The sequence below is a fragment of the Neorhizobium alkalisoli genome (genome assembly GCF_002968635.1).
Classification (GTDB): domain Bacteria; phylum Pseudomonadota; class Alphaproteobacteria; order Rhizobiales; family Rhizobiaceae; genus Neorhizobium; species Neorhizobium alkalisoli.
On record NZ_PVBN01000009.1, the window covers coordinates 114001 to 228608 of the forward strand.

A 114608-nucleotide genomic window follows, 5' to 3' on the forward strand; every position below is an offset into this window, starting at 1 on the left:
ATGGCCTGCCAGTGCCAGGGTCTCCAGGTTGCGGGCAATGATGACGTCCGGCGGAGTTACGTTGGCCAACTTGGATTTCAGGGTCATGCGTGCAGCGATCACCGCGCCTATACGCTGAGCAAACCGGCCGTCGGCGGTCCTCCCGAGCACGATCGTCGGCACATCCCGCTCGTCGGCCAACACGCTGGCTCCGCGCTTGAAACCCGCGACCGTGACGCCTGCGCCACCCGCCTTCAGCGTGAGCACGCGGCGCCTGATCGCCGCGTCGGCGAGATCGTGAGCGAGATAGAGAACATTCAGACTCAAGTGGTCCAACTCCTTTTCAAACCCGTCCGATTACTCCAACATCGTTGGAAACCGGGCGAGCCAACGCTCAGTCGAGCGTGCAAAGTACGGATTCGGGGAAACGGCAATCCTCGCCGATCGCCGTGAAGGCAATGCGGTCGACGGACATCGATGCCGACTGGGTATAGGAGAATGCTCCCATCCAGTTCTTCAGCGTGTCCGTGCCCCAAAGGCTGACGAAGATCTTCTGAGGATTCGACGGTATCTTCGCCTTGTCAGTCACTTCCTGAACCAGTTTGCCGTTCAGGAAATAACGAAGGCGGTTTTCTTCCCAGATGAAGGCATAGTCGTTGAACCCCTGGTCGGCGCCGCCGGCGACCGGCACCAGCTTTTCATTGCCGCCCTTGGCGCCGATATATTGATTGACCTGCACCTCACCCGCATTCTTGCCGAGAACCTCGAAGTCGATCTCGTCATGCGGTTTCTTGTCGGTGGGGCCGATATAGGTGAAGAACGCCGAATTGAGGCCGGAGCCGGTCGCCGCCTTCATGCGCACCTCATAGGTGCCATAACCGTAGCGCGCCTTCGTCTGGATCTCGCCGCAGGCGTAGTTCCGGTCCTTGGCTTTGCCTTCCGAAAATCCCAGCTGCAGGATACCGTTCTCGACCTGTACCTGCTTCTTCGACCAAGTGCAGTTCTGATGGCTGCCGTTGTTCCAGCCGTCGGAAACGTACCAGAAGGAACGGTCGAGGCTGTCGAAGTTTTCGACGAAGGATTTGCTGTTGGCTCCCTGCTGCGCCAGTGCGGCAGTCGAAAGCATGCCCAACCCTGCGGTTGCGATGATGATCGTGCAGGTCTGCTGAATCTGTCTGGCTTTCGCCATCATGTTTCACCTTTGCTGTTGCGTCATGGCCGGTTCGCCAGGGCGAGATAGTCCGGCAGAGGAATGGGATTTTGCGGCTGCGGCGAGCTTGGCCTTCCGCCCGCGGCTGCCGGTCAGCACTTCGTAGATGGCCGGCATCGTCCGAGAGACGAGGCGGTTGGAGAGGGCGAGGATGATGAAACTCGCCAGCGCCGCGCCGAAGTAGAAGAGCAGGTAGAATTCATCTCCCGCCAGGCGGTTCCACACCATCCACATCACCACGAGCAGGGGATAATGGGCGCAGAATATCCAGAAGCTCAGGCTGCCGGTGGCAGCGAGGCGCCGGCCGATCCACGGGCGGATCAGGAAGGCCGACATCAGCCAGAAGCCGCCGACACCGAGGATCGATAGCGTGTTGCGGGCAAGATCGACGGCCCATGGGAAGTCCGGCCCCGTTTGATACTGAACGACGGAAAGCAGGGCCGCAGCCGCGAGCGCAGCCGCGCTGCCGACGCCGGCGAACCGGTCGAATGCCTTGAGGTCCTGCCGGTTGAGCGCCAGGAATATGCCGAGCGTGAAGCTGAAAAGGATGGTTTTCTTCAGCACGATCCCGAGCGTCACCTCGGGCAGGATCGCCACAAAAAACAGGACGCCGAGCGTCGGCGCTGGATAACGGCGGACCAGGAACGCGAGGATCGGCGAAAGGATGATGCAGACGACGAGGTCGCGAAGGAAATAAAGCGGCAGATTGATCGGCAGATCTTCCGTCGCCAGCCCGTAGCTCAACAATTCCCGCGGCGAGTCATTCCATAGATCAGGAAAATAACCCGCGCCGACGCCCATGCGCTGAGCCGCGAACACCGCGACAAACAGGCCCCCGTTCCAAAGCAGGAAGGGAATCAGCACGGTTCTCGCCTTCGAACGCAGCGTCTTTGAATAATCGAACCCGCTCCAGCCGCGCTGGAACAACAGATAGCCCGAGATGACACTCAGGCACGGCACGCCGATACGAAACAGACTGTCGCCTAGAAAGACGCGCAGCCAATCAAAGAAACCGTTTGCCCCGATGAAAGGGCTGGTCTGCGGATCATGCGGCACATGCACGAACACGATGCCGGATATCAGCAGTATACGCATCAAATTGATACGGGAGGATATGTTCTGATCAACAGTCAAACGAGTCACCCCTTTTGGGCAGTGCCTCCCTTCACCGCCGTTTCAATCAGAGCAGACTTGAGCCCGCAATCCGAAAAAGGATCGCCCCGACTTTGGCGCAAAATGTGGCGACGCAGCAAAAAAACGTTTGATGACAGGTCTCGGGGGCCCTGGCTCAATTGTTTTTTACCCCTCAGAATTTGTAGCACCTATCATAATTTCCAAGGGTTTCGCGCCAAGTTTTCATAGATGATTGTTGCAGCGCAGCACGCGGAAAAATTCTGTTTCTCGGCGACAAAAATGTTCTATGTGACCGTACCGGGTTACCGCGCGGGCTCCAAACCCACTTGAAGTGTGGCAGGATCAAGGCAACTTTGCGGCACATTGAGGCGAAGGGCACTCAGCTGCGGCCCCCAGCTGCCGGTGACGGATAAATCGCGGAATTTTTCGAAGCGTGAGCCACACACCGTCTCGAAAGATGGTGAGATGCGCCGCGCCGATCATGGCCGGAAACTGCAGCAGAAATAGGCGTCTCAGGTACCAATTTAAAATCTTCCGGCATCTGTGGTCTTGCCGGAATCGACGCCGTGACAAATTTCAGCCCGAATGTGGCGGTCTTTGATAGCACGCTTCAGCCGACATTCGGCGTGACCGCTTCACGCCTTTGGTTGGAGCATATGTCAAAATCCCGTTGCTGAAGTTCAGTCTTATACGGCAGCGAGCTGCCGCCTAACCCGGAGCCCGACGATAGTCAGCGGCTTGCAATTCTTTGAGGAAGCAGGGGCGAAAACATGGCGACGTTCACGGTTGTTATTCCGTTTTATCAAAAGGAGGCCGGCATACTGCGCCGGGCCCTGAAATCGATCTTCGATCAAAACTATCAGGACTTCGACATAGTCATCGTCGACGACGAGTCCCCCCTGCCCGCCGAGATTGAGCTTCAAGATGTTGATGAAGCTTGGAAATCTCGCATTCGAGTCATTCGCCAGCCGAACGGTGGGCCGGGAGGAGCGCGCAATACCGGTCTCGACAATGTGCCGGCGGACACGCGGTTCGTTGCGCTGCTGGATTCCGACGACGTCTGGCTGCCGGACCATCTCCAGAATGCCTATGACAGCATGACCCGGTTCGGGGCGGAGTGCTACTGGGCCTCGATGCAGCCCAGCGAAGAGTTCTATTACCACTTCGGCATGGCCGAGCTCGAGCGGACTGAGGGTGGCGTCAGGCACTCCGAGGAGCCGCTCGTCATCGAGATGCCGGATCTGGCGAGCATCATGCTCAAGAACTGGAGTTTCCTGCATCTTTCCTGCATGGTCATCGCCCGGCCGGTATTCGAAACGGTCCGCTTCGAGCCATCGCTCCGACTGGCTGCGGAGGATGTGCTCTTCTTCTGCGACTGCATCCTGAAATCGAAGCGGACGCTGCTCTGCGACGCGCCCGGCGCGGCGCGCGGCATGGGCCTCAACATCTTCCACAGCATCGACAACCGCTCGCCGCAATTCCTTCGCCAGCAGTTCAACACCTGGGTGGCGCTCGACACGCTGGAGGAGCGCTTTCGCTCCCGCCCGGGCGACGTGGCATCGATTGCGTCCTACAAGAACACAGCTCGCCGCCAGGCCCTCTGGAGCCAGGCGAGCCGCGTCAAACGGCGGCAATCGCCCGATTTTGGCCTGCTTGCGCGTTGGGTCATGCGCGATCCGGGGCTCATCCGGGCGGCCTTCGAACTCGGTGCCGGAAAGCTCGGGCGCAACGCGCGCTGACATCCGCACATCCCTTTCAACCATCATCCCGCGGAGGCCCGCATGAAAGCGTACTACTGGGAATCGCATCACGGTAATTTTGGCGACGACCTCAATCTCTGGCTCTGGGATTTCCTGCTTCCGGGCTTCCGGGACGTCCATCCGGACGTTCTCCTGGTGGGCGTCGGGACGGTGCTCAATCCGGTTCTTCTGCCGAGCGGTCAGAAAAAACTCGTCGTCGGAAGCGGCTACGGTTATGGCACTCCTCCGGAAACCGGCAATGCCGCCGAATGGGATGTCCGCGCGGTGCGCGGGCCTCTGACGGCCCAGAAACTCGGGCTTTCGCCCGATATGGGCGTTACCGATCCGGCCGCCATGATCACCGACATGCCGGAATTCCAGAACCTGCCGAAGATCCACAAGAAGACCTTCATTCCCCATTGGGAATCGGCCGAATTCGGCATGTGGGGGTCTGTCTGCGAGCCCGTCGGGCTTACCTATCTCGATCCGCGTGGCGAGGCGAAATCCGTGATCCGGCATATCGCCCAGTCGGAGCTGATCGTCGCCGAATCCATGCACGGAGCAATCCTGGCGGACGCATTCCGGGTGCCGTGGGTGGCGGTCAGCACATCCAGATCCATCAACAATTTCAAGTGGAACGACTGGGCGAGCTCTGTCGGCACAACCTATGAACCGCGCTACGTGCCCGTCTCGACCCGCGCTGAGGCCGTCGCCAAACATTCGCGCTTCTGGGGCATGCGGTTCGACAAAGAGCAGCCGACTCCCCACGCGGCTCCGGATGATATACCCGCCGGCGACGTCATCACCCGCCCCGCCCCGCCCCAGAGCGGCCTTCGCTGCATGGCCAAGCAATTTCTCGCGGCGCCCTCCGTGCTGGCTCTATGGCAGGCGAGCCGCGCCGAGCCACGGCTCAGCCCGGATAGCGCCCTGGAGGAGAAAAAGCAGAAATTCCGGGCCGTATTGGACGGAATTCGCAGGGATTATTTCTGAGCGGCGGGGATGCCGGGCAGAAGATAACGCATCCCTGGCGGTTCGGCCGGCGCGCTCGATTTCGCACGGAGCAGATCGAGCTTATCGAAGAAGATGCCGGTAACGACGGCGGGAAGCGCTTGCGGACGTCCCAGTATGTGGCGGATGGCAGCGAGCTTTCCCGCCTGTGATTTGACGTCCAGGAACGCACGCAGCTCGTATTTGCCGCGGATATGATCCCTGTGCTGCTTGATCACGTTGCGCGCCGCCGAAGACAGCGTCGGATCGGAGAGGATGGCCTCGTCCGCCTCGTAGAACTGCCGCAGATCATCCGTGCGGTGCCTGCCGCTCAAGGAATTCGGCCGCACCACGGCGCCATAGCCGCAATGCTCGATCACCTTGTAGCGCGCGCCGCTGGAGAGTGCCCGCACATAGAAATCGTAGTCCTCGCCGAGCCGCATTTCCTCCTTGTAGCGCAGGCCGTGAGCCTCGATGAAAGCCCTGCGAATCACGGGTTTTAGAAATCCCGTTTCGCCTCGCTTGAGGCCTCGACGGGAGATGTTGCCCTCCACGAATTCGACAAGCGACATGGTGCGTGTACGGGCTTCGAAGCTTTCCGGACGGACGGCCTCCGCTTGGCCATGGACGAAGGCGATATTGTCGGCAATGAGATCCCAGTCATCCTCCGCCAGCATCGGTCCAAAACGGCCGGCAAAAAAGAAATCGTCAGCATCCAGAATGGCAATCAGCGGGGCGGTCGCCATGGCGATTGCGTGGTTGCGGGCAGCCGAAGGGCCGTGATTCCTGTCGAATGAAACCACCTTGAGCCGCCCGGTGCCGTCGTCCACGTCGCGTGCTGCCCCGGCAGTGCCGTCGGTCGAGCCGTCATCTACCACCAGGACTTCGCTGACCTGGGCCTCTTCCAAGGCCGATCGGATGGCTATTCCGATAGTGTCTGCGGCATCCTTGGCCGCGATGATGACGCAGATCGTCTGGTGAGCAGTTCCGGCCATAGCGGTCTCCATGCTTCATCGGTCCCGGGGACTATGGACTTAGGAAAGTGGCCGCGATGTGGAAAGGGGTAGAAAAACCTTAGCCGTCAGGTATCGCTGGCAGGCACGTTGGGAGCGGCATCCGCGCGCATTGTGTCCCGCCGGCTGCTCTCCCTGGAGGTTTTCGAAGAGACCGCATCCGGAGAAGCGGCCTCCTCACGGAACTTTTTTTCGCGATGCACCAGGTAAAGAACGCCCAGGAAATAACCGGCCTGAAGAATGACGGCACAGATAAGCGTCTGTATAAACGCCGTATAAAACGAGTCGGTCATAAAATAGGCCGACACCGCAAAAGCGATTAGTACCCCTGTCATGCTGACAAAGACGCGCGGTGCGTACATGATCCTTCCTCCCGACCGCAAACTTGCTTGGTTTGGCGGTCTTTCGGCTCCTCTCCCACTGCAACAACCATAAGAGCCTGCAAGAGAGGATTCAAGTTTTCCTTCGCCACTTATGCCGGACTGTTAGTGAAACTTTCGTAAGGTTCCTCAGGTTCCTTTTAAATATCTCGTTTCTTTCTCTCTTCTATCCGGTGCCCGCGAGACCATCGCCACCCTTTTGCCACATTTCCGCCGCGGTTCGGAGGCGCTGGAACGTTTTTTCCGTTTCCACAGCCCAAGCGAACCGAGACTTGATCAACTTTTGTTACAAAGCTTAAGAAGGCGGCCCGCCGATTATTGCAGTGCAACATTGTATTGCGGCGCAACAGGGGTGGGCCTTTGGTCCTAACCGCAAGCTACTTTGGTCCCGGTCGCAAAGACCGGGCGGGAGTATAGCTGAAATGCAAGCGGGGGTACGCGTGATCTATATATGAGGGGGCGTTAAGAATATTGGTTACCAGGCCATCTCTACGAGAGGCTTACAGTAGTTTTTCAGCTTTCACCGGGGGGATTCACAATAGAAAGCCCCTGACCACAGGCAGGCCGCACGAGGACGACCAGCCATCCCACATGGTTGAACCGAAAATTTGGCTGGCATCAAATTCCGAACACAGACTTATTATCACATTGCACGGAAATAAGCGCCGTAATGGCACCGACTATCGCAAAACCTAAATGGAGTTCACTCTATGAAGTCAGCGACACGTTCGGCAGGTTCGCCGTTTTCAACTTCTGACCAAGCCGGCAGGGTTCTGCCCACCGGCGGCTTGGCGAAGCGAAGCTTCGACATAACAGCCGCCGCCCTCGCACTCCTCCTTTTCAGCCCCATTTTCATTATGATCGCGGCGCTGGTAAAGTTTTCCGACCATGGACCGGTCTTGTACGGACATCGTCGGATCGGTCATAATGGCCGCACGTTCAAATGCCTGAAGTTCCGCACAATGGCCGTCAATGGCGATGAAGTTCTGCGGAATTACCTCCGAGACAATCCGCAAGCTGCGGAAGAGTGGCGGGCGACCCGCAAACTCAAGAACGACCCGCGGGTGACAGTCGTGGGAACGGTCCTGCGTAAGCTCAGCCTCGACGAACTGCCCCAGCTCCTCAACATCCTGCGTGGAGAGATGAGCGTGGTCGGCCCCCGGCCGGTGGTGGACGAAGAGCTGAACCTCTATGACAGCTTTGCCGCCTTTTACCTTCGGACCCGCCCGGGCCTTACCGGCCTGTGGCAGATCAGCGGCCGTAATGACGTCTCCTACGAAAGCCGCATCGCTTTCGATACGCAGTATGTTCAGAACTGGTCGCTTCTCGGCGATGTCTCGATCATTGTGAGAACTATCCCTGCCGTTTGCATGGCACGCGGCAGCTACTGATCGTTCTTTCTCTTTCCACATGACCCGAACACCGGTCGCCTGACCGATCGGGAAATGATGGACCCGGAGCGTGGAAGCAATTCCACGCCACTTGAGGAAAAAATCCATGCAGATACGAACCGCCTCCGCGAGGAGCCTGCGTGTTTTATGCTTTCTGGCCGGCGCGCTTCTCGCGCTGACCAGCAGCGCCCTGGCGAATGACAACAGCTATCGCCTCGGCGTGATGGACAAGCTGCGTATCCGCGTTGCGGAATGGCAGCCGGCCGACGGTACCGTACGCAACTGGGATGCAGTCAGCGGCGATTACACGATCGGCCCCACAGGCTCGCTCTCCCTACCCTTCGTCGGCGACCTCCCCGCCGCAGGGAAGACGACCGGAGAAGTGGCGAAAACCATCGGCGAGGAATTGCGCAGCAAGTTCGCGCTGCGCAATCTTCCCTCCGCTTCGGTGGAGATCGCCCAGTTCCGTCCGGTCTTTGTCACCGGCGATGTGAATACGCCCGGTGAATACCCCTATGCGCCCAATCTTACCGTCTTGAAGGCTGTCAGCCTTTCCGGCGGACTTCGGCGTTCCGATGCCGGCCAGCGTTTCGCGCGGGACTTCATCGATGCCCGCGGTGACGCTGCGGTCTACGATTCCTCGCGTGGCAGGCTGCTCGCCCGCCGTGCCCGATTGCAGGCGGAAATCGCTCGCGTACCGGAAATCAAGATGCCTGCGGAACTCGAAAAGACTCCCAACGCGCCCCAGTTGATCGCCAGCGAAGCTGCGCTCATGAAATCGCGGCGGGATCGCTATGAGCTTCAGCTGAAGGCGCTGGCAGACCTCCGCGGCCTTCTCGAAACCGAGGTACAGTCGCTCAGCCGGAAAGCCGAAACCCAGAAACGTCAGCTGCAGCTTGTCAGCGAAGATCGGGACAAGATGGCCCGTCTGACGGAACAGGGACTGGCGACATCGAGCCGGCGCCTCACTTCCGAAGAACGGGCGGCAGACCTCGAATCGAACATGCTCGATACGGATACAGCCGCACTGCGCGCCAAGCAGGACATCAACAAGGCCAACCAGGACGAAGTCAATCTGCGCAACGACTGGGAAGCGCAGCGCGGCAAGGAACTGCAGGACACCGAGGCCGAGCTCGAAAAGCTCGGATTGCAGCTCACCACCAGCCGCGAGATGATGGCCGAAGCACTGGCACAATCTGCGGAAGCTCTGAAATTCGACCCCTCCGGCCAGGCCGCCACGATCAAATACCTCGTGGTGAGAGACGACGGCCAGGGACCGAAGGAGATGACCGTTGGCGAAAACGACAAGCTTCTGCCCGGCGACGTCATCAAAGTCAGCTCAGAACTCCTGATGCAGTGAGGACGGCATGAGGATCGCCAAATCTGCACTGATCGATTCGGATCGCAACGAGATCTATGGCATCGCGGCTGTCGCGCTGTCATTTTTCGTCTTTGCCTATTCGAGCCGGTTCGGGCAGATTTCGATCCTTGCCTATTATGGCGCGTGGTTCCTGCTGGTTCTCGTCGACTATCGGCGAGTACTCGGCAACTATCTGAAATACATCTGGATCTTCAGCTTTGCGCTGTTCTGTTTCCTCTCCGCCTTCTGGTCGCCCGCCTTCGGCATATCGTTGCGTACGTCCATACAGTATCTCACGCACATCATCTGCGCGCTGATCGCCGTACGGACGATCAGCGCGCAGACCCTCACTCGCGGCGCGATCGTCGGCACTGCGGTCGTGCTGATGTATTCGCTGCTATTCGGTACCTATCTCTACGATGCCATCGACGGCGGCTACAGTTTCGTCGGCGCCTTCTCCTCCAAGAACCAGCTGGGTTTTTATGCCTCGCTTGGCGCCTTCTTTTCATACGCCGCAATCCTGGTATTCCGGGCGCGATCTGTCTGGCTCGTTGGCGCCGCTCTAAGCGGTCTGATTTCGGCCTATTCGCTCGCGGCATCGAAATCGGCAACCTCTGTCATCACCACGATGGGCGTCATCGCCCTTTGTCTGGGAATGCAGGCGATCATGTCCTTGTCACCCCGGACCCGGCGAATCTTCTTTGCCGCCTCCCTGGTTCTGGTCGCGATCGCGGCTGTCGGCGCACTGCAATTCGGCGCCCTGGATGCGATCCTCTCCGTCTTCGGCAAGGATTCGACCCTGACGGGCAGGACCTATCTATGGCAGCAGGGAATCGAGGCGGCCCGGCAGCACCCGCTCTTCGGTATCGGCTATCAGGGATATTGGGTCATCGGTTTTTCGGAGGCGGAAAGGCTCTGGCAGGATTTCTTCATCGCTTCCCGCAGCGGCTTCCATTTCCACAACACCTACATCGAAACCATGGTGGAAACGGGATTGGTCGGGACACTGCTCCTCACCTTCATTCTGCTGACCACCCTCATCGGCCATCTGCGGCGCCTGCTCACGGTGGCCCGGAACCCGGAATCCCTGCTCCTCTTCAGCATTGCCGGCCTGCTGCTCATCCGGTCCTTCGTCGAAATCGACATCATGCATCCCTATCATGTCGGTTCGTTTCTGCTCTATTTCGCCACCGGCAAACTGGCGGTCAGGCAGGTCCAGGCAAACCGGCATTATTTCGACCGTTTCGCTGCCGGCACAGGCAGCCCGCAGGGCGTCGAAGCGCCCGCATCCTTCGGACACGCAAACGGCTTCGAGCTGCGGCATCGGCGCTCCTGATGGGCCAAAAGCCCATCCCGCGAGCTTCTCCCCGCTTCTCTTTGCCCTTTGACGTGCCATTATAGAGGCCCCGACCCAGATGCAGACGCTATACTCCATCCAGTATCTGAGAGCATTCGCTGCCCTGGCCGTCGTGGTATTCCACGCCGGCGAACGGACGGGCCTGCCCTTCACGATCGGCGCCGCGGGTGTCGACGTGTTCTTCGTGGTAAGCGGCTTCATCATGATGGCCATCAGCGACAGCCGACCGGTCGGTCCCGGCGATTTCCTCCGCAACCGTCTTCTGCGCATCGCGCCGGCCTACTGGGCAGCCACCCTGGTCATGGTGATCGGCGCGGTCGCCGGCGTCTTTCCGAACCTGCAGCTGGACCTCGCTCACACGTTCGGATCGTTTTTCTTCATTCCCGTCGCCTCGCCGAGCAGCGGAAACCTCTGGCCGGTTCTCGTTCAGGGCTGGACGCTGAATTACGAGATTTTCTTCTATGCCCTCTTCGCTCTGGTCCTGTTCCTCAGGCCCGCGTCGCGGCTCCTGGCTCTGACGCTCATCTTCGGCGTCTTCGTTATGGCAGGCGCATTGCTGCAACCGAAGAACCCGATCCTGGCCTTCTACACCGCGCCTCTCATCCTGGAATTTGTCGCAGGAGCGGCGCTGGCGAAATTATGGACCGCACGACGCCTGCCGTCGCCAATAGTCGGCCTTTCGCTCATCGCTGCATCGATCGCGGGCTTCGCGACGATCCATCTGCTGAAGCTGGAGTTCGACGCCTTGACCTGCGGCCCGCTGGCGGTCCTTCTCGTGCTCGGAGCGCTGGCTGTGGAGGCGAACGCCCATCTGCGGAAACTTCCCTTCCTCGCCTATCTGGGCGACAGCTCCTATTCCATCTACCTCTGGCATACCTTCACCATCTCCGTCGTCGTAAAGATCGGCTTCATGCTTGCGCTTCCCGCAGCGGCGATCCTTTTGGTCGCCGTCGTATTGGGCACCGCATCCGGGATCGCCGCCTATGAATGCCTGGAAAAGCCGATCCAATCCCTGTTGAAAGGAAAGAGGCCTTCCCTCCGGCGTTTGCCGATACGGGGTCCGGCTCAATAAGGCGCCGGGATAATCAGTCCTTCGGGGTCGTTGGGCTCTCATCCTTGAGATGCTCCGCAAGGCGGAGGGCGAGCGCCACGGCCGGCAGCGTGGGATTTGCATGCCCGCCGGTCGGGAAGAGGCAACTGCCTGCAAGGTAAAGATTGGCTATGCCGTGGACGCGGCAATCCGCATCGGCCACGCCTTCAGCCGGCGCTGCCGCCATCCGGCTGAGGCCGATCTGGTGGTACCCGTCGAAGGCCTGGTTCAACACCGCTTGCCGCCGCTCTTCGGGAGCGTGCAGATATTCCAGCCGGCCAAGTCCATTGCGCCGCAGCCAATCGTCAAGAATTTCGTGCGACCTCAGCACAGATGAGAGGTCCTGATCGATCACGTTGTAATCGACGGCCAGCGGATCGCTCGGCGCCTGTCCGTCGTTCGCCTTGAGGAACACGCGGCTTTCCGGATTGGGCACCTGCTCGGCGTGGTAGCGGAGGAGATAGCGGCCTTTGGGATTCACCAGCGTACGCCACCGGCTGCGGCGCCGCTGGCGCATGCTTTGAAGCACGCCGAGCAGATCGATCAAGCAGCGCCGATCGGTGAAGATATTCCTCCAGTGCTGCCTGCGGTCGATGTTCTGCGCTCCTCTCGACGTTGGAGCAAGCCCATTCGAAAGACGGCGATAGAGCCCCAGGGTCTTCAGGAAGAGATAGACGAGCGACAGTGCGCCGGATCCGTGGATCGGATCTGCGATCGAGACGGCATCCAGCCAAAAGACGCAGTTGAGAAGCCGCTCCTCCAACTGTACGGTCGCGGAGACTTGAAACCGCCTGCGAAAGATATGGCCCTGGTCGTCGAGCTGGAAGGCGAACTGTCTTGCCATCTCCGGCTTCTCGAACTGCAGCAGCGCGATATAGCCCGTCAGGTGCCCTTGATAGAAGCGTCCGGCGGGTCCCTCATTTCCACCGCAAAACTCCGGCCAGTCCCGTTGCAGCGAGAGAAGCAGACGGGCATTTTCGAGCCCGCCGCCCGCCAGAACGAAATTCCTGGCTGCAACCGGAATTTCCTTGCCGTCTCGTTGAACCGTGATGCTCTCGACCTGCCCGCCCGAGGCATCAATTCGAATGCCGGTGGCTCGACCATTCAGCAGCCGTATTCGCCGGGAGCCGTTCAACCGCTGAGCACTTTCGGCTCCCAGATCAGGCTGCCGGCTCCAGCGCTCGATCGCATCGGTGGAGATCGATGCGTCGGGAATGCAAAGCTTCTTAAGAGCCGGTTGCGTCGAACTGCAATTCAGAAAGGAGAAGGCTTCCGGATAATAGGGGCGCAAGGATTCGTGCGGCATGGGCCAGCCGGAATAGGGCACATGGCTGCGCTCCTCGAAATCCAGGTCGTCGAAGGCGACGCAACGGCCGCCCCAGAGCGCCGATGCGCCGCCGATCCCGGGTCGCGACATCGCAAGCGAAGGCGCATGATGAGCATTCTGGAATTCGATACTGCCTGTATTGGCACCAAAAGCGGCGCCGTCGGCCCCCATTTCCAGAAGAGTGACGTCAAGTCCCAGCTTTTCCAGCTTGAAAGCAAGCGCAAGTCCCACAGGGCCGGCGCCGACGATGCATATGTCCGCCGCCTCTGATTCCGTGTCCCGGTCCGCCGCTGCCATGGCCGCCTTTCAGCAAAAGCCCACTCTCAACAGATAACGCGAATCGGTTGGATTGAAACAGCTCCATTGAGCGAAGCCGGGGGGCTTTTTGCTCTGTTGCATGACATCTGCCGCCCGCGTTTTCGCGGGCCTCATCGCGTCAGCGGGTAGAGGAGCTGTCCGTCTTCCTCTCCACGTGGAAACGCCCCCTCACGGCTTCTCCTCTCCGATTGCTGGTAGCCTAAGGGACTGATGCCGATGTAGCGCTTGAACATTCGGGAGAAATAGTAGGCGTCCGAGTAACCGGAAAGCTCTGCGGCCCGCTTCACGCTGCAGCCGCCGGCCATCAGCCCCATGGCGCGCTCCATGCGCTTGAACTCCTGATATTTGTCAGGCGTCCAGCCGACCCGCTTGCGGAATTCGCGCTTGAAATAATCGCTGTTGTAGGGCACCGCGCCTACCGCCCGTTCCACGATCTCGTCATTCAGGGGATCGGCCGCGATCTGACTGGCGGCAACCATCACGGAAAACGAAAGGGCGTCGGGATTGTTGACGTTGCCGACCGACTGCTCCCGCCAGCCGATATGCGCCTGCTCGATGAACTCGATCAGCAGGAACATGAAGAGATGGTGCTGCAGAAGGGTCGTGGAATAGGGCGGTGCATTGTCGTGGTAGTAGCGGGCCAACGGCTGCATCATATCCCAGCGGGCAAGCGTCACCGCTTTTCTGAGGTTCATCTGCGAAATCATGTCGAGGCGCCCGAAGAGGTCCAGGGTGAAATGCTGGGCGATCCCGGTGTAGAGCTCCTTTGACGTAGAGTAGCCGATGAAGCGCGTACCGGCCGGCAGAAGCATGGCTCTCCCCGGTTCCACATCGACCGTCTCGCCCTCGACCTCGTATTGCGCCGAACCCGTCAGGCAGATGATGAGGTCGTGCACGCTGTTCGACTTGTCGACTTTCCAGCTGTGGGTGTGCTGCATCCTTATGGTTGAACGCGTCAGCGTCAGGGCGAGCGCGCCCATGGGAATTCCGGCCAGAACACTACCTTCAATTTCGTCCATCCTTTTCCCCGAATTTGTCGATTTGATCCCGCCGCCAAGATGAGATTATCAGCGCAGGAGCTGAGACCTCAACATATCAGAAGGCCAGATTGGGAGGAAATGGCGGAAATCTGCAAGGTGCCCGACACGTATTGGGCGCCGCGGAGTTCCTATGCCAGAAATTGCGATGCACATTACGGGAAGTATCTCTTCGTTTAAGACTGCCTATATCACCGACGGCTCGCTCAACTGGGTTGCGCTGCCTCCCGATCGCGCCGCAGGCCTCTTCCGCGAGATGATTGTCGCGGCGATGCAGCGCCTGCCGGAAGCACTCGCACAAGCGGGGAAAGCAGCATGAGCGGAGACAGCCGGTTCCTCGGGCTCTTCTACCTATCGCCCTACATCATCGGGCTGCTGATCTTCACGACGGTGCCCTTCGTCGCGTCGCTCTATCTGAGCTTCACGAACTACAACCTGATGGACGAGCCGGTCTTCACCGGCCTGGCGAACTACGTCAAGCTCTTCACCAACGACCGCACCTTCCGCAAATCGCTCTGGGTGACGCTTGTCTACGTGTTCACGACCGTGCCGCTGAAGCTTGCCTTCGCGCTCTTCATGGCCGTGATCCTGAACTACAAGCTGAAGTTCATCAACGTCTTCCGCACGGCCTACTACGTGCCGTCGATCCTCGGTGGCTCGATCGCGATCGCTGTGCTGTGGCGCTACATTTTTGCCGATGTCGGCCTCGTCAACATGGGCCTGAACCTGCTCGGCTTCGAATCCGTCAACTGGTTCGGCGATCCGACCAACGCGCTCTTTACCATCACCCTGCTCCGCCTCTGGCAGTTCGGCTCGGCCATGGTGATCTTCCTGGCGGCGCTGCAGAGCATCGACAAGACGCTCTATGAGGCAGCCTCTATTGACGGGGCCGGCAAGTGGACGAGCTTCGTCTACATCACGCTACCGCTGATCACGCCGGTCATCTTCTTCAACCTGATCATGCAGATGGTCCAGGCCTTCCAGGAGTTCAACGGCCCCTACATCATCACCCAAGGGGGGCCTCTGAAGTCCACCTATCTACTGCCGATCTACATCTATGACGAAGCCTTCAAGCGGTTCGACATGGGCTATGCCTCGGCGATCGCCTGGGTCCTCTTCGTCATCATCATGGCACTCACCCTCATCGCCTTCTGGTCCTCGCGCCACTGGGTCTATTACGCCGGCGACAAGAGGAGCTGACCATGACCGAACACGTTCTCTCCCATGATGCGTCGACGGTTGGCGAGATCGCCGGCGTCCGCGCCCGCGAGCAACGCCGCCACAAGGCAAGCATCGCGTTGCGCTATTTTCTGCTCGCCGCTGTCGGTCTGCTGATGCTCTACCCGCTGATCTGGCTGATCGGCGCATCGTTCAAGACGAATTCGGAGATCTTCGCCAATCCCGGCTTCTGGCCGGAAAACCCGACGCTCGACGGTTACATCAAGGGCTGGCAGACCTCGACGCCCTATTCCTTCGGGACCTTCTTCCTGAACACGCTGTGGATCGTCATACCGAAGGTGATCGGCACCGCGATTTCCTGCACTGCCGTCGCCTACGGTTTTGCCCGCTTCGACTTCCCGTTCAAGAAGGTGCTCTTCGCGTCGCTGATCGCCACGCTTCTTCTGCCGAACGTCGTCACTCGCATCCCGCAGTATCTGCTGTTCCGTGATCTCGGATGGCTCGACAGCTTCCTGCCGCTCTGGGTGCCATCGGCCTTCGCAGGAGACGCTTTCTTCGTCTTCATGCTGGTGCAGTTCCTGCGCGCCATCCCGCGCGATATGGAGGAAGCCGCCCGCGTCGACGGCGCCACCACCTGGCAAACGCTGATCTTCATCGTTGTGCCGCTGCTGATGCCCGCTCTGATCTCCGTCTGCCTCTTCCAGTTCATGTGGACCATGAACGACTTCCTGGGGCCGCTGATCTACATTTCGTCGGTCGACAAGTATCCGGTCTCGCTGGCGCTGAAACTCTCGATCGACACCACCGAGGCCTTCGAGTGGAACCGCGTGCTCGCCATGTCCGTGCTGGCGCTGACGCCGGCGCTCGCGGTCTTCTTCCTCGCGCAGAAATACTTCATCGACGGCATCTCGTCCGGTGGCATCAAGGGATAGTGACATGGCACGTCTGCAACTGAGAAATCTCGAAAAGGACTATGGTTCGTTTCGCGCCGTGCATGGCATCAACCTCGATGTGGAGGACGGCGAGTTCATGGTGCTGGTTGGACCTTCCGGCTGCGCCAAATCCACGACTCTGCGCATGATCGCCGGCCTCGAGCGGATCACCGGCGGCGAGATCCGGATCGGCGGAGAGCTGGTGAACGAAAAGCCGCCGGGCGACCGCGGCATCTCCATGGTCTTTCAGAACTATGCGCTCTACCCGCATATGAAGGTGCGCAAGAACCTGTCGTTCAGCATGCGGCTGAAACGCCGCCCTGCCGAAGAAATCGAAAAGGCGACGGAGCACGTTTCGGGACTGCTGGAAATAAACCCGCTCCTGGATCGGCTGCCAAAGCAGCTTTCCGGGGGCCAGGCGCAGCGTGTCGCGGTCGGACGCGCACTAATCAAGAAGCCGCAGGTTTTCCTGTTCGACGAACCTCTCTCGAACCTGGACGCAAAGCTGCGCGCCTCGATGCGCGTGCGCATCACCGATCTGCACAAGCGGCTGAAGGCCGAAGGTCAGCAGGCAACGGTCGTCTATGTCACCCACGACCAGACGGAGGCGATGACCATGGGTGACCGGATCTGCGTCATGAAGGACGGCCACATCATGCAGGTCGCCGATCCCGTGACGCTCTACAACCGTCCGTCCAATACCTTCGTCGCCGGCTTCATCGGCAGCCCTGAGATGAATTTCCTGGATGGCGAGCTTAAGGGACAAACCCACGTCAAGGCTGCGGATCAGACAGTCGCCCTCGGTGATGAATTCGCGCGCCGGCTGTCGGCCGAAACATCCGGCGAAGTGACGCTCGGCATCCGGCCTCAGCATCTGCGCATCGCCGAAGCCGAGACGCCCGGCACGCTTAAAGGCAAGGTCAACCACATCGAATTCATGGGCCACGAGGTCTACCTCTACGTCGATGTCGGGCCGAGGCGTCTGATCGCCGTGGTGCCTTCGGCTGCCTATGACCGTGCCGCGCTTCGCGATGATTGGGTCTGGCTGAGCCCGGATTCGAAGGGAGTCCACCTGTTCGATCGCCAAACAGGTGAAAACATCAGCCTGGCGATCTGAAACTTCAGCGTTCCAACTTGGGAGGAGCCAAAATGAGAACCATGATCATGACCGCGGCACTGTTTGCCGCAACCAGCCTTTCGACCGCATTCGCCGCGGATCTGCGCATGTCCTGGTGGGGGAGCGACGATCGCCACCTCGCAACGCAGGAAGCGCTCAAGATCTGCGGCGGCAAGTTCGGCCACACGGTGGCGCCGGAATTCACCGGCTTCCAGGGACATCAGGAAAAGATCGCCACGCAGCTCGCCGGCGGTACCGAAGCCGACATCATGCAGGTCAACTGGCCGTGGCTGCCGCTTTTCACCAAGAACGGAACCGGCTTTGCCGATCTCAACCAATACAAGGACATCATCGACCTCGGCCAATGGTCCAAGGCCGATCTCGACAGCGGTACGGTAAAAGGCAAGCTGAACGGTATCCCGGTCTCGACCACCGGCCGCGTCTTCATGTTCAACAAGACGACCTACGACAAGGCTGGCGTGCCTATCCCGACGACCTGGGAAGAACTGATCGCGGCCGCGCCGAAGATGAAGGAGAAACTCGGCAAGGACTATTATCCTTTCGAGGGCGCTGCACTCGACGCTCGCCTCATGGTCATCCTGCGTACGACGCAGAAGACCGGCAAAGACCTGATCGATCCTGCAACGAACAAGGTTTCCTGGACGGAAGAGGAACTCGTCGAAGGACTGAAATTCTACCAGACCCTCGTGGACAAGGGCGTGATCGAGTCCTGGAAGCAGGTTGCTGCCGGCGGCAATACCCCTCTGCACGAGAACCAGAAATGGGCTAAAGGCCAGGTCGCCGGCACCTACCAGTGGGACAGCACCTACGGCAAGATTTCCACGCCCATGGAAAAGGGGCAGGAACTCGTCCCGGTCAAGTTGCTGACCGTTGCCGGCGCGAAGACCGACGGTGTCTATCGCAAGCCATCGATGCTGTTTGCCATCTCCAAAAACAGCAAGGATCCAAAGGCAGCGGCCCAGATCGTCAACTGCCTTCTCAACGATCCGGCGGCGGTAAAGGTGCTGGGCGCGACACGAGGCATCCCCTCCAGCAAGGCCGCGCTCGACGTCCTGAACAAGGAAGGCAAGGTCAAGCCTGTCCAGCTGGAAGCCTACAAGCGCGTCATGGAACCGTCGAGCCCCGGCGTCTCGCCGCTGAACGAGCATCCGCGTGTCACCGAAGCCTTCGACACGAATTTCGAAGCCTTCGCCTACGGCCAGCAATCCGCCGAGGACGCGGCAGCCGAGATCATCGCCGGCATCAACGAAGCGCTGACGGGGATCTGAACATCGTGACGATTGCCGCCATCGAACTTCTGACGACCGGATCACGCAGTGCGACCTTCAGCGTCGATGCCGAAAGGTATCTTTTTGAACGTGACGCTTCGTTCGCCTGGGACGTTCGGAGTGCCGATGGCGGTATCGTGGCCGAGGGGACGACGCGTCGCGTCGTCTTTACAGTCACTGAACTCGAGCCGGGCAGCCATCTTTCCCTCCAGATCGGTGCAGCCCGGCTCGACTTCACGACGGCGAAGGAAACGGCTCTCGCCGACATCAGCGGTTTCGGTGCTTCGGTCGATTCACCGGATAACGCCGAAGCGATCCAGGCGGCAATCGACGCGCTCCCCTCCGAAGGGACGCTTCGGATACCGCCCGGACGCTGGCTGAGCGGTCCTGTTTTCCTCAAGAGTGACATGACGCTGCTGCTGGACGAAGGAGCCGAACTGGCTGCGATCGCGGACCGCGAAGCCTTTCCCGTTCTGCCCGCCCGCCATCCCGACGGCCGCGTGCTCGGCACCTGGGAAGGTGTGGCGGAGGCCTGTTATGCCAGCCTGATCAACGCGATCGACTGCCGCAACATCCGTATCAGCGGCAAAGGCATCATCGACGGCGGCGGTGATCGCGGCGACTGGTGGTCCTGGCCGAAGGAGACGCGACAGGGAGCCAGACGCGCGCGCACCATTTTCCTCTCGGCATGTGAAGACATCACTCTCTCTGGCCTCAACATCCGCAATTCACCGTCATGGACGGTGCATCCGGTGCTTTGCAGCCGATTGCTCGCGGCGAATCTCACGATCCAGAACGATCCGGATTCGCCCAATACGGATGGGTTCAATCCGGAAAGCTGTTCCGATATCCGCCTTGCCGGCCTTCATATTTCTGTCGGGGACGACTGCGTCGCCATAAAGGCGGGCAAGCGCAGCCCGAACGGCGGGCCTGATCGGCCGACGGAGCGCGTAAAGATCTCCAATTGCCTGATGGAGCGTGGCCATGGCGCCGTGGTCATCGGCAGCGAAATGAGCGCCGGCGTCCGCGACATCCAGATTGCGAACTGCCACTTCAGAGGGACCGATCGGGGACTGAGGATCAAGACCCGCAGAGGGCGCGGCGGCACGGTGTCCGATATCCGGCTTGCCGATAGCCTAATGGAGGACGTCGCCACGCCGGTGGCGGTCAACTCGTTTTATTTCTGCGATGCCGACGGGCGGTCCGACTATGTCCAGTCCCGCGTTCCGTTGCCGGTTTCCGACGAGACGCCGAACATCCGGTCGATCTCGGTGAAGAACGTCACGGTCTCGGGCGCTCGGACCGCTGCTGCCGTGTTCTACGGGCTGCCGGAAGCCTCCATCCACGACATTACCTTCGAAAACTACACGGTTTCCTTCACGCCCGATGCGGAGCCGGAAGTGCCGGAAATGGCCTGCCTTCTCACACCCCTCCGTCACGCCGGCATCATAGCGGAAAACACGCTTTTCAGCCGCCTTGCGATGCTTTCGCCGGCTTCGATTCATCCAGCACAAGACTGAAACCCATGCTTCAGACCTATTTCGACGATTACGCCCGAAGATACGAATATTACAAAGGCGGCGCCTGGTGTTATGAAGACGGATGCCTCTATCGCGGTCTCATCACGCTTTATCAGGCCACCGGCGACAGGCACTGGCTCGACCATGTCACGCGGCTCGTCCGCGGTCAGATCGATGCGCAGGGCCGGTTGGTCGGCTACGAGCTCGACGAGTTCAACATCGACAACATTCTTCCCGGCCGCACCCTCGTCTTCCTTTACGAGCTCACCGGCGATGACGCCTGGCTCGATGCCGCCGCTCCTCTGGCAAGGCAGCTCGATACCCATCCGCGCACCGGCAGCGCCGTCTATTGGCACAAACTCCGCTACCCGCATCAGATCTGGCTGGACGGTCTCTACATGGCTCTGCCTTTCAAGATCGAATATGCGCGCGCCGCCTCCCGGCCGAATATGCTTGAGGAGGCTCTGCAGCAATTTTCGACCGCGCTGGACCTGACCTATGACCGCGACGCGGCACTCTACCGGCATGGTTATGACGAGTCGCGCGAACAGTCTTGGGCGGACCCGCAAAGCGGGTTGTCCCCTGCTCACTGGGCCCGGTCGATCGGCTGGCTGGCCATGGCCTTCGTCGACATCATCGAAAGCCTTCCGCCCGGCGCGGCACGGCAGGATCTGATGCTCCGGGCCTCGGCCCTCGCCTCCCGCGTGCTTTCGTTGCAAACCCCGGATCATCGCTGGCTGCAGGTCATCGACCGGCCGGACGCCAAGGGAAACTATGCGGAAAGCTCCGCCACGGCGATGTTCGCTTATTTTCTGCAGAAGCTTGCGCGGCTTGGCGGCTCGGTGGCTTTTGCTGATGCCGGAGCGCGGAGCCTCCTATCCCTTGTCAAACACGAATTGCGCACCGATGAGACCGGAACGTCGAGGCTGCAGAATATCTGCTGCGTCGCGGGTCTGGGGGGCTTCAACGGCCGTTACCGCGATGGAACGGTGGAATACTATCTTTCGGAGGAACTACGCGCCGATGACATCAAGGGCGTCGGCCCGCTGATGATGGCTTTTGCGGAGAGCTTGCAGGTCCGCTCCGCCGATCATCGATCCTCTGGCGCCCCAAGCGAGGAACGGGTCGAACTCAGCGCCGCCAAGCGCTGAGACACCAGCTGTGTTCGCAGGCTTAACGCGAGCCGCGGAAGTTACCCTCGTTCGTTTCCGCCGGATCGAAATTCGGATCGAAATCGTTTGCAGCCCGTTTTGTGCCCGGCGGATTGCGGTGCGCAGTCGCGTCCTCCGAACCGGTGATGACGGTGGGCTTGGCGCTGTGCACGCCGCTGCTCTTGCGATCACCCTGGGACTTGGCGAACTGCCCCTTTGCGTCGGCTTCCGGACCGGTGCCGGGATGATTCTTCGTCATCTCAGTCTCCCTTTGTCTTGCCGGCATCGGATACCTTTTCTCGGGAAGGATCCTGATTGTTCTCCCCAAGCGCATCGCGATCGTGATCGGGATCGTCTTTCGCCGGCATGTAGCCGCGGGGCCTGCTTTCCTGCGGGCCTTCCCAGCGCGGCGATTGGTCTGTAGTGCCAGGAGCGCCTGGTTTTGGTGTAGTCATACCCATGTTGATGTCTCCTTGAGACAAGGATAACAAACGGGCACCCTCAGAGTTCCGTCATCAAAGGAAACGCGGAATTGCTTGGAAACGGGAGCTCAGGCTGCGCGGGCCAGAAGCTTCTTCTGGATCTCGACCGCTTCCATGGGTTTTCCCACGAGATGCCCCTGCAGTTGATCGCAGCCGGAAAGGTACAGAGCTTTGGCCTGAGCGGGTGTTTCCACCCCCTCGGCCGTCACCGGAATGTCGAGAGCGTTGGCAAGCAGAATGGTCGCGGTGAGAATCTGCGCTCCCCGCTCGCTGTCGATCGCCTTCACGAGAGACCGGTCGATCTTCATCCGATCGAAGCCGAATTCGCGCAAGGCCCCGATACTGGCGTAACCGCAACCGAAATCGTCGAGAGCGAACTTGACGCCAACCGCCTTCAGGCTGGCAATCGAACGCTTGGCCTGTTCGGGATTGGCCATCAGAACGCCTTCGGTAATTTCAAGCGTAAGCCGTTTCGGATCGAACGACTTCGCCTCGAGCAAGGCGATGACGTTTGCCGCAAAATTCGGATTTCTGAGCTGGATCGGCGAGGCATTGACGGAGATGGCGATATCCTGCCACGCGCCGACCTCGTCGATCGCCGATGCGAGGATAAGCAGCCCCAGTTCGTCGATCAGGCCGGCACGCTCGGCGATCGGAATGAAAATCTCGGGGCTGATGGGGCCGGTTTCCGCCGTCCATCGGGCAAGGACTTCGACCCCTCTCCATTCCTGGGTGGCTGCATCCACGAGTGGCTGATAGACCGGACGGATGCTGTTGGAGGCAATTGCCGTGCGCAGCTTCGCTTCGAACTGGCTGCGATTTTCCCGTTCCAGATCGAGCTCCGCATGATAAGCGACCGCCTGTGCTCGGCCATTTTCCTTGGCCCGGTACAAGGCAACGTCTGCGCGTCGGATGAATTCGAGCGGATCGGTGGCGCTTGCGTCCGTGGCGACGATGCCGATGCTCACACCAATCTCGATCGTTCTGCCGCCTATCCCGAATGGTCGGCTCAAGGCTTCAAGTATGGAAGCACATAGCTCCCCGGTATCATCCCCGGTCGCGGCAATTGCGAACTCGTCGCCTCCGAGGCGAGAAAAGGATGCGCCCGCAGGAAGCAGAGCGGCCACTCGCGCTGCGACGAGCCTGATGAGTTCATCGCCGACTGCATGTCCCCATGCATCGTTGACTTCCTTGAAACCATCGAGATCGAGCAGGTGAAGCTCGACCTCCTCCTTGTCGGCAAGCCGCCGCTCGACCTCCTCCAGGAACCCTGCGCGATTGAGAAGCCCGCTCAGCGGGTCATGGATCGCCCGGTGATGCACCTCCCGGGCGCGCCGTTTGAAGCCGCGGGCGGAGATCAACCCCGTCGTCACAATGGCGACGAAGAAGGCCGACAGAAGCAGGCCGGCGGCCACCAGATAGGCTTTGACCTCATAATAGATCCTGGAGCCCGGATCCCGGCTCGGCCATTCCAGGTAAGATACGGCCTTTCCGTCGATGTCGGGCAGAGGCGTGTTGAGGGCTGGGAGATGTGGAAGGTCCACGACAAACAATCCGCCGAGATCAAAAGTCTTGGAGATTTCCGCGACTGCCTCCGCGTTCAATATCTTTGCAAAAATCAGGGTATTGAATGCCTGCGGCACGTCCGGCGTCTGTTCGTAAGGCTGGATCGCGCCAGCGCCGAATAAAACAAGGCCGTCGACCGTCTTCACGAATCCGCTGATCGGCTCCTGACCTGACTGCGCTGCCTTCCTTGCTAGATCGGGAAGTGCCGAACCGAAATATTCAAGCGGATCGAATTCCTCACCCTTCTTGTGAGCATCCAGTACGCTTCCATCGGCATGAAGAACAACGGCAATATCGTAGAGAGGGTAATCCTCGGTCGTGCTCCCCCAGTTCTCATAGGACCATTCCTGCGCGTTGTCCGACGCCATGGCTCTGAAGGCGTCGTCCCAGACCGCGTTGTCCCTGACGGTCGCCCGCAACCGGCTTTGGAAAGCTTCCACCGCCGCCGAGGCAGCGTGCGACGCCCGCGCGTCGTCGATCGTCGTGGCTGCTTCTGTCATGTCTCGCACCGCGACGGCGACGAGAAACGCGAGCACTGACCCGACGAGAACAAAAAAACTCGTCACGGCTGCGACGAGGAGAAGTGCGGACCGAGACGATCGGGTGCGGAGGCTCTGCATTCTTGACCGGCGTGACTCTGTACAAACAGCAGGTTGGCCTGCCTCGCCAATATTAGGTCGCCTTAATCAACGAGAGATTAACTTACGCCCGTTTCGTGCGCCTGATCGGCCGCCCTGAGGGCTGGAAACCGCGCCGCACCGAATGCCCTTTTTCGGCGCCAAGAGCCCTCCTTCTCGTTCCTTTCCTGCTGCCATGCCATTGAAATATCGCTGCAAAACAACCTGCGTCTGAGCGGAACGACCGTCCGACCAGAAGGCGCAGGCCGTGAGAACTTTTTGGAAACCAAAAACGACATTTCCTGAAACCACTTTCTCCTGCGGTAGTTTGGCTTACAGCGGGGATGAGGTTTGCGGGACGAATGCCATGCAGGACTTCGAATACGCTCGTGAGCGCATGATAGAGGCGCAAATTGCGCGTCGGGGGCTCAACGATCCGAAGCTGCTCAAGGCTTTTCGCGAGGTCCCGCGCGAAACCTTCGTCGAGAGCGGCTTGGAGGAGTTCGCCTACGAGGATACACCGCTTGCAATCGGCGAAGGGCAGACCATCTCGCAGCCCTACATCGTCGCGCTGATGATTGAGCGGGCACGGATTGGGTCGGGCGATGTCGTGCTCGAAGTCGGCACGGGCTCGGGTTATGCCGCAGCCGTTCTCAGCCGCATCGCCGATCACGTTTACACCATTGAACGATATTGCAGCCTTGGAGAACAGGCCAGACGCCGGTTCCGCCGTCTGGGGCTCGGCAACATCGCAACCAGGGTGGATGACGGGACAAAAGGCTGGCCGGAAGCCGCGCCGTTCGATGCAATTCTGGTAGCAGCCGGCGGGCCGTCAGTGCCGCCGGCGCTCAAAGAGCAGTTGGAACTAGGAGGTCGCCTGATCATGCCGGTCGGTTCCGAAGGCCATCAGCAGCTGGTCCGCGTGACCCGGATAAGCGCCGAAACCTTCGAGGAAGAGGACTTGGGCGGCGTTCGCTTCGTTCCGCTCATCGGCGAATACGGTTGGCGCGAAGGGTATCGGAAACCGAGGCAGATCCAAAAACCTCTTCCCGAATTGATCGCAGACGCTGCCGAACCTCTTCCTGACTTCGACGACCCCGCGTTCGGGGCACTGTTCGACCGTTTCGGCGATCGGCGCGTGATACTTCTCGGCGAGGCCAGCCACGGTACATCGGAGTTTTACCGCGCCCGCGCCGCAATCACCCGCCGCCTCGTCGAACGGCACGGTTTTACGATCGTCGCCGGCGAAGCTGATTGGCCCGATGCCGCCGCGATCGACCGTTATGTCCGACATAGGCCCGGAAGGTCGGGCGAAGTTCCGTTCCAGCGCTTCCCGACATGGATGTGGCGCAACCTGGAAGTCGCGGACTTCATCGGCTGGCTTCATGGATACAACGTCACGGTGTCGGATCAGCGCAACCGGGTCGGCTTCTACGGTCTCGACATCTACAACATGAGCGGCTCCATCGCGGCAGTGCTTGCCTATCTCGACCGGACGGATCCAGAAGCCGCAAAGGTGGCGAGAGAACGCTACGGCTGCCTGACGCCCTGGCAGAACGAACCTTCCACCTATGGCCGCGCGGTGCTGATCGAAGGTTATGACAGATGCGAGAAAGCAGTGGTCGCCCAGTGCCGGGAACTGCTCGGGCGCCAGTTCGACCACACCGGGGAAGATGGTGATGATCTCGTCGACGCAGCCCAGAATGCACGGCTGATTGCTTCCGCCGAACGTTACTACCGCATCATGTATTATGGCGGAGCGGATTCCTGGAACCTGCGTGATACCCATATGTTCGAGACGCTCGAACAGTTGCTTCACGCACGCGGCCCGCAGTCGAAGGCCGTCGTCTGGGCCCATAACTCCCACATCGGCGACGCCCGCCATACGGACATGGGAACATCCAGGCAAGAAGTGAATATCGGCCAGCTCTGCCGCCGGCGCTTCGGCGATACGGCCGCTCTCATCGGCTTCGGCACCCATGAAGGAGAGGTGGCGGCCGCCACCGACTGGGACGGGGATATGGAAGTGAAGACCGTTCGCCCCTCGCTGGAGGACAGCTATGAGAGGTTATTCCATATGTCCCGGCAAAAGCGCTTTCTGCTCGATATGCCGAAACATCCCGAACTGCGGCAGCAACTGCTGGAACCCCGGCTCGAACGCTTCATCGGCGTGATCTATCGGCCGGAAACCGAACGCCTGAGCCACTACATGTACGCGTCGTTACCACAGCAGTTCGACGCTTTCGTATGGTTCGACAGGACAACACCGGTTACGCCGCTGGGTCTGGTGGAAAAGCACGAGGGCGTCCCGGAAACCTATCCTTTCGGCCTGTAGCGACCGGCGGCCCCTTACCGCCCGGTCGAGCAAGCCGTAAAATCGTGCCTTAGATGATCCCGCCGCCGCCCGCAGCGGAGGCCGGCCGTTCCAGCGCGACCTTCTTGCGGTAACCGCTCGCACGATAGGTGGCCACCGGATCGACCGCCCCGCCCGCGCGACGGCGCGCTTCGGCGAGGATCGGCTCGACATCGGTCCGATAGGCGCGTTTCAACGTTTCCGACGCCATCAGCGCATCGTTCTCCTGCTGATAGCCCTCCAGTGCCGCGCGGTCGACCAGCAACGCCTGCGCATAGGCCCGGCGGATTTCGTTGGCACTTGAGATCAGGCTCTCGATCGGGTCGGTGACGTTGTGCGACTGGTCGATCATATGTGCCGGGTGGAAACCTTTGACGCCGCGGTGTTCGGCGTCCACCAGCTCGTTGAAGACGAGGAAGAGCCGGTAGGGTTCGATGGCACCCGCATCGAGGTCGTCGTCACCGTATTTCGAGTCGTTGAAATGGAAACCGCCGAGCTTGCCGAACTGGATGAGGCGAGCGACGATCATCTCGATATTGGTGTTCGGCGCATGATGCCCGAGGTCGACGAGGCAGAAGGCTTTCGGGCCGAGCGTGTTGGCGATCAGGTAGTTCGTGCCCCAGTCCTGCACGACGGTCGAATAGAAGGCGGGTTCGTACATCTTGTGTTCGGAGAACAGCCGCCAGTCGTCCGGCAGCGCCTTGTAGATCTCCGCCATGGCGGCGAGATAGCGCTCGAAGCTCTTGGTGAAGTTGCTCTGGCCCGGAAAATTCGAGCCGTCGCCGATCCAGACGGTCAGCGCCTTGGAGCCGATCGCCTTGCCGATCTCGATGCACTCGAGATTATGCTCGATCGCCTGTTGGCGCGTCGCGGCATTGGTGTGGCTGAGCGAGCCGTATTTATAGGATTGGGCTTGCCCTGGTGCGTCGGAAAAGGTGTTGGAATTCATCGCATCGAAGCCTAGGCTCAGGGCGTCGCCCTTGGCTTTCAGCTCCTTCGCATCCGCTTTGTCCCAGGGGATATGAAGCGAAACGGTCGGCGTTGCCTGGGTCAGCTGATGGATGACGGCGCAATCGTCCAGCTTGTCGAAGATCCCACGGGGTTCGCCCTGGCCCGGAAAGCGGGCAAATCGTGTCCCGCCGGTGCCGACACCCCAGGACGGGACCGCAACGAAAAATTCGGCAACCTTACCGGTGATCGTGTCGATATCGATGCCGCGACGTGACAGGTTCTCGCCGAGCGCCTGGTAATCGGATTTGAGCGCGCCCGCGCGCCTGTCGTTCTCCGCGGCAACCACGTCGGCCGCAATCTTCAGATCTGTCATGACGATCTCCTCCCCTGATGCACCCGAAGCGTCCACCCGCCGCCGGCCTTGGGAGAGCCGGAAGCGGGCGGACAAGCTGTTAACGCGTGAAGCTCTGCGCGTTGCCGGCATCCACATTGATGATATTGCCGGTCGACTTGGCGGATGCATCGGAAGCGAGGAAGTAGATTGCCTCGGCGATGTCTTCCGGGAAGACGTTGAGCTTCAGCATGGAGCGCTTGCGGTAATGCTCCTCCAGATCGGAAACCTCGATCTTCGAGGAGGCCGCGCGCTGCTCGCGCCACTCGCCGTTCCAGATCTTCGAGCCGCGCAGCACCGCGTCCGGATTGACCGTGTTGACGCGAATGCCGGCTTCCGCCCCTTCGAGCGCCAGGCAGCGCGCGAGATGGATTTCGGCTGCCTTGGCGGTGCAATAGGCCGATGCGTTCGGCGAAGAGGCAAGTCCGTTCTTGGATGCGACGAACACGACATTGCCGCCGAGCTTCTGGCGGCGGAAGAGCCGGAAAGCTTCGCGCGACACGAGGAAATAACCGGTCGCCAGGATGTCGATATTCTTGCTCCACATCGCAAGCGTGGTGTCCTCGACCGGCGCCGAAGAGGCGATCCCTGCGTTCGAGACGAGGATGTCGACGCCGCCGAACTCGACGCACGCCTCGGTAAATGCGGTAATGACGGCATCTTCCTTGGTGACATCAAGCACCACGCCGCGCACCGCATCCTTGCCGAAGGATTTTTCGAAATCGGCTTTCGTCGCGTCGAGTGTTCCGCCGTCGATATCGGCGAGCACGACGCAGGCGCCCTCACCCATCAACCGCGCCGCCGTTGCCCGCCCGATGCCTCCGGCGCCCCCGGTGACGAAAGCCACCTGCCCGGCAAGACTCTTCGGCTTCGGCATGCGCTGCAGTTTGGCTTCTTCGAGCAGCCAGTACTCGATATCGAACGCCTCCTGTTCCGGCAGGCCCTGGTATTCGGAGACGGTAGACGCTCCACGCATCACGTTGATCGCGTTGACGTAAAATTCGCCGGCGATGCGGGCGGTCGCCTTGTCGCGGGCAAAGGACAGCATGCCAACGCCGGGGACGAGGAAGATGACCGGATTCGGGTCACGCATCTTGGGAGAATTGTCGTGCTTGCAGGTCTCGTAGTAGCGGGAGTAGTCGGCACGATAGTCTTCCAGCGCCTTGTCCAGCGCCGCGATGACGCCGTCCACGTCCGGCTTGGCCGGATCGAAATCGAGGATCAGCGGGCGGATCTTGGTGCGCAAAAAGTGGTCCGGGCAGGACGTTCCAAGAGCACCGAGCGGCTTCAGGTTCTTCGAGTTGACGAATTCCAGCACCGCATCCTGATCATCGAAATGACCGAGCTTGCGCTCCGCCTTGCCGATACGGCCGCGGATTTCCGGCATGAGCTTTGCGGCGATCGCCCGACGCTCTGGAGCGGGCAGGCTTTTCAGGACCTCGCCGCCGAAGATCGTCTTGCCCTCGGTATGCTGCGAGAACCACTCGATTGCCTTGTTGATGATTTCGAGGGTCAGTTCGTAGCAGGCCTTGGCATCGTTCGCCCAGGTGAACAGGCCATGGCTTTCCAGCACCACGCCCTTGGCGTTCGGATTGGCCTTGACGAGAGCTTCGAGGTCGAGACCCAGCTGGAAACCCGGGCGGCGCCAGGGCAGCCAGCCGATCGCGTCGCCGAAGATCTGCTTCGTCAGTTCCTTCGAATTTTTGGACGCGGCGATCGCGATGATCGCATCCGGATGCATGTGGTCCACATGCATATAGGGCACGAAACCATGCAGCGGCGTATCGATCGAAGCGGCGCGCGGATTGAGGTTGAAGGTGCAATGCGGCAGGAAGCCGACCATCCGATCTTCGTCCTGCACTCCCTTGTAGAGGCCCTTCAGAGCTTCCAGCTTGTCGAGATAAAGCGTGGAGAAACCATCGAGCTTGATCGTCCCAACATCGCCGCCGGAACCCTTTACCCACATGACGCGGACCTTTTCGCCGCTCAGCGGGTCCGTTTCCATCACCTTGGCAGAGGTGTTGCCGCCGCCGTAATTGGTGATGCGCTTGTCGGCGCCGAGGAGATTTGAGCGATAGAGCAGCTTGCCCGGCTCATCGAGTTTGGCTGCATAGGAATCGTCCCAGCGGTTTTCGAGAAGGCGGGTTTGGCCCGACATCGCTTTCCTCCCAACGTGTTTCGGCTCATGGCGGCAGACCGGCCACCATCTCCCATAACGTGGATATCGCGCATTGCTCCGCCTGCTGTCAATCAAAAACGATCATAAACTTTCATTGTGCAGCGCAGTAAAATCGAATTTGATCGTTTCTGATTGACAACATAAATTTTCCAGTAATATTGAAACCCAGGAGGAGCCCATGCACGAACGTGAACGCCATCGCATCATTTTGAGCGCGATCCAGGAAAAGCCCGTCATCACGGTGCAGGATGTCGCCGAATTGACCGAGGCATCCGAGGCGACGATCCGGCGCGACATTGCCGCGCTTCACGTTCAGGGCAAGCTCCGGCGCGTGCGCGGCGGCGCCGAGGCGGTGCATCCGCCGCAGATCGGCCAACTGGCCGCCCGTTCCTTCCGTGTTTCGGAATCGGTCAATATCGACAAGAAGCGCGCAATTGCCCGCCGCGCGGTCGAACTCTGCGAGGAAGGCGATTCCGTCATTATCAATGGCGGTACGACGACCTTCCAGATGGTGCACTTCATGTCGGCGCGCCGCCTCCAGGTCATGACCAATTCATTCGCCATCGCCGAACACCTCGTCAAACATTCAAAGAGCACGGTGACAGTGCCGGGCGGCGCGATCTACCGCGAGCAGAGCCTGATCCTGTCTCCCTTCGAAAACGACGCCATCCGCAATTTCTATGCCCGGCGCATCTTTATCGGCGCCCAGGGCGTCGGCCCGCTGGGCGTAATGGAAGCCGACGCACTGGTGATCCAGAGCGAACAGAAGCTGATGCAGCAGGCAGAAGAACTGATCGTGATGGTGGATTCGAGCAAATTCCAGCGCCGATCGAGCCTCATCCTTTGTCCGCTGGAACGGGTGACCACCGTCATCACCGATGACGACATATCCGAAGATGCCGCGCGAATGATCGAAGGCGCCGGCGTCAAACTGATCATAGCCGGCACCGCTGCGGCGGCACCGGCCGAGGAGGATTCCACGTCGGCCGCATGAAAGCATCCGGCGGGAGGAAATGAACTTGTTCAACTGGGAGGACTGACAATGAAACTAACCAAGAAACTAGCCCTCGGCGTGGCACTTGCCTTCGCCGCCATGACGACGGCGGCGAGTGCGGCGGACATGAAGATCGCGCTTGTCGTGAAATCGCTCGGCAACGGCTTCTTCGAAGCGGCCAACAAGGGCGCGCAGGAAGCCGCCAAGGAACTCGGCGGCGTCGAAGTCATCTATACCGGCCCGACATCCACCACCGCCGAAGGCCAGATCGAGGTGATCAACTCGCTGATCGCGCAGGGCGTGGATGCAATCGCCATCTCCGCCAACGATCCGGATGCCGTCGTTCCGGCGCTGAAAAAGGCCGCCCAGCGCGGCATCAAGGTAATTTCCTGGGATTCCGGCGTGGCCAAGGAAGGCCGCATCATGCACTTGAATCCGTCATCCAACGAACTGATCGGCAAGATGTGCCTGCAGCTCGCCGCAAACCATCTGGAAGGCGGCAAGGGTGACTTCGCAATCCTCTCCGCCACCACCACGTCGACGAACCAGAACACCTGGATTGCCGAAATGAAGAAGCAGCTCAAGGATTTCCCGGGACTGAAACTGGCGACCACGGTCTATGGCGACGACCTTGCCGACAAGTCCTATCGCGAAGCCCAGGGCCTCCTGACCTCGCAGCCGAACGTGAAGGTCATAGTCGCTCCGACGACCGTCGGCGTGCTCGCCGCCTCGCAGGCCGTCAAGGATGCCGGCAAGATCGGCCAGGTCTATGTAACGGGTCTCGGCCTGCCATCTGAAATGGCTGGCGCCATCAAGTCCGGCGCAACGAAGGAATTTGCCATCTGGAATCCGATCGACCTCGGGTATTCCGCGACCCAGATCGCCTACCACATCGTCAAGGGCGATACGGACGGCAAGCCGGGCTCCGAAATCAAGGCCGGCCGCATGGGTTCGATCAAGGTCGGCGACAATGGTGAAGCCGCGATGGCCGACCCCTTCGTCTACAATGCCAAGAACATCGACGAGTTCTCCAAGATCTTCTGATCCTTTTGAACACCTCCCTCCGGCGGTCGCGAATGGCCGCCGGGACTTTATTCAGATTTCACTGGCTGATCGATGATGAACGCTGTCGCACCAACGAACGACTTGGCCCCGCTTGCCGCGGAAACGCCGATCCTGGAAATGCGCGGCATCAGCCAGATCTTTCCCGGCGTGAAAGCGCTGGATGGCGTCAGCATCAGGCTCTATCCCGGCCAGGTCACGGCGCTGATCGGTGAAAACGGCGCCGGCAAATCGACCCTCGTCAAAATCCTGACCGGCATCTACCGCCCGAACGAGGGCGAGATCCTGATCGATGATCAACCGATTTCCTTTCCCAGCGCGCAGGCCGCAATCGACGCCGGCGTCACCGCTATCCACCAGGAAACGGTGCTCTTCGACGAATTGACTGTCGGCGAGAACATTTTTTTGGGGCACGCGCCGCGCACCCGCTTCGGCACGATCGACTGGCGGCAGATCAACAGCCGCTCGAAAGCGCTCATGCACCAGCTCGAAAGCGAGATCGATCCGACGATCCGGCTGCGTGATCTGTCGATCGCCCAACGGCATCTGGTGGCGATCGCACGCGCGCTGTCCGTCGAGGCGCGTATCGTCATCATGGACGAGCCGACCGCGGCCCTTTCCCGCAAGGAGATCGACGATCTCTTTCGCATCGTCGAAGGCCTGAAGCGCCAGGGCAAAGCGATCCTCTTCATCAGCCACAAGTTCGACGAGGTCTACGAGATCGCCGAAAACTTCGTGGTTTTTCGCGACGGCCGGGCCGTCGGCCAGGGCAAGCTGAAGACCACCCCGCAGGACGAAATCGTGCGTCTGATGGTCGGCCGTGACGTCAAGGACGTCTTTCCGAAGGTGACGGTGGAGATCGGCGCCCCGGTACTCGCCGTCCACGGCTACAGTCATCCGACCGAATTCCGCGACATTTCCTTTGAACTGCGCCGCGGCGAAATCCTCGGTGTCTACGGGCTGATCGGTGCCGGCCGCTCCGAGCTCTGCCAATCGCTGTTCGGCATTACCCGCCCCTCTACTGGCCGGCTGACGCTCGAGGGACAGCCGATCGAGATCCGCTCGTCGAGCGACGCAATCCGGGCGGGCATCGTCTATGTGCCCGAGGAGCGCGGCCGCCACGGCCTGGCGCTGCCCATGCCGATCTTCCAGAACATGTCGCTCCCGTCCCTGAAGAAGACTTCGCGCTCGGGCTTCCTGAAGGCAGCGAACGAACTGGCGCTTGCCCGCAAATATGCCGAACGGCTGGATCTTCGCGCAGCGGCCCTTTCGGTGCCGGTCGGCACGCTCTCGGGCGGCAATCAGCAGAAGGTCGTCATCGGCAAATGGCTTGCCACCCGACCGAAGGTCATCATCCTCGACGAGCCGACCAAGGGGATCGATATCGGTTCCAAGGCTGCCGTTCACGGCTTCATCAGCGAACTGGCGGCGGAAGGTCTGTCGATCATCATGGTATCCTCCGAGCTGCCGGAGATCCTCGGCATGTCGGACCGGGTGATGGTGATGCGCGAAGGTCTGGCCGCCGGCGTCTTCGAACGCGAGCGGCTCAGCGCCGAAGTTCTCGTACGCGCCGCAACCGGCAACCAGTAGGAGAAGCCGATGAACCGCTTCCTGAAAAACCGCGAAATCCTGCTGGTCGTCATCATTGCGATCATGGTCGCCGGCTTTTCCACCCGCGCGCCGGGCTTTGCCTCGCCGGGCAATCTTGCCAACATCTTCAACGACACCTCGATCCTGATCATCCTGGCGCTCGGCCAGATGACGGTGATCCTGACGAAATCGATCGATCTTTCGGTCGCCGCCAATCTCGCCTTTACGGGCATGGCCGTGGCCATGACCAACGCCGCCTATCCGGACCTGCCTTTGGCACTGCTGATCGTGATGGCGATCGGCATCGGCGCTTTCCTCGGCGCAATCAACGGCTTTCTCGTCTGGGCGCTGCAGATCCCGCCGATTGTCGTGACGCTCGGCACCCTCACCATCTATCGCGGCATGGCCTTCGTGCTGTCGGGTGGCGGCTGGGTCAACGCCCATCAGATGACCCCCTCCTTCCTCAATATCCCGCGGACGCCGGTGCTCGGCCTGCCGATCCTCTCCTGGATCGCAATCGTCATCGTGCTCGGCGCCTGGTTCGTGCTGACGCGCCTGCCCTTCGGCCGCGCCGCCTATGCATCCGGCGGCAACCCCACCGCAGCCGTCTATGCCGGCATCGACATCGGCTGGACGCGCTTCCTCGCCTTCGTCCTGTCGGGAGCGCTGGCTGGCCTCTCCAGCTATCTCTGGGTCTCGCGTTATGCGGTTGCCTACGTGGATATCGCGGCCGGCTTCGAACTCGATACGGTCGCAGCCTGCGTCATCGGCGGCATTTCGATCGCCGGCGGTATCGGCTCGGTCGCCGGAGCCGTGCTCGGTTCGCTCTTCCTTGGCGTCATCAAGAATGCGCTTCCGGTCATCGGCATCTCGCCATTCGCCCAGATGGCGATTTCGGGGATCGTCATTGTGCTCGCCGTCGTCTTCAACGCCCGCGCTGAGAAGAAGGCCGGCCGCATCATCCTGCGCGACCGCGCAGCACCCGAGGTATCCGCATGAGCGAGGTTGCAACGACGAAACGTGTGATCCCCGACCGGCTCGGAACGAAAACCTCCCGGATGCTGGCGAGTTGGGAAGTGCTGCTGTTCGGCGTCGCGGCCCTGATCTTCATCTTCAATTCCTTCGCCTCGCCCTACTTCCTCAACGCCTGGAATCTCTCCGACGCGACCTTCAATTTCACCGAAAAGGCAATGATCGCCTTTGCCATGGCGCTGCTCGTCATCGCCGGGGAGATCGATCTTTCCGTGGCCGCAATCATCGCGCTCGCCTCGACCGCCATGGGCGCTGCGGCACAGATGGGCATCGGCACCCCGGGGCTGGTGATGATCGGCATCGGCACCGGACTTCTCTGCGGCGCCTTCAACGGGTTGCTCGTTGCAGGCCTGCGCCTGCCCTCGATCGTGGTGACGATCGGCACGATGAGCCTTTTCCGCGGCATCTCCTATATCGTGCTCGGCGATCAGGCCTACGGCAAATATCCGGAAAGTTTCGCCTATTTCGGTCAGGGCTATGTGGCTTGGGTCTTCTCCTTTGAATTCGTGCTCTTCATCGGGCTGGCAATAGCCTTCGCCATCCTTCTGCATGCCACGAATTTCGGCCGTCAGGTCTATGTGATCGGCAACAACGAATTTGCCGCACGCTTTTCAGGCATCCCGGTGGAGCGGGTCAAATTCATTCTATTCCTGCTGACGGGTCTCATGGCGGGAGTTGCCGCCGTCTGCCTCACGTCGCGCCTCGGCTCGACCCGCCCTTCGATCGCCCAGGGCTGGGAACTCGAAGTGGTCACCATGGTCGTGCTCGGCGGCGTCTCCATCCTCGGCGGCGCCGGGACGATCGCAGGCGTCGTCATCGCTGCCTTCGTCATGGGGCTCGTCACCTTCGGGCTGGGGCTGCTGAACGTTCCGGGCATTGTCATGTCGATCTTCGTCGGCCTGCTGCTGATCATTACGATTGCCGTGCCGATCATTGCCCGCCGCATCAAGGAAATGAACCGATGAGCTTGGAAAAATACGCGTTCAAGATGAAGCTCAACCCCGGGATGGAAGCGGAATATCTGAAGCGCCATGACGAGATCTGGCCCGAACTGGCCGAACTGCTGCACGAGGCAGGTGTCAGCGACTATTCGATCCATCTCGACCCCGAGACCAACATCCTTTTCGGCGTCTTGACCCGTCCTCAGAACCACAGGATGGCGAGCCTGCCGGATCATCCCGTTATGAAGAAGTGGTGGGCGCATATGGCCGACATCATGGAGACCAATCAGGATAACTCGCCGGTCGCCAAAGATCTGGTAACGGTTTTCCATCTGCCATGAGCAAGCCTGAAAGGATCGCCGTTCTCGATATCGGCAAGACCAATGCCAAGGTCGTCGTGCTCGATTGCGCGACGGGCAAGGAGATCGCCGAAAAGCGGACGCCGAACCGGATTCTGGCCCGCCCGCCCTACCCGCATTACGATACCGACGCGCTTTGGAATTTTGCGATGGACGCGTTGAGGGCGTTTGCGGAAACGCCCGGCTTCGACGCGATCTCCATCACCACGCATGGAGCGTCCGCTGTGCTGCTCGATGCGGAAGGAACCCTTGCGCTTCCGGCGCTCGACTACGAGCACCTGTATCCGGAAGACGTGCAAACCGCCTATGCGACAATCCGGCCGCCTTTTTCCGAAACCTTCTCGCCCGCTCTTTCCGGCGGGCTCAACGTCGGCGCACAACTCCATTACCAGAAGACGACGTTCCCGGACAGTTTCGCCCGCGTCAGGACGATCTTTACCTATCCCCAATACTGGGCCTTCCGGTTGACCGGCATCGCGGCAAACGAGGTGACTTCGCTCGGTTGCCATACGGACCTGTGGAACCCGCGCGAAGGGACCTTTTCCTCGCTGGTCGACCAACTTGGTATCCGCGAACTGATGGCGCCGGTGCGCTCGGCCTTCGATACGCTTGGACCGGTTCTGCCCGAGATCGCGCAGAAGATCGGTCTTGCGGAGGAGGTACCGGTCTACTGCGGCATTCACGATTCCAACGCATCCCTGCTGCCGCACCTGATCGGCCGCGAGCCGCCTTTTGCTGTCGTCTCGACCGGCACATGGGTCATCAACTTCGCCGTCGGCGGCGATCTCGACCACCTCGATCCAGCCCGCGACACGCTCGCCAACGTGGATGCGTACGGACGCCCCGTCCCTTCGTCCCGTTTCATGGGTGGTCGCGAATTCGAGATGCTGACATCGGAGTTCGGCAGGCTCTCACCAGAGGCGGCGCTGGCCGCCATGCCTCAAGTCATCGAGAACGGCCTGATGCTGCTGCCGAATATCGCCGCCGGGTCCGGGCCGTTTCCTGGCTGCGAGCGGCAATGGCTCAATGACGCCGGGGTATCGGCCGATGAGCGCTGGGCCGCGGCCTTCCTCTATCTCGCACTCATGACCGAGACCTGCCTCGGCCTCATAGGCGCGCAAGGCCCCATTCTGGTCGAAGGACCGTTTGCTTCGAACCACGCCTATCTCCAAGCTCTGGCCTCGGCCACATCGCGAGAGGTCATCGCCTTGTCAGGCTCGACTGGGACGAGTCAGGGTGCCGCCCTCCTGGCCGGAGCGCCCTCGACGGCTGGCGCCCCGTCCGAACCGCACCGGGGAAATCTGCCGGGAATAGCCGACTACCGACAAAGCTGGCTCCACCGGCTGGTTTTTGCTGGTCGTTGACTGCCGAACACTTCGGGATCCGGCTGCCTGCGAGCCTCTTCAATCCAATAACTGGCGGAGCCGCGTCGCAAGTTCCCTCGCCGTATATGGCTTCTTGAGCCAGCTTCCTGACTGGGCAAGCTCACGGCCGGCGATGGCAGGCTCGGCATAGCCGGATGTGAACAGGACCTTGATATCCGGTCTCTCCGCCCGCACCTTGTGGGCAAGCTCGTCGCCCGTGATGCCGCCGGGCATGACCACATCGGTAAAGAGTAACGCAATGTCGTCGTGGCGCTCGAGCTGCTCAAGCGCTTCCGCACCGTTTGCAGCCTCGATGACCTCATAGCCGAAATCGGTCAGTCGAGAAACGGCGACGCGACGCACCCGCGGATCGTCCTCCACCACAAGGATTTTCTCGGTACCCCCGGGAATTGGCGCAGCACGCGAGGTGGCCTCGTTGTTCGAAGCCGCCACCTCCTCCTTCTGGGCGGCGTGCAGGAAAATCCTGACGCTGGTGCCCTGGCCCGGCTCGCTGTAGAGCTGGATATTGCCGCCCGACTGCTTGGCGAAGCCGTAGACCATGCTGAGGCCAAGGCCGGTACCCGATCCCACTCCCTTCGTCGTAAAGAAAGGCTCGAACGCCTTTTCCTTTACTTCCGGGCTCATGCCCATGCCGGTATCGGTCACCGAAATCAGGACATAGTCACCGGTCCGCACATGGGGATACATCTGGGCATAGTCGACATCGAGCTTCGCTCGGGAAATCTCGATCGTCAGCTTGCCGCCCCGCGGCATCGCGTCTCTCGCGTTCAGCGTGAGGTTGAGAAGCGCGTTCTGCAATTGGGACGCATCGACAAGTGCCTCGTTGGAAGCGCCCGTTACGACGGTCCGGAACTCGATCATTTCCCCAAGCGTGCGACGCAGGAGGTCCGAGAAACTGGTCACCAGCTGTCCGATGTCGACGAGCTTCGGGTTGAGCGGTTGACGGCGTCCGAACGCCAGCAGTTGTCCGGTCAGCTTGGCTCCATCCTCGGCAGCGTCCTGAGCTTCGCGTAGCAACACGAGCAGTTTTTCATCCGCCAGCTTGTTTTCGATCATCTCGAGATTGCCGCTGATGACGGTGAGAAGATTGTTGAAGTCGTGCGCGAGGCCACCCGTAAGCTGGCCGATCGCTTCCATCTTCTGCGACTGTCGCAGCTCCTCTTCGATCTTGTGACGGCTCGTGAGGTCGCGGATGAAACCCGTGAAGATCCGTTTTCCGTTGGTATTGGCCTCTCCCACCGCAAGTTCCATTGGAAATACCGACCCATCCTTCCGTTGCCCTGCCACCACGCGGCCATATCCGATGATGCGGCGTTCACCCGTCGTAAGGTAACGAGCGAGATAGCCGTCATGAGAACCTCGGTCCGGCTCGGGCATCAGCATCTTGACGTTGCGCCCGCACACTTCATCCGACGAATAGCCGAAAAGTCTCTCCGCAGCCGTGCTGAAGGAGGAGATGAGGCCTGCTTCGTCGATGACGACCATCGCTTCGGGCACCGTGTCCAGGATCGACCGCAGATGCGCCTCTCGCCCCGCAAGATCGGTCTGCACCCTCCGCATATCCGTCACGTCGTTATTGGTCTGGATGATGACGGCCTGCTCACTGTTGAGCGCAACCCAGCGGGTTGCGACGAAAATCCGCTGGCCGTTCTTGTGCCGGTGAACAACCTCACCTTCCCAGGAATGTTTGGCCAGAACCTGTTGCCGGATCGAATCCAGAGGCTCCGGAAATTCCGTCTCCAGCAACTCCTGTACCACCTTTCCGATCGCTTCCTCGGCGGTCCATCCGTAAAGATTCCTGCATCCAGCGGTCCAGCGGGTGATGACGCCATCCAGACCATGAACGATGAGGTTCGCATCATCGAGAAGACGGGTGACCGCATCGAGTTCCTTTTCGGTCGTGCTGTCGGTATGCGTATTCGAACTCATTTTTCTTCCGTGAGTGATGCCGCTAGTGGCGGCGACGCTCACCATGATCGTCGAAATCCCGCCTGTTATCTTCGTATTCATCGCCATCTCCGGCGAGATGCGCAAGGGCGGAGGGCTTTGTAATCCGCAGCGAATGCCGCCCGGCAGCAGCCACGATTCCTTTGCCCGCCAGTTTCGTGATTGTACGGGAAACCGTCTCGATCGTAAGCCCCAGATAGTCCGCCATGTCCTGACGCGTCATCGGCAAATCGATGATCCGCTGCAGGGCGCCTTCGGCAAGCGACCGCTTCAACCGCTTCTGGAGGAAACTGCAGACCCGTTCCTCGGCATTCTTGCTGGAGAGAAGAACCATCTGATCCTGGGCGGCGGCCATTTCGTCGCACACATGGGCCAGCACCCGCGGGCCAAGTTCCGCCGAATCCGCCACGGCCGCGTCGAATGCCTTGCGGGTGAGACGGCGAACCTTGGAGGGCGTGATCGCCTCCGCGCTATAGAGATAGCTGCCTCTCAAGGAAACACCCACGATGTCTCCGGCATCGAGGAAACCCGTGATGACGCGGCGTCCGTCCGCTATGATCCGATAGATGCGCAATGTGCCTTCGAGCACATCGAAAACGTGCTTCGCCTGATCGCCTTCGAAGAACAGCGCTTGGCCGGGCGTCAGATGCTCAGCCGGCTGCTTCGCAAACAGCGTGCGCAGGGAGTTGGGGCCTCTATCGTCAATTGTTGTTGCGAACGCGTCTTTATAAATGCGATTGCTGGTGAGAAACATGCCCCTGCCTCCGTCTTTCGATAGATGCAGTTGACCGGATCCTGGTAACACGCGAATGCTAGCCCGGTGAAACATGGTTCGATTTGGTAACAGACTGTAACAGGCTCATGGCCCTGCTTTCATCCAATCCCGCTCATATTCTCGTCGTCGATGACGATCCCCGAATCCGTCAGATGCTCATCCGGTATTTCGAGGATGAAGGGTATCTCGTAAGCACGGCCGGCGACGGCACCGAAATGAGGGGCCAGCTCCGGCAGAAAGAGATCGACATCATCCTGCTCGATCTTTCGCTTCCGGGCGGGCAGGACGGTCTTGATCTCGCCCGCGAGGTGAGAAGCCAATCGGATGTGCCGATCATGATGCTGACCGGACGCGACGATGTGGTGGACCGGATCATCGGCATCGAGATCGGAGCCGACGATTATATCGCCAAGCCCTTTCATCTGCGCGAGGTGCATGCGCGGCTGAAATCGATCCTGAGGCGCCGCCAGCCGGGCGTCTCCAAGCCGGAGACGAACGAAGACAAAGTCATCCGATTCGAAGGCTGGAGCCTCAATCTTTCCCGGCGACAGCTGCTGGGGCCGGAGGGCGCCGAGGTCGATCTGACGACCGGTGAATTCGACATGCTGGCGGCCTTCCTGCAGAACGCGGGCCGGGTGCTGACGCGCGACTTCCTGATGGATTCCACCAGGGGGCGGCAGCTCGAAGCTTTTGATCGCACCATCGACGCGCAGATCGTCCGCCTGCGCCGAAAGATCGAGGCGGATGCCAGCAACCCTCAATTGATCAAGGCCGTTCGCGGCGTCGGCTATATCTTCACCGGCAAGATCGACTGACGCTCTGCTTGAGGGTTTCCCCACCGGACCGAGGTCGGCGTCGTCAACGCGCCGCCTTGTCCGGGTGTGCCGCGGCAAACGGCGGCAGCTGGGCGCAACGGTCGGCGATTTCCACCAGCCTGCCGAACCCGGAAAGCTCGACCTCCCATCGTCGCGCGTTGTAAATCTGGGGCACGAGGCAGATGTCGGCCATGGTCGGGCGGTCGCCATGGCAGAACGATCCCGTAGACGGCGAATCCAGCAGTTTTTCAAACGCACCAAGCCCCTTGTGGATGAATTTCTGCATCCAGGCCTTACGCGTTTCTTCCGCGCCGTCAGTCAAAGACATCACATGCGCCACGACATGCAGATTGCAGACCGGGTGGATCTCCATGGCGATGACATAGGACAGCGCCCTCACCCTTTGCCGCCCGACGGGATCGTCAGGCAGGAAGGCTCCTCCACGCGTTTCATCGAGATATTCGATCACCGCCAGTGACTGTGTGAGGCTCTGCCCATCGATCTCAAGCACAGGCACCAGACCCTGCGGATTGCGTTTGAGATGTTCTTCTGACCTGTGCGCCTTTGCGAGCAGGTCGATAGGTACAGTAACAAAAGGTTCGGCCAGCATATTGAGCGCGATACGCAGCCGGTAGCTGGCCGACGAGCGCCAGTAATCGTAAAGGACGGCGTCTGTCATTCGTACCTCGCATATTACATGACGGAGTCCCCAATCTAAGCGCCGATCCGCAGATTGCCATTCGCATCTTCCGTAACCGGCACCGGATCGAGCCCTTCTGCCGCATCACCCGAAAGACACGCACCGGTCGTCACATCGAAGGCGGCTCCATGCGCCGAACACAGAAACCGCGCACCATCGGCGGAAAGAACAGAGGCGGAGCGGTAGTCGAGCGGAAGATACTGGTGCGGACAGGCATTGACGAAAGCCTGCACGCAGCCGGACCTTCGCATTACCAGAAGCGGAAATGCGCCTCTCTCTGTCTCAACGGTCAGGCAGCGCGCAGCTCCCTCGCCGATCTGCGAGGAAGCACAGACGAGTGCGCCGGGCTCCGGCGCGCTTTCATAGGAGCGCCACGCATCGCTCATCTGTCGCGGTTTCCTGTGCCACGGATCATCAGGAAATCACTCGGCTGCATCGACCTTCAGAACCCCACGCCGGATCTGGTCTTCCTCGATCGACTCGAAGAGCGCCTTGAAATTGCCCTCGCCGAAGCCATCGTCGCCCTTGCGCTGGATGAATTCGAAGAAGATCGGGCCGATGACGGTTTTCGAGAAAATCTGGAGCAGGACGCGCGTCTCGCCGCCGCCCACCACACCTTCTCCATCGATAAGGATGCCGCGCCGCTTGAGCTTGTCGAGCGGCTCCTGGTGATCCTTCACCCGCGACTTCGACTTTTCATAATAGATGTCCGGCGGCCCCGGCATGAATTCGAGGCCGTTGGCAGCGATCGCATCCGTACTTGCGTAGATATCGTTGCTGGCAACGGCGATATGCTGAATGCCTTCGCCCTTGTATTCGCGCAGATATTCCTCGATCTGGCTGCGATCGTCCGAGCTTTCGTTGATCGGGATCCGGATCTTGCCGTCCGGTGACGTCAGCGCCCGGCTCGTCAGGCCGGTCATTTTGCCGGCGATATCGAAATAACGGATTTCGCGGAAATTGAACGTGTCGTGGTAGAACTTGTACCAGGTGTCCATGTTGCCCCGCACGACATTGTGCGTGAGATGATCGAGGTAGTAGAAGCCCACCCCTTCCGGCGTCGGATTTTCCTCGCCAAGCCACTCGAATTCGCCGGAATAGCAGCTACCTTCGTCGCCATAGGTATCGACGAAGTAGAGCAGCGATCCTCCGATGCCGATGACGGCTGGTACGTTCAGCGACTTGCCTTCGCCGGTATACTCGGTGGCTCCGAGATCGACTGCCCTTTTGAGAGCATGGTCTGCATCCACCACGCGCCAGGCCATGGCGGGCGCGCATGGGCCATGCTGGGCGACGAAGGCCGAAGCGTGGCTATCCGGTTGGCGGTTGAGCAGGTAGTTGACGTCGCCCTGCCGGTAGAGAACGATGTCCTTTTCGCGGTGTTTTGCGACCGGCGCAAATCCCATTTGCCGGAAGAGGATATCCAGCTTCTCCGGCTCCGGGTGGGCAAATTCCACGAATTCGAAGCCGTCAGTGCCTGCAGGATTGGCAGCGCTGATCTCTGCCTTCGGTGCATCATGCGGAAACGGGCCCATCGCAATTCTCCTCCATTGCTTGATGAAGAAAGCTTGCCGCTTTCGGGCTGCAATGTCCTTGCAAAATGCAGCATTTCGACCCATCCTTTGCACGGTTCATGCGCTGGGGAGGGCAGACATGCACGAAATTTCCCTGGATACCTTTGACAAGGCCATTCTCAACGCATTGCAGCGCAATGCCGCGCTTACCAATGCCGACCTCGCAGGGATCGTCAATCTGTCAGCTTCGCAATGTTCGCGGCGGCGGGCGCGGCTGGAAGCGGACGGCATCATCACCGGATACTCGGCGCAGCTTGCCCCTGAAGCGCTCGGTTTCGGATTGCGCGCCATCACCCGAGTCAATCTTTCCACCCATAGCGAGAAGAACGCCGAATCTTTTGCAGATTTTCTGTCCCGGCATGATGAGGTTCGCCAGGCCTATTCCGTTTCGGGAGATGCGGATTACGTGCTCATCATTCTCGCGCGCGACCTTGCCGCCTTTGCAGATTTCATCCACCGCAACCTGCTGCCGCATCCGCAGGTGGCGCAGGTTCGCTCCGAGATCGTGCTGATGCGTCTCAAGGACGAGCAGGGATTGCCGATCGGCTGATTTCGGAAAGCAATAGCAGCTGCGGCTCAATCCATCTTCTTCACCCTCTCCAGGGCGTCCAGGGCGTCGAGAAGTGCCTGCGCGTGGATGCCCAGGGACCGCAGCAGCTTCTCCTCATAGGCAAGCGCGCTCGGCACGATATTCTCGTAGGCCGTGAGACCCTGGGGCGTCAAAGCCAGCACTTCCTCGCGGCGATCCTCCAGGCTCTCCCGCCGCTTCAGCCAGCGCCTTTCTTCCAGCGCGCGCACCGCCCGGCTTACCTTGGTCTTGTGCATGAACGAATGCCGGCCAATGGCTTTGGCGCCCATCTCTCCGAACTGGCCAAGCGTTGCGAGAACCCGCCATTCCGGGATCGTCAGGTCGTAATCGTGGCCATAGATCTCGCGGAATTCCTGCGAGACGACCGTCCCGATGCGGGCAAGCCTGTAAGGAAGAAAATGCTCCAGCGCGAGTTTTGTCATTGTTGATAGTTACAAAATTGACGGTTACCTTTGCAACTAATTTCCGATGGAGGACATGCCATGAACATTCAGCCTTCCGCCTCCCCTGCAGCTGCGGGACAGTCGGCGATCCAGGCCGGTTATATGTCCGGCTTCGGCAACGGCTTCGAGACCGAGGCGCTTACGGGCGCGCTGCCTCTGGGCAGAAACTCGCCGCAGAAATGCGCCTACGGGCTTTATGCGGAGCAGCTTTCAGGTTCACCCTTCACCGCACCGCGGACAACCAATGAACGGTCGTGGCTCTACCGCATCCGGCCCACGGTCGCCCATTGGGGCCGCTTCGAGAAGATCGATCGGGGCCTCTGGCGTACGGCACCGGCGCCCGAAGCGGAACTTCCGATCGGCCCGCTTCGCTGGGACCCCATTCCCGTTCCCTCCGAGCCGCTTTCCTTCATCGAGGGCATGCGCACCCTGACGACGGCAGGCGACGGCGGCGCCAATGCCGGCATGGGCGCTCACGTCTATCTGGTGACCCGCTCCATGGTGGACGAGTATTTTTACAATGCCGACGGGGAAATGCTGTTCGTGCAACAGCAGGGAGAGCTGCGCCTCTGGACGGAGTTCGGTATCATCGACATCGAGCCCGGCGAGATTGCCGTCATACCGCGCGGCGTGAAGATCCGGGTCGAATTGCGCGGCAGCTCGGCCCGCGGTTATCTCTGCGAGAACTACGGCGGTGCGTTCACGCTGCCGGAGCGCGGTCCAATCGGTGCCAATTGCATGGCCAACCCTCGCGACTTTCTCACGCCGGTGGCGGCCTACGAGGATAAAGACACACCCTCGCGGCTGTTCGTGAAATGGGGCGGCAGCCTCTGGGCCGCCGAGATCGAACATTCGCCGCTCGACGTGGTCGCCTGGCACGGCAACTACGCACCTTACAAATACGATCTCCGGCGTTATTCGCCGGTTGGCCCGGTGCTTTACGATCATGCCGATCCGTCGATCTTCACCGTCCTGACCTCACCCTCCGAAACTCCCGGCACGGCGAATATCGACTTCGTGCTTTTCTCCGATCGCTGGCTCGTCGCTGAAAACACTTTCCGCCCGCCGTGGTACCACATGAACGTCATGAGCGAATTCATGGGCCTCGTCTATGGCCAGTACGATGCCAAGACCGGCGGCGGCTTCGTGCCCGGCGGCGCCTCCCTGCACAATACCATGCTGCCGCATGGGCCTGACGTGGATGCCTTCGAAAGGGCGAGCAATGTCGAACTCAAACCCCACAGGCTGGAAGGGACGATGGCCTTCATGTTCGAGACGCGCTTTCCCCAGCGGGTGACCACTTTTGCTGCTGAAACTCCATCCTTGCAGAAGGACTACACCGCCTACGGCAAGGGGCTGGCGAAACATTTCGATCCGAACAGGCGCTGAGGCAGATATGTCCATTCTCGATGAAACACACGCTCCGGAGCGCAGGAGTTTCGTGGCCACAGCAAACGGTCATCCGGATTTCCCGATCCAGAACTTGCCGATCGGTATCTTCAGCCGCGACGGCGGCGAGCGCCGGAGCGGCATTGCCATCGGCGATGCGATTTTCGACATCGGACTTGCGCTGCAGTCTGGCCTTTTCGAAGGAGAGGCGCGAATGGCCGCCGAGGCTGCAGCTGCGCCGGAACTGAATGCGTATCTGGCGCTGGGCGCTCCTGCGCGAGTGGCACTCCGCCGCCGGGTCTCGGCCCTACTGGCGGTCGATTGCCCCGAGCAATCGCAGGTTGAAGCCTGCCTTCACCCCTCCTCCGATTGTGCCATGCATCTGCCGGCTCGGATCGGCGACTACACCGACTTCTACGTCGGCATCCATCACGCAACGCATGTCGGACGGCTGTTCCGCCCCGACAGTCCGCTGCTGCCGAACTACAAGCACGTCCCGATCGGTTATCATGGCCGCGCCTCCTCGATACTGGCCTCGGGCACGGCGATCCGCCGGCCCAACGGCCAGACGAAGGCTGCCGATGCCGACGCGCCGACCTACGGACCGAGCCGCAGGCTGGATTACGAGCTGGAAATCGGCGTTTTCATCGGTCCCGGCAATTCTCTTGGAGAGCCGATAGCGATCGGCGACGCGGCCGAACATATCGCGGGCTTCTGTCTGCTGAACGACTGGTCGGCGCGCGATATCCAGGCTTGGGAATATCAGCCGCTTGGCCCCTTCCTCGCCAAGAATTTCGCCTCGACGATCTCCCCTTGGGTAGTCTCGCCCGAGGCGCTGGCACCCTTCCGCATCGCCCAGACACCGAGGGCGGAAGGCGATCCGCAACCCCTTCCCTATCTGTTCGACGAGAAAGATCAGCGGCAAGGCGCATTCGATCTGGAACTGGAAGCTCTGCTGGTGACGGAGGCGCTCTCTCAAAAAGGCCTCCCGCCGCATCGGCTCGCGCTGTCGAACACGCAGCATATGTACTGGACGGTGGCGCAGATGATCGCCCATCACGCAAGCGGCGGCTGCAATCTGCAGCCGGGCGATCTTCTCGGCTCCGGGACCATATCGGGTCCCGATCTCGCCTCCGCCGGCAGCCTGCTGGAGGCGACGGAGGGCGGTAAATCGCCGATACGCCTCGCCTCGGGCGAGGAGCGGCTGTTCCTGGAAGACGGCGACGAGATCATCTTCACGGCTCGCGCCCGCCGCGAAGGCTACGTCACGATCGGTTTCGGCGCATGCCGGGCGAAGGTGCTGCCTGCCCGGCAATGACCGAAAACTTTCGATCCGTCAGGTAAATCGCCGTTTCAGCCTGACAACCCTATTTTAAGATGATAATGCCAGTCATGTTTATATGAATGACGGGAGACGCGACGTGGAAAAACGAACCGGCCTCATCCGCGTCGGGATATTTCCAAGCGACCGGTTCGAAGGACATCCTGGCGGGACTCTGTCTTGAAGCGCCGGGACGTCCTTGTTTCAGCACTCGCAATGACGATCTCGCCCTCGCTTGCCGCGACTGAGGCAGAAGGGGAGCGAGTCGTATCACTCGACTACGGCCTCGCCTCGACGATGCTTGCCCTTGGCGTTACCCCCACGGGGGTCGTATCGCTCAAGAACTGGGACGAGTGGGTGGCGGAGCCACGCATGCCGCCCGGCGTGATCGACCTCGGCACAACAGCCGAGATCAACCTCGAAGTCCTTGTCAGTATCCGACCGTCATTGATCCTGAGTACGCCATTCCTTGCGGCCCTCGACGGAAAACTATCCGCCATTGCACCGGTGGCGACATTCACGATCTATGCGGAAGGCGGAGAGGCGTTGGACCGATCCTATATCGAGACGCTGAGATTGGCAGAAATCCTCAATCGATCGAACCAGGCAAGGCGTTTTTTGGCCGATGCGGACGCTTTCTTCGATCGCTTGAAGGAGCGGATCCGCCGGTTTTCCCCACCCCCTGTCGCAGTCATCAATTTCGTCGACCAGCGACACGCCAGGATCTACGGCGGGCCTGGTCTTTACGGCGGCACGATGAAGAGGATCGGCCTGGAGAACGCCTGGAACGGCCAGGCCAACTATTGGGGATTTGAAACCATCGGACTTGAACGGCTTGCAGAGCTCGATGAAGGGACACACCTTATCGCTGTAGCTCCTCTGATGCCGAGCGATGTGTTCTCTCGTCTTCAGGAAAGTCCGCTCTGGACGAGTCTTCCTTTTGTCAGACGGGACCGGGTATCGACGATCCCGGGTGTTCTGATGTTCGGAATGGTTCAGGAAGCCATGCGCTTTGCCGCGCTCGTTGCCGACAAGATCGAGGCAGCGCATCGATGACCAACGCTTTTGGCCGCTTCGGCGCTCCGACATTGTCGGCACTTCTGCTCGGCCTCGCCTTGAGCCTTGGGCTGCTCGAAATCCTGCCCGAGCTTTCCCATCTGACGGACACGTCAACCGGTTATGATGCCAAGCGGCTGATGCTCGTCTATTCGACGCTTCCGCGCATGGCGACCGCTCTTGTCGCAGGCGCGGCGCTTGCGCTGGCCGGCACGATTTTGCAGCAAGTCCTTCGCAATCCGCTTGCTTCGCCAACGACGCTGGGTGTTTCTGCCGGCGCCAATCTGGCGCTTGTCTCCGCGATGCTGCTTTTCCCTTCGCTAAGCGGATTGACGCGCGACGGCGTTGCGCTTTTGGGCAGTTCATTTGCCGCATTGGCAATATTCTGGATCAGCGCAAAACACGGTTTCTCCCCGTTTGCACTCGTGCTTTCCGGTCTCGTCGTCGGCCTATGGTGCGGTGCCGCCGCTGCCATCCTCGTCCTGATGAACGACCAGTATCTTTCCGGCATCTTCATCTGGGGTGCAGGTTCGCTCTCGCAGCAGAGCTGGGCGGTGCCCTTTTCGCTGGCGCCAAAAGTTTGCCTCCTGGCGGTCCTCGCTCTTCTGGCAACCAGGCCGCTTTTATTGGCACAGTTGGGCGATGCCGGTGCTCGGAGCCTCGGACTTCCCATGAAATGGGCTCGTCTATTCGCCTTGTCTGTCGCCATCGCGCTGAGCGCCCTGGTCACAAGCGCCGTCGGCGTCATCGGCTTTGTTGGGTTGGTCGCCCCGCAGATTGCCCGCCTTGTCGGAGCGAGGCATATGATCAGCCAGTTGACCTGGTCACCGGTGATAGGAGCTTCCCTGCTTCTTCTCACCGACCAGATGATCAAGCTTTTGTCGCCGGGCGACTTTATCCCGACAGGAGCCGTTACCGCGCTTCTTGGCGGCCCTGTCCTGATCGCTCTGCTGCCGCGCCTCGATATAGCGCCCCGCGCATTGCCCGCTCCATCCCAATCATCAACCGGTTTCGACCCCGCACCAACGGTGGCTGTCGCCTTGATAGTCCTCGTGCTCTTGATCACCGCCGCCGGTGTTTTTCTCGGCCGCTCTCCCGACGGTTCATGGGTGTGGCTTCCGATCGAGGCATGGGATCAAATTCTTCCGCTTCGCACCCCGAGGGTCATCGCGGCTCTCGGCTGCGGATTGGTGCTTGGAGCAACCGGGCTGATCTTGCAGCGACTGACAGGCAACGAGATGGCAAGCCCCGAAATACTGGGCGTTTCAGCGGGTGCGACGACAGGCGTCGCATCCGCCCTGCTGCTATTTTCAGCGCCTGGGCTGGCGACCCAGCTGGGCTTTGCCGCCGCCGGCGCATTGATGGTCCTGGTGCTGATCTTCCTCATCAGTGCACGGTCGGGTTTCGGGCCAAACCGGGTTCTTCTGGCGGGAATAGCCATCGGCGCGATGCTGGACGCGGGGATCGGCGTGCTGGCCGCAAGCGGCGATCCTCGCGGGCTCGCCCTCATCCGCTGGATGGCTGGCTCCACCTATTTCGTCGACAATGCGATCGCCGGCACGGCGCTTCTGATATCGGCGGTCGGACTGGCCGCCGCCTTGCTTCTGTGCAGATGGCTCGCGCTTCTCAATCTTGGTCCGGAAACCGCGGGTGAACTGGGCCTGGACGTTCGGGTTGCACGCGCCGTGTTGTTCGGGCTGGCTGCCCTGATGACAGCCGCATCGACCCTTGTCGTCGGCCCTTTGAGTTTCATCGGGCTGATGGCGCCGCATCTTGCCCAGGGCCTTGGTTTCCGCCAGCCGGCTAGTCAGCTTTGGGCGTCCGCATCGGTAGGCGCTTGCTTACTGATCATTGCAGACTGGGCGGGGCGGATGATCGCGTTTCCGTATCAGATCCCGGCAGGCCTGCTGTCTGCGCTCGTGGGCACCCCGGTTTTGCTGATGCTTCTCCGCAGACGGGTCTAGCCAACCTGGAGCTGCCCGACGTTCGTCGTGGCTTCAGTCGCCTGTCAGCACATCTACGTCGACGTCCAGGGCTGGCTTAGTGGCGGCCGTCCGGCACGGGGCAAGCTTCGCCGCATCCGGCGACACCTGGAAGGTTGTAGCGAAGGCAGCAGACTTTCCGCCGCGAAAACTCCAGCCCGCACTGCTGCCGCGCGATGCGGATCATTCCATGCATGGGGTTGCGGCGCCCATCCGGCCAGATCGGCTCGTCGAGCAGCGCCAAACCATCCTCGACCAGTTCATGGCCGCGTTGATGGGCAATTTCCTTGAGTATCCAGGAAAGATAGGCGGCCACGTTATTCCAGAGAAGTTTTGGCGCCACGGAAGCATTGGCCGCAATCGCCTCGACAAGCGGTTCGACATGACCAAGCATCAGGTCGTGAAGCTCGGCGCCGGGATTGGACGCGGAGAATGTATCGGCCGTCATCAGGAAGGCTTCCGGCTCTGCCGTATCTTCGTTGCAAACCAGCGAGACCTGGTTGAGCCCCAAAGGCAATCCGATCCGGTGAGCGAAGAGATGCACGCAGGGCGCCACGGTGAGGATGCTGAAATAATAGAGCGTCCACATCGACACGACGGCGCGCCGGTCACTGCCGGGAAACTTGCTGGCATATCGGGAGATAAGATGTTCCAGGACCGCCGTCTCCCGCAGGTCGCCGCAGGAAACTAGAGAGCCAGATCCCGTTGGGGTTCGCAGAAGCTTACCGCGGCAGTAGGAGAACGGGCTCCCTTCCACCAACCCGTCGAGGTCGATGGCCGGGCTGACGATGAAACCACCCTCGCCGTTCGAAGTCGGAATCTGCCCGCTCAGATTGCCAGCCATTGATCACCACCGATATTTCAGGTTGGCGGTCATGTTTCTGCCCTGACCGACATAGCAGTAGCCCTCGTTGCAGATGACGTCCCTCTCGTCGGCGATGTTGCGCACGTTGAAAGCTGCCGTCAGTCCGGCATATTCCTTGTCGATCGCGCCGAAGTCATAGGAAACGCCTGCATCGACATAGAAGCGGGAGCCATTCTTCGTAGTGTTGGCGGTGCTCGTATAGTTCTCGCTGAGATATCTGATACCCGCGCCGACGGACAAACCGCTGAGCGCTTCATCTTCCTGGAAGGTATAGTTTGCCCAGAGGCTGGCGACGTGTTCCGGAGTGACCGCCGGAGCATTCCCCTTGCCTCCACCCGCTGTGATCTCGGAATGATTGTAGGTATAGGCTGCGATCAGGTCGAGACCGCTTGTAATTCCGACGCGGGCTTCCAGCTCGATTCCCTTGCCGGTCACTTCGCCAAGCGATTTATAGGTAAATAGTGCTGGATCAACGAGAACCGGCTTGTTCTTCTCGACGATGTGATATGCCACGGCAGACAGGAAGATGTCCGATCCGGGCGGCTGGTACTTGAGACCCAGCTCAAACTGCTCACCTTCCGTCGGCTTCAGAATCCCGCCCGACTCCGATCGGTTTGTGACGGGATCGAAGGACGTGGAATAGGACGCGAACGGCGCCATACCGTTATCGAACAGGTAGAGCGCGCCCGCTTGCACTGAAAAGGCGTCCTTTTGGACGTCCTCGCCGCCCGTTGAACTCAGCAACGAATAGCGTGTCTGCCTGACCCATGTTTGGCGCCCGCCCAGATTGAAGCGCCAGTTGCCAAGCTCCACCTGATCCATAGCGTAGATACCGACCTGCCGCATATCGGCATCGGCGAGGGCGGCATTGTAGGCGGGGGTCGGCCCGGATACCCCGTAAGTCGGGTTGGCGATGTCGAAATCGAAGGCGGGGTCAGACGCACCAAACCCGTAACGGAAGCTGGAATTGGTATTGGTATAGTCGAGCCCGACGAGCATGGTATGAGCAAGCGCGCCGGTATTGAACTGTGCCTCGAGCTGGTTGTCGACCTGGAAGACATACATCTCGTCGCCGATCGAGCTTGCGCTGCGATGGGCGACTGTTCCTGTCCAGCTGGATACCCCAAGGTATCGCGCCCGAAGATCGAGATGTGAGTAACGCAGGTTCTGGCGGAAGGTCAGGCCATTGTCGAACTCGTGCTCGAACTGATAACCGATCTGCTGCTGGCGAACCTTCTGGTAGTCATAGTCCGGATCGCTCGCTCGCAGCTTGATCACCTCCCCACTCGGCGTGGTGATCGCGCCGACGTTGGAATCGGTCTCGTCGGCCTGAGCCAGTCCGTAAAGCGTGAGCGATGTGCTATCGTCCGGCTTCCAGGTAAACGATGGCGCCAGGAGATAGCGATCGTCGGCGATATCGAAATTCGTATCGCCGTGGCGGGCAAGACCCACGATGCGGTAGAGAAACTCGTCGCTTTCCTCGCTGATCGGCCCTCCGAAATCGAACATGGCTTGCGCCCTGTTCTCGGTGCCGTAGAGAATACCCACTTCCCGGATCGGCTCATCGGTCGGCAATTTCGAAATCTTGTTGATCAGCCCCCCCGGAGAGCCCGAACCATAAAGAACCGAAACGGGGCCTTTTATCACCTCGACACGCTGCAGCTGATACGGATCGGTCCGGAAGGTTCCGTAATTCAAGTAGGGCTGCCGGAGACCGTCGCGATAGTCTCCGACCGTGGTCGCATTATAGCCCCGGATATAGATCTGATCGAAGCGGGGATCGAAACCATTGGGTCCGGTCGTGACGCCAGCGGAATACCGCACCGCTTCGATCACGTCCTGTGCGCCGCGCTGCTCGATTTCCTTCTCCGTGACCACCGACACCGACCGAGGTGTTTCGACAAGCGGCGTACTGATTTTCGTCGCGCCCGTACTTTGCTTGGCCGTCACGGAAATCCGGTCTGTCTTGCTGTCCGTGGTTGCCGCACTCCGGAGGACAATGGGCTGAAGCTCGGTGGACCGGCTCTGATCCGCCAGGTCCTGAGCCCAGGTCGGGGCCGCCGTTGCGGCGATCAATGCCAGGGCTGTTGCAGCGACCAGATTGTTGTTTGTGTGTAAGGTTATGCCCTTGGAAAATTTACTAGAAAACCGTCGCATCGCAATTCCCGCACCTCAATTTTGCGCGAAGCTAGAGAACGTATCCAACGATGTCAATATAAGATGAGTTTCTTAGTCATGTTAAATGATGACGCATTCGGGACCCCTGAGAAACACGTCAACTGCTCCGCAAGGCCCTTCGCCTGCCGCTCAGCCCTGCAACGTCGTGACGATGTTGACTTGCCTTCTTCCCGGGCTACTTGAATTGTTGGAGCGGAGTTCAGCGCCGAGCGATATTCATGGCTGCGGGCCTGTCACGGCCCCGTTTTCGGGAGGAATGACATGTATTTCAATGTTTACCTCGGTGCACTTGGCGTGATGCTGATCACGGCGAACCACGTCCACTGTCAGGACGCCGCCGCCGGCGAAAAAGTGTTCGCCAAGTGCAAAGCCTGTCACCTGATCGATAGCGATAAAAACAGAGTCGGGCCGTCGTTGATGGGAGTGATCGGGAGAACTGCCGGCACCTTTGGGGATTTCAAGTATTCCACCGCCATGGTCGATGCCGGCAAGAACGGCACCGTCTGGGATGAGGCGACGCTGGCGACATATCTCCGTGATCCCAAGGCCTCGGTCAAAGGGACGAAAATGGCCTTCGTCGGCCTGAAGGCGGACGAAGACATCGCCAATGTCATCGCCTACCTAAAACAATTCCCGAAATAGAGCCGATCCTTCGCCTGAAGCGCCAATCCAATCGTCGCCCTGGGCGGCCACGGCAGGCCGAAAGATGGTCGTTGCGAAGCGGGCGCCACGCGCGGCGCGAGTATCTGTCGAAGCTGTTCACCTGGCGACTGGCGGCGGGCCGATCGACGTCGGCATCGGGTCGGCTCCGGCGACCCATGCCTAAATTGCGGTAATTGCCCGCATTTTTTATTTGTGAGATAATCAGAAAATAAGCGTTGCGAATGCGGTTTCCTATCCACGGTCGGACCGGCTCAGGGAGGGGCGGAAATGGCTGTAGTGCTGATTCTCGTCTTGCTGGTGGTGGGCTCGCTGCTCTTCCATGTGCTGAGCCCGTGGTGGTGGACGCCGATAGCGTCCAACTGGACCTATATCGATAGCACTCTCGTCGTCACCTTCTGGATCACCGGCGTGGTTTTCGTGGCGGTGGTTTTGTTCATGGCCTATTGCGTCTACCGCTTCCGGCACAAACCCGGCAACAAGGCGGCCTACGAGCCGGAAAACCGCAGGCTGGAATGGCTGCTGGCGTCGGGCACAGCCGTGGGCGTCGCAGCCATGCTCGCGCCGGGCCTCATAGTGTGGAACCAGTTCGTCACGGTGCCCGACGAGGCACAGCCGATGGAGGTCGTCGCGCAGCAATGGCTGTGGAGCTTCCGCCTGCCGGGGGTGGATGGGAAGCTCGGTCGGTCGGACACGCGCGACATCACGTCGGAAAACCCGCTCGGCCTCAACAAGAACGACGCCGCAGGCCTCGACGACGTAATCGTCGAAGGTGGCGAATTGCACCTGCCGGTCGGGAAGCCGGTGCGCGTGCTGCTGCGCTCCATCGACGTCGTCCACGATTTCTACGTGCCGGAATTCCGCGCCAAGATGGACATGATTCCAGGCATGGTGACCTATTTCTGGCTCACGCCGACACGGACGGGAACTTTCGATATTCTCTGCGCCGAGCTCTGCGGCGTCGGTCATCCGCAGATGCGCGGAACGGTCGTGGTCGACGAGGCTGCGGATTATCAGACGTGGCTCGACCAGCAGCAGACGTTCAATCAGCTTCTGGCATCGGGAGAGCAGCAGCCGGCAAACTGAATTCAAAGGACAATCAAAAGCGGCATCGGAAGGAATGGAAGGAGATAGCATGGTCGAAATTCCATCTGGCAGTGCAGACGCCGTCCCGACCGCAGAGGTCGAAGATGTCGAGCTTTACCATCCGAAAAGCTGGTGGACGAAATACGTCTTCAGCCAGGATGCCAAGATCATCGCCGTGCAGTATTCGGTCACGGCCATCTCGATCGGCCTGGTAGCGCTCGTCTTATCCTGGCTGATGCGCCTGCAGCTTGCCTTTCCCGGCTATTTCGCCTTCATCGATGCCAACCATTATTATCAATTCATCACCATGCATGGCATGATCATGGTGATCTATCTCCTGACAGCGCTGTTCCTAGGCGGTTTCGGCAACTACCTCATTCCCCTGATGCTCGGCGCCCGCGATATGGTGTTCCCGTACGCGAACATGCTGAGCTACTGGATCTATCTGCTTGCCGTCCTGATCCTTGTTGCGGGCTTTTTTGTCCCCGGCGGGCCGACCGGGGCCGGCTGGACCCTCTATCCGCCGCAGGCCGTTCTGTCTGGCACGCCGGGCGGCAGCGACTGGGGCATTCTCCTCATGCTCTTCTCGCTCATCGTTTTCATCATCGGCTTTACCATGGGCGGCCTGAACTATGTGGTGACCGTGCTGCAAGGACGGGCGCGCGGCATGACGCTGATGCGCATGCCCCTGACCGTCTGGGGTATCTTCACCGCGACTGTGATGGCGCTGCTCGCCTTCCCCGCCCTCTTCGTCGCTTGCGTCATGATGTTGTTCGATCGCCTGCTCGGCACGAGCTTTTTCATGCCCGCCATCGTCGAGATGGGCGAGCAGTTGCAGCACGGGGGCGGCAGCCCGATCCTCTTCCAGCACCTGTTCTGGTTCTTCGGGCATCCGGAGGTCTATATCGTCGCGCTTCCCGCCTTCGGCATCGTTTCGGATCTCATCAGCACCCACGCCCGCAAGAACATCTTCGGCTACCGCATGATGGTCTGGGCGATCGTCGTCATCGGCGCCCTGAGCTTCATCGTCTGGGCGCATCATATGTATGTCAGCGGCATGAACCCGGCCTTCGGCTTTTTCTTCGCCACCACGACACTCATCATCGCCGTCCCGACTGCGATCAAGGTCTACAACTGGGTGCTGACATTATGGCGCGGCGACATCCATCTGACCCTGCCCATGCTCTTTGCGCTGGCCTTCATCGTTACCTTCGTCAACGGCGGCCTGACCGGGCTGTTCCTCGGCAACGTCGTGGTCGACGTTCCGCTGTCCGATACGCTGTTTGTCGTCGCGCATTTCCACATGGTCATGGGCGTCGCGCCGATCCTCGTCATCTTCGGGGCGATCTATCACTGGTATCCCAAGGTAACCGGACGGATGCTGGACGACGTCCTCGGCCATATCCACTTCTGGATTACCTTTCTCGGCACCTATGCGATCTTTTTTCCCATGCATTATCTCGGCCTGCTCGGCATGCCGCGCCGGTACCACGAGCTGGGAGACACGGTCTTCGTACCGCCCTCGGCCAACACGTTGAACGTCTTCATCACCGTCATGGCGCTCGTCGTGGGGGCGGCTCAGATCGTCTTCCTGTTCAATCTGGTCTGGAGCCTCTTCAAGGGCAGGGAAGCCGGCGGCAATCCGTGGCGCGCAACCACGCTCGAATGGCAGACGCCGCAAACCCCGCCTGCGCACGGCAACTGGGGCAAGGATCTGCCGGTGGTCTACCGCTGGGCCTATGACTACAGCGTGCCCGGCGCGGCCGAGGATTTCATTCCACAGACGCAACCGGCAAGCGGCGGCGCCACAAGGGAGGTCGTCGCATGAACGTCGTGCTGATCTTTCTCGCCGCGATCGGCGCCGTCATCGTCTGGTGGCTGGCCGGGCAGCGGCTTATGTCGAAACCCTGGCTCGAAACCGGGATCGCGCTGCCCGAAACCGACAGACAGGAGCCACCGTCCGCACCCGCGGTGAAAATCGGCCTCTTCGTGTTTCTCGCCGTCGTCGGCGCCATTTTCAGCCTCTCCATCAGCGCATATTTCATGCGTATGGCGGCTGGGGACTGGTGGGCGACACCGGTTCCACGCCTGCTATGGGCAAACACCGTCGTGCTCTTGTTGAGCAGCGGCGCGCTGGAATGGGCAAGAAGAGAAGCGCGGCATGACCGCATGGACAGACTGCAGTTGGCGCTCGCTGCCGCATTCGCGCTTGCCCTCCTCTTTCTCATCGGACAGATCCAGGCCTGGCGGGAGTTGGTGTCGGCGGGCTACGTGCTGGCAGACAATCCGGCCAACAGCTTCTTTTATATGCTCACCGGCCTGCACGGTCTGCATATCCTCGGCGGTCTTGCCGTGCTCGGCCGCACGACGGTTCGGGTATTCGCAACGGACGTTCCGCGGGACAGCCTGCGTCTCAGCGTCGATCTTTCCGCGATCTATTCCCATTTCATGCTCGCCGTCTGGCTCCTGCTCTTCGTGCTCTTTGCAGGCTGGGCGAATGATTTCGTCGATCTCTGCCGTCAACTGATCAGCTAGGAGGTGTTCCGATGGCACAGTCTCTCGACAATTCGGAGTTCCGTCCCACCGGACTGCGCGGAGTCGCTGCCGATTTTTCCTCCGATCAGCGCGCCTTCAAGACCGCCTCCTGGGGCAAGGCGATGATGTGGATCTTTCTTCTCAGCGACACCTTCGTCTTCGGCTGCTTCCTGCTCGCCTACATGACGGCCCGCATGTCGACCCCCGTCCCCTGGCCCAATCCGAGCGAGGTCTTCGCGCTTCATATCGGCGGGCAGGACGTGCCCCTGATCCTGATCGCGATCATGACGTTCGTGCTGATCTCCAGCAGCGGCACCATGGCAATGGCTGTGAATTTCGGCTATCGCCGCGAACGCGGACGGACAGCCGCATTGATGCTGGCAACGGCGCTTCTCGGCGCCACCTTCGTCGGCATGCAGGCTTTCGAATGGACGAAGCTGATATCCGAGGGCGTTCGCCCCTGGGAGAACCCCTGGGGTGCTCCCCAGTTCGGATCGACCTTCTTCATGATTACCGGCTTCCACGGCACTCACGTGACGATCGGCGTGATCTTCCTCCTCATCGTCGCCCGCAAGGTGTGGCGGGGAGATTACGATTTGGCGCGCCGCGGCTTCTTCACCAGCAGGAAAGGCCAGTACGAGTCCGTCGAGATCATGGGCCTCTATTGGCATTTCGTCGATCTGGTCTGGGTGTTCATCTTCGCATTTTTCTATCTGTGGTGAGGAGCGTCATCATGAGCGAGACAACGGCGCATTTACATGCACCCGCACAGGCGCACAGCGCGCAGCAGCATCCGATCCGGCTCTACCTCGTCGTCTGGGGCATGCTCTTCGTGCTCAGCGCCTTTTCCTACATGGTCGATTATCTCGGGGTCCAGGGCCTGGCACGCTGGACGCTGATCATCATCTTCATGATGCTGAAGGCAGGTTTGATCGTTGCCGTCTTCATGCATATGGCATGGGAACGACTGGCGCTCGTTTATGCCATCCTGCTGCCGCCGGCGGCCGTGCTGATCTTCACCGCGCTGATGGTCTCGGAAGCGAACTACACAATCCTCACCCGGCTCGCCTTCTTCAGTACCGCGCCCTGAGGGGCACGGCACCGAAACTGGCTGACGGACGACAGGATCGTCTCAAACCGACCCTGCTATATAGGCCATGCTCTCGCGCACCGCCGGCTCGACATCTGCCAGCGCATGCACCTCCTCGGCGAACGGTTCGAAGCTATAGGGGCCTTCGAAGCCTGCAGCGATCAATGTCCTGATTTGCGCGATGTTTTCGAGCCGGTCCGAAGCGTCCACCAGAACCCGGTGCGCGTCGAGCATGTCATCGATGACGACACCCTGATCCACCACGCCGGAGATATGAACAAGGCCGGTTCGCTCCGCGAAAAACTCGGTTTCGCCCGCAAGGTGATGGTGGAAGGTGTCGTGCACGAGTTTGTAGACCTCGCCACCCTCGGCCGCATCGATGGCGCGAAGCGCTTCCTTCTTTGTCCGCAGCGAGGAGATCGGAAAGCCGAGCGGTTCGACAAGCCCGGTCAATCCGCGTTCGGCGAGGATCGGTTTCATCGCCTTCAGCGCTGTTACGAGATCGTCGGATGACACCTTGGTGCCGTCGTTGAGCGGGCACATGACGAGCGCCTTCGCGCCGCTCGCTGCCGCGTAATCCGCCAGCGCAACGGCACGTTGCGGCAGGTCGCCGGACCAGACATTGAAGGGATAAAGCGCATTGATCGAAATGATCGTCAGGCCGGCCTTCTCAGCTGCGGTTTTGACCGCTTCGGGTTTAACCGTTCCGACGATATCGGGCAGGTCGTTGCGGATTTCGACATCGGTCAGGCCAAGAGCCTTGGCGGAGACAAAGAATTGCTCGAGCGAAAGCTTCGGAGCGGTGATGTGATTGATCGCAAAACGCATTTGTGAACCTCAGCTATAGAGCGCGGGGCGCGGCGGCAGGTTGATCGCGACAGGCTGCCCCTCGGCCTGCTGGGCAAGAACGCAGGCGTCCGACGTGATCGCGGCCACATAGCCGTCCCAGGAATTCGGTCCGGCAGCAGTACCCTTCGCAGCCGCATTGATGAAATCCTGAAGTTCGACATCGTAGCTCGCGACAAAGCGGTCCTTCCAGTCCGTCAGGATCGGGTTCTGGAGCTTTGCATCGAGACGCATCTGGATGGCCATGGGCTCCGGCAGGCTTGCAATGCCGTCCTCACCGACCACCTCGCATTGTATGTCGTAGCCGTAATGGCAGTTGACGAAGATTTCGACGTCGATGACGGTGCCCTTTGCAGTTTCCAGGATGACGATCTGCGGGTCGCGCAGCTTCGCGTGGCTTCTCGCGGCCGCGCGGGGAAAGATCACTCTTGCCGAAACGTAATCGTCGTCAAGCAGCCAGCGCAGCACGTCGATCTCATGGATCATCGTGTCATGGATCGCCATCGGCGTCACATATTGTTCCGGAACGGCCGGATTGCGGTGCGCGGCGTGAACCATGATCGGCGCTCCGATCCGGGTGTCGACCGCCTGTTTCAGCGCAACGTAGCCGGCGTCGTATCTGCGCATGAAGCCGACCTGCACCAGCCGCTTGCCGTGGGCCACCTCCGCATCCACGATGCGCCTGGCTCCCTCGGCAGTCGTTGCCAGCGGCTTTTCGCAGAAGCAGGGCTTGCCGGCGGCAATCGCCGCAAGCACGTATTGTTCGTGTGTTGCGCCCCACGAGGTTACCAGAACAGCATCCACGTCAGGCGAAACGATCAATTCTTCGCCTGACGCAAAGAGAGTGGCGCCCGGTGCAATATCGTTTCTGACCGCTTCCGCCGATGCCGAATTCACGTCGCTCAGGGCGACGATTGCCGCGCCGCCGAGCACTTGATTGATGCGCCGCGCATGATCGCGGCCGATCGCGCCGGTGCCGATGACACCAATTCTCACAGTCATAGGAAAAGCCTCACTTCTGGTATTTGGCAATGTAGTTGTTCATCTCGGCGTACATGAAGCGGCCCGAATGATCGGCCTTGTCCTCCCAGGCGAAGACGCAGGAGGTCATGATGCCGTCGAAACCGATTTCGGCGAGCGTCCCGAAAAAGTCGTCCCATGGCACTTCGCCCTGGCCGATGTTCAGATGCTGATGCACGCGGGCCTGGGTGCCGGGCGGATTCAAGATGTAACGGAGCCCCGAACTGGCCTTGTGATTGAAGGTGTCGCCGACATGCACATGCGCAAGAACGTCCGCGCATTCCCGCAACATCGCTTTCGTGTCGTCTCCGAAATAGAAGGTATGCGGCGCGCAATAGAGGAACCGGACATTCTTCGAATTCACCGTGCGGATGATGTCCACCGCCGGCTGAAGGGTTTCGCACCAGTCTTCGGGATGCGGTTCGATATGGAGATTGATGCCCTCCTTCTCAAAGATCGGCACAAGCTCGTCCATCGACCGCCACCAGGCGTCCTCGCAGGCCTCGATCATCGAGCCGGTATGGCAGCAATAGCACGATCCCTTGTCCGGATGCGGTCCGCGGCCGAATTCGGAATTCATCGTGTCGACTTCCATCTCGACGGCGATCTCGATGGCGCGCTTCCAGTGCTTGACCGCCGCCTGCCGCTCCGTTTCGTCGTCCGAAGCCCAGCGATACATCGGCAGCAGCGAGGCAATCTTCACGTTCTCGGCGGCCAGCGCCCTCTTGAATGACTTGATCCGGTCAGGGAAAACCCGGGGCGCCTTGAACCATTCCAGGAAATCGGACCGCGGGCTGAGCTCGATCCACTCGTAGCCGAGTTCACGCACCTTCCGCGGCAGTTCCTCAAGGCTGAGATGTCGGTGCATGAACGGGTCGAGGGCGATGCGCATTTGTGCCTCCTTGCTCTTCGGTATCCAGTGAAGCCCGTGAGGGCAGGTTGACGTCGCGAAATCCGGAAGGAAAACATTGTCTGAGACTATGTCGAACGGCACGCGCGCCCCCTCCCGCAGATTGAACTTGCGCGGCAAACGAGCCAGCTCTGATCGTGATTTCTCCCGGTGAGGCGGCCTCCCGTCCCCTCCACCGTGAACAGGAGAATTTGCCAACTGCGCTCGATCGTCAAGGAAGGGTTGCGCCTTTGGACCATCAAGCCTGATAGAAACAATTCAGTCGCCTATGATGGTTTCTATCAAGCCATCATAGGCTCTCAGGAACCCACAGATGCGCAGGGACAAATCGCTGCCCCGGACTTTCCGCCATGCCATGCTCGATCGTATGCGTCATAGTCAGGATGAGATCGGCACACAGTTCGCGAAGCGGTGTCTGAAAAACTCCGGAAATACGGCGGTCGAGGAGTGCCTGCCTGGATTCTGGCGTCAGTTCATTGACGAGGCAAGCGATCCTGTCGCCGCTTTGGCTTTCCTGCAGAGCCTCGATGACCCCTTCCATGCCACCGCCAATGCAATAAACGCCGACGAGATCCTGGTGGCGGGCGATCGCATTCATGAGCAGCTCATAGGTGATCCGCCGCGTCTCGAGATTTATCAGCGCATCCAGCACTTCAAAATCCGGGGCATATTCCCGGATATAGGCGCGAAAGCCGGTCTCGCGCAGGGCATGGCCATGAAAGCGGTGGCCTCCCAAAAGCAACACGACCTTACCTGGCCGCGGCGAAAGCTTGGAGATCAGCCATGCGGCGGTCCTGCCCACCTTCATGTTGTTTGTGCCGAGATAGGCCTCTCGTACACCTTGCGCAAAGTCCGAAAGCAGCGAGAACGTCGGGATACCCTTTGCTCTCAGTGCGCCGACGGCCGCCGTCACGTCGTGATGATCCGGGCCGGTCGCGCCGATCGCCTGTACCTTGCCGGACATCCCGAGGAGAAGCTCCGACAGTTCGGACGGTTCCCCGGATTTCGCGAACTGGATCGTGATTTGCACGCGCCGGTCTCGCACGGACTGGGCGGCGGCCTGAAGTTCGGCGGCGAAGGTCTGGTAGAAGTCGTGACGTTCCTTCCGCAGCACGAAGCCCAAGTGGTAGGAAGGCATGTCGGCAAGCATGCGCTGGCGGATGATATTCGTGCCGTGAAAACCCACTTGCTGTGCAGCGTCCAGCACCCTTCGCGAGGTTTCCTCCCGCACGGGTGACCGGCCGTTCAGCACCCGGTCGACGGTTGCCACTCCTACTCCCGCGGCCCTGGCCACGTCGGCGATCGTTGGGCGTTTCATGAGTCAATAACCTGGATGACGGATGGGCCGGGAAGCGTCTGCGCTCACCATGCTTTCATCATTCTGATAGAAGTTCAATCATGCCACTTTCTACCCCGGCATCACCAAACCCCGCAGATGGGCCGGCGTGTTCTGTTTCATGCGGTCTTGGAGCAGGCCCAGATGCCGATTTGGCGTTCGGCCCGCCCGCCGACTGTTGTCGCGATTGCATCCCACAAATATCTACCTTAGGTAGTATTATGAGCATTTTTTGAAACAAAAAGTTGACAACCGCATAGGCCTGGTCTATTTGACGGCCATCGATACTTTGTTTGCTGATATTGTTGTTGCTGCGCCTCGCGCACCTTGACGAACTTTCCCTCTCAAAAGTCGAAACGATCCCGCCGTGCGTCGCCCGGCGGTCCACAAATTGCTATGAAAGGGTTCGTTATGACCACTGGCACAGTTAAATGGTTCAATGCCACCAAGGGCTTCGGCTTCATTCAGCCTGACGACGGCAGCGCCGACGTTTTCGTTCACATCTCTGCTGTCGAGCGCGCCGGCATGAGCTCGATCGTTGAAGGTCAGAAGCTCAGCTTCGAACTCGAGCGCGACAAGAAGTCGGGCAAGATGTCTGCAGGCCAGCTCCAGGCTGCCTAACCTTTTAGCCTCCATGACCACGGATGTACTGGCATGGTAGCGAAAGTATGCAAAGGCCAGACGAATGTCTGGCCTTTTTCCGTTAAGCGCTATATGCGCTTGCACCTGCGACATCCCAAAAAATTCACAAGGAAGATCCATTGAGACACCCGAACGACAACAGCTTTGCCGAACGCCGCAAAACCGCAGCGGATGCCAAGCAAAAGCTTTTGGCGAAATTTGCGTCCGCCCCGAAAGCGGACGATCCTGCCGTGCAGGAGCGGCGTGCCGAGCGCGAGGCCATTGCGGCGGCGCGGGAAGCCCGCCGTGCCGAACGTGAAGCGCTGAAGGCCGAGGAACATGAGCGCCTCCGGAAGGAAGCGGCAGAATTGACCGCCGCCGCGGAAGCCCATGAAAAAGCCGAGGCTGCGGCCAGAGAAGCGGAAATCAACGAGCGCGTTTCCCGCGTCGTGGCCGATGAAGCCGCGCGCAAGGCCGAACGCGATCGCCGCTACGCGGCACGCAAGGCCCGTCAGCGCTGACGGTTTACAGGATATACCAGGAAAGCGCGCCGACGAACCTCTCCTCGGAGCCGCTGCGCGCCGAGGCCGAGAAGGTGGATCGAAATCCATGAACGTCCATGCCTATGCAACTGCGAACGTCGCGGACGACAATGTCGGCGCGTGGCTGAAGATTCTTTCGAAATATCGGCAGCCTCGTTTTGGGCGCAGCGTATTCGAGCTGATCGTCACGCTACTCCCGTTCGCAGCATTCTGGGCCGGCGCCTATATCTCCGTCGTCCTGGGTTTCCCGATCGGGCTGATCCTCGTCCTCCCGGCGGCTGCCTTTCTGTTGCGGCTTTTCATGATCCAGCACGATTGCGGGCACGGCTCGTTCTTCGCGCGCCGGCGTCTCGACAACTGGACGGGACGCGCCCTCGGGGTGCTGACCCTGACACCCTACGACTACTGGCGGCGGGCGCATGCCGCTCATCACGCCTCCGCCGGCAATCTTGACGAACGCGGCGTCGGCGATATCACCACGCTGACTGTTGCCGAATATCATGCCCTCCCCTGGCCGAGACGTCTCGCCTACCGGCTTTACCGCCACCCGCTGGTGATGTTCGGTATCGGGCCCGCCTGGGTCTTTCTCTTCAAGCAGCGCCTGCCTTTCGGGATGATGAACTCGGGGGCATTGCCCTGGGTGTCGACGATGGCCACCAATCTCGCGGTCGCCATCCTCACGGCCCTGATGATCTGGGCCGTCGGGCTCGTTCCCTTTCTGCTGATCCATCTGCCGGTCGTTCTGCTTGCAGGTGCAGCCGGCGTATGGCTCTTCTACGTCCAGCACCAGTTCGAGGAAACCCATTGGTCGAAGGGCGACGAATGGCAGTTCCCGAAAGCCGCGCTGCATGGCGCATCCCACTACGACCTGCCGCTGGTGCTTCGATGGATTACCGGCAATATCGGCGTTCACCACGTTCATCACCTGTCGAGCCGTATTCCCTATTACCGGCTGCCGGAGGTGCTCAACGACCATCCCGAACTGGCCGGCATCGGCCGCATCGGCCTGTGGCAGAGCATTCAATGCGTCAGGCTCGTGCTTTGGGATGAAAAGAGCGGCAAGCTCGTTTCCTTCCGGGATGCCGCGAAGCTGGCGACGTCTGCCTAATTTAGTCGGCGACACCCGGGTTCAACCGGGGTTCACCCGCGGCAAACGCTAACCGAGCCGTCGCAGGTGATCGATGAGGGCTCGCAGCTTTGGCGCCAAGTTGCGGCGGCTCGGGTAATAGAGGTAGAAGCCGGCAAAGCGTGGGCAATAGTCCTCGAGAACGGGCACGAGTTCGCCCCGTTCGATCCAGGGGCGAAAGCTCTCCTCCATCCCGAAGGTGATGCCGGCGCCGGCAACGGCAAGTTTTGTCATCAATGCCATGTCGTTTGTGGTGATCTCCGGCGCGACGGCAACGCTGAACTCTTTTCCCTTCTCCACAAATTCCCAACGATAAGGCGGAACCTTGGGCTTTGGGCGCCAACCGATGCAGCGATGGGCGGCAAGGTCACTCGGGTGGGAAGGCGCTCCGAAGCGGTGCAGATATCCCGGCGCGCAAACGGCGAGCTGTCGCTCGTCGCCGGCAACAGGCACCGCGATCATATCCTGCTCGATCACCTCGCCGAGCCTGACCCCGGCGTCGTATCCCTCGGCAACGATGTCGAATTCCTCATCCGTCACCGTGATGTCGACCTGAACCTCCGGATTGGCCTCGGCAAAGGTCGCGAGGAACGGCCCTGACAGAAAGCGCTCGGCGATCGACGAGACCGCCAGCCGCAACTGACCACGCGGGCGCCCGCGCAAATCTCCGGCGGCTTCGATTGCCGCACGCATGTCTGCAAGCGCAGGTGCAACTTCGCCGAATAGACCTTCCCCCGCCTCCGTGAGGCTGACGCTGCGCGTTGTCCGCTGAACAAGCGCGATCCCGAGCGTTTCCTCCAGCCGCCTGATCGTCTGACTGACCGCCGAGCGGGTGACGCCCATACGGTCGGCGGCTGCACGAAAGCTTTTCTCCTCGGCCACGAGAGCGAAGACAGCGAGCGCATTGAGATCCGGTTCCATTGGTTAGTTCAGCTTTCCATGTCATGAAGAAATGGTCGTCTTATCGCAACAATGGGGCAGATCTATCTTGGTGGCAACCGCTGAAGGGCGGTTTCAAAATGTCAACCAGGAAGGAAACGGACATGTCCCTCAACAAAGTCGTCCTCGTAACCGGCGCCTCGAGCGGCATAGGCGCCTCGATCGCCCGCGAACTTGGTGCCGCCGGAGCAAAGGTCATGCTCGGCGCGCGCCGCACCGATCGGCTGGATGCGCTCGCCGAAGAGATCAACGCAACGGGTGGTGAAGCACTGACCCGCCGGCTGGATGTCACCGACCGCACCGATGTCGCCGCCTTCGCGGACGCGGCGCGCCAGGCCTGGGGTCGCGTCGACGCGATCGTCAACAATGCCGGCGTCATGCCGCTTTCGCTGATGGCCTCCATGAAGGTCGACGAATGGGACCGGATGGTCGACGTCAACATCAAGGGAGTGCTCTACGGCATCGCCGCAGTGCTGCCGGAGATGAGCGCGCGAGGCTCCGGCCATATCATCAACATCGCCTCCATCGGAGCACTGTCCGTCTCGCCGACGGCCGCCGTCTATTGTGCGACGAAATATGCGGTGCGGGCAATCTCGGACGGGCTCAGACAGGAGCACGACAACATCCGCGTCACCTGCATCCATCCCGGCGTGGTTGAAAGCGAGCTCGCCGAGACGATCACCGATCCGGTCGCCGCAGAGGCCATGAAGACCTACCGCGCCATCGCGCTGAAGCCTGACGCGATCGGCCGGGCCGTGCGCTTTGCCATCGAGCAGCCGGAGGACGTCGATGTCAACGAGATCGTCGTTCGTCACACCCGGGCAGCCCATTGAGGACCGCAGCCATGGACCGCCGCTACTTCATCCTCACTGCCGCCGCATCTCTGGGTGCCGCGTTTTCTCATCGAGCCATCGCCGAGGAACCCATGAACAACCTGACCGAGACCCGAACCCAGAGCCATCCCTATGCCGGCATGTGGGTGACCGAAGACGGCTACATCCGCCACGAGCTGCTGCCGAACGGCCGTTATGACGAGGCGCGCGGAACCCGTAAGAGCGCCTATCAGGGGCGCTATACGGTGACCGGCAACCACATCGACTACTGGGACGATACCGGTTTCACTGCCGACGGCGAGTTCATCGACGGTGTACTGCATCACGCCGGCATGATCCTCCATCGGGAGAAGTAGCGGCCGAGTCGAAGGCCCAGGCCACGATATCGAGGGAGGCAGATCACGAGCGATGGTGTCTTTTGCCGGTGCCATTTCCCATGGAAGAAGATCGTCCACCCCTGCCGTTTTGTGCCTGAAAACGGACGTAACAGCTTCCCTCGATGTCGATTTCGATTGCGGCTTCGACCCCGAATACGTCGCGGATGCGTTCGGCCGTCAGCACCTCGAAAGGCCTGCCGACCGCGACCAGCCGCCCGCCTTGCATCACGGCAATCCGGTCACAAAACATGGCAGCGTGGTTGAGGTCGTGCAATGCCGCGACCACCGTGAGGCCCTGCCGACGGACGAGATCAAGCAGACCGATCTGGTGGCCGATGTCCAAATGGTTCGTCGGCTCGTCGAGCAGCAGGATCTTCGGCTGCTGGGCAAGCGCGCGGCCGATATGCAGGCGCTGGCGCTCGCCGCCCGAAAGCGTATGCCAAAGCCGGCCGGCAAGATGGGCCATGTCTACATTTGCAAGGGTTGCCTCGACGATCGCATCGTCATTCGCCGACCAGGGCGACAGGGGGCCGAGATAAGGCGTGCGCCCAAGCTCGACCGCCTGTCTGGCGGTGATCCGGTCCGCGGTTTCGGCCTGCTGTTCCACCAGAGCCAGATGCCGCGCAACCTCGCGCCGGCCGAGCCTGCCGATCGGTACGCCATCCAGAATGACCTCGCCGGACCGCGGCTTGCGGATGCCGGAAAGCAATGCCATCAAACTCGTCTTTCCCGAGCCGTTCGGACCGATGAGGCCGAGAAATTCCCCTTCCCTGACCTCGAGCGAGACGCCGTCCACGATAGGCGCTCCGCCTACGCCCCAGGAAATATTGCTGGCCGAGAGCGTCATCCGCGTCCCCTCCTCTGCCCAAGAACGAAAGCGAAGGCCGGCGCTCCGACAAGGGCGGTGATCACCCCGATCGGCAAGACCTGACCCGGGATCAGAACGCGGGAAAGGACGTCCGCCAGGATCATGAAGACGGCGCCGATCAACGCGGCCGCCGGCAGCAGCACGCTATGGCGGATACCGACCAGCATGCGCGCCGCATGCGGAATGACCAGCCCGACAAAGCCGATGGAGCCGACGATCGACACCATGACCGCGGTCATCATCGCGGAGATGCCAACCAGCGCGAGATAGGTGCGACGAACCGAAATGCCGAGCGAGGCCGCCGATTCCGCGCCGAAGGTGAAGGCGTCAAGCGATCGGGCATGCCAGAGGCAAACCAGAAGACCGGCCAATGCGGCAGGAATGGCCAGCCAGGCATCCGGCCAGCGGACACCCGACAGATTGCCGAGCAGCCAGAACATGATGCCACGTGCCTGTTCTGCAGTCGCCGCCTTGGTGACGATGAAGGAGGTGAGCGCATTGAAGAGCTGCGAGCCGGCAACCCCTGCCAGGATGATCGCCGCCGTTCCTCTCCCCGCCTTGACGGCCAGCAGGCTGACAAGGGCGAAGGCGACGAGCGCTCCGAAAAAAGCGCCCATCGGAAGCGTCATCATGCCGGTCCCGAGACCGAGGATTGCCACGCTCACGGCGCCGGTGGAAGCGCCCGCCGAAATCCCGAGGATATAAGGATCAGCGAGAGGATTGCGCAGCAGCGATTGCAGCACCACGCCGGACAAGGCCAGTGCCGCGCCACAGCACCCCGCCACCACCGCCCTGCTCAGCCGATAGCTCCAGACGATGCCTTCGTCGATCGGCTCTAGCGGATAGCCCGCATCCCACAGCCGGTTGGCGACCGTCTTGGCCACCACCCCGAACGGGATCGAGGTCTCACCGATCGCTGCCCCCAGCCACAAGACTGCGACGAGGACCACAAGCGCCATTGAAATGGCACCCGTTCGACCGATGGATGCGACTGCGCCTCTCACTTGGCGAGGCCCGCGCCAGCAATCGCATCGGCCAGCGCCTCGATGCCTTCAATGGTGCGGATCGTCGGGTTCATGGCTTGCGCATCCATGTCGAAGACATGGCCGCTCCTGACAGCCGGCATCAGGCTCGCGACAGGATCGGCACCCAGGAATTTGTGTTTCGCCTCGACGCTGTCCAGTGGATAACGGCGGCGATCCATTGCCCCGGCGACGATCATGGTCGGATTGGCCTTGGCGATCGTCTCCCAGCCCACCGTCGGCCATTCGTCATCCGTCTTGATGATATTTTCGATCCCGAGAGCCGACATGATGTAGCCCGGCGCACCATTTTTGCCCGCCACGTAAGGGTCGGCATCCTGCTGAGCACTCGAGAACCAGAAGACGGCGGAAAGCCTGCTTTCGACGGACGCGACCTTGGCACGTGCCGCCGCTTCACGCCGTTTGAGATCGGCCACCACTTCCTCGCCCTTGTCCTGCACGTCGTAGATTTTCGCGAGATCGCGAATCTCCCGATGGACGAGGTCCATGGAGAAGACCTGATGGCGGACGCCGTCGCTGGTGGTGGAATTTTCCTTGCCCATGCAATCGGACGGCGACGTGTAGACCGCGATGCCCAATTCCTCGAACTGTTCAGGCTTGGCGACGACGCCCTCCGGCCCGACCTGCCATTGAAACTGTACGGTGATGATGTCCGGCTTTTTGCCGAGCACGCTTTCGAAGCTCGGATCGTTGTCGGCGAGGCGCTCTATCCTGCCGTTGATCTCCTCATAGTCCTTCAGGACAGGGCCTACCCACAGCGCAGTGCCGGCCACCTTGTCCGCAAGACCGAGGAGATAGAGGATCTCGGTGCTGCTCTGGCCGATCGAGACCGTACGGGATGGCGCCTTCTCGAACGTTATCTGCCGGCCGCAGTTCTCAAGCGTGAGAGGATAGTTCGTTTCTGCCGCCACGGCGCTGTGGAATAGCCCGGAAGCAAACAAAGATAGGATGCACAAGCCTGCGCTGAGCGGCCGCTTGGAAATGGTCGTCATAATATTTCCCCGAAATGTGATGTGATGCCGACCCTGAACAGGCCGCAGATATCAGGATGCCGTCAAAGCACCTGGTCGCCCCAGCGATGATGGAGATTCGGGAAATACGATGCACAAAAGCGCGATGAAGCGCGGATGATGGTCATGTCTTTCTCCTCTTCGGGCATCCCCGCCCGTGACGATGGATCGATGTTCGACGGCAGGTCTCCTGGCTTGCGGATATCTGTCGCCCATCTGCCTTCCCGCGCCGAGATCGGCGCAGTGGCATGGTGCCTTTCGGCGCCACGAGGATGGACGGCAATCCGCTTACAGTTGCGGGGGCAGCCACGGCATTGGATCCCCTTCGGGTCATCCGCACCGTATTCCCTTTTGATCCCGTCGCCTTTGGCTTCGGGAACCGTCATCGCCAGATAAAGGCCAGCCTGTCTTCCCGTCAAGCGGGAAAAGACAGCAGTCAAAGCCCCGACGATCAGGCGCGAGGTTCGGCTCCGGCTCGGATCGATGACTTCGGTCGAAATCCACCCGGCGAAATGCGGGCCATGGGTGAGGAGAAGCATATCAAGCCCCGTGTCGTATATTCACTCTCAGAAAGTGACACGGCCTGCATATGTAATGTTATTACATTCGTCAAATGGAAAGTTGCACAATAACGCTTCGATCGGGCCGCCGGGCTTCGGTTCTTGAAGCGCGCTGGTGGCCGGCACCTGGGCCAGCCACCAGCTTTTTCGCCATACATTTTGTCTTCGGTCTAAACCCGAAGCAGCGTCTTGATCGCGCGACGCTCGTCCATCGCCCGATAACCTTCGGCGACATCGGCGAGCGGCACTTCGAGGTCGAATACCTTTCCGGGATTGATCTTGCGGGTCAGCACCAAATCCATCAGGTAGGGCAGGAAGCGACGCACGGGAGCCGGCCCGCCCATCAGGCTTTTCTGGGCGAAGAAGAGGTTCTGCCCGTCGAGCTGCACGCCATGCGGCACTCCCACAAAGCCGATATGACCTCCCGGTCGGGCGCAGTTCATGGCCTGCATCATGGATTCCTGCGTCCCCACGCATTCAAGAACCGATTCCGCCCCGACGCCGCCGGTCAGTTCCTTGATCCGGGCGACGCCGTCATCGCCGCGTTCCGAGACGATGTGGGTAGCGCCGAATTCGAGCGCCAAGTCCTGACGGCTTTTGTGGCGGCTCATCGCGATGATTTTTTCGGCGCCCATCTGCTTGGCGGCAAGCACACCCATCAGTCCGACCGCGCCGTCACCCACGACCACGGCCGTCGAGCCGGGCTGCACCCGTGCCGCGTCGGCAGCATACCAGCCGGTGCCGAGCACATCCGATGCGGCGAGCAGGCTCGGGATGAGATCGTCGGACGGCATCTCGGCGGTCGCCACCAACGTTCCATCGGCAAGCGGCACGCGGGCATAAGGCGCCTGTGCACCGGACATGAATTCGCGCTGCTCACAGGAGGATTGGAAGCCGAACCGGCAATGCGGGCATGTGTTGTCGGAGATGCAGAAGGAGCCCACCACGAACTGGCCGGGCTTTACCGTCTTCACTGCATCACCGACTTCCACGACAACACCACAGTATTCGTGCCCCATATGGGACGGACCGTCCGTTGGCTGGAGACCGCGATAAGGCCAGAGATCCGAACCGCAGACGCAGGAGGCCGACAGCTTGATGATGGCGTCGGTCGGCTTGAGGATTTTCGGCTCCGCCACTTCGTCGCAGCGGATATCGCCTTTGCCGTGAAGAACAGTCGCTAGCATGATTGCAATTCCTTTCAGCAGGTTTTTCAGAGTGGCTCGATGCGGAGCGGGAACTCGCCGCGCGTGAGCAAGGGCTCGATGCCGCCGTCCAAGCGGCCGAGCCGGATCAGATCGCGTGTGGAAACGTAGCTCTCGTAAAAGAAGGCAAGATTGCCCCAGGGGACGTAGTAGCACAGGTCGCCGGGAGCGGCATTCGGGAATGGCCCCCTGGCTTCGAGGTTGAGCTTGCGCGGCAGATAGGCGATCTTTTCGTTGTTGGCGAAATCCGAAATCGTGAGAGCAAGGGGCAGCATCGAGCAGAAGTCGCGGGCAGACGGGTTGTCGTAGAGCGTGGCCGTGAAGTCCTGATCGGCAAAGGTGAAGCGTATCTTCATGGCCATGTCCTTCTGAGGCAGCGCCGGACGCGGCAGTAAGACGCCGGCGACCGCGCCGCCGAGCAAGGTCCGGCGCGTCATCGAGGGAGCTTGCGGTTTCATTTTGAACGCTCCCAATCAAACCAGGCTGCCCACGCGGCCAGTGAAGATCCAAGCAGCAAGACTGCGGCAAAGACGAACGAACTCCACCAACCAGTCCAATCGAAAAGAAGGCCGCCGGCTGCCGCCCCGATCGTGATGGCAAACTGGATGACCGCCACCTGAAGACCTCCGCCAGCCTCCGCATCGTCGTGCAGAACCCGGCTCAGCCACGTTCCCCAGCCGACCGGCGCAGCAGTGCCGAAAAAGCCCCACCCGATGAGCAAGCCCGCGACGGCAAGCTTGATCGAGTCGAATGCGATCAGCATTACGGCAATCCCTGCCATCACGAGGGGAATGGCAATCACGACCGAATAGAGACGTGTGGCAAGCAGGCGGCTGATGCACCAGGTTCCTGCGACACCGGCCAACCCCATCAACAACAGGACAAGAGATAGAGCGGAAACGGAATAATTCGAGACGGACTCCAGGAAGGGCCGAAGATAGGTGAACAGCGCAAACTGCCCCATGAACAGCAGCAGGATGGCCGTCATGCCGAGCGCGACCTGGCGGCGCCTCAGAAGCCGAAAGACGTTGCCCGCCACCCTGCGCCGGCGGGGCGGAAGGGAGGGCATGCTCATCCATTGCCAGATGAGAGCGAGGAATGCCAAAGGCACCACCAAGAAGAAGGTGCCCCGCCAGCCTATATAGTCGCCCAGAAAGCTTCCAAGCGGAGCCGAGATCGTGGCTGCAATGGCGTTGCCGGCATTCAGCATCGCAAGCCCCTTCGGCACGGCGCCCTCCGGCAGGAGACGCATGACGACGGCGGTGGACATCGACCAGAAGCCGCCGATCGCGACGCCGAGCAGTGCGCGGCCGACCATCAGCACCGCATGATTGGGGGCAACCGTAACGATAAGGCCGGAGACGATCAGCAGGAGCGAGAACGAAGACAGGACGACCTTGCGATCGATGTTCCGCGCGAGGCCTGCGATGAAAAGACTGGTGACCACGGCGAACAGACCGGAGATCGAGATCACTTGCCCAGCCTGCCCCTCGCTCATACCGAGATCGCCGGCAATCGGGGTCAGGAGGCTGACCGGCATGAATTCCGAAGCAATCAGCACCGCGACGCATAGCGCCATGGACGCGACCGCGCCCCAGGCAGCGACGGGCTTGGCCAGGGTGTCGTCGAAAGTTACTTGTGCCATATGTTTTTCACGTCCCTGAGCGGAGCATGCGGTTACCTCCCTCACCACATCATCTAACACTCGGCAGGCGATCGAATTAGCGGCCGTAATTGACTTGCATTTATCGACAGGCCGCATAAATGCGCGATGCGATGCGGGCTTTGGCCTCCTGTCTGCAATGGAATGGCGGCGCCGACCGAGCCGACGCCGCCACATCAATAGGCTGGTCCACGAAGCCCTACCGCGAGCCAAGGAACTGGATGATCGCGCGCCTTTCGTCGGCATTGTTGAAACGCTGCGCCATGCGCGTTCCGCGAACCATCGCGCCCGGGTTGGTCAGAAAGGTCTCGAGCGTTTCCGGGTTCCATGCGATTGCCGAATCCCGAAGAGCATCAGAATATTTGAAGCCTTCGGTCGTCCCGGCCGTTCGATCGACGATACCCTGCAGATGCGGCCCGACGCCGTTTTTAGGCGTTGCGATCTGATGGCACGTACCGCAACGTTGCTGAAACAGCCTCTGCCCGGCCGCGGCGTCGGCCTCTTGAGCGAGAGACGGCGTCGCGATGCCTAGGGAAACAAAAGTTAAGAGGTAAATGGCGGCCTTCTTCAACCGTCGACTCCTTTGAGATTAAGTTTGGACAACGGCAGGCCCCGAACGCGCTGGCCCGCAAGGACGGAGACCGCGTTTGCAACGGCCGGGGGGACGCCGGGCAGACCGGGCTCACCGATACCGCCCATGGGGGCACCGCTTTCGACAATCCGCACGTGAACCCGCGGCATGCGGTCCGGCGTGAGGATCTGATAGCCGTCATAGTTGCGCGCCTGTGGCATGCCGTCGACGTAGACGACCTCCTCGAACAGCGCGGAGGAGAGGCCAAGCGCAACGGCCGAGTTCACCTGAGCGCCGATGATCGCGGGGTTGACGATGCTGCCCGGATCGATGGCCACCCAGACGTCGTGCACAACGGTCTCGCCTTTCTCCAGGGATACCTCGGCGATTGTCGCGACCTCGCTGCCAAAGGGTGAGGCCATGGCCACCCCTCGGGCGCGCCGCGTGCCGTCCTCGGCGGTAAACGGCCCACGCCGCCAGCCGCCGGAAAGTTCGGCCACCGCTTCAAGCAGGGTCCTGTGGCGCGGACTGTTCGCCAATAGACGATGACGCAGCTCATAAGGATCCTGCCCGCCCGCATCGGCCATTTCGTCGAAAAACGTCTCGTAGAAGAAGTCGTTCATCGAGTGGCCGACGGATCGCCAGAAGCCGATGATCGCCGGGTCGTCCACATGGATCTGGCCGACGCGCCGGTTGGGGATCGCGTAGACCTTGCCGGCAATACCCTCGACGGCGGAACTGTCGACCTTGTCCGGCTGGCGCCCAAACCAGCGGCCGGTTGGCCCCTCGCCGATCGCGACGGCGGAGAGTGCAACCGGCGTCCCGCTCGCATCCAGTCCGGCACGGAAGCGAACCGCAGCCGTGGGCCGCAGCGCATCACGCAGGAATTCCTCCTCGCGGCTCCAGATGAGCTTGACGGGACGTCCGACCGCCTTCGAGAGAAGAATGGCCTGTGGGTAAGGATTTGCGGTTTGATAGAGGAAATGCCGCCCGAAGAACCCTCCGAGCATCGGCGAGTGGATAATGACCTTATCGGGCGCGATACCAGCAAGCTTGGCGGCATCCGCCTGGAACATTTCCGGTGCCTGGTTCGGGATCCAGAGCTCGAGCGTGCCGTCGTCGTTCCATCTCGCAAGCGCGGATGGCGGCTCCAATTGTCCGTGGGCGAGATGAGGGGCGTCGTAGGTCGCTTCCACCACGCGGTGAGCGCCGGCGAGCGCACCGGCAGCGTCTCCCTCCGCTTCGAAGGCAACGCCGTCGCCGGTCTTCGCCTTCAGCGTTGCCATATGGGCCTCGGTGGAAAAGTCGGCGGGCATGGTATGCGCAGTCCCAGGAGCCGCCTCGGTCCAGCTTACCTGCAAGGCCTCGACGGCCATGCGAGCGCGCCACCAGCTATTGGCGACCACCGCAACGGCGCCCGGCAGCCTGTGAATGGAATGAAAGCCGGGCATGCCGCGCACGGCCGCTTCGTTCTGCAACGCGCCCGGCTCACCGCCGAGCCGTGGGCTGTGCTGGACGGCCGCATACAGCATGCCGTCGACCTTCAGATCAATCGCGTATTTGGCCTTGCCGGTCGATTTGTCGCGCGCGTCCAGGCGCGCTACAGGCTTGCCGATCCAGCGGAAGTCGGCGCGATCGCGCAGAACGACATTGGCCGGAATCGGCAACTCCGCGGCTGCATCCGCTATCTCGCCGTAGGGAACCGTGCGACCTGAAGCAGCATGCACCGCCCGGCCCGGCTCGGTCGTCAGCTCCGCCACCGGCACGCCAAGCCGGGTCGCCGCAGCCTGCAGCAGCATCTGGCGCGCCGAGGCCCCGAGCTTGCGCATCGTATCATAGCTCATGCGCACCGACATGCTGCCGCCGGTGAAACGCGCCCCGCCCGTCAGCAGATAATCGGGGCCGGGAGGCGCACCTTCGACGACGAAATTCACCGGATCGACATCCAGCTCCTCGCCGACGATCTGGGCCATGGCGGTAAAGATCCCCTGCCCGCCTTCGATGAACGCGCTGCGGAACAGGACGATGCTGTCGGCCCGGATCTCCAGGAAAGCAGCAATGCGGGAACCGGGGGCGACGGACGCGGCGGCGGCCTGGGCCCTGACGCGGCCGGCCGGAAGCGTCACGCCGAGCACGAGCGCGCCGAGCGAAGAACCGAGAAAGCCGCGGCGGGACAGCTTGAACGGCTTGCCGTTCTCACTGGCCATGGCTTGGGCGGCGATGGATGTCATGTCGTTCATGGCCTACCTCTCGATCAAGCTTGAGCGGCGTCGCGGACGGCCGCCGCGATTGCGTTGTAGGTGCCACACCGACAGAGGTTGACCATCGCGCCGGCAATGTCCTCATCGGTCGGCTGGGGGCTCTGCTTCAGAAGCGCCGTCGCCGCCAGAACCTGGCCGGACTGGCAGTAGCCGCATTGCGGGACCTGATTGGAAACCCACGCTTCGACGACCTTCTGGCCCACCGGATCTTCCGCGACCGCCTCGATGGTCATGATCTCGGCACCTTCAACACTTTCGATCGGCGTGACGCATGAACGCGTCGCCTGTCCGTCGATCAGCACCGTGCAGGCACCGCACTGGGCGAGACCGCACCCATATTTGGTGCCTGTCATTCCCAGTTCGTCACGGAGCACCCAGAGCAGCGGCGTATCGGGCTCGATATCGACCTGATGTTTCGTCCCATTGATGGAGAGTTCCATGGCGGTTTTCCTCTAGAAAAGCTGGTGCACGACGGCGTCGAAACAGAAGCGGTACTGTCTCATTGAAGACGGTAGCAGAGGCGGCGCCTATGGATTAGTGGCCATGCTTCGCTTAGATTTATCGATCTGAATCATAAATCGGCTGCAAGAACCGGCGGGGAAGGCGATGGCCAGGGAAGATTTCAACGACCTCCTATGGTTCCTGGCCGTGGCGGAGGAGCGCAGCTTCACGAAGGCCGCGGCCAAGCTCGGCGTTACACAGTCGACGCTCAGCCATACGATCAAGCGCGTCGAGACACGCATGGGCCTGCGGCTTCTGACCCGCACCACCCGGAGCGTTGCGCTGACGGAAGCCGGCGAGCGCTTGTTTCATTCGCTGGCGCCTCGGGTCTCCGCCATAAGGGATGATCTTGCAGCACTCATGGCGCTCCGTGACAAACCGTCCGGTACGATCAGGATCACCCTCTCCGATCACGCACTCGAAAGCATCGTCTGGCCCAGGCTGCAGCCGATCCTTTCCCAGTATCCCGACATCAAGCTTGAGCTCAGCCGGGACAACGGCTTGCGCAATATCGTGGAAGACGGTTTCGACGCGGGCGTTCGGCTGGGCGAGAGCATCGAGAAGGATATGATCGCGATCAGGATTGGCCCGGACTGGAGACTTCTGGCGGTCGCCTCACCCGAATACCTTGCCAACTATCCGGCACCGCGGCATCCCCAGGAGTTGGTGCAGCACAACTGCATCAACATGCGCCAGGCAACTGGCGGCGGACTTTACGTCTGGGAGTTCGAGAAGGACGGACAGGAACTGCGCGTCCGGGTCGACGGACAGCTCACCTTCAATAGCTCATATCCCATGATAGATGCCGCCGTGAAAAGCTGCGGCATAGCCTTTCTGCCGGAAGATCTTGTCATCGACCACATCGCGGCCGGACACCTCGTGCCCATGCTCGAAGACTGGTCGCCTCCATTTTCAGGCTATTTCATTTATTACCCGACCCGGCATCAGAATTCGCCCGCCTTCAAGGTCGTTGTGGATGCCTTGAAATACAACGGGCGTTAGTCGTTCGAGAGACCGATTTCGATCGGAGAAGCCTTTTCCGAATCTGGATCGCCGCGGAAGAAGCCCGCGGCAATCCTATGCCCAGCACCGTGGAACGTCGCGGGCGCCGTGACGTTAGCCGGCCAATGCCACGGCGTCGGCGCCGGCGGGAATGCGAGCCGGGGACGAGGGATCGGTCGCCGCGTGCCAGACTGCCTCGACCACGTCGAGCGGTCGTGTAACCGGAGACGTCTCCTGCTCCCATCCGGCGAAGACCTTCTGTACCAAGCCCAGATAGGCCTCTGGGAAGCCACCCTGGCCCTGCATCCGGGACCGGGCATTTTCGCCGAATTTGGTCTCCGGAGCCCGTCCCGGCATCACCGAGCGCACGCGAACATTGAACTGGTCGAGTTCCAGCGCGAGCACGTCGGTAAACGCGTTCACCGCCGCCTTGCTCGCGGTATATACGGAAAGCAGGGGAAGCGGCTTCAAGGTGACGCTCGAGGTGATGTTCACGATGACGCCTTCCCTCCGTTCCCGGAACTGCGGCAGCACCGCCTGGGTCACAGCCATCGTCCCGAGGGTGTTCGTCTCGAAAAGCTCCCGCGCAATATCCATCGTCGTGCCTTCCAGAGCGTTGAGCCAGCCGATCCCGGCATTGTTGACCAGAACGTCGATCGGCCCTGCGGCATCAATGGCCCTGCGAATGCTTTCCGGATCGGTTACGTCGAGGGCGAGTATATCGAGGTGCTTGGATGCTGGCAGAATGTCCTCGCGCGGCGTACGCATCGTCGCAACGACCTTCCAGTTGCGGTCGAGGAAATATTTGGCGATCTCCAGGCCGAATCCGGACGAGCAGCCGGTGATAAGAACGGTTTTCATGTGATCTCCTTCATGGGATTGCAGTGCCAGGAACCTAGACTGCGAGAGCCGGACTATCTACAATTGAAAGTCCTGATTTCATTTGTGGAAGTCCTGAAATGACCGATCCATTCGCGGAAGTGGTGGCTTTGCTCCGGCCCACTGCGCCATTCTCGAAGGTTGTCAGCGGCGCGGGAGATTGGTCTGTCCACCGCTCCGAATTCGGACGGCCCTTCTACTGCGTGATCCTCGAAGGGGCGTCTCGCCTCACCGTCGAGGGTCGGGAGCCGATCGATCTTCGGGAGGGCGACTTCGTTCTGATCCCGGCGGCATACGATTTCACCATGTCGAGCCTTGAGCCGAGAACGGCCGGGCATGACGATCCGTCCACTGTCATCCGGCTTGAAGGCGAAATAAGACATGGCAATCCGGATGGACCGCCGGATGTCCGGCTGCTGGTTGGCCATTTTGTCTTCGGTTCGCCGGATGCGGCCCTGCTGGTTTCGCTCCTGCCGCAGCTCGTCCACGTTCGTGGCGAGCGACGGCTTGCCACCCTCGTACAGCTCCTGGGAGAAGAGGCCCGTGCGCTACGGCCCGCGCGGGAGATGGTCCTGGCGCGCTTGCTGGAAGTCCTGCTCGTCGAGGCGCTCCGATCCACGGCGGGCACGGCCGCTTCGCCTGGACTTCTGCGCGGACTGGCCGACGAACGCCTTGCCGCCGCAATCCGTCGGATGCATGAGCATCCGACCGCGAACTGGACGGTCGAGCAATTGGCTCACGAGGCCGCACTCTCTCGTTCCGCGTTCTTCGACCGCTTCCGTCGCGCCGTGGGCGTTGCGCCGATGGAATACCTGCTTTCCTGGCGCATGGCTCTGGCGAAGAACCTTCTAAGGCGCAAGGAAGGTGGAATGCAGGAAATTGCCGAAAGTGTCGGATACGGTTCCGCAAGTGCCTTCAGCGTCGCATTCACCCGTTTTGTGGGATTGCCGCCGACGCGATACGCGCGCGAGGAGATGGAATCGTAAAGCCCTGTCAGTCTCCTCCGCGGCAGCGGCTCGATCCTGCCTACCCCACCTCGGCAAGGTCTCGCCGAAGAAGGGCGAGGCAGTCGGCAACCTTACGCCTGGCCGGCTCCGGTAGAGGCAAAATCGGACGGGGCGGCTCGGCTTGGCAGACGCCGAGCAAGTCGGCGAGCGCATAGACCGACCGAAGGCTGGAGAACTGCTTGAAGATATCCCAGATCGGGCTCAGCGTAGCATCCAGCCGGCGCGCCTCGGCAACATCGCCAGCTTGGGCGGCCCTGACGATCCGGAGGCAGACGTCGGGCATGATACCGGCAAGTACGCTGCACCAGGTATCAGCGCCGCTGATCATCGCCTCCGTGGCGTTCCAGTCGCCGCTGTATCCGATCGAAAAATCGTCCGACGTGATACCTCGCTGATCCGCCAGGTGGCGCCCGATCTCGTCGCTTTTGTCGGTCGGGTTCTTGATGGCCACGATGCCGGATACCTTGGCCAAGCGCTCAACAAGCGCTGGCGTAAAACGGAAGTGCGTCGTTCCGGGGTTGTCGTAGATGACGATCGGCAGACGGCTCTCGCGCGCAACGGTGGTGAAATGCTCGAAGACTTCGTCCTCGGTGAGCGGCGTATAGGATACGGCGGCAAGCAGGCCTGCGGCCGCACCCAGGGCTTTGGCGTCCTGAGCCCGCCCGATGGCCTCGTCGGTACGCAAAGCGCCAACCCCAACGACAACCGGGATGTGCCCGCCAGCCTCTTCGAGAGCCAGCGCGAGAGCTCGGCGCCGTTCCTCCCGGGACAGATACATATAGGTGCCGGTGCTGCCGAGGAGACCGATGGAATCGACCTGCGCGATCCGGAGTCGGGCAACAAGCTTGCGCAACGCTTCGGAATCGACCTTGCCGTCGCGATCCATCGGCGTGATAGGGAATGCGGATAGCCCGCTCAGAAATCTCATTTCATACTCCGGGATTCGTCTTGTTCGCCGCGATGGTTGGGTGGTGACCCATCGCTGCCCGTCATAGCATGTGAAGAGCCTGACGCAGATCCGCAATCGCATCACTATATCTTAAAAGCGGACAAAGGAACGGAAAGGTACACGCTCCCGCCCTGTCTAAAACGGCCGTCGGTCTGCCTCAGCCGTGCAGGCGGTATAACAGCGCGCCGAACCTCGCCTCGGGCGCATATGCTTTCAGGTCGCTCGCAGGTTTATAGGGCAGATCGGGCTTTTGTCCGCTCCGGACGTCGGTCGGGCTGCAGCCGAACTCACGCCGGAAGGCGCGGCTGAATTCGGTGCCATCGCTGAAACAATGTTGCTCGGCGATCTCGATGATACGGCGTCGGTCGTTCGGGTCACTGAGTGCCGAATGGGCGTCCAGTAATCGCCGGCGCTGAATGTAGTGCATGACGCCGCCAAATGGTTCGAACAGGCGATAGAGCCGCGAGCGTGAGACCCCAAGTTCACGACGCAGGGTGTCGGCGGCAAGTGTCGGATCGAACAATCTGGCCTGGATAATTCGATGCGCTCTTTCGATCAGCACCGACGCAATCGGCTCCTGCGCTTCCTCGATATGGTCTGCAGAAGGTGCCGCGCAGGCGAGTATCATTGCCCGCGTGGCAGCCACGAGCGCCGGAAGTTCGGTTTCGTCGATCACCGGCAGCCGCTTGGCAAGACCAAACATGTAGTCGGTGAACAGCCGGCCCATTCCGGTGCTGAGATTGGAGAATTCCGCGGCATTTAGTGCGCCCGTTACTTCGGCGCAAAAATCGCGTGGAACGAACAACATCAGCATTTCGCTGTTGGTGACGGTCCCTTCGAAGGGGCGGCCAAGGGGATGGACCTGAACCACACCCGCACCGCCTTCAAACGTCCTGGCTGGTGCGATGGTATTCACGCTTCCGTAAAGCAGCGTCGTCAGTGTCCAGTGATCCAATGGATCACGCCGCGTATGCCCGGGCAGGCTGACGAATCCCAATGCGTCGGTCTCGATGCGGGAGAAAGCAAGGCAACCGAGGTCCCATGTCACCTGTCTGCCGCCGAAGCCGACCGTTACGTCGTCGGGTTCGTCGAACTCAAGCATGGGCGCAAAGTTGTTCCGCCAAGCTTCAAACTGATACCCCGGGGGGAGGTCGTGTGTTGCAAGCTCGTAAGCTGGCAGGTGCTTGAGGCCACCTAGCCCTTGTTCGGGTTCGACTGATGTTTGCTTCGGCGCGGGCGGCTTTGCATTTAAGATTGCGCCATTAGGCAATATATCTCGTCCGATAGCACCTTCGGCTCTCATAGCTTCACACTCCTAGGAACTAGGCGAGCACGCAACCGGCAACGGCCGCGTCTACTAGAATCAAGCAAATCAACCTTTTCCGAAGATGCTGTTCCGGACTCGCTCCACCCGGCGATCAGATCATCATCCCTGCGTGTGACAAATACATAACACAATTAATCCGGTTTGTTTAGGTGCCAGTTACACCCAACGCTGCATAGAGATCGCCGACACAACTGAAAGCGCCAATGTGGTTAACAACGTAGGCACTCGCATGCCATTTCTGGCGCTCCCCGAAATAGTTTTGGTCTATCACCGCACATTGGCAACGGACGGCGACGATCGCCCGCTGACCGGCTCAGATGAGGGGCCGGTCACGCCGATCGACTGTCACGAAGCTCGCTTCGCGCCCCATCTGGGGATTGCTCGCGTGAGTGGATAGGACGGAATATCAAGATGCTGCGGATGCCCATGGCGGATGGTATTTCACCCGCCAGCAAGGGATGACGCCAATCTTGTGTAATTATGCTGCCACGTCTTTCTGAAGGGCATCCCGCAAGATCTGCTCCTTGGTCTCATCCAGGGAGGTTTTAAGCACCACCCCGCCGAAACCGGATATTTCCTTCAGCAGCTTATCGGCCGTCATTTCCTGCACCAGCACAAACAATGCCGCATGCCCAGGCTGCAAACTGCTCGCCAGATCTTTCATGAATGGATCGTCTATGCCGACATCGGTCAGAGCGCCTGCGATGGCTCCCGATGCCGCCCCCGCCGCTACCCCGAGGAGCGGGTTCAGAAATAGGACACCGACCAGAAGCCCCCAGAAACTGCCCGATGCGGCTCCAGACGCAGTCGTGCTCACAAGCTGGTTCAGCCTGACTTTGCCGGCCTCGGTCTTGGTGGCTATGACAGCGTCGCCGAGCTTGATCAAATACTCCTTCTGCAGCTCGATAAGGCGCCGGCGCACTTCTTCCGCCTTTGCTTCCGTTGGATAGACGATGGCGATGAGACTGGACATGACACCCTCCAATTTTGAACCGAACCTAGGCTTCGATCACCGAGCCACAACAAAACATATCGCGCCCGCGCGCAGAGGAAATTGGCACAGAATCCCGGGAGGATGCGTTGCGTCTCTTTTTGAGTGCGCGGTCAGCAGAGCATAGGAGGACACAACCAGCGCAGCCGATAGGATCGCCATGCGTTGCGCTCGCAATCATGCGCGGTCTTCATCGTAGCGACCAAGGAATGTCTGCGTCAGTAGTCCACCGCATCGCGGGTGATCGGGCATGTCATGCAATGGCCGCCGCCACGACCCCGGCCAAGCTCGGCACCTATGATGGTAATCACCTCGATGCCTTCCTTGCGCAGCAGCGTATTGGTGTAGGTGTTGCGGTCATAGGCATAGACGACGCCCGGCGAGGCGCAGACCAGGTTGGCGCCGCTATCCCACTGGGTCCGTTCGCGCATGTAGTCGTTGCCGCCGGTCTCGACCACGCGCATTTTACTGAGACCCAGGGCGTCACGAACCGTATCGACGAAAGAGCCCTTGTCCTTGTGCAGTTCCACGCCGCCGTTGCCGTCCGGGCGATAGGAGAAGGCTTCGATGCCATTGACGATGTCTGGATAGAGCAGCACGCAGTCGCGGTCGGCGAAGGTGAAGACGGTGTCCAGATGCATGGCAGCGCGCAGCTTAGGCATGGCCGCGACGATGACACGCTCGGCAGCACCCTTCTCGAACAGCGCTGCTGCGACCTGGCTGATGGCCTGACGCGAGGTGCGCTCGCTCATGCCGATGAGAACGTTGCCCTTGCCGATGGGCATGACGTCGCCGCCCTCGATCGTGGCGAGGCCCCAATCCTGGGTCGGATCGCCCCACCAGACGTTGACCTTGCCGGCAAAGTCCGGATGAAACTTGTAGATCGACGTGGTGAGGATGGTCTCCTCGTGCCGCGCCGGCCAGTAGAGAGAGTTCAGCGTCACGCCGCCATAGATCCAGCAGGTGGTATCCCGCGTGTAAAGGGTGTTTGGCAGCGGCGGCAGCAGGTATTCGTTGACGCCCGCCGCGTCGCGGATGAGCGCCAGTTGTTCGCCGCCGACGGCTTCGGGAAACTCGAAGGTGGACAGCCCGCCGATCAGCGTTTCGGCAAGCTCGCGGTTGGATAGGCCTTCGAGATAGGAGCGAACTTCATTGATCAGTCCAAGACCGATCTGGTTCGGATGAACTTGGTTGTCGAGGATCCATTTCTTCGCTTCCGGAATGGCTACCGTTTCGGCGAGCAGGTTATGCATTTCCACGACCTCGACGCCGCGGTCGCGCATTTTGGTCATGAAGTCGAAATGATCGCGCTTGGCGTTGTCGACCCACAGAACGTCGTCGAAGAGCAGGGCGTCGCAGTTGCTCGGCGTCAGACGCTGATGGGCACGACCAGGCGCGCATACCATCACCTTGCGCAACTGGCCGATTTCAGAGTGAACGCCGAAGGTGATGTCCTGGGTCATGGTTCCTCTACCTCCCTATCAAGGTGTAATGGTGCCGCTCAGCAGGCCGTAGGCGCCAACTATGCCGGCGATAACCGTGACGGCCAAAACGATGAGTTCGACAGACGTAAACATCTGGACCTTCTGTTCACGCCGCGCCCAGACGTAGAGAATTGTGCCCGGCACGAACAGGACCGCCACGAGCAGCACGTATTTGAGCCCCGCGGCGATGAACATGATGATCGTGTAGATGACCGCAATCCAGGAAAAGATCTGGTCGCGGCCGCGTTCATTGGGGGTGGTTTCATAACCTTTGCCACTACGGGCGAGCAGAACGCCGTAACCTGCGACAAGCAGATAGGGCAAAAGAGCCGTTACGCTCGTCATGTCGAGCATGAAGTTGAACGCATCCCGGGACCAGTAGGTGGAGATGACGAATAGCGACACGACAATATTGGTCAGCCACAGGGCATTGGCAGGCACCCGATTGCCGTTCTGCGCGGCGAAAAGCCTCGGCATATCCTCGGATTTGGCGGCGGCAAACAGGACCTCGGCGCAAATCAGCGACCAGGCGAGATAGGCGCCAAGAACCGAGACCAGGACGCCGATGGAAATGAAGACGGCGCCCCAGTGACCGACGACCGCTTCGAGGACGCTGGCCATCGAAGGCTGCTGCACGGCTGCGATAGCCGATTGCGGCATCGCAGCGTAAGGCAGCAGGGTGACAGCCACCATCAGGCCCGTGACGCCGACGAAGCCTAGAATCGTGGCGGTTCCGACATCCGCGCGCTCTTTGGCAAAGCGCGAATAGACGCTCGCCCCTTCGATCCCGAGGAAAACAAACACGGTGATCAGCATGGTGTCGCGCACCTGCGCGACCAGCGACTTTTCCGGCATGTCCGCGCCGCCGAAGAAGTTTTCGGCGAACTGCCCGTAGTTGAAGGAGAAGATCAACATCAGGATGAAGACAAGGATCGGCACGATCTTGGCGATGGTGACGACGGTGTTGATGAACGCCGCCTGCTCGACACCGCGCAGGATCATGAAATGAAATGCCCAGATACCGATCAACGACACGATGATCGCCGTGGCGCTGCTTCCGTCGCCGAAGACGCCAGGGAAAAAGCGCCCGAGCGTCGAACCGATCAGCACCCAATAGAAGACGTTGCCAAGGCAACTGCCGAGCCAGTAACCAAAAGCCGACAGGAAGCCCATATAGTTGCCGAAACCAGCCTTGGCATAGGCGAACACGCCGGAATCAATATCCGGCCTTTTCTCGGCGAGCGCTTGAAACACGCGGGCCAGCATGTACATGCCGGTTCCCGCGATCGCCCAGGCGATCATGGCGCCAAATGGGCCTGTTGCGGCACCGAACCGACCGGGCAGGTTGAATATGCCCGCGCCGACCATCGAGCCGACAACCATCCCCGTCAGCGCAAATAACGAGAATTTCTGAGTAGAGTCTGAAGCCATGGTGTCCTCTACAAAACTCTATCCAATTGTCCGGCTGCGCTGACCGCGGCGAGTACTGGCTTGAATTATAATGTTGTTCCGTCCTCCAATGGATCAGCATAGAATCCCAGAACCATTCTCGGCGTCCCGATTTTCGAAGCGATTTAAGGAACAGTGACCGTTTGGACCGAAATGAAACACTGAAGCTGGCTGAGCCGGCAGTGGCGAAAGGCGCTTCTTTCGAGGCACATCATTACGGTGCTCGGCTAGACTGAAATGAGACCTGTCATGATGGAATAGATTGCTGTTGCCGCCCCAAGGCCGGCAGCCGCGAACATGACCCACTCGCTGGGGGTGAAGACGGCCTTGCCCCCTTCACGGCGCGCGATGATAAAAAGAATTGAACCGGGGCCATAGATCACCGCCGACAACAGCAGGTGTTTTGCTCCGGCCGCATAGATGAGGCCCGCGGTGTATATCAGGGCGATCCCGGCGCAGATCAGGTCCTTGCGATGACCGGATGGATCGCGGTCGTAGGTTTCGCCTGACCAGGCCAGTTTCAGCCCATATGCCGCAACAAGGAGATAAGGAATGAGGATCATCGAGCTCGTCAGCTCGAGCGCCAGCCTGAACGCATATTGCGTAAACAACGTCAGGATCAGGAACGTCTGCACGATGATATTGGTAAGCCACAAGGCATTCGACGGCACGCCATTCCTGTTCTCGTGCGACAAAAACCGCGGCATGGTTTCATATCTGGACGCCGAAAAGAGAATTTCTGCGGCAAGAAGCACCCACGACAGGTAGGCGCCCAGAACCGAAATCAGCAATCCCACGCTGACGAATATTGCTCCCCACGGCCCAACCACGCTTTCCAGGACGCCGGCCATGGACGGGTTGCGCAGTCCTGCAAGATCGGTGCGCAACATGGCGCCGTAGGAAAGGATCGTGACAAGAGCGAGCAGGCATAATACGCCGAGGAAACCCACGAGCGTCGCCACTCCGACATCGTTGCGGTTTCTCGCATAACGGGAATACACGCTGGCGCCTTCGATCCCCACAAATACGAAGACGGTGACGAGCATCGTGGCGCGCACCTGGCTGGCGACGTTGCCGACACTGACATCCTCGCCGCCCCAGAAATTGGCCGCGAAGACATCGCCATGGAACCCCCACGCGACAAAGAGGATGAAAAGGATAATCGGAATGATCTTGGCGAAGGTCACGATGGTGTTGACCGCGGCGGCTCCCCTGACACCGCGCAAAATGAGCGAATGAAAGAGCCAGAGAAGAGCCGACGAGCACACGATCGCTATGACTGTGTTGCCGTCGCCGAAGACGGGGAAAAACAGACCGAGTGTCGACTTGATCAGCACGAAATATGAAACGTTGCCGAGACAGGCAGCCGACCAGTATCCAAGCGCGGACAGAAACCCGAGATAGTTGCCGAACCCGGCTTTTGCATACGCGTATATCCCGGTGTCCAACTCCGGTTTTCGTCGAGACAGCGTCTGAAATACGAAGGCCAGCATCAGCATGCCGGTGCCGGCGATCGACCATGCGATCAGCGCGCCGAACGGTCCGGTTACGCGCCCGAAGGCCTGCGGCAACGAAAAAATCCCGGCCCCGACCATTGAGCCCACCACCATTGCCGTCAATGTCCAGATGGAGAAATGCGGGTTTGAATCCGAGGCCATCGTCACGTGCTCCCGGCGAACTTGCCCTGCTCACCGAATTGCCACTCTAGCCTTGCTCGGGAATCCTCGTAATCCGCATGGAATCCCAAGATTATGCTTCAAGTCCATTTCGACTTCGAAAGAACTGAAAGGCACGGCAAGGCGGACCGGCCGTAGGTCCTGGAACTATCGTCACCCTCCTTGGTTAGGCCTCCCGGCAACCAAAGAGGAAACGCAATGACTGTTTCATCCGAAACCCGTTCCATCTTCGTGACCGGTCTCAAGAATGCACACGCCATGGAAAATCAGGCGCTGTCGATCATGAAGCCACAGGTCTCACGGATCGAAACCTATCCCGATGTTGCAGCCCGGCTGGAACAGCATATCCGAGAGACTGAAGGGCAGATCAAAAGACTGGAAGAGGTCTTGACCGGTCTTTCGGAAGACCATTCCATTTTAAAAGACATGGCCCTATCCCTCACCGGCAGCATGGCGGCCATCAGCCACAGCATCGCCGGCGACGAAATCATTAAGAATTCCCTGGCGAACTTCGCCTTCGAGAACTTCGAAATTGCAGCCTATAAATCCCTCATAACCATTGCGGAACTGGGAGGTTTCCCCGGATCTGCGCCTGCCTTGAAAGCCAATCTTGATGAGGAGATCGCCATGGCCAGATGGCTGGACGACAATCTCAGGAGCGTGACGATCAAGTTCGCTTCGCTCAAGGAAGCCGGGATGACCGCAAAAATCTGATCGGCCATTCATTGGCCCCTCCAACGGAGCAATTTGCGAGGCTCGTTAAACGAGCCTCGCAAAGGGGGATCAGTTGCGCTCGTGGCTCTTGAAACGGGGCAAAACCTCCCGTCCGAAGACATCGATAAATTCACGCTGATTGCGCCCCACATTGTGGACGTATATTTCCTCAAAGCCCATTGCGGCGTCAGCTTCCAGCCATTCGACGTGGCGGATCGGATCGGCTGAGATGCGCACATGATGGTCCATGTCCTCCGGCCGCACCTTGGCGCAAGCCTCATCAAATTCCTCCGGCAACCGGAGCATTTCCGAAATAGCCGCAGTCAAAGCATTGCTACGCCACTGATCAAAAGCGTTCGATCGCGCCTCGTCATCGGAGCTTGCAAAGGATATGTGCGCCTGCAGGTAGAGCGGTTTGCCTTCTCCGCCGCCGCGCCGAAAGGCTTGAATTATCTCCCGGATGTTTTCCCGCGGCTGATTGACGGTAATCAGCGCGTCGGCCCAGCCTCCCGCCCATTCCGCCGTCTTTGGCGACAGCGCGCCGGCCACGAGACGGGGCAGCTCCCCAGGAAGGGTATGGATGCGCGCCTCGTCGACCTTGATCGGACCTTCCCGGCTGACCAGCTTGCCCGACCATAGATCCCGGATGATCCCGACCGCCGCCTGCAGCCGTTCGTTCCGCTCCGGTTTCGAAGGCCAACGTTCGCCGGTCACATGCTCGTTCATCGCCTGCCCGGTGCCGAGCGCCATCCACGGCAATCTTCCGGGAAACATCTCCGCAACGGTCGCAGCCGCCTGTGCCGTGATGGTCGGGTGGTAGCGCCAGCCCATGGGTACGGTGATGATGCCGAACGGAATGGCCTGCGTCGCCTGCAGCGCCGCCCCAAGCCAGGCCCATGCAAAGCCCGATTGCCCCTGCCGCTCGCTCCAGGGCGTGAGATGGTCGGAGGACATCACCGCTCCAAAGCCTGCCGCTTCCGCGGCCTGCACATGGCCCAGGAGTTCGCTCGGTGGAAATTGCTCGTGGGAGGCGTGATAACCGATGAGTGTCATGATCCGTTACCCTCCGAAATCAGCCAGCGATAGGCATAGGGTTCGAGTTGCAGACGAGGATTCTTCGTAACCTCGAATTCGACCTCGCCTATCAGATCGCGAAAGCGCCTGGGGCTGCACTGCTTCTTCATACCAGGTGCTGTTCGGGCTCCGCACTCGCGCCGTCTCCTCCCGTTTCCTAATGAGAGGCGTAAACGGCCAGAGGATGGGCAAGTTCCCGCTGGACAAGACGCCGATGTCATCGTCCGCCTACCCGAGGGGGCTTTCAGTTCTTGCCGAGCCCGGTTCGGCCATCTTGCGGTACTACTTGGCAAGCACCTCGGCCGACGTGACATTGACGGCGGCCGATATCAGCTTGTTCTTCCAGCCCAAAACCACATCGCCCTCGCAGGCCGCCTTCGGTCCAAGAATTTCCTTCTGAGCGGTATGTCGTGATCAATACGCCGGAGCGTCGGCACAGAATGGGGACCTGGAACCTTCGAAGACTCGTAGTCTCAACACGACAGACGAATTTTAGAGCGTATCCGCTTTGCGGTCTCTTCGACCTTTTGCCTCGGCGAAGATACGCAGGCGGGACTGGCAGCCGTTTCCTCAGCCGGACAGGATGCAGGCTTCTATCGTGACCACCGTGCTATGATTTGGTCGGTATTGGCCAGCACCTTGCGGACTTCGTTGCGCGCCATGTTCGGTCGCTGCAATCGGATGCTTTTCTCGATATTTTCATGAAGTTTCAGCGCGTATCGCAAATTGTCTTCCTCCCGCGTGACATGAGCGAAGAGGTGGTTCAGCGCCGATTCGATCAATACGCCGAGCGGCACCAGCAGATCATTTCCGGAGGCGCGTAGGATCGCGATGTGGAATCGCGCATCGGATTCTGTTCGCTGCTGGAGCGATGTCGCCTGATCCATATCATGCAGGGCCTGACTGATCGCATTCATCTGCTCCTCAGTTCGGCGCTCCGCGGCAAGCGCAGTCGCTTCCGGCTCGATCATATGCCTGAGTTCCTGCACGGCTCTCAGAAACGATTCGCGATCGGGAGAGGCCGCATACCAGCCCAGGACATCCCGATCCAGCAGGTTCCAGCGTTCCTTCGGTTCGACCCAACTGCCTATTTTCGGGCGAGAAGAAAGCAGGCCCTTGGCCATCAGCATCTTGATGGCTTCGCGCACCGCCGATCGGCTGACTTCAAAGACTTCCGACCATTTTGCCTCGTTCGGCAGGATCGTGCCCGGTGGATAGTCGCCGCGCACGATCCGGAGACCGATCTCGCCTGCCAAAGACACATGAACACTCGGCCCAGTCATGCGGGGAGCATTTGGGCGCCTTGTGGTGGCTGAGCGGTCAACCGTCGCCACCTCGACCGAAGCCGTCGGCTTTCCCGATTTCTTGTCAGGCATTTATTTCTACTGCCTCAGCATTCTTTCGACTGTTCGCACGTACTATCAAAACAATCGTGATAACGAGGAAGTCGCCTGCGATTGACTCTGACAAAAGCGCGGAATTCAGGGTGCGTCAAGCCCCGCGGATCTCTCGATCCGTCTGCGGGGACAGTCGGCGCACCCCTGAACCCAGGTGCGGGAACCTACTTTTGAATGCAGGTATCGACCGTATCCTTCGTGCATTCATCGAGCCCGGTGAACACCGGATCTTCAACCGGCTTTCCGGCAATCAGATCCATCATCACCGCAGGTGCCTTGTAACCCATCTCGAACGGCCGTTGGCCGACGAGCGCTGTCACCAGGCCTTCCCTCGCAATGGCAACCTCGTCGCCGATCGTGTCGGCGGCACCAATGACGAACTCGTTGCTGGCGATCTTGTCGGCCATCGGCTTGAACAGGTCGCGATAGGGCTGCGGCGCGCCGAACAACGGCCACCCGCCCATAACGCCGAATGCGTCCAGGTCGGGATTGGCCGCGAGGATATCAGTCATTGCCTGAACACCCTTGGCGCCGTCGTCATTGGTGAATACCGGACACCCGGCGACTTCCGTCCAACCACCCTCGCCTTTCAACGCGGTGAGGCCTTTCTGGCCCGTGAGCGTATCGCGCATACCTTGCGCGCGGCGTAGAATATTGTCTGCTCCAGGATTGCCTTCGATCGTGCAGATCTTGCCGCCACTCGGCTTGGCCTTCTTGATGTACTCGCCGATGCGCGCGCCCATCAGATAGTTGTCCGTGCCGAGATAGGTCTTGCGCAATGCTGCATCCTCGGCTGCAAGATCGGCATCGAGCGTCATCACCGGAACCGTCGGATTGGCGGTCTTCAGGGTCTGGGCGATGAGCTTTGCGTTTGACGGCGAAATCGCGATCGCAGCCGTGTCTGCCTTGCCCAGCATGTCCTGAACGATCTGCGCTTCGCCGGCTTCATCGGATGTCGATGCCGGACCGGTGTAGAAGCACTCGTATTCCGAAGTGGGGTTCTCCTTGTTCCATTTCTGGCAACCTTGATTGATTGCTTCGAAGAATGGATTGTCGAGGCCTTTGACGACGATGACGAGTTGCTTTTTGGCGAGCGCCTGCCCGGCGGTCAATGCTAAAACTGCGACTGTAAGTAGTAATGCCTTCCTCATGGTTTCCTCCCTTGAAACAGACGGGCACCGCGTGTCCGCCATACGAAATCAACCCGGATACCAGACGACGCGAGGCTCCTCCTTTGAACGCTCGTATTGCCACGCCGAGTCGATAAGCATTTCGAGATCGTAGTTTGGCCGCCAATCCAGCAGGTATTTCGCCTTGCTGTTGTCCATCCAATTGGAATGGAAGCGGCTCGGTATCTCGACAGAGCCGAGATTTCGCGTGCGCGACAGGTAGGCGGCGACTTCAGCATAGTCGACGGGTCGGTCCATGCAGATATTGAAGAGTTGCCGCTCCGCCCGGGGGTTGTCGATCGCGGCCAATATCGCCGTTACGAGGTCATCGACATGCACGAAGTTGCGTTTCAGCGGACGCCCGTCAGCATCGAGCAGCAACGGCACCGTACCCCTAGCTGCATAGCCTCGCGCTGCTTCCTCAGGAACGAGCGTCTTCCAGTCCGGCCCGCCGAAGACGTCGTCTCCAAAAGACAGCGAATACTTGAAATCATCCTTTTCCATGATCCAGGGCGCGCGCAGACAACAGCCATTGAGGCCATACTGAATGCCAAACTGCTCCAGCATGACCTCTTCCAGAACCTTGGAGAGCGCATAACTTCCCGGATAAGCACAATGGGGCGCCTTCTCGGTGATCGGGCCGTCGTGGCGATAATGGAAATGCCCTATGCCCGCATCGCCACCGATCAAGATGAACTGGCGTGCCTCATCGTGCGCGCGAAACTCCTCGAGCAGCCAAAAGAGACCTTTGACCGTGACATCCATGATGTCGCTCGGCGTTTCCTTGCAGGTGGCGAGATGCACGACATGGGTAACGTCAGCCAGCGCCGCTGCCACGATATCGCGATCGGCGATCGAGCCGCGGACGACTTCGACACGGTCGGCCTCATCGCACAAACGATTATGACAAAGCGCGCGAATGCGGGCTTTGGAAAACCTCGGATCGTCAAGCAGCCCAGCAATGAAGCGCCGCCCGACCTTGCCCGTCGCACCGGTAACAAGGATCAGCATCCTCTCTCTCCCATTGCTAGCTAATATTCGGGCACTACTCTCGTCAAATAATATTTGTCTGACAAAACAGATTTTTGTGATAATAGGGCCAGTAGCTTGGACAATTAGTTGACGCTGTCGCAAGGTTTTGCGTAAATGCTCATGATCGCTTTTCCTGGGAGGACATTGGGAAAGCGAACTCGCTGGAGCCTCGTGTCGAAAAACAAGTCGGTTCGGAGCGACGGATAGCTGCAGGTTTTGGGAGGCCGGGAGGCTGGTGGCGGTTCTTGAACTCACCAATATTTCCAAACATTTCGGCGCCATCCAGGCAGTCAACGACGTTTCGTTTTCGCTCGAAGCGGGACAAGTGGTCGGCCTCATGGGCGATAACGGCGCCGGCAAATCCACCCTGGTCAAGATGATCGCCGGCAACTTTCGTCCGAGCCATGGAACGATGAAGCTGGACGGCGCCGATCTCGTGCTTCATCGGCCGAAGGAGGCACGTCAGCATGGCATCGAGATCGTTCACCAGGATCTGGCGCTCTGCAACAATCTTACGGCGGCAGCGAACGTGTTCCTCGGACGAGAACTACGCCGCGGCGTATGGCCTCTTCGCATCCTCGACTACAGGAGCATGTACAAACGCGCCGGGGAGATTTTTCGCGAACTCAAGTCCGAGACGCGGGCCCGCGATCTCGTCAAGCAGATGTCGGGTGGCCAGCGGCAAGCGGTAGCGATCGCTCGCACGATGCTGTCGGAGGCGAAAATCGTCTTGATGGACGAGCCGACTGCAGCCATTTCCGTACGCCAGGTGGCTGAGGTTCTGAATCTGATCCGCCAGTTGCGCGACCGGGGTATTGTCGTTGTCCTGATCAGCCACCGCATGCCCGACGTCTTTTCGGTCGCCGACCGCGTGATCGTGATGCGGCGGGGCAGAAAAGTAGCCGACAAGCAGATTGCGGCAAGTTCGCCGGAGGAAGTGACGGGACTTATAACCGGCGCCATCGAACAGGTGTGATCGATGCTCTCCGTTGCAACAGGAAGGAAGAAGGTCGGCGATGGCGATTTCACTTGACCAGACGATCGAACAGAAGCAACGGAGCTGGTTTGCGGGGATCATGAGCGGCCAGACATTCTGGGTTCTGATTGCGGTCATTCTCGCCTGCATTTTTCTGTCGATGGCGACCGACTCCTTTGCGACGGCGAAGAACATCTACAACATCACCCGCAACGTCACTTTCGTCGCAATCATCGCGCTGGGCATGACGCTGGTGATCATCACCGGCGGCATCGATTTGTCCGTCGGCTCCGTGCTTTGCCTGTGCAGCATGGTGCTGGCGGTCGTCATGAACGCAGGATACAGCATTGAGATCGGCATCGCCGCCTCAATCGGCACCGCTCTTTTGGTCGGCGCTTTCAACGGCACATTGATTGCCTATCTCGGCTTCCCGCCTTTCGTCGTCACACTCGGCATGTTGTCTGTCGCACGCAGCCTTGCGATGGTTGCGTCCAACAACACTGTTGTTTTCCAGTTCGGGCCTGATCACGACAAGCTACTGGCACTGGGTGGCGGCGCCTGGCTTTTCGGTATTGCCAATCCGGTGCTTTACATGGTCGTCCTGGCACTCCTTACCGGTTTCGTGCTGCGCTGGACCAAGTTCGGCCGCTATGTTTTTGCCATCGGCGGCAATGAACACGCCGCGACGCTGACGGGTGTTCCCGTGGCGAGGATCAAGGTTATCGTGTATATGATTTCTGCCCTGTCTGCAGGGGTTGCCGGCATCATTCAAACCGGCTGGCTTGGGGCTGTAACCACGAACATCGGCGCCGGGATGGAGCTTCAGGTCATTGCCGCCGCGGTTATCGGCGGCGCCAATCTGGCCGGCGGCGTTGGCACCGCCTTTGGAGCGCTGATCGGCGCCGCGCTCATCGAGATTATCCGCAACAGTCTCGGCCTGCTCGGCATCAACGCGTTCTGGCAAGGTAGCTTCATCGGCGGGGCAATTGTGCTTGCCGTCCTTTTCGATCGAATTCGCAACCTGCGACACGGCGAGTAGGCGAATCCCGTTGAGCGGAAAGAGAAACGCAGCCATTCGAGATGGGTTCTTGCAGCCAGCCGCGAGCTTTGGCCTTTAATACATAACCGTGTTGAGCGTGACGTTGACAGGCTCACCCGCCTTGAGCTGTGTGCTGCCGCGCGCCACCAGCCAGCCATCCGCACGCTCCAGGCGCGCAACGATCCGCAGCGTTCGCGAAGCACTCAAGCTTGCGGGCGGGGTCAGGGAAAAGGCTATCGTCTTTGACCCGCCGTCGCTTTTGATGCGTGTCTCCGTAGCGCGACGTCGCGCACTATCCTGAACGGCAGGATCCTCGAGATAAATCTCAAGATGACCTTTCGGGATAACAGCGCCGCTCTCGAACGTGACTGCGCCGCGAATGTCTGTCGACTGCGCAGCGACTGAGCCGGCTGCTGCGGCGACAGCCGCAGCTCCGACGGTCATTAACACTGTGCGGCGGTCTGTCGGGCGCTTCATACCACACTCTCCATGATCGCCTGCAAGATCCGCGCGATGGCGGCATTGCCGGTCGGCTTGTGCGTTGAAAAGAAAACTAACTGCACCGGGAATACTACTGCATGTTCCCTCCGGAAAGCAGTCGGCGCTGTCGGTGAGGCGCTTGGAAGCGCCTCACCTGTGGTCAAGCTAGATGATAATGAAGTCGGACGCCGAGAGTTTCAGATTTGTGCTCAACTGCGCAAACTGGATGGCCTCGACTTCTCCGCCGCCATCGGCGTCATAGGACAAGACGCCGCTGTCGGTATCGTAGATGATGCGGTCGTCGGCGTCATGAGCAACGCCCGCCGCACTCCCGTAAAATGCGCCGAGATCGAGAGCTCCGTCGACACCCAGACTCTCAAAGATGAGATTGTCCAGCAGGATCGTGTCGTCGAGGACCTTGAAGTCCTTGATCCAGTCGATATTGCCGTTCCCAATCGCGGTCGAGAAGCGGAATGTATCCTCTCCTGCGCCGCCGATGAGCGTGTCGGCCGCCAGACCGCCATCCAGCAGGTCGCTGCCGCCGCCGCCGGTGAGCGTATCGGATCCCGCATCTCCCGGCTGAGCAGGCGCAGGGGGAAACTCCACCGATACGTTCAACTCGTATGTCGAGCCTTCCGGCACAGCTTCCGCCCAGCCGTCGCCCGGCACATCGGGCGACCAGCTACCTTCCAGTATGTAATAGGTTCCGGTCTCCTGAGCGACGAAAACCAGGCTTGAATCCCGGTTGCTCGCAGAGCCGGGGTCGCCGCCGCCATCATCGTTCTGAGCGACGATGTTGCCGTCGCTGTCGAGTAGCCTGACCCAGCTGTCATGGACATCAGGATCGGCAATTCCATCGATGTCTATGGTAATGACCGTACCGGCCGCCAGATTGACCTTGTAATATCCGCCCTGGCCGTTTCCGGTGGCGTTGACGGTCGTATGAAGGACCGTTGTCGAGTCGAAGATATCGGGGTCGCTCGCCAGGGAAAAGTTGTTGGAGATGTCGAACGCGGCTGCGACCGAGTTGTTCGCCGCGTCCGGTCCCAGCGTGGCATAGCCGGTTCCCATGCCCGGGCGTGGCGGAGCGTCGCCCTGATAGGCGAAATCGCCGAGCAGGGTGTCATCGCCGCGGCCGCCGTCGAGCGCGTCGTTTCCGCCCTGACCGGTCAACACGTTGGCTGCGGCGTTACCGGTGAGCCGGTCACCAAATCCCGAACCTGCGAGATTTTCGATGGAAACATATGTGTCTCCACCGGACCTGCCTCCCGTGAGACTAAGTCTGACGCCGCTTGTTGCGTCAGCGTAGTCTGCCGTGTCGCTGCCGGCACCGCCATTCAATCTGTCGGCCCCGCCGCCGCCGGTCAGAATATCGTCGCCGGTTCCGCCGGAGAGCTCATTGGCGAGCGCATTGCCGATGAGATGGTCGTCAAAAGATGAGCCGACCGCATTTTCAAAGCCGGCGAGGATATCGTGCCGGATAACTGCGCCTCGGCCGACGATTTGCACCGGACCATCACCATCGCCGCCGTTGGCCGTGCCGTTGGCAAGATCGATCGTCACGCCGTCGGAGCTACCGGCGTAGACGACCGTGTCGTTACCGGAACCGCCATCCAGATAATCCTGACCGGCACCACCGATGATCGTGTCGTCGCCGGCTTCCCCATACAGGATGTCGCCATCGTTGCCGCCATCCAGGATGTCATTGCCGCCGCCGCCGTTGAAATAATCCCCGCCGCCTTGGCCCCAGAAATGGTTTGCATCGGCTGTACCGATGAAGCGGTCAATACGGTCGTCGGAACCAATCAGGTTTTCGATGCTGTAGAAAGTGTCTCCCGAGGCGGTGCCGCCGCTGGCGACATTCGTGGCGAGGTTGACGAGCAGTTGGAACGGGCTCTCCTTGCTGAAATCGACCGTGTCGACGCCCGCGCCGCCTCTGAATATATCCACCCCGTCCTGGCCGCTCAGCGTATCGTCGCCGGCGCCGCCGTCGAGAATATCGTTGCCCTGGCCGCCGAGAATGGTATCGTTGCCGCCGCCGCCGTAGAGCGTGTCGTTCCCATCATCGCTTTCGGTCTGGTCTTCAAGGTCCTCGACATCGATGGTGTTGTTGATGTCGCGGCTCGCAAGCGAATCGCGGCCGCCGATGATCAGGTCGTCGCCTCCCTGGCCGAAGATCGTGTCGTCGCCGGCGCCGCCGTCGAGCGTGTTGTTTCCGTTGTCGCCGAAGATGATGCTGGTCATCGTGTTGTCGCCAACCGCGGGCGGAGGCTCGTTGGTGCCGCCCCCCGGCTGGAGCGTCGACTCGTCGGCGTAGATGATGTTTTCGACATTGGCGATTTTCCGGATTCTCAAGTTCCGGGACAGGAGGATGACCGTGTCGTTGCCGCCGTTGGCCTCCTCGCGAACGATGTCCTCCAATGAATCGACGAAATAGATGTCGTCTCCGCCGTTGCCGGCCATGCGGTCGTCGCCGCTGCGGCCGTCAAGGGTGTTGGCGCCATCATTGCCGATCAGGATGTCGTCGAACTGGCTGCCGATGCCGTTCTCGATGTAGTATTCGGTCCCATCCGCATTGTGCCCGGCGAAGATCGACACGTTGTTGCTATGACCGTTGACGCTGGAGAACTGTCCGGCGCGCAGGTCAAGGATCGTGCCCGCCGTCGAGCCGGAGAAGTCGATCGTGTCGGTCCCGCCGGTGTCATGGATCGCAAAGCCGATGTCATGCTGCATGCCGGACGAGGTCAGCTGGTAGCCATATTGCGTGCTCCCGAAGCCGTAGACATTGTCCCCGGTGTTGAGTTCGATGTGCTGATAGGTGCGCACGCCGTTCTCGTCGACGGTCGAGAAAAAGCGACGAATGACGGCCTCGATGTCGGCCATAAGCGGCGTCGCCGCAGACCAGCGGGTGGTTTCGCCGACATCGATGCCATCGAAATAGGACATGACGCTGTATTGCTGGCGATCATACGTCCAGGTCGCATTGTTCAGATAGTTGATCTGTACGCCGCCGGGACCGCTGTAGTTGTAGAGCCCGGGATGGTTCAGGCCGAATTCATGGCCGAATTCGTGGATGAAGGAGTCGAAGACATACCCGCCGATATCGGTCTTGTTCGGCTCCGTGTCGTGGAAACGCTGACCGATGCTGACATAACGATTGCTCGAATAGGCGCTTCCGTCGTCCTCCTCGCCGAGTTCGGGACTGACGACCTCCATCCAGTCCGTTGCGCTGTCGAACGGCGCATCGTCGACGATCTCGAATTTCAGAGGGGTGACAGACGCCCACATCTGCAAGGCACCGATCGCGGCGGCCTTGTATTCGGGATGATTATTGAGTTCGTAGACGTTGATCCTAAGCGTTCCCGCGGCGATCTCGGGCGTCAGGCTGCGGGGCAAGGCCCCAAGATAGTCAAGAAAGGACTCATAGTCCTCGCTCTTGCCATAAGGATTGTCCGGCGTCTGATCGTTTACCCACCATTCATCGCGGGTTTCGCTTGGGTTCGGCATCGTGAGGCTCCTCTCCGACGATTGTGCGCAGTCACGGCTATGCCGTTCTGCAGCTGCCAATTTTCCACAGGCATCGCGTACGTCTGCCTGTGAGTCCCTCACCCTTCCGAAATAATGTCATTGGAATCTTTGACTTGTCACCCCCTTAAAAACACGGGTCACGTACGTTTAGCATTGAAAGCGCAGCGACCATCCTGAAGCGGCAATCGCGTACGCGAGCGCAGCAGGGCCACTAAAACGGGTAGCGGCCCTGGCAAAATCAAAAATGGAGTGAGTTAAGCCGACTGAATGGCCTTGATGCGCTCGATACCGCCGACCACGCCAGCGAAATCCTGCCAGACGCCCTGGGCGTTTTTCTGCCACTCGTCGAAGGCTTCGGGCTTCAGGAGCTTGCCGCCGTTCTTCAGCGACTGCTCCACGGACTTCGCCTCGTCCTCGACGATCAACTGGTTGAAATAGGCCGCACCCTCCCGAGAAGCATCCTGGAAGACCGCCTTCTGTTCGTCGTTCAACTGCTTCCAGAAGCCGGCGGCGTAGAAGATCACGCCCGATGCCCAGATGTGGCCGGTTTCGGTCATATACGGCACGACTTCATAGAGTTTGAACCCGGCATAGGCGGATTTCGTCAGGTCCATGGCGTCGGCAACGCCGGTGGAGAGAGAATTGTAGGTCTCGGTGATCGGGATGCCGACCGGCGTGGTGCCAAAGGCGCTCCACAGCTTGGTATGCAGCGGGCTCTGGATGACGCGGATCTTCTTCCCCTTCAGCTGCTCCGGACGCGTTACCGGCTCCTTGGTGAGGAGATGGCGGGCACCGTAGTTGATGAAGTCGCCAACGACGAAGTTCTGGGCGACGAGCTTCTGCTTCAGGTCGGCGCCGACATCGCTTTCAACCGTCTTGCGGACATGTGCTGCGTCGCGGAACAGGAACGGCAGATCGAGGATCTGCAGCTCCGGCACCCAGCCGGAAAGCGACGAAACGGTCGAGAGGCTGGCATGGACGGAGCCGAGGCGCGTGCCCTCCGCCACTTCCTTCTCACCGCCCAGCGCGCCGTTCTTGACAATGTTGAACTTGAACTGGCCGGGAAGCTTGGCCTCCACCAGTTCGGCGATCTTCACCCAGACCTTGGTCTCCGGTTTGTCGTCGCCGAGCAGCGAGGCGATCGTGATGGTTGTGGTGCGGGCGGATGCGGTTCGAACGAAGGCCGGCGTAGCAAGCGCGAGCCCGGTGGCGGCGGCGGTCTTCAAAAGGCTGCGGCGATTGAGATTGTCCATGTCTTATGTCCCCAAAACAAGAAGCGTTAGAAGGTGATCGCCCAGGCGCACAGGATCGCCAGGGATACGAGTAGAGCGACGAGGTAGGGCACGACGGCCCGGAAGAGGGCCGCGGCGGGAATGCGTGTTACGCCGCTGACCACGAAAATCAGCATGCCGAGCGGCGGCGTCAGGCCGTGGATCATCAGGTTGACCACCAGGATGACCCCGAAGTGGATCGGATCGATACCCGCGGCGACCGCAGCCGGCAGCAGAATCGGCCCGAACAACAGGATCGCGGCGCCGATATCGAGCACGATGCCGACCAGAAGCAGGATTACGTTCGAAAGAATGATGACGGCCAGCGCACTGCCGCCCAAAAGCGTCACGAAATTGGTGACGAGGCCGGAGACGTCATCGACGGCGAGCAGGAATGCAAAAGGCCCGGCCGTACCGATCAGCAAGCCGATCGCCGCAGCTTCCGTTGCAGCCTGCCGGAACGACAGAAAGATCGAGCCAGGACCAATCTTCGACCAGACCGCAAGGCCCAGCGTGTAGAGCGCGGCGAGTGCTGCTGCCTCGGTCGTCGTGACGATGCCGACGCGGATGCCGACAACCACGATGACGCCGAGCCCGAAGGCCGGAATGGCGGATACCGCGGCCTTCCAGCGCTCTGCACCGGTCGCCCGAACCTGAGCCGCCTGTTCGCGAACCGTCAGATGGATGGCAACGGCGAGGCAAACCGCCATCAATCCACCGGCGAAGAACCCGCCGACCAGTAGCGAGCCGACGGAGAGATTGGTTGCGGCGGCGAGGATGAGAAAAGCGATCGAGGGCGGAATGACATTATCGAGCACCGAGGTCGCGGCGATGATGGCGCCGGCCTGCGCCGGCGGGTAACCATGCTTGACGAGCTCCGGCTGAAAGGTCGAGGCGCCAAACGCGGCATTTGCGACCGAGGAACCGGAGGCTCCGGAAAACAGCACGCTGGTCAAAAGCGTCGTCTGCGCCAGGCCCGCCCGGCGATGGCCGACCATCGAGGCCGCAAAGCGCACCAGCTGGTTGGCAACGCCCGATGCTGTCAACAGGCCGCCGACCAGAAGGAAGAAGGGGATGGCGAGCAGCAGGAATTTCGACATGCCGGTGACGGTGGTCGAGACGATCGCCGGTTCCGGCAGGCTGCTGCCGAACACGATCGCTATATAGGCGGCAGCGAGAAACGCATGGGCGAGCGGCGCGGCCAGCACGAGGCCGAGCGCCGCGATGAACGCGAGGAACAGGCTCGGCGGGAGCTCAGTATCGATGCCAACCTCCGGCACAGCGAAATAAAGAAGCGCTCCCAACGCAATCGAGGCCAACACGCCAAAAGCGCGCCCTTCGGTAACGCGCCGCAGCAGGAGGACGATCAGGACCAGACCGCCGCCGGCGCCGAGAAAGCCGAAACGGATCCATTCCGGAACACCCAATGTCGGCGAAGTACCGCCAAGCATGGTCATGATCTCGCTGCCGCCAAAGAGCAGGATCAGTGCAGCGAGAACTGTGAAGACATCGCCGAGTGACTGGGTCACCGGCCCAAACCGCTCCGGCAACAAGCGGACGAAAACATCCAGCCGCATCGCGAGAGCGCTGCCGAGGCTGAGCGGAGCGCCGAGCGCGATCAGTGCCACATGCAGCCAGATGCCGAGTTCTTCGGCGCCGATGAAGCCGGTCGAGAAGAAATAACGCAAAGCGACGCTGACCAGCACGACCGCCAGCAGCACTGCCAGGATGAGCCCGGCCAGGGCGCCGAGCACATCCTCGATCATCTTCAGCAGCCGTTCGACAAGGCCGCGCGCCGGCACGATAGCATCGTCGATGAATGGGGACTGGCTGGTTGCCACGGTATTACCTCTTCAATCCTTCAGGCGCTCTTGACCGTCGAAAGGTCGCGGTCGAACAGCGTCGACCAGGTAAAATGCCGCGCCTGCGACACCTCCCGGGAAACATCGAGCCGCGGTAGAACCTTCTCGCCGAAACGGTAGGCTTCCTCAAGCAGGGGCATGCCGGAAAGAATGAAAGTTTCGACCCCGGCCTTTTGATAGGCCTCCAGCGTGCGGACGACCGTATCGGGAGAGCCGACGATCGCCGTGCCCGGACCCGGCCGGACGAGGCCGATGCCCGCCCAGAGGTTTGGTGCAACTTCGAGGTCCCGCAGATTGCCGGGCTTCAGACCTCCATGCATCGCGGTCATCCGCTGCTGGCCGACGGAATCGCTGCGACCGACGAAGCGCTGATTGGCGGCGATCGCCGTATCATCCATGCGGCTATAGAGATCGGCCGCAGCCTCCCATGCCTGCGCGTCGGTATCGCGCACGATCACATAAAGGCGAATGCCGTATTCCAGCTTGCGGCCGTATCGATCGGCCTTGGCCTTGGCGGCATCGACCTTCTCCTTGATCTGCTCCGGCGTCTCGCCCCAGGAAAGATAGGTATCGACATGCTTGGCCGCGACGTCGAGCGCCTTGTCCGAGGAACCGCCGAACCAGAGCGGCGGTGCGGCGATGCTTTCACCGACCGGCAGCGCCAGCTTGGCGCCGTCGGTCTGGAAATACTTGCCCTGATAGCTGACGCTTTCACCAGCAAACAGGCGATGCCAGATCTGCAGGTATTCGTCCGCCATGTCGTAACGCTCGTCATGCGGCATGGTCATGCCGTAAGCGCCGAGCATCTTGGCATCGCCGGAAACAACGTTGATCAACAGCCGTCCGCGCGAAAACTCCTGCAGCGTCGCAGCCATCTTGGCAAGCAAGGTCGGGGCGACCAGGCCGGGATGGATTGCGACCAGGAACTTCATCCGCTCCGTATAGGAAAGCAGCGCGCTCGCCAGCACCCAGACATCATGGGCACCGGTCGCAAACAATGCGCCCGTGTAGCCGAGATGATCATAGGCTTGGGCGAGCTGCTTGTAATAACCGAGATCGACCTTGCGGGAGCCTTCCGGCTGCCAGGGATAGGCTCCGTCGGGAGCGCACATGTACCAGAGAACGTTCATCGGAAGCTCCTCATGCCGTCAAGGCCGGACGCTTCAGCGCGACCGGATTGGAGAAATGGCCATGCCGGTAAAGCGTATCGGCCTCTTCCTGTTGCTCGTCGACAATCGCTTCGTCCGCAGGGACCACCGAGAAATCCCGGGAACGAAGCACACGCTCCCAGGAATCGGCGTCCCCTTCGCTGCCTTCTTCCGCAGCCAGTAGTTCGGCGGCCTTGCGGATATTTGCCGTCACCTCCCGGCCGATACGATCTAGCTCGATGACAATGGCATTTATCGTCTCCGCCGACAGGCCATGCCGCTCCAGCGTCCAGAACAGCGAGCGGTTCGGAATGGTCGATCCGCAGCGGACGATCAGGCGCAAATCCTGCCGGTCGGCGACCTTTTCCAGTCTCGGCGACATGGCGACCCATGCATCGACGCGGCCCTCCAGGAGCTCGCGAAGCGAATCCAGGTTACCGCTTTCGATCCTCGTGACATCAGCCAGGCCAAGTCCCTCGCCCTCCAGGCTGCGGGCGAGCAGATAGGTGTGGAAGGAGCCATCGACCAGCGAAATCCGATTTCCGGCAAGATCCGCAATCGTCCTGATATCGCTATCCGCGCGCGCAAAGATTGCGCCATTGGCAGGGCGCGGCGCGGACGCTGCGATGTAGCGGACATCCAGACCCTTGGCATCCGCCTCGATCGGCGGGGTCGAACCGGTTCCGCCGAAATGGATCCTGCCGCTTTCCAGCAGCGAAGCGGTATCGCGGCCCTCACCATACGACACGAATTCCGGTTCGAGGTCCGCAAAACTACCCGGCCAAAGCCGCGCTAGCCGCAAATGTAGATTGTTCGGATGGACGCCAATGCGCATCGTCTCTCCTGCCTGCAATTTCGCAAAACAATCTACTTTTTTATAAAATGAATGCGAGGAAGCCTGTGCCGATCGACCGGCGGAATCGCAACGAGAAATCTACAAAGGAAATAGAATGGGAAAAATTCCTGCATTTCGAGCGCCGGAACTCTGCTCGGAGATTGAAATCTTCGGCTCAACATTCTACTTTTTTATAGAACAATATGGAGCAGTCCGTTGACCAAGCCGGTCTCCAACCGTGTCTGTCGCAGTGTGGGTGAAGCAAGCGAACTGCTGAAGCTGATCGGTAACGCCAACCGCCTCGCCATCGTCTGTTATCTCATGGAAACGGAAGCGTCGGTATCCGCACTCGAAGAGGAACTCGGCATCCGCCAGCCGACGCTTTCACAGCAGCTTGCGGAACTTCGCGAGGCCGGGGTTATCGAGGGCCGCCGGGACGGCAAGGCGATCGTCTATCGCGTTGCCGATTCGAGGGTGCGAGTGATCGTCGAGACGCTTCGGGAACTGTTTTCCGGGCTCGACGACGTCACGGGGCGCTTCGCCATGGCCAAGGTGCCGGTCGAAGAGATGATGTTCGACTGAACGATGATCGATTTCTATACCTGGATTACCCCAAACGGCTTGAAAATCTCGATCGCGCTCGAAGAATTCGGCCTCGATTACCAAGCCCATGCGATAGACATCACCAAAGGCGATCAGTTCTCGCCGGCGTTTCGTGGCATCAATCCCGGATCCAAGATTCCGGCGATCGTCGACCGCGATACGGGCGTGACGCTCGCCGAATCCGGTGCGATCCTCATGTACCTTGCGGAAAAGACCGACAGGCTGATGCCGGCAACCGGCCCGGCCCGGCTGCAGGTCATTGAATGGCTGATGTGGCAGATGAGCGGTTTCGGCCCGACGCTCGGCCACGCCCACTATTTCCTCACCTACAATGCAGGCGAGGCCCCCTTCGCTGAAGCGTTGTTCGCCAGGGAGACCCGGAGGCTCTACAAAACGCTGGAAGCCCGGCTGACCGGGCGGGAGCATATCGTCGATGACTATTCGATCGCCGATATCGCAGTCTGGCCCTGGGTCTCGCGCTTCCATCGCCACAAGATCGACCTCGATGACTTCCCCGAGGTCAAGCGCTGGTATCTCGCGATCGCCGCCCGCTCACAGGTCCAACGCGGCTATGAAGTCCCGCATTTTACCGGTGCCATACCGATGCCGTGAGGTACGACCGGCAGCGTGCTGGACGAGGTCTCTTCGCGATCTCGAGTGACTTGCTCTTCTTCCTTGTCTTCCCGTTGCGGCATATGAACTGCTTCGGCGTCGCGCACACGTCCGGAATACGCTTTCACAGCGCATGGTCGAAACTTGCGTACGAGGTAGGACCAAAGGCTGCCCCTCCGTCAGGCTAAGGTCTGAACCTCCGTAGCGGTCACAGTTTGGCCGGATTTCACCCAAATTTTCCAGCTGCCAAAAACACTTCGTTGGCTTCCAGGCAAAAGCACGGCTGCAAAATGCGAGTTGTGCGCGGGAGTAATCACAAGTCCTGCGCAACTGGGGGGCTCCATGCTTCATGCACGCGATCGACAACTGGATGGCCTTAGAACTGTTGCCGTCTCGGCGGTTCTATACGGACATTTCTTCGCGGCCGATGGATCGCATTGGGGCCATATCGGCGTACGGCTGTTCTTCGTGCTCAGCGGCTTCCTGATAACCCGACTTTTGCTGGAAGCGCGTTCCACCGCCCGGTATGAACCGGGTACTGCGATAAGATCGTTCTATATCCGCCGCGCCTTGCGGATATTCCCGCCTTACTTTGCGGTGCTGAGCTTCGTCTGGCTTATAAACCTTGAGCAGGCCCGCGGCAGCATCAAATGGCATGCGCTTTATCTCTCCAACTTCTGGTATGCCCTTCGCGATGAATGGACGCCCTGGGTGCTCTGTCACACCTGGAGCCTGAGCATCGAGGAACAGTTCTATGTCGTGTGGCCGCTCGTTATCCTGCTGGCCCCGCGTCGTTGGCTCAAGCCGATTTGCATTGCGCTCATCGCGTGCTCGCTCGCCTATCGGTTCTATTGGCCATTCACGGGAACGCCCTCGCTCGCGCGGGATCTTCTTCCTCCGGCGTCGATGGACGCCTTGGTGGCGGGCGCACTCCTTGCGCTCCATCGCGAGCGATCTCAGACATTGCCGCAGTGGATGCGGCTGAGTTCCGTACCCTTGCTTCTTGCATCGGCCGTTTTGATGTGGCTGAAACCGGTGCCCCTGTCCCCGGTGCTTGCCTGGATGAATTGGATTGGGTTGGAAGTTTTTCCCCTCATACCGCTCGCGGCCTTGGTCGGATACTGCTCATCGGGCCTTCGGGGAACTCCCGGCCGTCTATTGGAACTCTCCCCGATGACCGCTGTGGGGCGGGTAAGCTATGGGGTCTACCTGTTCCATCCAATCGTCCTCTCCTTCGTCATAAGTGCGCAGCCCTGGATTCCGCTCAACGTCTCGGAGCAAGGCTTCGGACGCCTGATCGTAGCGACCACCGGGACGTTGATAGTGGCCTCGATCTCGTGGCTGGTGTTCGAAAAGCCGCTCAACCAACTCAAGCGCTATTTCCCATACGTCCCCGAACCAGGCTGGCGACCATTCCGTCTTTCGGCAAGCCGGAAGATCCGGAGAACTGCGTTATGATGGACCCGACATATGAGGCGCAGTCTGCCGCAGCCGGTTCGGAGGCAGCGCAAATGCCAGAACTCCGATTTCCAAAGCCATTGCGAGTTGAACGATGTCCTCCCCGATGATCTCTGTCGTCTTGCCCGTCTACAATGGTGAACCTTATCTCGCTGCCGCGATCGAGAGCATTCTGCGCCAGGACTATGAGCGCTTTGAGATCGTCGCCATCGACGACGGCTCGAATGACCTCTCCCTTGATATTCTTCAGCGGTATCGGAAGATCGACGATCGCGTCCGCATCGTCTCACGCGAGAACCGCGGGCTTATTGCGACCCTGAACGAAGGCATTGCCCTGGCAAAGGGTGACCTGATCGCCCGAATGGACGCGGACGATATTTCCTACCCGACCCGTTTTTCCCGGCAGGTCGCGCTCTTTGAGCAGCAGCCTCGGCTTGCAATCAGCGGAACGGAAGTCGACCGGCTTCTCGGTAGCCGCGTCGTGCGCAGCACGCCAAATCCCATTTATCAGTCGGGCGATTGGCACATACTGTCGCTGTTCTTCACGATCTTCCTGCATTCGACCGTGATGTATAATCGCAAGGTCATCCCCGAAGACATGCTGGTGTATGACGCGAGCTATATCCACGCGGAGGATTTCGATCTCTTCAGGCGGATTGCACGTGAGTTTCCGGCTGCGATGATCGATGAGAGCTTGGTCGCCTATCGTATCCACTCCGACAGCGTTACAAGCAAGCACAGGCGGCAAATGCGCCGGACCCACCTGAAGATCGTCGCCGAGAACCTCGAACGACAAGGTCTCAACGACGATCCCGACGCTCTTCTTGATATTGGCGCCGCCGTTACGCCGGATACGATACGCCGAGCCGCCGATTGCATGCTCGCGATCGAAGGAAAAATCGCCAGGCAAGCTGATACGGCCTCCAGCAGCTATGCGGAGGGCGCCCTGTGTTTCTTCTATTTCCTCTATCAATTCATTGCTGATGAGCAGCGTCCGGAGCTGACCCACGCATTTCTCAAGCGAACCGGAAAATGGGAGGTCATCCGGCGTCGGGAACGCTACGGGCTTCGAGCCGCCGTCGCTGCACCCTGGTTGAGCCGCATGTCAGAGGGGGTGATCCGCAGACTTGATGGGATGGCACGATATTATCAGTCGGTGCCGGCCAAGACGGTGCTGCCGCTTCAAGGGCTCGCGTGATGTCCATGAAGCACGAAGTCCTCAACGAACACGCCGGTCCCCGCTTGTCTTTCGACGGGCGTCCGCCCCCCGATGCAAGCTTCATTGTCTGCACCCGGAACCGCGCGGCAGCACTCGAAGCCTGTATCACCTCGATCGAAGCGGCCTGCAAAGCCTGTTCTGTGTTGAGTTGCGAGTTGGTCGTGGTCGACAATGGCTCCACCGACGATACAATCCAGCGCTTATCCCGGATCGCGGCGAGATCCATTGTTCCCGTCACGTGGATGGTGGAACCGCAGACCGGCCTGGCTGCCGCACGCAATACCGGGATGGAACGGGCGCGCGGCCGGATTCTGATCTTCATCGATGATGACTGTATCGTCGAGAGCACCTACCTCCAGGACCTGGATCGACATTATTCGGCAGGCGAGCGGTGTATTATCCGAGGCGGCTGCGTCGATCTCGGCAGCCCGCGTGACCTGCCTTTTACGATCAAGCGGTCGCGATTTCGGGCCCGCTTCACGCCGGATGTTCATCCGGGCGGCTTCGTGCTCGGCTGCAACATGACGATGCATCGGGAAGCGGCAATCCGCATTGGCCGCTTTGACGAGCGGTTCGGCGCCGGCGGCCCGCTGCGATCTGCAGAAGATACGGACTACCTCGTCCGTGCCTATCAACTCGGTATTCCGATCGAATATGTTCCAGACATGACGGTTCAGCATTTTCATGGCCGAACCACACGAGATGCCATCGAACGGCTTCACCGGGATTACAGCTTGGGAAACGGCGGCCTGTGTATCAAGCACGCGTTCACGGCTCCCTGGCTGTTCCGCCATTTCTGTTGGACAATAAGGTCGGCGTGGCGGGAACTGTTCGGCGGCTATCGTTTCGATTCCGAGGTTTCGCTGTCGCATTTGCCGATCGTGCTCATGAACCTCGTCGGAGCCGCAAAGTTTGCCTTTATTGCCATCCGTCGGCCAAAACGGATGGACTTTGACGGGATCAGCCGGCTCGCCCGACCTCAAGGGGAATCGCCGCCATGCTAGAATTCCTCACATCGCGTTTCGAGCTATTGCGCCAGGCGCTGGGCAGGAAGGCCGGCCTCCTGGTAATCGTCGTCGTTCTGGGACTGAGCAGCGCCGTTCTCGAGGGCACCGGCATCGGCCTTATCATTCCGATGCTCAGCATCATCGCCGGCGAGAGCGGGGATTCGCGAGTAGCCGGCCTCTCAGCCATTTTCCAGCAGGTGGGAGCGGGGCTGGATGATCGGACGAGGCTGATTGCAATTGCCGCCGCCATTCTCGGACTGATCACCGTTAAAAATGTCCTGGCTTTTGCCAACGCGGTGCTGTCCAATTTCATATACGGCAAAGCCAGCCATTCCATCCGGAACTCCCTTGCCAACCAGCTTTTGACGATAGGCTACCCGTTTTTCCTCCAGGAAAGCCCGGGGCGGCTGCTGAATATCATCTCAAACGAATCCTGGCGGGCTTCGGATGCGATCCAAACCATTCTTGCTGCGATCGTAAACGCATCCGCCGTTGTTATTCTGCTCGCGTTTCTACTGCTTCTTTCGTGGCAGATGACGCTGTGTGTCACACTTGGCCTCGTCCTGATCCAGGCCGTTCACGCGATCCTGTCGACCGGCCTGAAAGGCCCGAGCCGCCACGTGACCTCGTTCAACAGCGAACTCGCCAATCGAATGCTTCACCTCGTCCACGCCGGCCGGCTCATCCGCGCATTCGGGCAGGAATTGAGGGAGAGGACGATCTTCGACTCGGCTTCGGATGCCGTACGAAGGGCGGGCTTCGTTCTCCAATGCCGCCAGGCGACCCTTCCGCCGCTGACCGAGGTGCTGCATTCCGCCCTGTTTCTCACTGTCGTTGTCAGCGCGTGGAGCTTGGGAGTGAGTTTCCCGGTCATCGTGGCTTTCGTGGTCCTGCTCTACAGGCTGCAGCCGCATGTGCGTGCGCTGCAAATGGCCTGGAGCCAGATCCAGGGATGGAGCGGTTCGCTGGAAGAGGTTGGATGGCTGCTGGATCCTTCCGACAAACCGCCGCCGCCGCGGGGTCATCATTCCATCAGCGGACTGCGCGAGCAGATCGAATTCGATCACGTGACTTTCAGATATCCGGGCGCCGGCATGCGGCCAGGCGTGCTGCGTTCCGCCACGTTCGACATTCGCCAGGGCCGCTCGACGGCAATTATCGGGCGGTCGGGCGCCGGGAAGACCACGATCGTCAATCTGCTATGCCGATTTGTGGAGCCGGATCAGGGAAATATTCTTGTCGACGGCATTCCACTCGACCAAATCGATCCCGCCGCGTGGCGCCGACAGATTGCGCTTGCCAGCCAGGATCTCGAACTGGTGGACGGCACCATTTTTGAGAACATTGTCTACGGCCACGAGGCCTCCCTTCCCGAAGTGGAAAGCGCAGCCCGACTTGCCGAGGCGCATGAGTTTATCGAGAAACTGCCTGACGGATATGACACCGTCGTCGGCTACCGGGGAGCGAGCCTGTCGGCCGGTCAGCGACAGCGGATCGCCCTGGCAAGAGCTCTGGTCCGCGATCCGGAAATCCTGATCCTCGATGAGGCCACGAATGCCATGGACGGCCTATCCGAGGCGTCGATCATAGAGACCTTGAAATTAAGAGCCGGACGCCGCACCACAATCGTTATCAGCCATCACTACAGCACCATTTCCTTCTGCGACGAGGTTGTCATTCTCGGTGCCGGCCGCGTCCGCAATCAGACGCCGTTTGCCGAAGTTGCCTCCCTGAGCATGGAACAGCTTTACGAACATGAGACGCCCTGATTCAGCAAGAGACCCGGCTAGCTTGGCTCGCCGCGCCGATGTAACGACCTCACGTTCTCAATGAGCGGATACGACCGCCTTCTCGTCGATATTTGCGCGGGCATAGATCTTTCGGGCGCAGGCCGCGAGCACGAGCAGCGTCACGGCGGCGAGCAGGCAGCAGCTCGCGAAGCCCGTTGAAAAAGATTGACGGGCAGCTTCAAGCCAGGCCGGCGCCAAGTTCCCGTCAAGTGCCTTCGCGGTTTCGACCGCGCCGCCGATCGTCGTCCTCACCGCCGCCGTCTGAGCGGGATCGAGCCCGTCGATATTCACGCCGTCCATCAGCATGCGATAGATCAAGGTGCCCAGGCTGCCGAGCAGCGCGATGCCGAGCGCGCCTCCAAATTCCGCGCTGGTTTCCGAAATCGCCGAGGCGGAGCCGGACCTTTCAGGCGGCGCTGCTCCCACGATCAGGCCTGTCGTCGTCAGCACGACCGGCACGAAGCCGACGGCGATCACCATGGTTGAGCCGAGAACCCCGAAAAGACTTTCGGAATAGGCGGCGACCGACATCAGCAACATGCCTGCAGCGTTGATTACCAGACCCAGTAACACGGTGCGGACCGGGCCGAAACGGTTGGTGAACCGATAGGCCTGCAGAGACATGACCGTGAAGACGATCGAGGAAGGGACCGACCAAAGAGCCGCTTCGAGCGGTGTGAGGCCAAGGACGAACTGGAGGAAAAGGTTCTGGTAAAGAAAGACGCCGAAGACGAAGAACATCCCGGCAAGGTTCACCAGAAGCGAGGCTGTGAAGGCGGGTAGCGCAAAGAGCTTCAGCTCGATCAAGGGGTCCGGCAGGGTCTTCTGACGGTTCACGAACAGCCAGCCGACAGCAAGTCCGGCGGCGATCGGCAGCAGATAGCGAAGATCGAAACCGTCTGCCGCCATGTGCTTGAAGCCGTAGATGATCGGCAGCACGGTGGCGAGCGACAGCAGCACGCTCAGGAGGTCAAGCTTGGCGCCGCCCGGGCTCTTGTATTCCGGCAGCAGGATCGGCGCTACGACCAGCAGGACGAGCATGACCGGGATGTTGATGAGAAACACTGCGCCCCAGTGGAAATATTGCAGCAGAAAACCGCCCAGAAGCGGCCCGATCAGGCCACCGAGGGCAAACGCCGTGCCCCAGATGCCGATGGCGCGGTTGCGTTCCGCTTCGTCCTTGAACAGGTTGACGATCAGCGACAGTGTCGAGGGCGCGATCGTCGCTCCGGCGATGCCGAGAAGCGCCCGTGATGCAATGAGCTGCTGCGCGGTGGTGGAAAAGGCCGCCAGCGCCGAGGCGACACCGAAGGCGGCTGCGCCGATCAGCAGCACGCGGCGGCGACCGATTCGATCCCCCAGCGTGCCCATCGTGACCAGGAAGCCGGCGACCATGAAACCGTAGATATCGTTGATCCAGAGCAGTTCGGAGGCCGATGGGTCGAGGTCGGCGACGATCGCGGGAATGGCCAGGAACAGGATGGAAAGATCCATCGAATAGATAAGGCAGGCAATCGACAGCACGCAGGCGCCGATCCACTCCCTGCGGCCAGCGAGATTCGGGCTCGCATTGCCTCTCTCGATACGCATGGAACTCCTCCTATCGCGGCGCGCAATGTGACCTGCCGGAGGAGGAATGGCAACCGACGTCTCGATACCCGCTACATCATGCCGACCGATTGGAGCGCTCAGGTCCGGCCGTCCAGGAGTTTCATGTGTCGTGCTCTCCTGCGCAACCGACCGCGCCCGCACCCCGAGCGCATTCTTCCGTTCGCCGTCATACACCCCTGCGGATCGACAATTTTTATGCGAACGATCGTTTTTCTATTGCATTTAAATACGACCGTTCGTAAATTGTGCAAGTGATAAATTGGAGAGTGACGTGGGTCGCATTCGCAGAATCATGAAGGACGACATCCTCGATGCAGCCGAGCGGGTGGTTATGAAGCTTGGCGCGTCCGGGCTGTCCATCGACGCCGTCGCCCAGGAAGCGGGCGTCAGCAAATCGACGGTCGTCTACGATCACAAGTCCAAGAGCGCCCTTCTTGAAGCCCTGATCGACCGTCGTCTCGCACAGGAACTGGAACGGCAGGCTCAATCCGTCGCCGAAGCAGCCGATACGCCGCATCCCGAACTGTTCGGACGCATCAAGTCTGCTGAGCGGGTCGTGGACGATACCGAGCGCGCGGTCGCGATGGCAATCAGCGCTTCGGTCTCATCGGAGGAAAAGCTCCAGCAGCAGATGCGGGACTGGACCTTGAGCGATCTCGAAGCAATGTCTTCGGGGCTGCGTCCGGAGGCTGCCCTGATGGCTTACCTCGCCCTGTCGGGCTTCTATTTCACCGAACTCTTCGGCTTCCATCAGTGGAGTCGGGGTGACCAGTCCAAAATTCTCGAAGGTGTGCGAACGATCTACACGTCCTATCCCGAGAAGTAACCATCGCCCCCAAGGGCCAGCAACAAACGATCCAAGGAAGAACCATGTACCGCTGCAGACAACTGCCGCGCCTGAAGGCGTGTCTTATCGCAACCTCCGTTCTCGCATTTACGGCAACGGGCGTCATCGCGCAGGAAGGCGGAGAAATGCCGCCTCCAGTCGTCGGTGTGCTCGATCTCAAGGCGCGTCCCGTACCAGTCGTCAGCGAACTGCCCGGCCGCGTGGCCGCGACCCGCGTCTCCGAAGTGCGCGCCCGCGTTTCCGGCATTCTGCAGGAACGGGTGTTCGAGCAGGGAACGCTCGTGAAGCAGGGCGAGGTCCTCTACCGCATCGATCCTCGGCTGTTCAAGGTCAGGGTGGCGAGCGCCGAGGCGACCCTGCGCCGGGCCGAGGCCACCCGCGACAATGCCAAGGTTCAGCTCGAGCGCCAGAAGACACTTCGCGAACGCAATATCGCCAGCGGGATCGAGTATGACACCGCCGCCGTCAATCTCGCCCAGGCCGAAGCCGATGTCGCTCTCCAGCAGGCTGCTCTCGAAGAAGCGAAGATCAATCTGGAATATACCGAGGTCCGCGCTCCGATCACAGGCATCATCGGCGGCGCCCTCGTCACCGAAGGCGCGCTCGTGACGGCCGACGGCACGTCGAACCTTGCGCTGATCCAGCAGATCGATCCGGTCTACGCCGACTTCACCCAGTCCGCGCAGGACCTCCTCGCTCTGCGGCGCGCGGTCACCGACGGCAAGCTGGCCAGCCCCGCCCCCGGCGAGGCAAGCGTCGAACTCGTCTTCGACGGTGGCGGCGTCTACGGCCGGAAGGGAAAGCTGCTGTTCTCCAGTGCCAACGTCGATTCCACCACGGGCCAGGTCACGCTCCGCGCGGAATTCCCTAACCCGAACGGCGACCTCCTGCCGGGCATGTATGTCCGCGTGCGCATCGAGCAGGCCGTCCGTCAGGGTGCGATCACGGTTCCGCAGCGATCCATTCTCCGGACCCAGGATGGCAAGGCGCAGGTCTACGTCGTCGTTGCGGACGGCACCGCCAAGATGCGCGACGTCGAGCTTGGCCAGTCGCTCGGCCAGGAATGGGTGGTGGAGAGTGGCCTGCAGGTCGGCGACAAGGTCGTGGTCGACGGCGTGCAGAAAGTGCAGCCGGACACCAAGGTCGCACCGGAGCCATGGATATCGGGCGAACAGAAGCAACCGGGCGGGGAAACAGCGCCCGCCACCTCGGGCCAGTAAGGTAGTACAATGGCACAGTTCTTCATCAGCAGGCCGATCCTTGCCTGGGTCTTCGCGCTGTTCATCTCCATCGCGGGTATCATTGCCCTGCCCTTCCTGCCGATCGCGCAGTATCCCAAAGTCGCGCCGCCGCAGCTTACCATTTCCACCGCGTATCCCGGTGCTTCGCCGCAGGAGATCTATCAGGGCGTGACGCGCCTCATCGAGGAGGAGCTCAACGGCGTCAGCGGCATGATGTATTTCGAGTCGACCTCCGACACATCGGGCGCGGTCAGCATCAACGCCACCTTCGAGGCCGGAACC

Annotated in this window: 103 protein-coding genes, 2 pseudogenes and 1 riboswitch (2 of these 106 only partly in view); of the genes and pseudogenes, 52 read left to right on the plus strand and 53 right to left on the minus strand. The window is 60.4% G+C overall.

All coding sequences use genetic code 11. From position 1 onward, the window contains the following. The 3 genes from C5L13_RS19380 to C5L13_RS19390 all read right to left on the minus strand — a co-directional run. Nucleotides 1–306: the 5' end (the start) of a glycosyltransferase gene (locus C5L13_RS19380; protein ID WP_105385040.1), read on the minus strand. The gene continues 888 nt to the left of window position 1, outside the view; 306 of the gene's 1194 nt are visible here — the first part of the coding sequence; it begins with the start codon at nt 304–306; its stop codon lies beyond the left edge, outside the window. Between the two features lie 67 nt (nt 307–373). Then, nucleotides 374–1171 carry an endo-1,3-1,4-beta-glycanase ExoK gene (gene exoK, locus C5L13_RS19385; protein WP_407070450.1) on the minus strand — a complete coding sequence of 266 codons (798 nt, stop codon included), beginning with the start codon at nt 1169–1171 and terminating at the stop codon, nt 374–376. Nucleotides 1172–1174: 3 nt separating this feature from the next. Then, nucleotides 1175–2323: an acyltransferase family protein gene (locus C5L13_RS19390; RefSeq protein WP_205836856.1), complete on the minus strand. Its 1149-nt coding sequence runs from the start codon at nt 2321–2323 to the stop codon at nt 1175–1177. Between the two features lie 770 nt (nt 2324–3093). Between C5L13_RS19390 and C5L13_RS19395 the strand changes: the two genes are divergently transcribed. Further along, entirely contained in the window at nt 3094–4062 is a 969-nt protein-coding gene (locus C5L13_RS19395; RefSeq protein ID WP_105384907.1) for a glycosyltransferase family 2 protein, read from the plus strand. A gap of 42 nt (nt 4063–4104) precedes the next feature. Further along, nucleotides 4105–5052 (plus strand): polysaccharide pyruvyl transferase family protein, encoded by a 948-nt coding sequence (locus tag C5L13_RS19400; RefSeq protein ID WP_105384908.1) that lies wholly within the window; start codon nt 4105–4107, stop codon nt 5050–5052. Here the strand turns inward: C5L13_RS19400 and C5L13_RS19405 are convergent. Next, nucleotides 5043–6044 (minus strand): glycosyltransferase family 2 protein, encoded by a 1002-nt coding sequence (locus tag C5L13_RS19405; protein ID WP_105384909.1) that lies wholly within the window; start codon nt 6042–6044, stop codon nt 5043–5045. The two genes, C5L13_RS19400 and C5L13_RS19405, sit on opposite strands and share 10 nt — an antisense overlap. A gap of 86 nt (nt 6045–6130) precedes the next feature. Next, on the minus strand, nt 6131–6424 hold the full coding sequence (locus C5L13_RS19410) for an exopolysaccharide production repressor protein (RefSeq protein ID WP_105384910.1): 294 nt from the start codon (nt 6422–6424) through the stop codon (nt 6131–6133). 728 nt (nt 6425–7152) lie between these two features. On the opposite strand from C5L13_RS19410, the gene C5L13_RS19415 reads away from it, so the two are divergent. The 4 genes from C5L13_RS19415 (at nt 7153) to C5L13_RS19430 (ending at nt 11622) form a co-directional block, all read left to right on the plus strand. Next, nucleotides 7153–7833, plus strand: coding sequence for a sugar transferase (locus C5L13_RS19415; protein ID WP_105384911.1), 681 nt, complete (start codon nt 7153–7155; stop codon nt 7831–7833). A gap of 106 nt (nt 7834–7939) precedes the next feature. Next, on the plus strand, nt 7940–9193 hold the full coding sequence (locus C5L13_RS19420; RefSeq protein WP_105384912.1) for a polysaccharide biosynthesis/export family protein: 1254 nt from the start codon (nt 7940–7942) through the stop codon (nt 9191–9193). Between the two features lie 7 nt (nt 9194–9200). Beyond that, a complete protein-coding gene (locus C5L13_RS19425) occupies nt 9201–10529 on the plus strand; it encodes an O-antigen ligase family protein (RefSeq protein WP_105384913.1) in 1329 nt (442 codons plus the stop codon). A 79-nt stretch (nt 10530–10608) separates the two neighbouring features. After that, nucleotides 10609–11622, plus strand: coding sequence for an acyltransferase family protein (locus C5L13_RS19430; RefSeq protein ID WP_105384914.1), 1014 nt, complete (start codon nt 10609–10611; stop codon nt 11620–11622). Between the two features lie 13 nt (nt 11623–11635). Here C5L13_RS19430 and C5L13_RS19435 read toward each other — a convergent pair whose 3' ends face one another. Then, the gene (locus C5L13_RS19435; RefSeq protein WP_105384915.1) at nt 11636–13264 is read right to left on the minus strand and encodes an FAD-dependent oxidoreductase; all 1629 of its coding nucleotides are present in this window, start codon (nt 13262–13264) and stop codon (nt 11636–11638) included. 131 nt (nt 13265–13395) lie between these two features. After that, a complete protein-coding gene (locus C5L13_RS19440) occupies nt 13396–14304 on the minus strand; it encodes an AraC family transcriptional regulator (RefSeq protein WP_105384916.1) in 909 nt (302 codons plus the stop codon). Nucleotides 14305–14455: 151 nt separating this feature from the next. Here C5L13_RS19440 and C5L13_RS19445 point away from each other — a divergent pair, with 151 nt between their 5' ends. Genes C5L13_RS19445 through C5L13_RS19475 form a run of 7 tightly spaced genes read left to right on the plus strand, consistent with a single transcriptional unit; the run spans nt 14456 to nt 21510 of the window. After that, nucleotides 14456–14641: a hypothetical protein gene (locus C5L13_RS19445; protein ID WP_105384917.1), complete on the plus strand. Its 186-nt coding sequence runs from the start codon at nt 14456–14458 to the stop codon at nt 14639–14641. Beyond that, a complete protein-coding gene (locus tag C5L13_RS19450) occupies nt 14638–15522 on the plus strand; it encodes a carbohydrate ABC transporter permease (protein WP_105384918.1) in 885 nt (294 codons plus the stop codon). The genes C5L13_RS19445 and C5L13_RS19450 overlap by 4 nt, the downstream gene beginning before the upstream one ends. Nucleotides 15523–15524: 2 nt before the next feature. Beyond that, on the plus strand, nt 15525–16433 hold the full coding sequence (locus tag C5L13_RS19455) for a carbohydrate ABC transporter permease (protein WP_105384919.1): 909 nt from the start codon (nt 15525–15527) through the stop codon (nt 16431–16433). A 4-nt stretch (nt 16434–16437) separates the two neighbouring features. After that, the gene (locus tag C5L13_RS19460; protein ID WP_105384920.1) at nt 16438–17550 is read left to right on the plus strand and encodes an ABC transporter ATP-binding protein; all 1113 of its coding nucleotides are present in this window, start codon (nt 16438–16440) and stop codon (nt 17548–17550) included. 32 nt (nt 17551–17582) lie between these two features. Then, entirely contained in the window at nt 17583–18839 is a 1257-nt protein-coding gene (locus C5L13_RS19465) for an ABC transporter substrate-binding protein (protein ID WP_105384921.1), read from the plus strand. Nucleotides 18840–18844: 5 nt separating this feature from the next. Continuing rightward, nucleotides 18845–20359 carry a polygalacturonase PglA gene (gene pglA, locus C5L13_RS19470; protein WP_105384922.1) on the plus strand — a complete coding sequence of 505 codons (1515 nt, stop codon included), beginning with the start codon at nt 18845–18847 and terminating at the stop codon, nt 20357–20359. Nucleotides 20360–20364: 5 nt separating this feature from the next. Beyond that, nucleotides 20365–21510, plus strand: coding sequence for a glycoside hydrolase family 88/105 protein (locus C5L13_RS19475; protein ID WP_105384923.1), 1146 nt, complete (start codon nt 20365–20367; stop codon nt 21508–21510). Between the two features lie 22 nt (nt 21511–21532). Here the strand turns inward: C5L13_RS19475 and C5L13_RS19480 are convergent, their stop codons facing one another. The 3 genes from C5L13_RS19480 to C5L13_RS19490 all read right to left on the minus strand — a co-directional run bounded on the left by C5L13_RS19480 (nt 21533) and on the right by C5L13_RS19490 (nt 24178). Continuing rightward, complete coding sequence (locus tag C5L13_RS19480) at nt 21533–21769, minus strand: hypothetical protein (RefSeq protein ID WP_105384924.1); 237 nt, start codon at nt 21767–21769, stop codon at nt 21533–21535. A 1-nt stretch (nt 21770) separates the two neighbouring features. Continuing rightward, entirely contained in the window at nt 21771–21965 is a 195-nt protein-coding gene (locus C5L13_RS19485; RefSeq protein ID WP_105385043.1) for a hypothetical protein, read from the minus strand. 95 nt (nt 21966–22060) lie between these two features. Beyond that, nucleotides 22061–24178 carry a bifunctional diguanylate cyclase/phosphodiesterase gene (locus tag C5L13_RS19490; protein ID WP_105384925.1) on the minus strand — a complete coding sequence of 706 codons (2118 nt, stop codon included), beginning with the start codon at nt 24176–24178 and terminating at the stop codon, nt 22061–22063. A gap of 364 nt (nt 24179–24542) precedes the next feature. Between C5L13_RS19490 and C5L13_RS19495 the strand changes: the two genes are divergently transcribed. Then, nucleotides 24543–26510 carry a protein-L-isoaspartate(D-aspartate) O-methyltransferase gene (locus C5L13_RS19495; RefSeq protein ID WP_105384926.1) on the plus strand — a complete coding sequence of 656 codons (1968 nt, stop codon included), beginning with the start codon at nt 24543–24545 and terminating at the stop codon, nt 26508–26510. Nucleotides 26511–26559: 49 nt separating this feature from the next. Here C5L13_RS19495 and rhaI read toward each other — a convergent pair whose 3' ends face one another. Together rhaI and C5L13_RS19505 are read right to left on the minus strand one after the other, a co-directional pair. Next, on the minus strand, nt 26560–27852 hold the full coding sequence (rhaI, locus tag C5L13_RS19500; RefSeq protein WP_105384927.1) for an L-rhamnose catabolism isomerase: 1293 nt from the start codon (nt 27850–27852) through the stop codon (nt 26560–26562). Nucleotides 27853–27931: 79 nt separating this feature from the next. Then, nucleotides 27932–30028: a bifunctional rhamnulose-1-phosphate aldolase/short-chain dehydrogenase gene (locus C5L13_RS19505; RefSeq protein ID WP_105384928.1), complete on the minus strand. Its 2097-nt coding sequence runs from the start codon at nt 30026–30028 to the stop codon at nt 27932–27934. Nucleotides 30029–30227: 199 nt separating this feature from the next. Here C5L13_RS19505 and C5L13_RS19510 point away from each other — a divergent pair, with 199 nt between their 5' ends. The 7 genes from C5L13_RS19510 (at nt 30228) to C5L13_RS19540 (ending at nt 37391) form a co-directional block, all read left to right on the plus strand. Continuing rightward, nucleotides 30228–31043: a DeoR/GlpR family DNA-binding transcription regulator gene (locus C5L13_RS19510; RefSeq protein WP_105384929.1), complete on the plus strand. Its 816-nt coding sequence runs from the start codon at nt 30228–30230 to the stop codon at nt 31041–31043. Nucleotides 31044–31091: 48 nt separating this feature from the next. Next, nucleotides 31092–32087, plus strand: a complete 996-nt coding sequence (gene rhaS / locus C5L13_RS19515) for a rhamnose ABC transporter substrate-binding protein (RefSeq protein WP_105384930.1) — start codon at nt 31092–31094, stop codon at nt 32085–32087. 72 nt (nt 32088–32159) lie between these two features. Further along, nucleotides 32160–33695, plus strand: coding sequence for a sugar ABC transporter ATP-binding protein (locus C5L13_RS19520; protein WP_105384931.1), 1536 nt, complete (start codon nt 32160–32162; stop codon nt 33693–33695). A gap of 9 nt (nt 33696–33704) precedes the next feature. Further along, complete coding sequence (locus tag C5L13_RS19525) at nt 33705–34694, plus strand: ABC transporter permease (protein ID WP_105384932.1); 990 nt, start codon at nt 33705–33707, stop codon at nt 34692–34694. Next, on the plus strand, nt 34691–35692 hold the full coding sequence (locus tag C5L13_RS19530; protein WP_105384933.1) for an ABC transporter permease: 1002 nt from the start codon (nt 34691–34693) through the stop codon (nt 35690–35692). Before C5L13_RS19525 ends, C5L13_RS19530 begins: the two co-directional genes overlap by 4 nt. Next, nucleotides 35689–36009: an L-rhamnose mutarotase gene (gene rhaM / locus C5L13_RS19535; RefSeq protein WP_105384934.1), complete on the plus strand. Its 321-nt coding sequence runs from the start codon at nt 35689–35691 to the stop codon at nt 36007–36009. Before C5L13_RS19530 ends, rhaM begins: the two co-directional genes overlap by 4 nt. Further along, nucleotides 36006–37391: an FGGY-family carbohydrate kinase gene (locus C5L13_RS19540; protein WP_105384935.1), complete on the plus strand. Its 1386-nt coding sequence runs from the start codon at nt 36006–36008 to the stop codon at nt 37389–37391. The genes rhaM and C5L13_RS19540 overlap by 4 nt, the downstream gene beginning before the upstream one ends. 39 nt (nt 37392–37430) lie before the next feature. Here C5L13_RS19540 and C5L13_RS19545 read toward each other — a convergent pair whose 3' ends face one another. Together C5L13_RS19545 and C5L13_RS19550 are read right to left on the minus strand one after the other, a co-directional pair. Beyond that, nucleotides 37431–39341, minus strand: a complete 1911-nt coding sequence (locus tag C5L13_RS19545; protein ID WP_105384936.1) for a hybrid sensor histidine kinase/response regulator — start codon at nt 39339–39341, stop codon at nt 37431–37433. Nucleotides 39342–39363: 22 nt separating this feature from the next. Beyond that, nucleotides 39364–40113: a Crp/Fnr family transcriptional regulator gene (locus C5L13_RS19550; RefSeq protein ID WP_105384937.1), complete on the minus strand. Its 750-nt coding sequence runs from the start codon at nt 40111–40113 to the stop codon at nt 39364–39366. Between the two features lie 107 nt (nt 40114–40220). Here C5L13_RS19550 and C5L13_RS19555 point away from each other — a divergent pair, with 107 nt between their 5' ends. Beyond that, nucleotides 40221–40949 (plus strand): response regulator, encoded by a 729-nt coding sequence (locus C5L13_RS19555; RefSeq protein ID WP_105384938.1) that lies wholly within the window; start codon nt 40221–40223, stop codon nt 40947–40949. A 43-nt stretch (nt 40950–40992) separates the two neighbouring features. Here C5L13_RS19555 and maiA read toward each other — a convergent pair whose 3' ends face one another. The 3 genes from maiA to hppD are packed head-to-tail and all read right to left on the minus strand — an operon-like array spanning nt 40993 to nt 43184. Further along, on the minus strand, nt 40993–41628 hold the full coding sequence (maiA, locus tag C5L13_RS19560) for a maleylacetoacetate isomerase (protein WP_105384939.1): 636 nt from the start codon (nt 41626–41628) through the stop codon (nt 40993–40995). 35 nt (nt 41629–41663) lie between these two features. Next, the gene (locus C5L13_RS19565) at nt 41664–42035 is read right to left on the minus strand and encodes a Rieske (2Fe-2S) protein (RefSeq protein ID WP_105384940.1); all 372 of its coding nucleotides are present in this window, start codon (nt 42033–42035) and stop codon (nt 41664–41666) included. 36 nt (nt 42036–42071) lie between these two features. Further along, nucleotides 42072–43184 carry a 4-hydroxyphenylpyruvate dioxygenase gene (gene hppD / locus C5L13_RS19570; RefSeq protein WP_105384941.1) on the minus strand — a complete coding sequence of 371 codons (1113 nt, stop codon included), beginning with the start codon at nt 43182–43184 and terminating at the stop codon, nt 42072–42074. 118 nt (nt 43185–43302) lie between these two features. On the opposite strand from hppD, the gene C5L13_RS19575 reads away from it, so the two are divergent. Beyond that, the gene (locus C5L13_RS19575) at nt 43303–43773 is read left to right on the plus strand and encodes an Lrp/AsnC family transcriptional regulator (protein WP_105384942.1); all 471 of its coding nucleotides are present in this window, start codon (nt 43303–43305) and stop codon (nt 43771–43773) included. A 26-nt stretch (nt 43774–43799) separates the two neighbouring features. On the opposite strand, the gene C5L13_RS19580 is transcribed toward C5L13_RS19575, so the two are convergent. Then, nucleotides 43800–44234 (minus strand): MarR family winged helix-turn-helix transcriptional regulator, encoded by a 435-nt coding sequence (locus C5L13_RS19580; protein ID WP_105384943.1) that lies wholly within the window; start codon nt 44232–44234, stop codon nt 43800–43802. Nucleotides 44235–44294: 60 nt separating this feature from the next. Here C5L13_RS19580 and hmgA point away from each other — a divergent pair, with 60 nt between their 5' ends. The 4 genes from hmgA to fhuB all read left to right on the plus strand — a co-directional run bounded on the left by hmgA (nt 44295) and on the right by fhuB (nt 49985). Continuing rightward, nucleotides 44295–45644, plus strand: a complete 1350-nt coding sequence (gene hmgA, locus C5L13_RS19585; protein ID WP_105384944.1) for a homogentisate 1,2-dioxygenase — start codon at nt 44295–44297, stop codon at nt 45642–45644. Nucleotides 45645–45651: 7 nt separating this feature from the next. Then, on the plus strand, nt 45652–46962 hold the full coding sequence (gene fahA, locus C5L13_RS19590; protein WP_105384945.1) for a fumarylacetoacetase: 1311 nt from the start codon (nt 45652–45654) through the stop codon (nt 46960–46962). A gap of 219 nt (nt 46963–47181) precedes the next feature. Further along, entirely contained in the window at nt 47182–48021 is an 840-nt protein-coding gene (locus C5L13_RS19595; RefSeq protein WP_105384946.1) for an iron-siderophore ABC transporter substrate-binding protein, read from the plus strand. Continuing rightward, the gene (gene fhuB / locus C5L13_RS19600) at nt 48018–49985 is read left to right on the plus strand and encodes a Fe(3+)-hydroxamate ABC transporter permease FhuB (RefSeq protein WP_105384947.1); all 1968 of its coding nucleotides are present in this window, start codon (nt 48018–48020) and stop codon (nt 49983–49985) included. Before C5L13_RS19595 ends, fhuB begins: the two co-directional genes overlap by 4 nt. 76 nt (nt 49986–50061) lie before the next feature. Here the strand turns inward: fhuB and fhuF are convergent, their stop codons facing one another. Then, nucleotides 50062–50847 carry a siderophore-iron reductase FhuF gene (gene fhuF, locus C5L13_RS19605; protein WP_105384948.1) on the minus strand — a complete coding sequence of 262 codons (786 nt, stop codon included), beginning with the start codon at nt 50845–50847 and terminating at the stop codon, nt 50062–50064. A 3-nt stretch (nt 50848–50850) separates the two neighbouring features. Beyond that, nucleotides 50851–53025 (minus strand): TonB-dependent siderophore receptor, encoded by a 2175-nt coding sequence (locus tag C5L13_RS19610; RefSeq protein ID WP_105384949.1) that lies wholly within the window; start codon nt 53023–53025, stop codon nt 50851–50853. Between the two features lie 318 nt (nt 53026–53343). Here C5L13_RS19610 and C5L13_RS19615 point away from each other — a divergent pair, with 318 nt between their 5' ends. The 6 genes from C5L13_RS19615 (at nt 53344) to C5L13_RS19640 (ending at nt 58417) form a co-directional block, all read left to right on the plus strand. After that, nucleotides 53344–53688: a c-type cytochrome gene (locus C5L13_RS19615; protein ID WP_245571373.1), complete on the plus strand. Its 345-nt coding sequence runs from the start codon at nt 53344–53346 to the stop codon at nt 53686–53688. A 288-nt stretch (nt 53689–53976) separates the two neighbouring features. Next, nucleotides 53977–54792, plus strand: coding sequence for a cytochrome c oxidase subunit II (locus C5L13_RS19620; protein WP_105384951.1), 816 nt, complete (start codon nt 53977–53979; stop codon nt 54790–54792). 49 nt (nt 54793–54841) lie between these two features. Continuing rightward, nucleotides 54842–56620 (plus strand): cytochrome c oxidase subunit I, encoded by a 1779-nt coding sequence (ctaD, locus tag C5L13_RS19625; RefSeq protein ID WP_105384952.1) that lies wholly within the window; start codon nt 54842–54844, stop codon nt 56618–56620. Continuing rightward, entirely contained in the window at nt 56617–57327 is a 711-nt protein-coding gene (locus C5L13_RS19630; protein ID WP_105384953.1) for a cytochrome c oxidase subunit 3, read from the plus strand. The genes ctaD and C5L13_RS19630 overlap by 4 nt, the downstream gene beginning before the upstream one ends. Nucleotides 57328–57338: 11 nt before the next feature. Continuing rightward, complete coding sequence (locus tag C5L13_RS19635; RefSeq protein WP_105384954.1) at nt 57339–58049, plus strand: heme-copper oxidase subunit III family protein; 711 nt, start codon at nt 57339–57341, stop codon at nt 58047–58049. 11 nt (nt 58050–58060) lie between these two features. Then, entirely contained in the window at nt 58061–58417 is a 357-nt protein-coding gene (locus C5L13_RS19640) for a cytochrome C oxidase subunit IV family protein (protein WP_105384955.1), read from the plus strand. 42 nt (nt 58418–58459) lie between these two features. Here the strand turns inward: C5L13_RS19640 and C5L13_RS19645 are convergent, their stop codons facing one another. From C5L13_RS19645 to C5L13_RS19660, 4 genes are all read right to left on the minus strand, one after another. Further along, a complete protein-coding gene (locus C5L13_RS19645) occupies nt 58460–59245 on the minus strand; it encodes a TIM barrel protein (RefSeq protein ID WP_105384956.1) in 786 nt (261 codons plus the stop codon). A gap of 9 nt (nt 59246–59254) precedes the next feature. Further along, nucleotides 59255–60265 (minus strand): Gfo/Idh/MocA family protein, encoded by a 1011-nt coding sequence (locus tag C5L13_RS19650; RefSeq protein WP_105384957.1) that lies wholly within the window; start codon nt 60263–60265, stop codon nt 59255–59257. Nucleotides 60266–60275: 10 nt separating this feature from the next. After that, a complete protein-coding gene (locus C5L13_RS19655) occupies nt 60276–61175 on the minus strand; it encodes a sugar phosphate isomerase/epimerase family protein (RefSeq protein ID WP_105385044.1) in 900 nt (299 codons plus the stop codon). A gap of 307 nt (nt 61176–61482) precedes the next feature. Continuing rightward, nucleotides 61483–62511, minus strand: coding sequence for a LacI family DNA-binding transcriptional regulator (locus C5L13_RS19660; protein ID WP_105384958.1), 1029 nt, complete (start codon nt 62509–62511; stop codon nt 61483–61485). A gap of 429 nt (nt 62512–62940) precedes the next feature. Between C5L13_RS19660 and C5L13_RS19665 the strand changes: the two genes are divergently transcribed. The 3 genes from C5L13_RS19665 to C5L13_RS19675 all read left to right on the plus strand — a co-directional run bounded on the left by C5L13_RS19665 (nt 62941) and on the right by C5L13_RS19675 (nt 64800). Then, complete coding sequence (locus C5L13_RS19665; protein ID WP_105384959.1) at nt 62941–63150, plus strand: cold-shock protein; 210 nt, start codon at nt 62941–62943, stop codon at nt 63148–63150. Nucleotides 63151–63290: 140 nt separating this feature from the next. Next, nucleotides 63291–63671 (plus strand): DUF6481 family protein, encoded by a 381-nt coding sequence (locus tag C5L13_RS19670; protein WP_105384960.1) that lies wholly within the window; start codon nt 63291–63293, stop codon nt 63669–63671. 88 nt (nt 63672–63759) lie between these two features. Next, the gene (locus C5L13_RS19675) at nt 63760–64800 is read left to right on the plus strand and encodes a fatty acid desaturase (protein ID WP_105384961.1); all 1041 of its coding nucleotides are present in this window, start codon (nt 63760–63762) and stop codon (nt 64798–64800) included. Between the two features lie 48 nt (nt 64801–64848). On the opposite strand, the gene C5L13_RS19680 is transcribed toward C5L13_RS19675, so the two are convergent. After that, the gene (locus C5L13_RS19680) at nt 64849–65739 is read right to left on the minus strand and encodes a LysR family transcriptional regulator (RefSeq protein WP_105384962.1); all 891 of its coding nucleotides are present in this window, start codon (nt 65737–65739) and stop codon (nt 64849–64851) included. 122 nt (nt 65740–65861) lie between these two features. On the opposite strand from C5L13_RS19680, the gene C5L13_RS19685 reads away from it, so the two are divergent. Both C5L13_RS19685 and C5L13_RS19690 read left to right on the plus strand, forming a co-directional pair. Then, nucleotides 65862–66590: an SDR family oxidoreductase gene (locus tag C5L13_RS19685; protein WP_105384963.1), complete on the plus strand. Its 729-nt coding sequence runs from the start codon at nt 65862–65864 to the stop codon at nt 66588–66590. An 11-nt stretch (nt 66591–66601) separates the two neighbouring features. Next, on the plus strand, nt 66602–66946 hold the full coding sequence (locus C5L13_RS19690; RefSeq protein WP_105384964.1) for an Atu4866 domain-containing protein: 345 nt from the start codon (nt 66602–66604) through the stop codon (nt 66944–66946). A 43-nt stretch (nt 66947–66989) separates the two neighbouring features. Here the strand turns inward: C5L13_RS19690 and C5L13_RS19695 are convergent, their stop codons facing one another. The 9 genes from C5L13_RS19695 to C5L13_RS19735 form a co-directional block, all read right to left on the minus strand. Further along, nucleotides 66990–67814: an ABC transporter ATP-binding protein gene (locus C5L13_RS19695; protein WP_105384965.1), complete on the minus strand. Its 825-nt coding sequence runs from the start codon at nt 67812–67814 to the stop codon at nt 66990–66992. Beyond that, nucleotides 67811–68794 carry a FecCD family ABC transporter permease gene (locus C5L13_RS19700; RefSeq protein ID WP_105384966.1) on the minus strand — a complete coding sequence of 328 codons (984 nt, stop codon included), beginning with the start codon at nt 68792–68794 and terminating at the stop codon, nt 67811–67813. The genes C5L13_RS19695 and C5L13_RS19700 overlap by 4 nt, the downstream gene beginning before the upstream one ends. A 41-nt stretch (nt 68795–68835) precedes the next feature. Then, nucleotides 68836–69870, minus strand: coding sequence for an ABC transporter substrate-binding protein (locus C5L13_RS19705; protein WP_105384967.1), 1035 nt, complete (start codon nt 69868–69870; stop codon nt 68836–68838). A 181-nt stretch (nt 69871–70051) separates the two neighbouring features. Continuing rightward, nucleotides 70052–70287: riboswitch (cobalamin riboswitch) on the minus strand. A 331-nt stretch (nt 70288–70618) separates the two neighbouring features. Next, complete coding sequence (locus tag C5L13_RS19710; protein WP_105384968.1) at nt 70619–71635, minus strand: zinc-dependent alcohol dehydrogenase family protein; 1017 nt, start codon at nt 71633–71635, stop codon at nt 70619–70621. Between the two features lie 26 nt (nt 71636–71661). Continuing rightward, nucleotides 71662–72111 (minus strand): cyclophilin-like fold protein, encoded by a 450-nt coding sequence (locus tag C5L13_RS19715; protein WP_245571360.1) that lies wholly within the window; start codon nt 72109–72111, stop codon nt 71662–71664. Continuing rightward, nucleotides 72108–73298 (minus strand): MFS transporter, encoded by a 1191-nt coding sequence (locus tag C5L13_RS19720; protein WP_105384969.1) that lies wholly within the window; start codon nt 73296–73298, stop codon nt 72108–72110. The genes C5L13_RS19715 and C5L13_RS19720 overlap by 4 nt, the downstream gene beginning before the upstream one ends. Nucleotides 73299–73515: 217 nt before the next feature. Beyond that, nucleotides 73516–73887 (minus strand): c-type cytochrome, encoded by a 372-nt coding sequence (locus tag C5L13_RS19725; protein ID WP_245571362.1) that lies wholly within the window; start codon nt 73885–73887, stop codon nt 73516–73518. Beyond that, entirely contained in the window at nt 73884–76127 is a 2244-nt protein-coding gene (locus C5L13_RS19730) for a xanthine dehydrogenase family protein molybdopterin-binding subunit (RefSeq protein ID WP_105384970.1), read from the minus strand. Before C5L13_RS19730 ends, C5L13_RS19725 begins: the two co-directional genes overlap by 4 nt. 14 nt (nt 76128–76141) lie before the next feature. Beyond that, nucleotides 76142–76588, minus strand: coding sequence for a (2Fe-2S)-binding protein (locus C5L13_RS19735; RefSeq protein ID WP_105384971.1), 447 nt, complete (start codon nt 76586–76588; stop codon nt 76142–76144). Nucleotides 76589–76754: 166 nt separating this feature from the next. Here C5L13_RS19735 and C5L13_RS19740 point away from each other — a divergent pair, with 166 nt between their 5' ends. Next, nucleotides 76755–77651, plus strand: a complete 897-nt coding sequence (locus C5L13_RS19740) for a LysR family transcriptional regulator (RefSeq protein ID WP_105384972.1) — start codon at nt 76755–76757, stop codon at nt 77649–77651. A gap of 114 nt (nt 77652–77765) precedes the next feature. On the opposite strand, the gene C5L13_RS19745 is transcribed toward C5L13_RS19740, so the two are convergent. After that, nucleotides 77766–78512, minus strand: a complete 747-nt coding sequence (locus tag C5L13_RS19745) for an SDR family oxidoreductase (RefSeq protein ID WP_105384973.1) — start codon at nt 78510–78512, stop codon at nt 77766–77768. Nucleotides 78513–78610: 98 nt separating this feature from the next. Here C5L13_RS19745 and C5L13_RS19750 point away from each other — a divergent pair, with 98 nt between their 5' ends. Then, nucleotides 78611–79516: an AraC family transcriptional regulator gene (locus C5L13_RS19750; protein ID WP_105384974.1), complete on the plus strand. Its 906-nt coding sequence runs from the start codon at nt 78611–78613 to the stop codon at nt 79514–79516. Nucleotides 79517–79556: 40 nt separating this feature from the next. Here the strand turns inward: C5L13_RS19750 and C5L13_RS19755 are convergent, their stop codons facing one another. The 6 genes from C5L13_RS19755 to C5L13_RS19780 form a co-directional block, all read right to left on the minus strand. After that, entirely contained in the window at nt 79557–80465 is a 909-nt protein-coding gene (locus tag C5L13_RS19755) for a dihydrodipicolinate synthase family protein (protein ID WP_105384975.1), read from the minus strand. A gap of 178 nt (nt 80466–80643) precedes the next feature. Then, nucleotides 80644–81588, minus strand: a complete 945-nt coding sequence (locus C5L13_RS19760) for a helix-turn-helix domain-containing protein (RefSeq protein WP_245571364.1) — start codon at nt 81586–81588, stop codon at nt 80644–80646. Nucleotides 81589–82291: 703 nt separating this feature from the next. Continuing rightward, the gene (locus C5L13_RS19765) at nt 82292–82786 is read right to left on the minus strand and encodes a DUF1269 domain-containing protein (RefSeq protein ID WP_105384977.1); all 495 of its coding nucleotides are present in this window, start codon (nt 82784–82786) and stop codon (nt 82292–82294) included. Between the two features lie 236 nt (nt 82787–83022). After that, entirely contained in the window at nt 83023–84267 is a 1245-nt protein-coding gene (gene arcA / locus C5L13_RS19770) for an arginine deiminase (RefSeq protein WP_105384978.1), read from the minus strand. Nucleotides 84268–84285: 18 nt separating this feature from the next. After that, nucleotides 84286–85719 (minus strand): basic amino acid/polyamine antiporter, encoded by a 1434-nt coding sequence (locus C5L13_RS19775; RefSeq protein ID WP_105384979.1) that lies wholly within the window; start codon nt 85717–85719, stop codon nt 84286–84288. Between the two features lie 245 nt (nt 85720–85964). Further along, nucleotides 85965–87395 carry a basic amino acid/polyamine antiporter gene (locus C5L13_RS19780; RefSeq protein WP_105384980.1) on the minus strand — a complete coding sequence of 477 codons (1431 nt, stop codon included), beginning with the start codon at nt 87393–87395 and terminating at the stop codon, nt 85965–85967. Nucleotides 87396–87611: 216 nt separating this feature from the next. On the opposite strand from C5L13_RS19780, the gene C5L13_RS19785 reads away from it, so the two are divergent. Continuing rightward, a complete protein-coding gene (locus tag C5L13_RS19785; RefSeq protein WP_105384981.1) occupies nt 87612–88127 on the plus strand; it encodes a ferritin-like domain-containing protein in 516 nt (171 codons plus the stop codon). 69 nt (nt 88128–88196) lie between these two features. Here C5L13_RS19785 and C5L13_RS19790 read toward each other — a convergent pair whose 3' ends face one another. The 5 genes and pseudogenes from C5L13_RS19790 to C5L13_RS19810 all read right to left on the minus strand — a co-directional run bounded on the left by C5L13_RS19790 (nt 88197) and on the right by C5L13_RS19810 (nt 92778). Next, nucleotides 88197–89180, minus strand: coding sequence for a TIGR03885 family FMN-dependent LLM class oxidoreductase (locus tag C5L13_RS19790; protein ID WP_105384982.1), 984 nt, complete (start codon nt 89178–89180; stop codon nt 88197–88199). A gap of 303 nt (nt 89181–89483) precedes the next feature. Then, nucleotides 89484–89567, minus strand: a pseudogene (locus C5L13_RS29320) (SDR family NAD(P)-dependent oxidoreductase); the annotation flags it as partial. Nucleotides 89568–89794: 227 nt separating this feature from the next. Continuing rightward, nucleotides 89795–90577, minus strand: a complete 783-nt coding sequence (locus C5L13_RS19800; RefSeq protein ID WP_105384983.1) for a FadR/GntR family transcriptional regulator — start codon at nt 90575–90577, stop codon at nt 89795–89797. Nucleotides 90578–90762: 185 nt separating this feature from the next. Continuing rightward, complete coding sequence (locus C5L13_RS19805) at nt 90763–91749, minus strand: substrate-binding domain-containing protein (RefSeq protein ID WP_105384984.1); 987 nt, start codon at nt 91747–91749, stop codon at nt 90763–90765. 48 nt (nt 91750–91797) lie between these two features. Then, nucleotides 91798–92778: an NAD-dependent epimerase/dehydratase family protein gene (locus tag C5L13_RS19810; protein WP_105384985.1), complete on the minus strand. Its 981-nt coding sequence runs from the start codon at nt 92776–92778 to the stop codon at nt 91798–91800. A gap of 256 nt (nt 92779–93034) precedes the next feature. Between C5L13_RS19810 and C5L13_RS19815 the strand changes: the two genes are divergently transcribed. Continuing rightward, nucleotides 93035–93775 (plus strand): ATP-binding cassette domain-containing protein, encoded by a 741-nt coding sequence (locus C5L13_RS19815; protein ID WP_105384986.1) that lies wholly within the window; start codon nt 93035–93037, stop codon nt 93773–93775. Nucleotides 93776–93815: 40 nt separating this feature from the next. Continuing rightward, nucleotides 93816–94814, plus strand: a complete 999-nt coding sequence (locus tag C5L13_RS19820; protein WP_105384987.1) for an ABC transporter permease — start codon at nt 93816–93818, stop codon at nt 94812–94814. A 75-nt stretch (nt 94815–94889) separates the two neighbouring features. On the opposite strand, the gene C5L13_RS19825 is transcribed toward C5L13_RS19820, so the two are convergent. The 6 genes from C5L13_RS19825 to C5L13_RS19850 all read right to left on the minus strand — a co-directional run bounded on the left by C5L13_RS19825 (nt 94890) and on the right by C5L13_RS19850 (nt 103938). Then, complete coding sequence (locus C5L13_RS19825; protein ID WP_105384988.1) at nt 94890–95291, minus strand: hypothetical protein; 402 nt, start codon at nt 95289–95291, stop codon at nt 94890–94892. 168 nt (nt 95292–95459) lie between these two features. Continuing rightward, nucleotides 95460–98801: a M10 family metallopeptidase C-terminal domain-containing protein gene (locus C5L13_RS19830; protein ID WP_105384989.1), complete on the minus strand. Its 3342-nt coding sequence runs from the start codon at nt 98799–98801 to the stop codon at nt 95460–95462. Nucleotides 98802–99076: 275 nt separating this feature from the next. Next, nucleotides 99077–100075, minus strand: a complete 999-nt coding sequence (locus C5L13_RS19835; RefSeq protein WP_105384990.1) for a TRAP transporter substrate-binding protein — start codon at nt 100073–100075, stop codon at nt 99077–99079. A gap of 26 nt (nt 100076–100101) precedes the next feature. Continuing rightward, nucleotides 100102–101859: a TRAP transporter large permease gene (locus C5L13_RS19840; protein WP_105385047.1), complete on the minus strand. Its 1758-nt coding sequence runs from the start codon at nt 101857–101859 to the stop codon at nt 100102–100104. Between the two features lie 95 nt (nt 101860–101954). Next, nucleotides 101955–103085, minus strand: a complete 1131-nt coding sequence (locus C5L13_RS19845; protein ID WP_105384991.1) for an LLM class flavin-dependent oxidoreductase — start codon at nt 103083–103085, stop codon at nt 101955–101957. A 10-nt stretch (nt 103086–103095) separates the two neighbouring features. Further along, the gene (locus tag C5L13_RS19850) at nt 103096–103938 is read right to left on the minus strand and encodes an ABC transporter substrate-binding protein (RefSeq protein ID WP_105384992.1); all 843 of its coding nucleotides are present in this window, start codon (nt 103936–103938) and stop codon (nt 103096–103098) included. Between the two features lie 216 nt (nt 103939–104154). On the opposite strand from C5L13_RS19850, the gene C5L13_RS19855 reads away from it, so the two are divergent. From C5L13_RS19855 to C5L13_RS19880, 6 genes are all read left to right on the plus strand, one after another. Next, nucleotides 104155–104520 carry an ArsR/SmtB family transcription factor gene (locus tag C5L13_RS19855; RefSeq protein WP_105384993.1) on the plus strand — a complete coding sequence of 122 codons (366 nt, stop codon included), beginning with the start codon at nt 104155–104157 and terminating at the stop codon, nt 104518–104520. A 3-nt stretch (nt 104521–104523) separates the two neighbouring features. Beyond that, nucleotides 104524–105153: a glutathione S-transferase family protein gene (locus tag C5L13_RS19860; protein ID WP_105384994.1), complete on the plus strand. Its 630-nt coding sequence runs from the start codon at nt 104524–104526 to the stop codon at nt 105151–105153. A 342-nt stretch (nt 105154–105495) separates the two neighbouring features. Next, on the plus strand, nt 105496–106611 hold the full coding sequence (locus tag C5L13_RS19865) for an acyltransferase family protein (protein ID WP_105384995.1): 1116 nt from the start codon (nt 105496–105498) through the stop codon (nt 106609–106611). A gap of 94 nt (nt 106612–106705) precedes the next feature. Continuing rightward, nucleotides 106706–107809: a glycosyltransferase gene (locus tag C5L13_RS19870; RefSeq protein ID WP_105384996.1), complete on the plus strand. Its 1104-nt coding sequence runs from the start codon at nt 106706–106708 to the stop codon at nt 107807–107809. Nucleotides 107810–107814: 5 nt separating this feature from the next. Continuing rightward, the gene (locus tag C5L13_RS19875; protein WP_407070453.1) at nt 107815–108834 is read left to right on the plus strand and encodes a glycosyltransferase family 2 protein; all 1020 of its coding nucleotides are present in this window, start codon (nt 107815–107817) and stop codon (nt 108832–108834) included. Then, nucleotides 108828–110606: an ABC transporter ATP-binding protein gene (locus tag C5L13_RS19880; protein WP_105384998.1), complete on the plus strand. Its 1779-nt coding sequence runs from the start codon at nt 108828–108830 to the stop codon at nt 110604–110606. The genes C5L13_RS19875 and C5L13_RS19880 overlap by 7 nt, the downstream gene beginning before the upstream one ends. A 57-nt stretch (nt 110607–110663) precedes the next feature. Here C5L13_RS19880 and C5L13_RS19885 read toward each other — a convergent pair whose 3' ends face one another. Beyond that, nucleotides 110664–112217, minus strand: coding sequence for an MFS transporter (locus C5L13_RS19885; protein WP_105384999.1), 1554 nt, complete (start codon nt 112215–112217; stop codon nt 110664–110666). A gap of 292 nt (nt 112218–112509) precedes the next feature. Between C5L13_RS19885 and C5L13_RS19895 the strand changes: the two genes are divergently transcribed. From C5L13_RS19895 to C5L13_RS19905, 3 genes and pseudogenes are all read left to right on the plus strand, one after another. Then, a complete protein-coding gene (locus C5L13_RS19895; RefSeq protein WP_105385001.1) occupies nt 112510–113064 on the plus strand; it encodes a TetR/AcrR family transcriptional regulator in 555 nt (184 codons plus the stop codon). 44 nt (nt 113065–113108) lie between these two features. Continuing rightward, nucleotides 113109–114305, plus strand: a complete 1197-nt coding sequence (locus C5L13_RS19900) for an efflux RND transporter periplasmic adaptor subunit (RefSeq protein ID WP_105385002.1) — start codon at nt 113109–113111, stop codon at nt 114303–114305. A gap of 9 nt (nt 114306–114314) precedes the next feature. Next, nucleotides 114315–114608, plus strand: a pseudogene (locus C5L13_RS19905) (multidrug efflux RND transporter permease subunit) (it continues 2864 nt past the right edge of the window).

Excerpts from the sequence above, each read along its gene's own strand:
- C5L13_RS19525 (WP_105384932.1), top strand. The coding sequence starts at position 33,705 with ATGAACCGCTTCCTGAAAAACCGCGAAATCCTGCTGGTCGTCATCATT.
- C5L13_RS19415 (WP_105384911.1), top strand. The coding sequence starts at position 7,153 with ATGAAGTCAGCGACACGTTCGGCAGGTTCGCCGTTTTCAACTTCTGAC.
- C5L13_RS19640 (WP_105384955.1), top strand. The coding sequence starts at position 58,061 with ATGAGCGAGACAACGGCGCATTTACATGCACCCGCACAGGCGCACAGC.
- C5L13_RS19780 (WP_105384980.1), bottom strand. The coding sequence starts at position 87,395 with ATGGCCTCGGATTCAAACCCGCATTTCTCCATCTGGACATTGACGGCA.
- C5L13_RS19830 (WP_105384989.1), bottom strand. The coding sequence starts at position 98,801 with ATGCCGAACCCAAGCGAAACCCGCGATGAATGGTGGGTAAACGATCAG.
- C5L13_RS19805 (WP_105384984.1), bottom strand. The coding sequence starts at position 91,749 with ATGAGGAAGGCATTACTACTTACAGTCGCAGTTTTAGCATTGACCGCC.
- C5L13_RS19665 (WP_105384959.1), top strand. The coding sequence starts at position 62,941 with ATGACCACTGGCACAGTTAAATGGTTCAATGCCACCAAGGGCTTCGGC.
- arcA (WP_105384978.1), bottom strand. The coding sequence starts at position 84,267 with ATGACCCAGGACATCACCTTCGGCGTTCACTCTGAAATCGGCCAGTTG.
- C5L13_RS19650 (WP_105384957.1), bottom strand. The coding sequence starts at position 60,265 with ATGACTGTGAGAATTGGTGTCATCGGCACCGGCGCGATCGGCCGCGAT.
- C5L13_RS19790 (WP_105384982.1), bottom strand. The coding sequence starts at position 89,180 with ATGACACTCATCGGTTATCACGCCTCCCACGAGCAATTTCCACCGAGC.
- C5L13_RS19825 (WP_105384988.1), bottom strand. The coding sequence starts at position 95,291 with ATGAAGCGCCCGACAGACCGCCGCACAGTGTTAATGACCGTCGGAGCT.
- C5L13_RS19400 (WP_105384908.1), top strand. The coding sequence starts at position 4,105 with ATGAAAGCGTACTACTGGGAATCGCATCACGGTAATTTTGGCGACGAC.
- C5L13_RS19395 (WP_105384907.1), top strand. The coding sequence starts at position 3,094 with ATGGCGACGTTCACGGTTGTTATTCCGTTTTATCAAAAGGAGGCCGGC.
- exoK (WP_407070450.1), bottom strand. The coding sequence starts at position 1,171 with ATGATGGCGAAAGCCAGACAGATTCAGCAGACCTGCACGATCATCATC.
- fhuB (WP_105384947.1), top strand. The coding sequence starts at position 48,018 with ATGACCAACGCTTTTGGCCGCTTCGGCGCTCCGACATTGTCGGCACTT.
- C5L13_RS19460 (WP_105384920.1), top strand. The coding sequence starts at position 16,438 with ATGGCACGTCTGCAACTGAGAAATCTCGAAAAGGACTATGGTTCGTTT.
- rhaS (WP_105384930.1), top strand. The coding sequence starts at position 31,092 with ATGAAACTAACCAAGAAACTAGCCCTCGGCGTGGCACTTGCCTTCGCC.
- C5L13_RS19555 (WP_105384938.1), top strand. The coding sequence starts at position 40,221 with ATGGCCCTGCTTTCATCCAATCCCGCTCATATTCTCGTCGTCGATGAC.
- C5L13_RS19840 (WP_105385047.1), bottom strand. The coding sequence starts at position 101,859 with ATGATCGAGGATGTGCTCGGCGCCCTGGCCGGGCTCATCCTGGCAGTG.
- C5L13_RS19710 (WP_105384968.1), bottom strand. The coding sequence starts at position 71,635 with ATGCTAGCGACTGTTCTTCACGGCAAAGGCGATATCCGCTGCGACGAA.
- C5L13_RS19750 (WP_105384974.1), top strand. The coding sequence starts at position 78,611 with ATGACCGATCCATTCGCGGAAGTGGTGGCTTTGCTCCGGCCCACTGCG.
- C5L13_RS19875 (WP_407070453.1), top strand. The coding sequence starts at position 107,815 with ATGAAGCACGAAGTCCTCAACGAACACGCCGGTCCCCGCTTGTCTTTC.
- C5L13_RS19545 (WP_105384936.1), bottom strand. The coding sequence starts at position 39,341 with ATGAGTTCGAATACGCATACCGACAGCACGACCGAAAAGGAACTCGAT.
- C5L13_RS19765 (WP_105384977.1), bottom strand. The coding sequence starts at position 82,786 with ATGTCCAGTCTCATCGCCATCGTCTATCCAACGGAAGCAAAGGCGGAA.
- C5L13_RS19720 (WP_105384969.1), bottom strand. The coding sequence starts at position 73,298 with ATGGCACAAGTAACTTTCGACGACACCCTGGCCAAGCCCGTCGCTGCC.
- C5L13_RS19820 (WP_105384987.1), top strand. The coding sequence starts at position 93,816 with ATGGCGATTTCACTTGACCAGACGATCGAACAGAAGCAACGGAGCTGG.
- fhuF (WP_105384948.1), bottom strand. The coding sequence starts at position 50,847 with ATGGCTGGCAATCTGAGCGGGCAGATTCCGACTTCGAACGGCGAGGGT.
- C5L13_RS19550 (WP_105384937.1), bottom strand. The coding sequence starts at position 40,113 with ATGTTTCTCACCAGCAATCGCATTTATAAAGACGCGTTCGCAACAACA.
- C5L13_RS19695 (WP_105384965.1), bottom strand. The coding sequence starts at position 67,814 with ATGACGCTCTCGGCCAGCAATATTTCCTGGGGCGTAGGCGGAGCGCCT.
- C5L13_RS19870 (WP_105384996.1), top strand. The coding sequence starts at position 106,706 with ATGTCCTCCCCGATGATCTCTGTCGTCTTGCCCGTCTACAATGGTGAA.
- C5L13_RS19635 (WP_105384954.1), top strand. The coding sequence starts at position 57,339 with ATGGCACAGTCTCTCGACAATTCGGAGTTCCGTCCCACCGGACTGCGC.
- C5L13_RS19735 (WP_105384971.1), bottom strand. The coding sequence starts at position 76,588 with ATGGAACTCTCCATCAATGGGACGAAACATCAGGTCGATATCGAGCCC.
- C5L13_RS19450 (WP_105384918.1), top strand. The coding sequence starts at position 14,638 with ATGAGCGGAGACAGCCGGTTCCTCGGGCTCTTCTACCTATCGCCCTAC.
- C5L13_RS19810 (WP_105384985.1), bottom strand. The coding sequence starts at position 92,778 with ATGCTGATCCTTGTTACCGGTGCGACGGGCAAGGTCGGGCGGCGCTTC.
- C5L13_RS19435 (WP_105384915.1), bottom strand. The coding sequence starts at position 13,264 with ATGGCAGCGGCGGACCGGGACACGGAATCAGAGGCGGCGGACATATGC.
- C5L13_RS19775 (WP_105384979.1), bottom strand. The coding sequence starts at position 85,719 with ATGGCTTCAGACTCTACTCAGAAATTCTCGTTATTTGCGCTGACGGGG.
- maiA (WP_105384939.1), bottom strand. The coding sequence starts at position 41,628 with ATGACAGACGCCGTCCTTTACGATTACTGGCGCTCGTCGGCCAGCTAC.
- C5L13_RS19595 (WP_105384946.1), top strand. The coding sequence starts at position 47,182 with ATGACGATCTCGCCCTCGCTTGCCGCGACTGAGGCAGAAGGGGAGCGA.
- C5L13_RS19675 (WP_105384961.1), top strand. The coding sequence starts at position 63,760 with ATGAACGTCCATGCCTATGCAACTGCGAACGTCGCGGACGACAATGTC.
- C5L13_RS19660 (WP_105384958.1), bottom strand. The coding sequence starts at position 62,511 with ATGAAACGCCCAACGATCGCCGACGTGGCCAGGGCCGCGGGAGTAGGA.
- C5L13_RS19410 (WP_105384910.1), bottom strand. The coding sequence starts at position 6,424 with ATGTACGCACCGCGCGTCTTTGTCAGCATGACAGGGGTACTAATCGCT.
- C5L13_RS19865 (WP_105384995.1), top strand. The coding sequence starts at position 105,496 with ATGCTTCATGCACGCGATCGACAACTGGATGGCCTTAGAACTGTTGCC.
- C5L13_RS19690 (WP_105384964.1), top strand. The coding sequence starts at position 66,602 with ATGGACCGCCGCTACTTCATCCTCACTGCCGCCGCATCTCTGGGTGCC.
- C5L13_RS19885 (WP_105384999.1), bottom strand. The coding sequence starts at position 112,217 with ATGCGTATCGAGAGAGGCAATGCGAGCCCGAATCTCGCTGGCCGCAGG.
- C5L13_RS19405 (WP_105384909.1), bottom strand. The coding sequence starts at position 6,044 with ATGGCCGGAACTGCTCACCAGACGATCTGCGTCATCATCGCGGCCAAG.
- ctaD (WP_105384952.1), top strand. The coding sequence starts at position 54,842 with ATGGTCGAAATTCCATCTGGCAGTGCAGACGCCGTCCCGACCGCAGAG.
- C5L13_RS19540 (WP_105384935.1), top strand. The coding sequence starts at position 36,006 with ATGAGCAAGCCTGAAAGGATCGCCGTTCTCGATATCGGCAAGACCAAT.
- C5L13_RS19520 (WP_105384931.1), top strand. The coding sequence starts at position 32,160 with ATGATGAACGCTGTCGCACCAACGAACGACTTGGCCCCGCTTGCCGCG.
- C5L13_RS19715 (WP_245571360.1), bottom strand. The coding sequence starts at position 72,111 with ATGAAACCGCAAGCTCCCTCGATGACGCGCCGGACCTTGCTCGGCGGC.
- C5L13_RS19860 (WP_105384994.1), top strand. The coding sequence starts at position 104,524 with ATGATCGATTTCTATACCTGGATTACCCCAAACGGCTTGAAAATCTCG.
- C5L13_RS19580 (WP_105384943.1), bottom strand. The coding sequence starts at position 44,234 with ATGACAAAACTCGCGCTGGAGCATTTTCTTCCTTACAGGCTTGCCCGC.
- C5L13_RS19575 (WP_105384942.1), top strand. The coding sequence starts at position 43,303 with ATGCACGAAATTTCCCTGGATACCTTTGACAAGGCCATTCTCAACGCA.
- C5L13_RS19565 (WP_105384940.1), bottom strand. The coding sequence starts at position 42,035 with ATGAGCGATGCGTGGCGCTCCTATGAAAGCGCGCCGGAGCCCGGCGCA.
- rhaI (WP_105384927.1), bottom strand. The coding sequence starts at position 27,852 with ATGACAGATCTGAAGATTGCGGCCGACGTGGTTGCCGCGGAGAACGAC.
- C5L13_RS19440 (WP_105384916.1), bottom strand. The coding sequence starts at position 14,304 with ATGGACGAAATTGAAGGTAGTGTTCTGGCCGGAATTCCCATGGGCGCG.
- C5L13_RS19835 (WP_105384990.1), bottom strand. The coding sequence starts at position 100,075 with ATGGACAATCTCAATCGCCGCAGCCTTTTGAAGACCGCCGCCGCCACC.
- C5L13_RS19490 (WP_105384925.1), bottom strand. The coding sequence starts at position 24,178 with ATGCAGAGCCTCCGCACCCGATCGTCTCGGTCCGCACTTCTCCTCGTC.
- fahA (WP_105384945.1), top strand. The coding sequence starts at position 45,652 with ATGTCCATTCTCGATGAAACACACGCTCCGGAGCGCAGGAGTTTCGTG.
- C5L13_RS19620 (WP_105384951.1), top strand. The coding sequence starts at position 53,977 with ATGGCTGTAGTGCTGATTCTCGTCTTGCTGGTGGTGGGCTCGCTGCTC.
- C5L13_RS19700 (WP_105384966.1), bottom strand. The coding sequence starts at position 68,794 with ATGGCGCTTGTGGTCCTCGTCGCAGTCTTGTGGCTGGGGGCAGCGATC.
- hmgA (WP_105384944.1), top strand. The coding sequence starts at position 44,295 with ATGAACATTCAGCCTTCCGCCTCCCCTGCAGCTGCGGGACAGTCGGCG.
- C5L13_RS19845 (WP_105384991.1), bottom strand. The coding sequence starts at position 103,085 with ATGAACGTTCTCTGGTACATGTGCGCTCCCGACGGAGCCTATCCCTGG.
- C5L13_RS19465 (WP_105384921.1), top strand. The coding sequence starts at position 17,583 with ATGAGAACCATGATCATGACCGCGGCACTGTTTGCCGCAACCAGCCTT.
- C5L13_RS19630 (WP_105384953.1), top strand. The coding sequence starts at position 56,617 with ATGAACGTCGTGCTGATCTTTCTCGCCGCGATCGGCGCCGTCATCGTC.
- C5L13_RS19755 (WP_105384975.1), bottom strand. The coding sequence starts at position 80,465 with ATGAGATTTCTGAGCGGGCTATCCGCATTCCCTATCACGCCGATGGAT.
- C5L13_RS19645 (WP_105384956.1), bottom strand. The coding sequence starts at position 59,245 with ATGCGTTTTGCGATCAATCACATCACCGCTCCGAAGCTTTCGCTCGAG.
- C5L13_RS19760 (WP_245571364.1), bottom strand. The coding sequence starts at position 81,588 with ATGCTTGAGTTCGACGAACCCGACGACGTAACGGTCGGCTTCGGCGGC.
- rhaM (WP_105384934.1), top strand. The coding sequence starts at position 35,689 with ATGAGCTTGGAAAAATACGCGTTCAAGATGAAGCTCAACCCCGGGATG.
- C5L13_RS19900 (WP_105385002.1), top strand. The coding sequence starts at position 113,109 with ATGTACCGCTGCAGACAACTGCCGCGCCTGAAGGCGTGTCTTATCGCA.
- C5L13_RS19530 (WP_105384933.1), top strand. The coding sequence starts at position 34,691 with ATGAGCGAGGTTGCAACGACGAAACGTGTGATCCCCGACCGGCTCGGA.
- C5L13_RS19480 (WP_105384924.1), bottom strand. The coding sequence starts at position 21,769 with ATGACGAAGAATCATCCCGGCACCGGTCCGGAAGCCGACGCAAAGGGG.
- C5L13_RS19455 (WP_105384919.1), top strand. The coding sequence starts at position 15,525 with ATGACCGAACACGTTCTCTCCCATGATGCGTCGACGGTTGGCGAGATC.
- C5L13_RS19880 (WP_105384998.1), top strand. The coding sequence starts at position 108,828 with ATGCTAGAATTCCTCACATCGCGTTTCGAGCTATTGCGCCAGGCGCTG.
- C5L13_RS19420 (WP_105384912.1), top strand. The coding sequence starts at position 7,940 with ATGCAGATACGAACCGCCTCCGCGAGGAGCCTGCGTGTTTTATGCTTT.
- C5L13_RS19800 (WP_105384983.1), bottom strand. The coding sequence starts at position 90,577 with ATGCCTGACAAGAAATCGGGAAAGCCGACGGCTTCGGTCGAGGTGGCG.
- C5L13_RS19740 (WP_105384972.1), top strand. The coding sequence starts at position 76,755 with ATGGCCAGGGAAGATTTCAACGACCTCCTATGGTTCCTGGCCGTGGCG.
- C5L13_RS19430 (WP_105384914.1), top strand. The coding sequence starts at position 10,609 with ATGCAGACGCTATACTCCATCCAGTATCTGAGAGCATTCGCTGCCCTG.
- hppD (WP_105384941.1), bottom strand. The coding sequence starts at position 43,184 with ATGGGCCCGTTTCCGCATGATGCACCGAAGGCAGAGATCAGCGCTGCC.
- C5L13_RS19485 (WP_105385043.1), bottom strand. The coding sequence starts at position 21,965 with ATGACTACACCAAAACCAGGCGCTCCTGGCACTACAGACCAATCGCCG.
- C5L13_RS19425 (WP_105384913.1), top strand. The coding sequence starts at position 9,201 with ATGAGGATCGCCAAATCTGCACTGATCGATTCGGATCGCAACGAGATC.
- C5L13_RS19475 (WP_105384923.1), top strand. The coding sequence starts at position 20,365 with ATGCTTCAGACCTATTTCGACGATTACGCCCGAAGATACGAATATTAC.
- C5L13_RS19445 (WP_105384917.1), top strand. The coding sequence starts at position 14,456 with ATGCCAGAAATTGCGATGCACATTACGGGAAGTATCTCTTCGTTTAAG.
- C5L13_RS19510 (WP_105384929.1), top strand. The coding sequence starts at position 30,228 with ATGCACGAACGTGAACGCCATCGCATCATTTTGAGCGCGATCCAGGAA.
- C5L13_RS19505 (WP_105384928.1), bottom strand. The coding sequence starts at position 30,028 with ATGTCGGGCCAAACCCGCCTTCTCGAAAACCGCTGGGACGATTCCTAT.
- C5L13_RS19655 (WP_105385044.1), bottom strand. The coding sequence starts at position 61,175 with ATGCGCATCGCCCTCGACCCGTTCATGCACCGACATCTCAGCCTTGAG.
- C5L13_RS19745 (WP_105384973.1), bottom strand. The coding sequence starts at position 78,512 with ATGAAAACCGTTCTTATCACCGGCTGCTCGTCCGGATTCGGCCTGGAG.
- C5L13_RS19495 (WP_105384926.1), top strand. The coding sequence starts at position 24,543 with ATGCAGGACTTCGAATACGCTCGTGAGCGCATGATAGAGGCGCAAATT.
- C5L13_RS19705 (WP_105384967.1), bottom strand. The coding sequence starts at position 69,870 with ATGACGACCATTTCCAAGCGGCCGCTCAGCGCAGGCTTGTGCATCCTA.
- C5L13_RS19680 (WP_105384962.1), bottom strand. The coding sequence starts at position 65,739 with ATGGAACCGGATCTCAATGCGCTCGCTGTCTTCGCTCTCGTGGCCGAG.
- C5L13_RS19730 (WP_105384970.1), bottom strand. The coding sequence starts at position 76,127 with ATGAACGACATGACATCCATCGCCGCCCAAGCCATGGCCAGTGAGAAC.
- C5L13_RS19850 (WP_105384992.1), bottom strand. The coding sequence starts at position 103,938 with ATGCGCATTGGCGTCCATCCGAACAATCTACATTTGCGGCTAGCGCGG.
- C5L13_RS19685 (WP_105384963.1), top strand. The coding sequence starts at position 65,862 with ATGTCCCTCAACAAAGTCGTCCTCGTAACCGGCGCCTCGAGCGGCATA.
- C5L13_RS19615 (WP_245571373.1), top strand. The coding sequence starts at position 53,344 with ATGCTGATCACGGCGAACCACGTCCACTGTCAGGACGCCGCCGCCGGC.
- C5L13_RS19785 (WP_105384981.1), top strand. The coding sequence starts at position 87,612 with ATGACTGTTTCATCCGAAACCCGTTCCATCTTCGTGACCGGTCTCAAG.
- C5L13_RS19610 (WP_105384949.1), bottom strand. The coding sequence starts at position 53,025 with ATGCGACGGTTTTCTAGTAAATTTTCCAAGGGCATAACCTTACACACA.